At 67.2% G+C, this 111,180-nt stretch carries 108 protein-coding genes and 1 pseudogene (2 of these 109 cut by a window edge); 54 read left to right on the plus strand and 55 right to left on the minus strand.

Translation table 11 applies throughout. From position 1 onward, the window contains the following. On the plus strand, window positions 1–896 hold the 3' portion of the coding sequence (locus tag N5K27_RS00530; RefSeq protein WP_087840982.1) for an acyl-CoA dehydrogenase. The gene continues 901 nt to the left of window position 1, outside the view; the window shows 896 of its 1,797 coding nt (coding positions 902–1,797); its start codon lies beyond the left edge, outside the window; it ends in the stop codon at window positions 894–896. A gap of 21 nt (window positions 897–917) precedes the next feature. Here the strand turns inward: N5K27_RS00530 and N5K27_RS00535 are convergent, their stop codons facing one another. Then, on the minus strand, window positions 918–1,535 hold the full coding sequence (locus N5K27_RS00535) for an alpha/beta hydrolase (protein ID WP_087840983.1): 618 nt from the start codon (window positions 1,533–1,535) through the stop codon (window positions 918–920). A 226-nt stretch (window positions 1,536–1,761) separates the two neighbouring features. Between N5K27_RS00535 and N5K27_RS00540 the strand changes: the two genes are divergently transcribed. Further along, window positions 1,762–2,406 (plus strand): peroxiredoxin, encoded by a 645-nt coding sequence (locus N5K27_RS00540; protein ID WP_087840984.1) that lies wholly within the window; start codon window positions 1,762–1,764, stop codon window positions 2,404–2,406. Between the two features lie 77 nt (window positions 2,407–2,483). Then, window positions 2,484–2,891, plus strand: a complete 408-nt coding sequence (locus N5K27_RS00545) for a DoxX family protein (RefSeq protein WP_087840985.1) — start codon at window positions 2,484–2,486, stop codon at window positions 2,889–2,891. Here N5K27_RS00545 and N5K27_RS00550 read toward each other — a convergent pair whose 3' ends face one another. Continuing rightward, on the minus strand, window positions 2,892–3,851 hold the full coding sequence (locus N5K27_RS00550) for a CysB family HTH-type transcriptional regulator (protein ID WP_279813689.1): 960 nt from the start codon (window positions 3,849–3,851) through the stop codon (window positions 2,892–2,894). Window positions 3,852–4,143: 292 nt separating this feature from the next. Here N5K27_RS00550 and N5K27_RS00555 point away from each other — a divergent pair, with 292 nt between their 5' ends. From N5K27_RS00555 to N5K27_RS00585, 7 genes are read left to right on the plus strand one after another with little or no spacing between them, the layout of a single operon-like run. Then, the gene (locus N5K27_RS00555; protein WP_243724631.1) at window positions 4,144–5,121 is read left to right on the plus strand and encodes a sulfate ABC transporter substrate-binding protein; all 978 of its coding nucleotides are present in this window, start codon (window positions 4,144–4,146) and stop codon (window positions 5,119–5,121) included. A 23-nt stretch (window positions 5,122–5,144) separates the two neighbouring features. Beyond that, on the plus strand, window positions 5,145–6,008 hold the full coding sequence (gene cysT, locus N5K27_RS00560) for a sulfate ABC transporter permease subunit CysT (protein WP_243724632.1): 864 nt from the start codon (window positions 5,145–5,147) through the stop codon (window positions 6,006–6,008). Beyond that, window positions 6,005–6,904 (plus strand): sulfate ABC transporter permease subunit CysW, encoded by a 900-nt coding sequence (gene cysW / locus N5K27_RS00565; RefSeq protein ID WP_279813691.1) that lies wholly within the window; start codon window positions 6,005–6,007, stop codon window positions 6,902–6,904. Before cysT ends, cysW begins: the two co-directional genes overlap by 4 nt. Before the next feature lie 22 nt (window positions 6,905–6,926). After that, window positions 6,927–7,985, plus strand: coding sequence for a sulfate ABC transporter ATP-binding protein (locus tag N5K27_RS00570; protein WP_087840989.1), 1,059 nt, complete (start codon window positions 6,927–6,929; stop codon window positions 7,983–7,985). Between the two features lie 12 nt (window positions 7,986–7,997). After that, window positions 7,998–8,735, plus strand: a complete 738-nt coding sequence (locus N5K27_RS00575; RefSeq protein WP_243724623.1) for a phosphoadenylyl-sulfate reductase — start codon at window positions 7,998–8,000, stop codon at window positions 8,733–8,735. Between the two features lie 3 nt (window positions 8,736–8,738). After that, window positions 8,739–9,653, plus strand: a complete 915-nt coding sequence (gene cysD, locus N5K27_RS00580) for a sulfate adenylyltransferase subunit CysD (RefSeq protein ID WP_087840991.1) — start codon at window positions 8,739–8,741, stop codon at window positions 9,651–9,653. After that, window positions 9,653–10,975, plus strand: coding sequence for a GTP-binding protein (locus N5K27_RS00585; protein WP_087840992.1), 1,323 nt, complete (start codon window positions 9,653–9,655; stop codon window positions 10,973–10,975). The genes cysD and N5K27_RS00585 overlap by 1 nt, the downstream gene beginning before the upstream one ends. A 92-nt stretch (window positions 10,976–11,067) precedes the next feature. Here N5K27_RS00585 and N5K27_RS00590 read toward each other — a convergent pair whose 3' ends face one another. The 4 genes from N5K27_RS00590 to N5K27_RS00605 are packed head-to-tail and all read right to left on the minus strand — an operon-like array spanning window position 11,068 to window position 15,322. Beyond that, entirely contained in the window at window positions 11,068–11,457 is a 390-nt protein-coding gene (locus N5K27_RS00590; RefSeq protein ID WP_347944139.1) for a YbaN family protein, read from the minus strand. Next, window positions 11,454–13,598, minus strand: a complete 2,145-nt coding sequence (locus tag N5K27_RS00595) for an ATP-dependent helicase (RefSeq protein ID WP_087840994.1) — start codon at window positions 13,596–13,598, stop codon at window positions 11,454–11,456. Before N5K27_RS00595 ends, N5K27_RS00590 begins: the two co-directional genes overlap by 4 nt. Window positions 13,599–13,628: 30 nt before the next feature. Continuing rightward, a complete protein-coding gene (locus N5K27_RS00600; protein WP_279814216.1) occupies window positions 13,629–14,354 on the minus strand; it encodes an SDR family NAD(P)-dependent oxidoreductase in 726 nt (241 codons plus the stop codon). Further along, window positions 14,333–15,322, minus strand: a complete 990-nt coding sequence (locus N5K27_RS00605) for a tripartite tricarboxylate transporter substrate binding protein (protein ID WP_279813701.1) — start codon at window positions 15,320–15,322, stop codon at window positions 14,333–14,335. The genes N5K27_RS00600 and N5K27_RS00605 overlap by 22 nt, the downstream gene beginning before the upstream one ends. 201 nt (window positions 15,323–15,523) lie before the next feature. Between N5K27_RS00605 and N5K27_RS00610 the strand changes: the two genes are divergently transcribed. Further along, entirely contained in the window at window positions 15,524–16,225 is a 702-nt protein-coding gene (locus N5K27_RS00610) for a GntR family transcriptional regulator (RefSeq protein WP_087840996.1), read from the plus strand. Window positions 16,226–16,264: 39 nt separating this feature from the next. Here the strand turns inward: N5K27_RS00610 and N5K27_RS00615 are convergent, their stop codons facing one another. Further along, window positions 16,265–17,131 (minus strand): alpha/beta hydrolase, encoded by an 867-nt coding sequence (locus N5K27_RS00615; RefSeq protein ID WP_279813707.1) that lies wholly within the window; start codon window positions 17,129–17,131, stop codon window positions 16,265–16,267. A 120-nt stretch (window positions 17,132–17,251) separates the two neighbouring features. On the opposite strand from N5K27_RS00615, the gene N5K27_RS00620 reads away from it, so the two are divergent. Then, on the plus strand, window positions 17,252–18,388 hold the full coding sequence (locus N5K27_RS00620) for a PA0069 family radical SAM protein (RefSeq protein WP_243724624.1): 1,137 nt from the start codon (window positions 17,252–17,254) through the stop codon (window positions 18,386–18,388). Window positions 18,389–18,395: 7 nt separating this feature from the next. Here the strand turns inward: N5K27_RS00620 and N5K27_RS00625 are convergent, their stop codons facing one another. Beyond that, a complete protein-coding gene (locus tag N5K27_RS00625) occupies window positions 18,396–18,842 on the minus strand; it encodes an NINE protein (RefSeq protein ID WP_243724625.1) in 447 nt (148 codons plus the stop codon). A gap of 126 nt (window positions 18,843–18,968) precedes the next feature. Here N5K27_RS00625 and rpsP point away from each other — a divergent pair, with 126 nt between their 5' ends. The 8 genes from rpsP (at window position 18,969) to N5K27_RS00665 (ending at window position 24,010) form a co-directional block, all read left to right on the plus strand. After that, window positions 18,969–19,229: a 30S ribosomal protein S16 gene (rpsP, locus tag N5K27_RS00630; RefSeq protein WP_087840999.1), complete on the plus strand. Its 261-nt coding sequence runs from the start codon at window positions 18,969–18,971 to the stop codon at window positions 19,227–19,229. A gap of 7 nt (window positions 19,230–19,236) precedes the next feature. Then, window positions 19,237–19,845, plus strand: a complete 609-nt coding sequence (gene rimM, locus N5K27_RS00635) for a ribosome maturation factor RimM (RefSeq protein WP_087841052.1) — start codon at window positions 19,237–19,239, stop codon at window positions 19,843–19,845. A 48-nt stretch (window positions 19,846–19,893) separates the two neighbouring features. Further along, window positions 19,894–20,667 (plus strand): tRNA (guanosine(37)-N1)-methyltransferase TrmD, encoded by a 774-nt coding sequence (gene trmD, locus N5K27_RS00640; protein ID WP_087841053.1) that lies wholly within the window; start codon window positions 19,894–19,896, stop codon window positions 20,665–20,667. Window positions 20,668–20,789: 122 nt separating this feature from the next. After that, window positions 20,790–21,173 (plus strand): 50S ribosomal protein L19, encoded by a 384-nt coding sequence (gene rplS, locus N5K27_RS00645; protein ID WP_087841000.1) that lies wholly within the window; start codon window positions 20,790–20,792, stop codon window positions 21,171–21,173. Window positions 21,174–21,315: 142 nt separating this feature from the next. After that, window positions 21,316–22,098 carry a CoA pyrophosphatase gene (locus N5K27_RS00650; RefSeq protein WP_279813723.1) on the plus strand — a complete coding sequence of 261 codons (783 nt, stop codon included), beginning with the start codon at window positions 21,316–21,318 and terminating at the stop codon, window positions 22,096–22,098. Between the two features lie 68 nt (window positions 22,099–22,166). Beyond that, a complete protein-coding gene (locus tag N5K27_RS00655) occupies window positions 22,167–23,162 on the plus strand; it encodes a CobD/CbiB family protein (RefSeq protein WP_087841002.1) in 996 nt (331 codons plus the stop codon). 106 nt (window positions 23,163–23,268) lie between these two features. Then, complete coding sequence (locus tag N5K27_RS00660; RefSeq protein ID WP_130359865.1) at window positions 23,269–23,520, plus strand: hypothetical protein; 252 nt, start codon at window positions 23,269–23,271, stop codon at window positions 23,518–23,520. Window positions 23,521–23,629: 109 nt separating this feature from the next. Next, complete coding sequence (locus tag N5K27_RS00665; protein WP_087841004.1) at window positions 23,630–24,010, plus strand: DUF3597 domain-containing protein; 381 nt, start codon at window positions 23,630–23,632, stop codon at window positions 24,008–24,010. A 76-nt stretch (window positions 24,011–24,086) separates the two neighbouring features. On the opposite strand, the gene N5K27_RS00670 is transcribed toward N5K27_RS00665, so the two are convergent. From N5K27_RS00670 to N5K27_RS00685, 4 genes are all read right to left on the minus strand, one after another. Further along, window positions 24,087–25,070 carry a tripartite tricarboxylate transporter substrate binding protein gene (locus N5K27_RS00670; RefSeq protein WP_165963283.1) on the minus strand — a complete coding sequence of 328 codons (984 nt, stop codon included), beginning with the start codon at window positions 25,068–25,070 and terminating at the stop codon, window positions 24,087–24,089. A 22-nt stretch (window positions 25,071–25,092) separates the two neighbouring features. Beyond that, on the minus strand, window positions 25,093–26,637 hold the full coding sequence (locus N5K27_RS00675) for a bifunctional 3-(3-hydroxy-phenyl)propionate/3-hydroxycinnamic acid hydroxylase (RefSeq protein ID WP_279813736.1): 1,545 nt from the start codon (window positions 26,635–26,637) through the stop codon (window positions 25,093–25,095). A gap of 103 nt (window positions 26,638–26,740) precedes the next feature. Continuing rightward, the gene (locus tag N5K27_RS00680) at window positions 26,741–27,643 is read right to left on the minus strand and encodes a VOC family protein (RefSeq protein ID WP_087841007.1); all 903 of its coding nucleotides are present in this window, start codon (window positions 27,641–27,643) and stop codon (window positions 26,741–26,743) included. Window positions 27,644–27,672: 29 nt separating this feature from the next. After that, on the minus strand, window positions 27,673–28,098 hold the full coding sequence (locus N5K27_RS00685; RefSeq protein ID WP_087841008.1) for a heme-binding protein: 426 nt from the start codon (window positions 28,096–28,098) through the stop codon (window positions 27,673–27,675). A 91-nt stretch (window positions 28,099–28,189) separates the two neighbouring features. Here N5K27_RS00685 and N5K27_RS00690 point away from each other — a divergent pair, with 91 nt between their 5' ends. Next, a complete protein-coding gene (locus N5K27_RS00690) occupies window positions 28,190–29,089 on the plus strand; it encodes a LysR family transcriptional regulator (RefSeq protein ID WP_087841009.1) in 900 nt (299 codons plus the stop codon). 256 nt (window positions 29,090–29,345) lie between these two features. Here N5K27_RS00690 and N5K27_RS00695 read toward each other — a convergent pair whose 3' ends face one another. The 10 genes from N5K27_RS00695 to N5K27_RS00740 all read right to left on the minus strand — a co-directional run bounded on the left by N5K27_RS00695 (window position 29,346) and on the right by N5K27_RS00740 (window position 37,157). Continuing rightward, complete coding sequence (locus tag N5K27_RS00695; protein ID WP_279813741.1) at window positions 29,346–29,756, minus strand: thioesterase family protein; 411 nt, start codon at window positions 29,754–29,756, stop codon at window positions 29,346–29,348. A 20-nt stretch (window positions 29,757–29,776) separates the two neighbouring features. Beyond that, the gene (locus N5K27_RS00700) at window positions 29,777–30,271 is read right to left on the minus strand and encodes a GNAT family N-acetyltransferase (RefSeq protein ID WP_087841011.1); all 495 of its coding nucleotides are present in this window, start codon (window positions 30,269–30,271) and stop codon (window positions 29,777–29,779) included. A 124-nt stretch (window positions 30,272–30,395) separates the two neighbouring features. Further along, complete coding sequence (rng, locus tag N5K27_RS00705) at window positions 30,396–31,862, minus strand: ribonuclease G (protein WP_087841012.1); 1,467 nt, start codon at window positions 31,860–31,862, stop codon at window positions 30,396–30,398. A 67-nt stretch (window positions 31,863–31,929) separates the two neighbouring features. Beyond that, window positions 31,930–32,526, minus strand: a complete 597-nt coding sequence (locus tag N5K27_RS00710; protein ID WP_279813746.1) for a Maf family protein — start codon at window positions 32,524–32,526, stop codon at window positions 31,930–31,932. A 146-nt stretch (window positions 32,527–32,672) separates the two neighbouring features. Continuing rightward, window positions 32,673–33,146 (minus strand): 23S rRNA (pseudouridine(1915)-N(3))-methyltransferase RlmH, encoded by a 474-nt coding sequence (gene rlmH / locus N5K27_RS00715; protein WP_087841014.1) that lies wholly within the window; start codon window positions 33,144–33,146, stop codon window positions 32,673–32,675. Window positions 33,147–33,237: 91 nt separating this feature from the next. Beyond that, window positions 33,238–33,597, minus strand: a complete 360-nt coding sequence (gene rsfS / locus N5K27_RS00720) for a ribosome silencing factor (protein ID WP_087841015.1) — start codon at window positions 33,595–33,597, stop codon at window positions 33,238–33,240. A 2-nt stretch (window positions 33,598–33,599) separates the two neighbouring features. Beyond that, entirely contained in the window at window positions 33,600–34,229 is a 630-nt protein-coding gene (gene nadD / locus N5K27_RS00725) for a nicotinate (nicotinamide) nucleotide adenylyltransferase (protein ID WP_254914665.1), read from the minus strand. Continuing rightward, entirely contained in the window at window positions 34,226–35,134 is a 909-nt protein-coding gene (gene hemF / locus N5K27_RS00730; protein ID WP_279813757.1) for an oxygen-dependent coproporphyrinogen oxidase, read from the minus strand. The genes nadD and hemF overlap by 4 nt, the downstream gene beginning before the upstream one ends. Then, a complete protein-coding gene (gene purD, locus N5K27_RS00735; RefSeq protein WP_279813760.1) occupies window positions 35,131–36,426 on the minus strand; it encodes a phosphoribosylamine--glycine ligase in 1,296 nt (431 codons plus the stop codon). The genes hemF and purD overlap by 4 nt, the downstream gene beginning before the upstream one ends. Then, on the minus strand, window positions 36,423–37,157 hold the full coding sequence (locus N5K27_RS00740; RefSeq protein ID WP_087841019.1) for a YebC/PmpR family DNA-binding transcriptional regulator: 735 nt from the start codon (window positions 37,155–37,157) through the stop codon (window positions 36,423–36,425). The genes purD and N5K27_RS00740 overlap by 4 nt, the downstream gene beginning before the upstream one ends. A gap of 233 nt (window positions 37,158–37,390) precedes the next feature. Here N5K27_RS00740 and N5K27_RS00745 point away from each other — a divergent pair, with 233 nt between their 5' ends. The 6 genes from N5K27_RS00745 to N5K27_RS00770 all read left to right on the plus strand — a co-directional run bounded on the left by N5K27_RS00745 (window position 37,391) and on the right by N5K27_RS00770 (window position 44,989). Continuing rightward, on the plus strand, window positions 37,391–38,917 hold the full coding sequence (locus N5K27_RS00745; protein WP_279813766.1) for a helicase HerA-like C-terminal domain-containing protein: 1,527 nt from the start codon (window positions 37,391–37,393) through the stop codon (window positions 38,915–38,917). 106 nt (window positions 38,918–39,023) lie between these two features. Next, window positions 39,024–39,512: a MarR family transcriptional regulator gene (locus N5K27_RS00750; protein WP_279813769.1), complete on the plus strand. Its 489-nt coding sequence runs from the start codon at window positions 39,024–39,026 to the stop codon at window positions 39,510–39,512. Window positions 39,513–39,624: 112 nt separating this feature from the next. Then, window positions 39,625–41,034, plus strand: a complete 1,410-nt coding sequence (locus tag N5K27_RS00755) for an efflux transporter outer membrane subunit (RefSeq protein WP_279814221.1) — start codon at window positions 39,625–39,627, stop codon at window positions 41,032–41,034. A gap of 59 nt (window positions 41,035–41,093) precedes the next feature. Next, on the plus strand, window positions 41,094–42,404 hold the full coding sequence (locus N5K27_RS00760) for an efflux RND transporter periplasmic adaptor subunit (protein WP_279813771.1): 1,311 nt from the start codon (window positions 41,094–41,096) through the stop codon (window positions 42,402–42,404). Window positions 42,405–42,429: 25 nt separating this feature from the next. Continuing rightward, complete coding sequence (locus N5K27_RS00765) at window positions 42,430–44,043, plus strand: DHA2 family efflux MFS transporter permease subunit (RefSeq protein WP_087841024.1); 1,614 nt, start codon at window positions 42,430–42,432, stop codon at window positions 44,041–44,043. Window positions 44,044–44,125: 82 nt separating this feature from the next. After that, window positions 44,126–44,989 (plus strand): N-acetylmuramoyl-L-alanine amidase, encoded by an 864-nt coding sequence (locus N5K27_RS00770; RefSeq protein WP_279813777.1) that lies wholly within the window; start codon window positions 44,126–44,128, stop codon window positions 44,987–44,989. A gap of 19 nt (window positions 44,990–45,008) precedes the next feature. Here N5K27_RS00770 and upp read toward each other — a convergent pair whose 3' ends face one another. Further along, a complete protein-coding gene (gene upp, locus N5K27_RS00775; protein WP_087841025.1) occupies window positions 45,009–45,659 on the minus strand; it encodes a uracil phosphoribosyltransferase in 651 nt (216 codons plus the stop codon). A gap of 109 nt (window positions 45,660–45,768) precedes the next feature. Between upp and N5K27_RS00780 the strand changes: the two genes are divergently transcribed. Both N5K27_RS00780 and lpxO read left to right on the plus strand, forming a co-directional pair. After that, the gene (locus N5K27_RS00780) at window positions 45,769–46,743 is read left to right on the plus strand and encodes a quinone oxidoreductase (RefSeq protein WP_279813782.1); all 975 of its coding nucleotides are present in this window, start codon (window positions 45,769–45,771) and stop codon (window positions 46,741–46,743) included. A gap of 16 nt (window positions 46,744–46,759) precedes the next feature. Further along, window positions 46,760–47,659, plus strand: a complete 900-nt coding sequence (gene lpxO, locus N5K27_RS00785; RefSeq protein WP_087841027.1) for a lipid A hydroxylase LpxO — start codon at window positions 46,760–46,762, stop codon at window positions 47,657–47,659. Window positions 47,660–47,721: 62 nt separating this feature from the next. Here lpxO and N5K27_RS00790 read toward each other — a convergent pair whose 3' ends face one another. Next, the gene (locus tag N5K27_RS00790; protein ID WP_279813785.1) at window positions 47,722–48,924 is read right to left on the minus strand and encodes an MFS transporter; all 1,203 of its coding nucleotides are present in this window, start codon (window positions 48,922–48,924) and stop codon (window positions 47,722–47,724) included. A gap of 3 nt (window positions 48,925–48,927) precedes the next feature. Continuing rightward, the gene (locus tag N5K27_RS00795) at window positions 48,928–49,656 is read right to left on the minus strand and encodes a GntR family transcriptional regulator (protein ID WP_087841029.1); all 729 of its coding nucleotides are present in this window, start codon (window positions 49,654–49,656) and stop codon (window positions 48,928–48,930) included. Between the two features lie 311 nt (window positions 49,657–49,967). Here N5K27_RS00795 and N5K27_RS00800 point away from each other — a divergent pair, with 311 nt between their 5' ends. Together N5K27_RS00800 and N5K27_RS00805 are read left to right on the plus strand one after the other, a co-directional pair. After that, window positions 49,968–51,272, plus strand: coding sequence for an aromatic ring-hydroxylating dioxygenase subunit alpha (locus tag N5K27_RS00800; protein ID WP_087841030.1), 1,305 nt, complete (start codon window positions 49,968–49,970; stop codon window positions 51,270–51,272). Window positions 51,273–51,280: 8 nt separating this feature from the next. Further along, window positions 51,281–52,726, plus strand: coding sequence for a glutamine synthetase family protein (locus N5K27_RS00805; RefSeq protein ID WP_132980393.1), 1,446 nt, complete (start codon window positions 51,281–51,283; stop codon window positions 52,724–52,726). 166 nt (window positions 52,727–52,892) lie between these two features. Here the strand turns inward: N5K27_RS00805 and N5K27_RS00810 are convergent, their stop codons facing one another. Further along, window positions 52,893–53,909, minus strand: coding sequence for a class 1 fructose-bisphosphatase (locus tag N5K27_RS00810; RefSeq protein WP_279813791.1), 1,017 nt, complete (start codon window positions 53,907–53,909; stop codon window positions 52,893–52,895). Next, entirely contained in the window at window positions 53,906–56,602 is a 2,697-nt protein-coding gene (gene pepN / locus N5K27_RS00815; protein WP_087841817.1) for an aminopeptidase N, read from the minus strand. The genes N5K27_RS00810 and pepN overlap by 4 nt, the downstream gene beginning before the upstream one ends. Before the next feature lie 142 nt (window positions 56,603–56,744). On the opposite strand from pepN, the gene N5K27_RS00820 reads away from it, so the two are divergent. Then, window positions 56,745–57,428 carry a DUF4136 domain-containing protein gene (locus N5K27_RS00820; RefSeq protein ID WP_279813797.1) on the plus strand — a complete coding sequence of 228 codons (684 nt, stop codon included), beginning with the start codon at window positions 56,745–56,747 and terminating at the stop codon, window positions 57,426–57,428. 10 nt (window positions 57,429–57,438) lie between these two features. On the opposite strand, the gene N5K27_RS00825 is transcribed toward N5K27_RS00820, so the two are convergent. Continuing rightward, window positions 57,439–58,077, minus strand: coding sequence for a TetR family transcriptional regulator (locus N5K27_RS00825; protein WP_165963284.1), 639 nt, complete (start codon window positions 58,075–58,077; stop codon window positions 57,439–57,441). Window positions 58,078–58,244: 167 nt separating this feature from the next. On the opposite strand from N5K27_RS00825, the gene N5K27_RS00830 reads away from it, so the two are divergent. Then, on the plus strand, window positions 58,245–58,589 hold the full coding sequence (locus N5K27_RS00830; protein WP_087841814.1) for a DMT family protein: 345 nt from the start codon (window positions 58,245–58,247) through the stop codon (window positions 58,587–58,589). A gap of 127 nt (window positions 58,590–58,716) precedes the next feature. On the opposite strand, the gene N5K27_RS00835 is transcribed toward N5K27_RS00830, so the two are convergent. Next, window positions 58,717–59,076: an H-NS histone family protein gene (locus tag N5K27_RS00835; protein WP_087841813.1), complete on the minus strand. Its 360-nt coding sequence runs from the start codon at window positions 59,074–59,076 to the stop codon at window positions 58,717–58,719. A gap of 265 nt (window positions 59,077–59,341) precedes the next feature. Between N5K27_RS00835 and N5K27_RS00840 the strand changes: the two genes are divergently transcribed. Further along, on the plus strand, window positions 59,342–59,884 hold the full coding sequence (locus tag N5K27_RS00840) for a YaeQ family protein (protein WP_087841812.1): 543 nt from the start codon (window positions 59,342–59,344) through the stop codon (window positions 59,882–59,884). Window positions 59,885–60,076: 192 nt separating this feature from the next. Then, window positions 60,077–61,330, plus strand: coding sequence for a class I SAM-dependent methyltransferase (locus N5K27_RS00845; RefSeq protein WP_087841811.1), 1,254 nt, complete (start codon window positions 60,077–60,079; stop codon window positions 61,328–61,330). A gap of 79 nt (window positions 61,331–61,409) precedes the next feature. On the opposite strand, the gene N5K27_RS00850 is transcribed toward N5K27_RS00845, so the two are convergent. After that, the gene (locus N5K27_RS00850; RefSeq protein ID WP_132980395.1) at window positions 61,410–62,261 is read right to left on the minus strand and encodes a neutral zinc metallopeptidase; all 852 of its coding nucleotides are present in this window, start codon (window positions 62,259–62,261) and stop codon (window positions 61,410–61,412) included. A gap of 490 nt (window positions 62,262–62,751) precedes the next feature. Here N5K27_RS00850 and N5K27_RS00855 point away from each other — a divergent pair, with 490 nt between their 5' ends. The 3 genes from N5K27_RS00855 (at window position 62,752) to adeC (ending at window position 68,747) form a co-directional block, all read left to right on the plus strand. Beyond that, window positions 62,752–63,960 (plus strand): efflux RND transporter periplasmic adaptor subunit, encoded by a 1,209-nt coding sequence (locus N5K27_RS00855; protein WP_087841809.1) that lies wholly within the window; start codon window positions 62,752–62,754, stop codon window positions 63,958–63,960. Between the two features lie 151 nt (window positions 63,961–64,111). Then, window positions 64,112–67,294: an efflux RND transporter permease subunit gene (locus tag N5K27_RS00860; RefSeq protein WP_087841808.1), complete on the plus strand. Its 3,183-nt coding sequence runs from the start codon at window positions 64,112–64,114 to the stop codon at window positions 67,292–67,294. Between the two features lies 1 nt (window position 67,295). After that, window positions 67,296–68,747 (plus strand): AdeC/AdeK/OprM family multidrug efflux complex outer membrane factor, encoded by a 1,452-nt coding sequence (gene adeC, locus N5K27_RS00865; RefSeq protein WP_087841807.1) that lies wholly within the window; start codon window positions 67,296–67,298, stop codon window positions 68,745–68,747. Between the two features lie 133 nt (window positions 68,748–68,880). Here adeC and N5K27_RS00870 read toward each other — a convergent pair whose 3' ends face one another. The 7 genes from N5K27_RS00870 to leuS all read right to left on the minus strand — a co-directional run bounded on the left by N5K27_RS00870 (window position 68,881) and on the right by leuS (window position 77,051). Beyond that, window positions 68,881–69,072, minus strand: coding sequence for a hypothetical protein (locus N5K27_RS00870; RefSeq protein WP_132980396.1), 192 nt, complete (start codon window positions 69,070–69,072; stop codon window positions 68,881–68,883). 201 nt (window positions 69,073–69,273) lie between these two features. After that, window positions 69,274–70,773: a THUMP domain-containing protein gene (locus N5K27_RS00875; protein ID WP_087841805.1), complete on the minus strand. Its 1,500-nt coding sequence runs from the start codon at window positions 70,771–70,773 to the stop codon at window positions 69,274–69,276. A 12-nt stretch (window positions 70,774–70,785) separates the two neighbouring features. Beyond that, the gene (locus tag N5K27_RS00880; RefSeq protein WP_087841804.1) at window positions 70,786–71,208 is read right to left on the minus strand and encodes a CopD family protein; all 423 of its coding nucleotides are present in this window, start codon (window positions 71,206–71,208) and stop codon (window positions 70,786–70,788) included. Window positions 71,209–71,308: 100 nt separating this feature from the next. After that, the gene (locus N5K27_RS00885) at window positions 71,309–72,568 is read right to left on the minus strand and encodes a glutamate-5-semialdehyde dehydrogenase (RefSeq protein ID WP_176400863.1); all 1,260 of its coding nucleotides are present in this window, start codon (window positions 72,566–72,568) and stop codon (window positions 71,309–71,311) included. Window positions 72,569–72,602: 34 nt separating this feature from the next. Continuing rightward, a complete protein-coding gene (gene holA / locus N5K27_RS00890; RefSeq protein ID WP_279813818.1) occupies window positions 72,603–73,637 on the minus strand; it encodes a DNA polymerase III subunit delta in 1,035 nt (344 codons plus the stop codon). Between the two features lie 199 nt (window positions 73,638–73,836). Further along, a complete protein-coding gene (gene lptE / locus N5K27_RS00895) occupies window positions 73,837–74,391 on the minus strand; it encodes an LPS assembly lipoprotein LptE (RefSeq protein WP_087841801.1) in 555 nt (184 codons plus the stop codon). After that, complete coding sequence (leuS, locus tag N5K27_RS00900) at window positions 74,391–77,051, minus strand: leucine--tRNA ligase (RefSeq protein WP_279813823.1); 2,661 nt, start codon at window positions 77,049–77,051, stop codon at window positions 74,391–74,393. Before leuS ends, lptE begins: the two co-directional genes overlap by 1 nt. 178 nt (window positions 77,052–77,229) lie before the next feature. Between leuS and N5K27_RS00905 the strand changes: the two genes are divergently transcribed. Further along, the gene (locus N5K27_RS00905) at window positions 77,230–79,518 is read left to right on the plus strand and encodes a UvrD-helicase domain-containing protein (RefSeq protein ID WP_279813825.1); all 2,289 of its coding nucleotides are present in this window, start codon (window positions 77,230–77,232) and stop codon (window positions 79,516–79,518) included. Between the two features lie 40 nt (window positions 79,519–79,558). On the opposite strand, the gene infA is transcribed toward N5K27_RS00905, so the two are convergent. The 5 genes from infA to N5K27_RS00930 form a co-directional block, all read right to left on the minus strand. Further along, window positions 79,559–79,825 (minus strand): translation initiation factor IF-1, encoded by a 267-nt coding sequence (gene infA, locus N5K27_RS00910; protein WP_087841798.1) that lies wholly within the window; start codon window positions 79,823–79,825, stop codon window positions 79,559–79,561. A 275-nt stretch (window positions 79,826–80,100) separates the two neighbouring features. Continuing rightward, on the minus strand, window positions 80,101–80,304 hold the full coding sequence (locus N5K27_RS00915; RefSeq protein ID WP_087841797.1) for a cold-shock protein: 204 nt from the start codon (window positions 80,302–80,304) through the stop codon (window positions 80,101–80,103). Window positions 80,305–80,551: 247 nt separating this feature from the next. Next, entirely contained in the window at window positions 80,552–81,337 is a 786-nt protein-coding gene (locus tag N5K27_RS00920) for a BPSS1780 family membrane protein (protein WP_279813832.1), read from the minus strand. 77 nt (window positions 81,338–81,414) lie between these two features. Beyond that, a complete protein-coding gene (locus N5K27_RS00925) occupies window positions 81,415–82,383 on the minus strand; it encodes a homoserine kinase (protein WP_279813835.1) in 969 nt (322 codons plus the stop codon). An 85-nt stretch (window positions 82,384–82,468) separates the two neighbouring features. Continuing rightward, entirely contained in the window at window positions 82,469–83,260 is a 792-nt protein-coding gene (locus N5K27_RS00930) for a TIGR00730 family Rossman fold protein (RefSeq protein WP_132980405.1), read from the minus strand. Between N5K27_RS00930 and polA the strand changes: the two genes are divergently transcribed. After that, on the plus strand, window positions 83,259–85,979 hold the full coding sequence (gene polA / locus N5K27_RS00935) for a DNA polymerase I (RefSeq protein ID WP_087841793.1): 2,721 nt from the start codon (window positions 83,259–83,261) through the stop codon (window positions 85,977–85,979). The two genes, N5K27_RS00930 and polA, sit on opposite strands and share 2 nt — an antisense overlap. Window positions 85,980–86,016: 37 nt before the next feature. On the opposite strand, the gene N5K27_RS00940 is transcribed toward polA, so the two are convergent. Further along, window positions 86,017–86,232: an RNA-binding S4 domain-containing protein gene (locus tag N5K27_RS00940; RefSeq protein WP_279813842.1), complete on the minus strand. Its 216-nt coding sequence runs from the start codon at window positions 86,230–86,232 to the stop codon at window positions 86,017–86,019. A gap of 119 nt (window positions 86,233–86,351) precedes the next feature. On the opposite strand from N5K27_RS00940, the gene N5K27_RS00945 reads away from it, so the two are divergent. The 6 genes from N5K27_RS00945 (at window position 86,352) to N5K27_RS00970 (ending at window position 92,381) form a co-directional block, all read left to right on the plus strand. Further along, complete coding sequence (locus N5K27_RS00945; RefSeq protein WP_087841791.1) at window positions 86,352–87,710, plus strand: tryptophan--tRNA ligase; 1,359 nt, start codon at window positions 86,352–86,354, stop codon at window positions 87,708–87,710. A gap of 72 nt (window positions 87,711–87,782) precedes the next feature. Beyond that, entirely contained in the window at window positions 87,783–88,412 is a 630-nt protein-coding gene (locus N5K27_RS00950; RefSeq protein ID WP_087841790.1) for an L-threonylcarbamoyladenylate synthase, read from the plus strand. A gap of 64 nt (window positions 88,413–88,476) precedes the next feature. Next, window positions 88,477–89,124, plus strand: a complete 648-nt coding sequence (locus N5K27_RS00955; protein WP_279813847.1) for a site-2 protease family protein — start codon at window positions 88,477–88,479, stop codon at window positions 89,122–89,124. 171 nt (window positions 89,125–89,295) lie between these two features. After that, window positions 89,296–90,195, plus strand: coding sequence for a 4-hydroxy-tetrahydrodipicolinate synthase (dapA, locus tag N5K27_RS00960; protein WP_087841789.1), 900 nt, complete (start codon window positions 89,296–89,298; stop codon window positions 90,193–90,195). 84 nt (window positions 90,196–90,279) lie between these two features. Then, window positions 90,280–91,467, plus strand: a complete 1,188-nt coding sequence (gene bamC / locus N5K27_RS00965) for an outer membrane protein assembly factor BamC (protein WP_279813849.1) — start codon at window positions 90,280–90,282, stop codon at window positions 91,465–91,467. Window positions 91,468–91,598: 131 nt separating this feature from the next. Next, entirely contained in the window at window positions 91,599–92,381 is a 783-nt protein-coding gene (locus N5K27_RS00970) for an MBL fold metallo-hydrolase (RefSeq protein ID WP_279813852.1), read from the plus strand. Window positions 92,382–92,487: 106 nt separating this feature from the next. Here N5K27_RS00970 and N5K27_RS00975 read toward each other — a convergent pair whose 3' ends face one another. Together N5K27_RS00975 and N5K27_RS00980 are read right to left on the minus strand one after the other, a co-directional pair. Continuing rightward, the gene (locus N5K27_RS00975; RefSeq protein ID WP_087841787.1) at window positions 92,488–92,712 is read right to left on the minus strand and encodes a hypothetical protein; all 225 of its coding nucleotides are present in this window, start codon (window positions 92,710–92,712) and stop codon (window positions 92,488–92,490) included. 272 nt (window positions 92,713–92,984) lie between these two features. Next, window positions 92,985–93,275, minus strand: coding sequence for a metalloregulator ArsR/SmtB family transcription factor (locus N5K27_RS00980; protein WP_279813855.1), 291 nt, complete (start codon window positions 93,273–93,275; stop codon window positions 92,985–92,987). 135 nt (window positions 93,276–93,410) lie between these two features. On the opposite strand from N5K27_RS00980, the gene N5K27_RS00985 reads away from it, so the two are divergent. The 3 genes from N5K27_RS00985 to N5K27_RS00995 all read left to right on the plus strand — a co-directional run bounded on the left by N5K27_RS00985 (window position 93,411) and on the right by N5K27_RS00995 (window position 96,194). After that, on the plus strand, window positions 93,411–95,018 hold the full coding sequence (locus N5K27_RS00985) for an ATP-binding protein (RefSeq protein ID WP_140416922.1): 1,608 nt from the start codon (window positions 93,411–93,413) through the stop codon (window positions 95,016–95,018). Further along, the gene (locus tag N5K27_RS00990; RefSeq protein ID WP_132980413.1) at window positions 95,015–95,632 is read left to right on the plus strand and encodes a response regulator; all 618 of its coding nucleotides are present in this window, start codon (window positions 95,015–95,017) and stop codon (window positions 95,630–95,632) included. Before N5K27_RS00985 ends, N5K27_RS00990 begins: the two co-directional genes overlap by 4 nt. Before the next feature lie 91 nt (window positions 95,633–95,723). Continuing rightward, window positions 95,724–96,194, plus strand: coding sequence for a heme-binding protein (locus N5K27_RS00995; protein WP_087841783.1), 471 nt, complete (start codon window positions 95,724–95,726; stop codon window positions 96,192–96,194). Between the two features lie 22 nt (window positions 96,195–96,216). Here N5K27_RS00995 and N5K27_RS01000 read toward each other — a convergent pair whose 3' ends face one another. Continuing rightward, the gene (locus N5K27_RS01000) at window positions 96,217–97,362 is read right to left on the minus strand and encodes a cupin domain-containing protein (protein ID WP_087841782.1); all 1,146 of its coding nucleotides are present in this window, start codon (window positions 97,360–97,362) and stop codon (window positions 96,217–96,219) included. A gap of 79 nt (window positions 97,363–97,441) precedes the next feature. On the opposite strand from N5K27_RS01000, the gene N5K27_RS01005 reads away from it, so the two are divergent. Next, entirely contained in the window at window positions 97,442–98,044 is a 603-nt protein-coding gene (locus N5K27_RS01005) for a peptidylprolyl isomerase (protein WP_243724628.1), read from the plus strand. Between the two features lie 16 nt (window positions 98,045–98,060). Here N5K27_RS01005 and N5K27_RS01010 read toward each other — a convergent pair whose 3' ends face one another. Next, entirely contained in the window at window positions 98,061–99,098 is a 1,038-nt protein-coding gene (locus tag N5K27_RS01010) for a hypothetical protein (RefSeq protein ID WP_087841781.1), read from the minus strand. Further along, on the minus strand, window positions 99,095–101,686 hold the full coding sequence (mutS, locus tag N5K27_RS01015) for a DNA mismatch repair protein MutS (protein ID WP_087841780.1): 2,592 nt from the start codon (window positions 101,684–101,686) through the stop codon (window positions 99,095–99,097). The genes N5K27_RS01010 and mutS overlap by 4 nt, the downstream gene beginning before the upstream one ends. A gap of 250 nt (window positions 101,687–101,936) precedes the next feature. Here mutS and N5K27_RS01020 point away from each other — a divergent pair, with 250 nt between their 5' ends. Beyond that, window positions 101,937–102,194: a type II toxin-antitoxin system Phd/YefM family antitoxin gene (locus N5K27_RS01020; RefSeq protein ID WP_087841819.1), complete on the plus strand. Its 258-nt coding sequence runs from the start codon at window positions 101,937–101,939 to the stop codon at window positions 102,192–102,194. A 9-nt stretch (window positions 102,195–102,203) separates the two neighbouring features. Further along, window positions 102,204–102,617 carry a type II toxin-antitoxin system VapC family toxin gene (locus N5K27_RS01025; protein WP_087841779.1) on the plus strand — a complete coding sequence of 138 codons (414 nt, stop codon included), beginning with the start codon at window positions 102,204–102,206 and terminating at the stop codon, window positions 102,615–102,617. Here the strand turns inward: N5K27_RS01025 and N5K27_RS01030 are convergent. The 3 genes and pseudogenes from N5K27_RS01030 to N5K27_RS01040 all read right to left on the minus strand — a co-directional run bounded on the left by N5K27_RS01030 (window position 102,589) and on the right by N5K27_RS01040 (window position 104,118). Further along, window positions 102,589–103,425, minus strand: coding sequence for an arylamine N-acetyltransferase (locus N5K27_RS01030; protein ID WP_087841778.1), 837 nt, complete (start codon window positions 103,423–103,425; stop codon window positions 102,589–102,591). The two genes, N5K27_RS01025 and N5K27_RS01030, sit on opposite strands and share 29 nt — an antisense overlap. Before the next feature lie 17 nt (window positions 103,426–103,442). Beyond that, window positions 103,443–103,817 (minus strand): annotated as a pseudogene (locus N5K27_RS01035) (YkvA family protein); the annotation flags it as partial. Window positions 103,818–103,842: 25 nt separating this feature from the next. Beyond that, window positions 103,843–104,118, minus strand: a complete 276-nt coding sequence (locus N5K27_RS01040; RefSeq protein ID WP_087841777.1) for a metal/formaldehyde-sensitive transcriptional repressor — start codon at window positions 104,116–104,118, stop codon at window positions 103,843–103,845. 73 nt (window positions 104,119–104,191) lie between these two features. On the opposite strand from N5K27_RS01040, the gene dmeF reads away from it, so the two are divergent. Then, window positions 104,192–105,169 carry a CDF family Co(II)/Ni(II) efflux transporter DmeF gene (gene dmeF, locus N5K27_RS01045; RefSeq protein ID WP_087841776.1) on the plus strand — a complete coding sequence of 326 codons (978 nt, stop codon included), beginning with the start codon at window positions 104,192–104,194 and terminating at the stop codon, window positions 105,167–105,169. Between the two features lie 7 nt (window positions 105,170–105,176). Here the strand turns inward: dmeF and N5K27_RS01050 are convergent, their stop codons facing one another. From N5K27_RS01050 to N5K27_RS01065, 4 genes are all read right to left on the minus strand, one after another. Continuing rightward, on the minus strand, window positions 105,177–105,863 hold the full coding sequence (locus N5K27_RS01050; RefSeq protein ID WP_279813881.1) for a tetratricopeptide repeat protein: 687 nt from the start codon (window positions 105,861–105,863) through the stop codon (window positions 105,177–105,179). 40 nt (window positions 105,864–105,903) lie between these two features. Then, entirely contained in the window at window positions 105,904–107,952 is a 2,049-nt protein-coding gene (locus N5K27_RS01055; protein WP_279813884.1) for an MBL fold metallo-hydrolase, read from the minus strand. Between the two features lie 356 nt (window positions 107,953–108,308). Beyond that, window positions 108,309–109,658 carry a glucarate dehydratase gene (gene gudD, locus N5K27_RS01060; RefSeq protein WP_279813887.1) on the minus strand — a complete coding sequence of 450 codons (1,350 nt, stop codon included), beginning with the start codon at window positions 109,656–109,658 and terminating at the stop codon, window positions 108,309–108,311. Between the two features lie 22 nt (window positions 109,659–109,680). Further along, on the minus strand, window positions 109,681–110,652 hold the full coding sequence (locus N5K27_RS01065; RefSeq protein ID WP_279813890.1) for a tripartite tricarboxylate transporter substrate binding protein: 972 nt from the start codon (window positions 110,650–110,652) through the stop codon (window positions 109,681–109,683). Between the two features lie 215 nt (window positions 110,653–110,867). Between N5K27_RS01065 and N5K27_RS01070 the strand changes: the two genes are divergently transcribed. Further along, window positions 110,868–111,180, plus strand: partial view of a LacI family DNA-binding transcriptional regulator gene (locus tag N5K27_RS01070; RefSeq protein WP_087841771.1) — the 5' portion only. 728 nt of this gene lie beyond the right edge of the window; the window shows 313 of its 1,041 coding nt (coding positions 1–313); the start codon lies at window positions 110,868–110,870; its stop codon lies beyond the right edge, outside the window.

Here is a 111,180-nt window from a genome sequence, read left to right on the forward strand (position 1 = left end):
CGCGTTTCGCCGTCGGCTTGCAGGGTATCGCGGTGGCCGAGCGCGCCAGCCAGCATGCCGTGGCCTATGCCAAGGACCGCGTGCAGAGCCGGGCGGTCGAGGGTTCGGCCGGGCCCGTGGCCATCGTCCATCATCCGGACGTGCGCCGGATGCTGTTGACCATGCGCACGCTGACCGAGGCCGCCCGCGCCGTGGCCTACGTGGCCGCCGGGGCGCACGATTTCGCGCACCGGCATCCCGATGCCCAGGTGCGCGCGCGCAACCAGGCCTTCTACGAATACATGGTGCCCATCGTCAAGGGTTTCTCGACCGAGATGGCGGTGGAGGTGGCGTCGCTGGGCATACAGGTGCATGGCGGCATGGGCTTCATCGAGGAGACGGGCGCTGCCCAGTACTACCGCGATGCCCGCATCCTGTCGATCTACGAAGGCACCACCGCGATCCAGGCCAACGACCTGGTGGGACGCAAGACCGCGCGCGACGGCGGCGCGGTGGCCGCCGCCATCATCGGCCACATGCGCGAGACGCTGGCCGAGCTGGACGGCGACCAGGAACTGTCGGCCTTGCGCGGACAACTGGCCGACGCCATCCAGGCCTACGAGGAAGTGGTCCGTTTCGTGGTCGAACGCTATCGCGACGACGTGCGCGAGGTCTACGCGGGCAGCGTGCCCTACCTGATGCTGGCCGGGCTCACGCACGGCGGGTGGCAGATGGCGCGCGCCGCGCTGGCCTGCCGGCGCCGTATCGGCAAGGGCGATGTCGACAGCTTCTATCCGGCCAAGCTGGCGGGAGCACGGTTCTATTGCGCTCACCTGCTGCCGCGGGTCGAGGCGCTGCGCCGCGAGATCCTGCAGGGGGGAGCGAGCACGCTGGCCATGCCGGTCGACGCGTTCTGAGGCCGGCCTGGCCGGCGCCGCTCAGGGGGATGGGCGGTGATGGCCGGGCGCCAGGGACGGCGGCAGCGGAGGCGTACGGCAGGGGGCGACCGGGATGCGCCAGTGCGACCTGCGCCGCAGGGCAGCCAGCAGTTTGAGCCCCTGGGGCCACGCGCCGTACCCCGATTCGGCATTGATGTGGCCGGCATCGTCGAGCTGCTCGAAGCGGCTGCCCCAGGCCTCGGCGAATTCGCGGGCCCGATCCAGCGAGCAATACGGATCGTTGGTGCTGGCGACCACCACGCTCTGGAAGGGCAGCGTCTGCATCGGCACCGGGCAGAACGAGCGCAGCCGCGCCGGGGCGTTCGGCCGCTCGACGTCGGCGGGCGCTACCAGCAGGGCGCCCGCCACTTTCTCGCGCACCCGCAGCGGCAGGTGGCATATCGTGATGCAGCCCAGGCTGTGGGCGATCAACAGCGGCGGGCGCTGCGCCGCTTCGATGGCGGCGGCCAGGGTCGCGGTCCAGTCATGCAGGTCGGGCGAGGCCCAGTCGGCCTGCTGCACGCGCACCGCGCGCGGCAGACAGGCCTCCCACAGGCTCTGCCAGTGGCCGGGCCCGGAGTTGTTCCAACCTGGGACGATCAAGGGTTGCAGTCGCATGAGCGCATGATGGCGTCCCCGTTCATTACTGGGAACGAAGAATTTTGCGTTTGTTAATTACCGCAGCTTCGTTGGCGGTACGCCGCGCCGGGTAACGTCCTTATATGAAAAAATAAGTATCCGGCTTTCCTTTATGGTGGAAAGCTATATGGTTATGTGCAAACATTTGTTCCCGCTTCCCCGGCGGAACGCCAGAATGCTTCATTTGAAAACGTAGGAGACCGACATGACCGCATTGCGTCTGGGCGACACCGCTCCCGATTTCGAACAGGATTCCTCCAAGGGACGTATTCATTTCTACGACTACCTCGGCGACAGCTGGGGCGTGCTGTTCTCGCACCCGGCGGACTTCACGCCGGTCTGCACGACCGAACTGGGCTATACCGCCAAGCTCGCGCAAGAGTTCGCCAAGCGCAATGTGAAGGTGCTGGCGCTGTCGGTCGATCCGGTCGATTCCCATCAGCAGTGGATCGGCGACATCAACGATACGCAGAACACCCGGGTGGATTTCCCCATCCTGGCCGATGCCGACCGCAAGGTGTCCACGCTCTACGACATGATCCACCCGAATGCCAGCGCCACCGCCACGGTGCGCTCGGTCTTCGTGATCGACCCGGCCAAGAAGGTCAGGCTCATCATCACCTATCCCGCCAGCACGGGGCGCAACTTCGACGAGATCCTGCGCGTGATCGACTCGCTGCAGCTTACCGACAACTACAGCGTTGCGACGCCGGTGAACTGGAAGGACGGCGAAGACGTCATCATCGTGCCCTCGCTGCAGGATCCCGAGGTACTCAAGCAGAAGTTTCCCAAGGGCTACAAGGTGGTGCGGCCCTACCTGCGCACCACGCCCCAGCCCAACAAGGAGTAAGTCCGCGGCGGAAGAAGTGCCCGTGTCACGCACATGTGCTGTAATGCGGGCCTTCGTTTCCTTTCGACAGGACTCCCATGCTCCAGACCGCCGACGATCTCGGAAAACTCCTGCTGCGCGTGGTCGTAGGGGTGCTCATGCTCATGCATGGCATTCCGAAGGTCATCGGCGGCATCGGCTTCGTGAAGGGGCTCGTCGCCTCGCACGGGTTGCCCGCCTTCCTCGCCTATTTCGTCTACGTGGGCGAGATCGTCGCCCCCATCCTGCTGCTCGTGGGGCTGTACAGCCGGCTCGGCGGCCTGCTGGTCGCCATCAACATGGTCGTGGCCATCGCGCTCGCCCACTCCAACCAGGTATTCACCGTGGCCAAGAACGGGGCCTGGACGCTGGAGCTCCAGGGACTCTACCTTTGCGGCGGCCTGGTCATCGCGCTGATCGGCGCCGGCCGCTTCAGCGCCGGCGGCAAGGGCGGCACCCTGAACTGATCAGGCGCCCGCCGGCTCGGGCTGGCGCGCCGCGGCCGCGTCCTCGTCCTGTTGCGCGGTGATCGTGTTGCGGTCCAGGTGCGGTGCGAACATCTCGATGAAGGCAATCGCGAAATTGCGCAGGTAGGCGCCGCGGCGCACCGCCAGGCGCGTCATGTTCGAGGCGAACAGATGGTCGGCCGCCAGCGACCGCAGCTTGGTGTCTTCCTCGCTGTCGTAGGCCATGGCGGCGATGATGCCTATGCCCAGGCCCGCCGATACATAGGTCTTGATCACGTCGGCGTCCATCGCCGTCAGCACGATGTCCGGCACGATCGAGGCGCGCGAGAAGGCCTCGTCGATGTGCGAGCGGCCGGTCAGACCCGTGTCGTAGGTGATCAGAGGATGCCGGGCCAGTTCCTCGACCGTGGGCCGCTCGCGCGCCAGGATGGGATGCCCTGGCGGCGCGACGATGACGTGGTTCCACCGGTAGCCGGCGAAGGTCGACAACCTGCCGTCGGCCTGCAGCCCTTCGGTGGCGATGCCGATGTCGGCCTGGCCGCTGGCCACCCATTCGGCGATGTGCAGGGGCGAGCCCTGCTGCAGGTTCAGGTGGACCTGGGGAAAATTGCGCCGGAACGCCTGCACGACCACCGGCAGCGCGTAGCGGGCCTGCGTATGGGTCGTTGCGATGGTCAGCCGGCCCTGGTCGCGGGCGCTGAATTCCTGGGCCGCGCGCTTGAGGTTCTCCTGTTCGAGCAGCAGGCGTTCGATGATCGTGACGATTTCCTTGCCCGGCTCGGTCAGCCCGGTCAGGCGCTTGCCGGCGCGCTCGAAGATCGTCGTACCCAGTTCATCCTCCAGCTCGCGTATCTGGCGGCTGACGCCCGGCTGCGAGGTGTACAGGGTGTTGGCAACCTCGGTCAGGTTGAAATTGCGGCGCAGGGCTTCGCGGACGGAGCGCAGTTGCTGGAAATTCAAGGTGGTTCTCCTGCTCGGGCCGGCGCGACGGAGGCCGGCGGCGATCATCCATGTTGCGTCGCAAACAAAAAAATCAGAACGAAAATTTGAAAATGATCTAATGCGCGTCCGGGCATAACGGCGTATTTGTTCTGTGCCGGGGCGGGTTTATACCGGTCGGAAATAAGTAACCATCCAAGATGTCGTTCCCAAGCATGGGGCTTGTGACCGACCATGCATTCCTCGAAAAGATGGAATGGAGCCTCGGATGGCCGGATTGCTGGGAAGGACCCTGGGTGTCGCCGTGCTGGCCATGGCGGCCGCCGTGTCGCCTGTTGCGGCACAGCAGAAGCAGACCCTGCTGAACGTTTCCTATGATCCGACGCGCGAGCTGTACAAGGATCTGGACAAGGCGTTCGCGGCCGAATACAAGAAAAAGGCCGGCGTGGACCTGACCATCCGCCAGTCGCATGGCGGTTCCGGTGCGCAGGCGCGCTCGGTCATCGACGGCCTGGACGCCGACGTGGTCACGCTGGCCCTGGCTTATGACATCGATGCCCTGCACGCGCGCGGCAACCTGCTGCCCGCCGATTGGCAGAAGCGGCTGCCGCAGAACAGCTCGCCGTATACCTCGACCATCGTGTTCCTGGTGCGCAAAGGCAACCCGAAGGGCATCAAGGACTGGGGCGACCTGATCAAGCCCGGCGTCTCGGTCATCACGCCCAATCCCAAGACCTCGGGCGGCGCGCGCTGGAACTACCTGGCGGCCTGGGCCTATGCCCTGAAGCAGCCGGGCGGCAGCGAGGCCAAGGCGCGCGAGTTCATCGCCGAGCTGTTCAAGCACGTGCCGGTGCTCGACAGCGGCGCGCGCGGCGCCACCACGACCTTCGTCGAACGCGGCCAGGGCGACGTGCTGCTGGCCTGGGAGAACGAGGCGCTGTTGTCGCTGAAGGAACTGGGGCCGGACAAGTTCGACATCGTCGCGCCCTCGCTGTCCATCCTGTGCGAGCCGCCCGTGGCCGTGGTCGACAAGAACGTCGACAAGAAAGGCACGCGCCAGGCCGCGCAGGCCTACCTGGAGTACCTGTACACCAAGGACGCGCAGGAGATCATCGCCAGGAACTACTACCGTCCCCGCAATCCCGAGGTGGCCGCCAAGTACGCCTCGGCGTTCCCCAAGGTCAACCTGATCACGATCGATGACGTCTTCGGCGGCTGGCAGAAGGCCCAGAAGACCCACTTCGAGGATGGCGGCACGTTCGATCAGCTCTACCAGCCGGGCAAGCGTTGAAGGCCTCCATTTCCACTCTCGGCATCCTGCACCCGCCGCTGGCCAGGCCCGGGCGGGCGCGGCGCTTCGGCGTGCTGCCCGGGTTCGGGCTGAGCATGGGCTTCACCGTGTTCTACCTGAGCCTGATCGTGCTGATCCCGCTGTCCACGCTGTTCTTCAAGAGCGCGACCCTGGACTGGGAGACGTTCTGGACGGCGGTGACCGCGCCCCGCGTGCTGGCATCGTACCGGCTGACTTTCGGCGCCGCGCTGCTGGCGGCGCTGGTCAACCTGGTGGCCGGGCTGGCCGTGGCCTGGACGCTGGTGCGCTACGAGTTCCCGGGCAAGAAGATCGTCGACGCGCTGGTGGACCTGCCGTTCGCGCTGCCGACCGCGGTGGCGGGCATCGCCCTGACCGCGCTGTATGCCTCGAACGGATGGATGGGCCGCTGGCTGGAGCCGCTGGGCATCAAGGTGGCCTATACGCCGCTGGGCGTGGTCGTGGCGCTGATCTTCATCGGTCTGCCGTTCGTGGTCCGGACGGTGCAGCCGGTGCTGGAGGACGCCGAGCGCGAACTGGAGGAGGCCGCGGCCAGCCTGGGCGCCAGCCGCCTGCAGACCTTCCTGAAGGTCCTCCTGCCCACGATCCTGCCGGCCTTGCTGACCGGCTTCGCGCTGGCCTTCGCGCGGGCCGTGGGCGAGTACGGCTCGGTGGTCTTCATCGCCGGCAACATGCCCATGGTGTCCGAGATCACGCCGCTGCTCATCATCACCAAGCTCGAACAGTACGACTATGCCGGCGCGGCCTCGATCGCCCTGGTCATGTTGCTGCTGTCCTTCGTGCTGCTGCTGTTCATCAACCTGCTGCAATGGTGGCAGGCGCGGCGCGGCCTGGGGAAGAACCTATGAGCAACTCCATCCGGCCCGTCCACCTCGATGAACCCGCCTGGGTGCGGCGCCTGCTGCTCGTGGTGTCGCTGGGCTTTCTCGCGCTGTTCCTGCTGCTGCCGCTGGCGGTGGTGTTCTCCGAGGCGCTGAAGAAGGGCTGGGAGCTGTATGCGCAAGCCCTGGTCGAGCCCGACGCGCTGGCCGCGATCCGGCTGACGCTGCTGGTGGCGGCCATCGCCGTGCCGCTGAACCTGGCGCTGGGCGTGGCGGCGGCCTGGGCCATCACCAAGTTCCAGTTCCGCGGCAAGCAGGCGCTGGTCACGCTGATCGACCTGCCGTTCTCGGTCTCGCCGGTGGTCGCGGGATTGATCTATGTGCTGCTGTTCGGCTCGCACGGCTGGCTGGGACCGCTGCTCAAGGCCTACGACCTGAAGGTGGTCTACGCCGTTCCCGGCGTGGTGCTGGCCACGCTGTTCGTGACTTTCCCGTTCGTCGCCCGCGAGCTGATTCCGCTCATGCAGGCCCAGGGCAGCGAGGAAGAACAGGCGGCGCTTACCCTGGGCGCCTCCGGCTGGCAGATGTTCCGCCGCGTGACGCTGCCCAACATCAAATGGGGCCTCTTGTACGGGGTGATTCTGTGTAACGCCCGGGCCATGGGAGAATTCGGCGCGGTATCGGTGGTGTCGGGCCATGTCCGCGGCCTGACCAACACCATTCCGTTGCACGTGGAAATCCTCTACAACGAATATGCCTATCAAGCCTCGTTCGCGGTTGCCTCGGTGCTCGCGCTGCTGGCCCTGGTCACGCTGGTCCTCAAGAGCGTGGTCGAGTGGCGCGGCGGCCGGCAACTCAAGGACCAGGCGCTCCCCTCCGAATTTCCAGGCGCCGCGCCGTTGCAACTGAAGGTGGCCGGCTGACCGTCCCGGGAAGGTAAAAGACATGAGTATCGAAGTTCGTCATCTCTCCAAGCGTTTCGGAAACTTCCATGCCCTCAAGGATGTGTCCCTGCACATCGAGTCGGGCGAGCTGGTCGCGCTGCTCGGGCCGTCGGGCTGCGGCAAGACGACCCTGCTGCGCATCATCGCCGGGCTCGAGACGCCCGACGAGGGCAGCGTCTATTTCTCGGGTGAAGACGCCACCGACGTGCACGTGCGCGAACGCCAGGTCGGCTTCGTGTTCCAGCACTACGCGCTGTTCCGCCACATGACCGTGTTCGAGAACGTCGCCTTCGGCCTGCGCGTCAAGCCGCGCGGGCAACGCCCGTCCGAGGCGCAGATCAAGGACAAGGTCCACCAGTTGCTGAACCTGGTCCAGCTGGACTGGCTGGCCGACCGCTATCCCTCGCAGCTGTCGGGCGGGCAGCGCCAGCGTATCGCGCTGGCGCGGGCGCTGGCCGTCGAGCCGCGGGTGCTGCTGCTGGACGAGCCGTTCGGCGCGCTGGACGCCAAGGTGCGCAAGGAACTGCGCCGCTGGCTGCGACGCCTGCACGATGAACTGCACGTGGCCAGCGTGTTCGTCACCCACGACCAGGAAGAGGCGCTGGAGGTGGCCGACCGGGTGGTCCTGATGAACGCGGGCCGCATCGAGCAGGTGGGCACGCCCACCGAGGTCTGGGAACGGCCCGCCACGCCTTTCGTCTATGGTTTCCTGGGGGACGTCAACCAGTTCCACGGGCAGGCCCATGCCGGCGTGCTGCACGCGGACGGGCTGACCATTCCCACGCCGGACCTGGCCGACGCCCAGCATGCCAAGGCCACGGCCTACATCCGGCCGCACGAATTCGACGTGCAGCGCTACAGCGATGGCGACATCGGCCTGGTCACCACGTTCAACCGCGCCTACCTGTCGGGGCCCAGCGCCTACCTGGAACTCACCCGCCAGGGGTCGGACCAGCCGGTCGAGGTGGAACTGCCCGCCGAGGTCTTCCGCCAGCTCGACCTGAAGGGCGGCGAGGCGCTGGTCGTCAAGCCGCGCAACGCGCAAGTCTTTCTTACCTGAGCCATGGCCGCCGTGACCACTTCTTCCTTCCCGTCGCAACGCTGGTCCGAACTGGTCGACCGGCTGGGCGGCATCGCCCGCGCGCATGCCGACGTGGCGCTGGCCTCGTCGCTGGCCGCCGAGGACATGCTGTTGACCCATGCCATCCTGGATGGCGGGTTGGCCATCGAGATCTTCACGCTGGACACCGGCAGGCTCAACGCCGAGACCGTCGCGATGGTCGACCGCATCGCGGGGCGCTACGGCCGCGGCATCGGTGTCGTGCGGCCCGATCCGGCCGCCGTCGAGCGCTACGTTTCCACCCATGGCCTGAACGCCTTCTACGAAAGCGTCGAGCTGCGCAAGGCCTGCTGCGAGATCCGCAAGGTCGAGCCGCTGCGGCGCGTGCTGGCGGGCCGCAGCGCCTGGATCACGGGGCAGCGGCGCGAACAGGCGGTGACCCGCGGTGAACTGCCGCTGGACGAACCCGATCCCGTGTTCGGGCTGCACAAGTACAACCCGCTCGCGCTGTGGACCCAGGAGGAAGTCTGGGCCGCCATCCGCGCGCTGGACATTCCCTACAACCCGCTGCACGACCGGGGTTATCCCTCGATCGGCTGCGAACCCTGTACCCGCGCCATCCGGCCCGGCGAGGACCTGCGCGCGGGTCGCTGGTGGTGGGAATCGTCCGACTCCAAGGAGTGCGGACTGCACGCCGGCAACCTGTCGGCCATCCCGGTCTCCGTCGTCACAACCAAGCAATCAGGCTGAATCATGCCCGCTATCCTGAACACCACGCGCAGCCATCTCGACTGGCTGGAATCCGAAGCCATCTTCATCATGCGCGAAGTCGCGGCCGAGTGCGCCCGGCCCGTGCTGCTGTTTTCCGGCGGCAAGGATTCATGCGTGCTGCTCAGGCTGGCGGAGAAGGCCTTCCGGCCCGGCAAGTTCCCGTTCCCGCTGATGCACATCGATACCGGCCACAACTTCGACGAGGTCATCGCCTTTCGCGATGCCCGCGCCGCCGAGCTGGGCGAGCAACTGATCGTGCGCAGCGTCGAGGATTCCATCGCGCGCGGTTCGGTCGTGCTGCGCAAGGAGACCGATTCGCGCAACGCCGCGCAGGCCGTCACGCTGCTGGAGGCGATCGAGGAATTCGGCTTCGACGCCTGCATAGGCGGCGCCCGCCGGGACGAGGAAAAGGCGCGCGCCAAGGAACGCATCTTCTCGTTCCGCGACGAGTTCGGCCAATGGAATCCCAAGGCCCAGCGCCCCGAGGTCTGGAACCTGTACAACACGCGGGTCCACGCCGGCGAGAACATGCGCGTGTTTCCCATTTCGAACTGGACCGAGCTGGACGTGTGGCAGTACATCGCGCGCGAGAACCTCGCGCTGCCGTCGATCTACTACGCGCACCAGCGGGACGTGGTGCGGCGCAAGGGCCTGCTGGTGCCGGTGACGCCGCTCACGCCGCCACAAGAGGGCGAATCGGTCGAGAACCTGACGGTGCGTTTTCGTACGGTGGGCGACATTTCGTGCACCTGCCCGGTGGCCTCCGAGGCCGCGGATCCGCTGGCCATCATCGCCGAGACGGCGGTGACGGACATCACCGAGCGCGGCGCCACCCGCATGGACGACCAGACCTCGGAAGCCTCGATGGAGCGCCGCAAGAAGGAAGGATATTTCTGATGAACGCCATGACCGATTCCGCATTCTTTTCCGCCGCCGACAAGGGCGTGCTGCGCCTGATCACCGCCGGTTCGGTGGACGATGGGAAGTCGACGCTGATCGGCCGGCTGCTGTACGACAGCAAGGGCATCTTCGCCGACCAGCTCGACGCGATCTCGCGCGCCAAGTACAAGCGCACGGTGGGCGACACCATCGACCTGTCGCTGCTGACCGACGGCCTGGAAGCCGAGCGCGAGCAGGGCATCACGATCGACGTGGCGTACCGCTATTTCTCGACGCCGGTGCGCAAGTTCATCATCGCCGACGCCCCCGGGCACGAGCAGTACACGCGCAACATGGTGACCGGCGCATCCACGGCAGACGTCGCGATCATCCTGATCGACGCGACCCGGGCGGCGGATGGCCAACTGCTGACGCAGACCAAGCGCCACAGTACCCTGGCGCACTTGCTGGGCATCCGCCACATCGTGGTGGCGGTCAACAAGATGGACCTGGTCGAGTGGAGCCGCGAGGTGTTCGAGCGCATCCGCGAGGCCTATGCGGCGCTGGCCGCGAAGCTGGGCATCGCCGGCTTCCACGTCCTGCCGCTGTCGGCCCTGACCGGCGACAACGTCGTCGGCAAGTCCGGACGTACGCCCTGGTACCAGGGGCCGGCGCTGCTCGAACTGCTCGAGGCGCTGGATGTGCGCACGGACGCTTCCGGCAAGGCCCTGCGCTTCCCGGTGCAACTGGTCGCGCGCCATGGCGGCGACCGGGCCGACGATTTCCGTGGCTACATGGGACAGGTCGCCAGCGGCACGCTGGCCGTGGGCGACCGCGTGCTGGTCCAGCCCTCGGGCGTGGCGGCGACGGTGAAGTCGCTGGTCGTCCACGGCGGGGAGGTGGAGGCCGCCGTCGCCGGCGATTCCGTCACCGTCGTGCTGGACGAGGACGTGGACGTGTCGCGTGGCGATGTGCTGGTGCATGCGTCGGCGCCGGCGGCCGTGGCGCGGCAGTTCCAGGCCGAGATCTGCTGGCTGGATACCCAGGCCCTGAATCCCGCGCGCAAATACCTGCTCAAGCACGGTACGCGCCTGACCTCGGCCAAGATCAAGTCGGTGCTGGCGCGGCGCGACATCCACGAGCTTGGCGAGGTCCCGGCGGCCGACACGCCGTTCGCGATGAACGACATCGGCCGCGTGGAAATCGCCACCCGCGATGCGCTGGCGCTGGACGCCTACGACGACATCGCGGCCACCGGGGCATTCATCCTGATCGACGAAGCCACGCACCAGACGGCCGCGGCCGGCTTGATCCGGCTGACATCTCTCTCCGCGCACTGATTGGTATCCCAGGGCGCCGCGGATCCGGCTCTGCCGGTCCGCCAGCGCCGCCCCCTTGAGGGGGCGCCCGAAGGGCGTAGGGGGTGGGTTCCCTAGCAGTGTGGCTCGGGTCTCATCCATAGCCATATGGCCACCGTCAGCATGATGGCGGTGGACAGTCCGGCGGCCCAGCGCGGCACGGGGGCGATGAAGAGGATGGCGGCGCACAGGGCCATGGTGATGGTGGCGCTCCATTTGGCCCGGCGGCTGACGGAGCGGTCCGTGCGCCAGTTGCGGATCATGGCGCCGAAGACCGGGTGGCGTTCCAGCCAGGCCAGCAGGCGGGGCGATCCACGGGCCGCGAACCAGGCCGCCAGCAGGACGAAGACCGTGGTCGGCAGGCCCGGCACGAAGATGCCGACGATGCCCAGGGCCAGGCAGAGCAGCGCCGCCAGCAGCATCAGGCCGCGGACGACGATGCCCGAATCGGAACAGGGTTTCACGGCCGGCCCTGGCCGTCGTCGGCGCTCAGCCATTTGGCGAAGAGCCGGCGAGGCATGGCCGGCGAGATCCACCATTTCCGCTGCACGTTGTCCCACTGCGCGCCCAGTTGCTTGGCCGCATCCTTTTCTCCGTAAGGAACGTCCAGGTAGACGCGGGGCGGCGTGGCCGGTGCGGCGGCAGCGGCAGGCCGGGTGCGCGCGGCCGCGCGGGCCGCGGGCAGGTCGAGCGCGCGTATGAAATGACTGTCGTGGCCTTGCGGGGTGTACAGGAACAGCTTTTCGCTGGTCCGCGTCATGGCGACGTAGAACAGCCGGCGTTCCTCGGCCGGGTCGGCGTGCGCCTGCGGGAACTCGCCGTCGGCGATGAAGGGCATGTGCACGAAGCGCCATTCCTTGCCCTTGGCGGCGCGGGCGGTGGTCAGGACCAGCGGCTGCCGGTTCTTCTTGAGCGCGCCGCTGCGGCGCTGGGCCTGGTGCAAGTGCTCCAGCAGGCCGGTGGCATCCAGCCCCGTGGCGTCTGCATAGGAAATGAAGCCGTCGATGGAGCGGGCGACGGCCTGGGCGTCCAGCCTGTGCACGAACAGGCGGCGCGTGACGTCGGCCAGTTGCAGTTCCGCCGCCGCGTGGGTCAGCAATTCGCCGGCCGACAGCGAGGGCGCCCGGGCGATGAGATGGTCGCAGACTTCGGCGAAACGGGCGCGCCAGCGGCGAGTGGCGGGATCCACCGTTTCCTGCGCGTCCGCGGTACGGCTGAGCCGGCCGCTGTAGAAATAGCGGATGGTCTCGGGGTCGGTGGCGATGGTGCGCTCGGCATCCGCCCATTCGCTTTCCGTGTAGTCCAGGCCGGCGAACAGGCCCAGCGCACGCAGGATGGCCTTGACTTCACCACGGTCGCGCACCGGCGCCATCGACAGCCGCGCGATGTGCAGGATGCCGCGCAGCATCAGGATCTCGATGCGATCGAAATAGCTTTGGCAGCCGTCCGTGGCATAGGGCAGGTCACGCGCGATCAGCGCGTTCTCCAGGGCAATGCTCTGGTGCGCGTCGCGCAGCACCACGGCGCAATCGCCCAGGCTGCGCGCGGCGCCCGATTCGAGCAGGGCAGCGAGCGCATCCGCCACCCGGCTGCAGCAATCGTCTTCCGGTCCCGTGCCGTAGCGCACGATGTCGACTTCGGTGTCTTCGGATCGTCCGGACTGGAAGACCTGGGCCGTCAGGGCCTGCGCGCAGGCGCCCAGCGTCGGGCCGCAGCGGAACGAGCTGGTCAGCGGCAGGCGCCGCGTGCCGGGAAAGAGATGCTCGAAGGCCTCGCCCATGTAGCGGGGGTCGGCGCCGTTCCACGAATGGACGACCTGCTCCTTGTCTCCGGCGGCGATGATGCGGGTGCGAGGGCCGGTCAGCTTGCGCAGCAGGCTGATCTGGGCCGCGTTGGCGTCGTGCCATTCGTCCGCCACGACCAGCGCGGGGCAGGGCAGGGACACGATCTCGCCCAACTCGTCGGCAATGGCCAGCACGTCGGTGACGAGATCGTGTTCGCTCTGGAAGGCGAAATGACCGGCGTCGATCCGGCGCAGCCGTTCGTAGGTGCGGCAGATGGACAGCAGTCCGCGCGGCAGGTCGAGTTCTTCGGCCAGTTCCGCGTCCGATGCGTCCGCGAAGCGGGCAAAGGCCAGCGTGCCCTTGAGCCGGGACAACTGGTTGATGATGACCTCGGCGTGCAGGTTGTTCAGGTCATAGCCGTATTCCCGGTCCGCCTGCGGGTCGGCCGCCGCTTCCTCGATGGCCTCGAATACGCAGGGCCGCATGGCTTCGGCATCGGGAAGGTAATCCTCGGCGCCGTCGATCAGGCCTTGCGCCTGCCAATCGGCCAGCAGCCCCCGCGCGAACTCCGCATAGGTGGCGACCCGGATCGAGCGCGACGCACCGGCCTGCGCCAGGCGCTGGAGAAAGACCTGCCGGGCGGCCTCGGTGAACACCAGCGCCAGGATGCCGTCGGCCGGCGTGCCCTGGCGCTCGCGATGGGCCACGCATTGGGCCAGGGTCGTGGTCTTGCCCGAGCCGGCCACGGCGTCGATCAGCAGGAACTGGCCGGCTTGAGAGACGATCTGCCGCTGTTCCGGCGTCAGCAATAGGGAACTCATGGCGGGAAGTGTAAACCGCCGGCCCGGATATCAGATGCCCAGGCCACCCAGCGATTTGCCGCCGTCCACGAACAGGGTCTGACCGGTGATGAACTTCGTCGCGGGCGAGGCGAAGAACTCGATGGCGACGGCGATGTCGTCCGGCGTCGCCGGTGCCCCGCCGGGCTCCAGCGCGACGGCCTTCGCGTACTGGTCGGGCGGCATGGTGCGGGTCATCGGGGTATCGGTGAAACCGGGCGCGATCGAGTTGACCGCGATGCGGCGCGGACGCAGTTCCAGCGCCATGGCCCGGGTCAGGCCGATCACCCCGGCCTTGGATGCGACGTAGTCGGCGAAGCCGTAGCCGCCCAGCGCGCCCCGCGACGACACCGTCACGATGCGGCCGCCGGGCCGCATGCGGCGCGCGCCTTCCTGCGCGGGCACGAACACGCCCAGCAGGTTGACATCGACGGTGCGTCGGAAGTCCTCGTCGGAGATTTCGTCGAACTGGCGGGGGGTGTAGACGCCCGCCGCGCAGACGACCACGTCGACCCGGCCTTCGCCGTCCATGATGCCGGCCAAGGCCTCGCGGTCGCGCACGTCGGCCACGTAGCCTTGCGCGTCCAGCCCGAGCGCCGACAGTTCTCCTGCCGCCGCCTGGACCCGGTGTAGCCGATGCCCGAGGCGCCGCCGGTGACGTAGGCGATTTCCTTGCCGGCGGGAGGTGCGTCGTGCATGTTCTGTTCCTTCATCGCTCAGTTGGCCTGGATGCCGAATTCCTTGATGATGCGGGCGTAGCGCGTGTCGTCGGCGGCGATGCGCCGGGCCAGCGCATCGGGCGTGCCGCCCGTGGGCGTGAGCCCCATCACCGCCGCCCGGGAAACGATGTCCGGCATCTTGATGATCTCGTTCACCGCCGCGTTCAGCTTCTGCACGACCTCGGCCGGCAGCCCCCGCGGCCCCAGCAGGGCCTGCCAGGCGCCGACCTCGACGTTCTTGTAGCCCAGTTCGGCGAAGGTGGGGACGTCGGGCGCGAAGGGCGAGCGCTGCGGGTCCGCCACGGCCAGCAGGTGCAGCTTGCCGTTGGCGACATACGAGGTAATGGGGCCGAGGGTGGTGTACATCAGCGGAACCTGTCCGCCCACCAGGTCGACGATGGCCGGAGCGCTGCCGCGATACGGGATCTGGTTGATCCGGGTACCCGCCGCCTTGTCGAACAGCTCGGCCAGTATGTGCATGGGCGACCCCGCGCCGGGGCTGGCATAGCTTTGCAGCGTGCCCGCCTTCACTCCCGCCACCACGTCCTTGACCGACTTCACGCCGGATTGCTGGGAACTCGCCAGGAACAGCGACTGCGTGCCGATCTCGGCGATGGGCGTGAAGTCGGCCTGGACGCTGTAGTCGGCGCCGGTACCGGGCTTGAGGACATGGGGCACGATGGCCAGCGTGTTGGGCGCCAGCAGCAGCGTGTAGCCGTCGGCGGCGGACCGGGCGACGTAGGCGCTGCCTATCGAGCCGGCCGCGCCGCTGCGGTTCTCGACCACGACGGGGTGGCCCCATCTGGCGCTGAGCTTTTCGCCTATCCAGCGGGCCAGCACGTCGGTGTCGCCGCCCGCGGGGTAGGCGACGATGATTTTCACCGGCTTGTCGGGATAGCCGGCCGCCGCGGCGGGGGCGGACAGCGCCGCCAGGGAAACCGCCGCGGCGAAGGCGGCGAGCGTGGTGCGTCTTGCGAGATCGGTCATGGCTTTCCCTGTAGGTTCCGCGGAAATTTATACTAAGTTAGTAAAATATATTAAGTTAAAAAAATATAAATTATTTTTTCTCGTATGAATTTAAGGATAAACCCTGGCATTGGATGAGCCACCAATGAAACAAGCTCATCGGCTAAAATTTATGAATAACGCATTTTGTATATATTCAACCGACGTCGGAGCGCTACCCTCATGCGATCAGCGGAAACGCCCGCCCCCAAGGCGGCTTCGGAAACCATGTCCGAGCGGGCGTACCAGCACCTGCGCGCCGACGTGATCGCCGGCGCGCTGGCTCCCGGCCAGAAGCTCAGACTGCAGGCCTTGCAGCAGCGCTACGAGCTGGGCATCAGCCCCATACGCGAAGCCCTCATGCAGTTGTCCGGCGAAGGCCTGGTCAGCAATGACGGCCAGCGCGGCTTCAGCGTATCGCCCTTGTCCAGGGACGACATGATCGACCTGATGCACGCGCGCACCTCGATCGAGACGCTGCTGCTTCAGGATGCGATCGAACACGGCGACGACGACTGGGGGGCCGGCATCACGGCCGCCTACTACAAGCTGACGCGGGCGCGCCTGCCCCAGGATCCCAACGATCTCGTGGCGGTGGAACTGTGGGAAGCTGCCCATCGCGGGTTCCACGCCGCGCTGCTGGCCGCGGCGCGGTCGAGGTGGCTGATGCGCATCGACGAGCAATTGATCGATCATTCCGAGCGTTATCGCCGGATCCGGCTGGCCTACACATCCTCGGCGCAACAGCTCGAGGACGACGTGATGAGTGAACACGCGCAATTGATGGAAGCGGCCCTGGCCCGCAACGCCGGCCTGGCCTGCGAGCTGCTGCGCAGCCATCTGATGCGTACGGCGCAGGTGCTGGGCGAGCGCTTCGCCGAGTAGCCTGGGGCCTGCGCGAGGCGCCTTTTGGCGTGAACGATCCTAGCGGCTGGTCCGCGCCACCAGGGCCTCCAGGTGTCCATACCAGGCATGGCCAGGGTCGGCCAGCATCAGATGTGTGTCGAAGTGATCGAGGCCTTCCCAGGCGTGCAGCCCGGCGTCGGCCGGCTGGTGCTTCAGCAGTTCGTACATGCGCGTATTGGCGCCGATCACGCGTGCGCTGTCCCGCTCCCCATAACTGGCCATCATCGGCACGAGATTGCCGGCGGTCCAGCTGATGGCGCTCATGAGCGCGTCCTCGCACGGCTGTTCCAGCAGGGTGGTATACACCCGCTCCTCCAGGCTGTCGGGTTCGGGGCAGGGATGGTGCAGGTCCATGACGCCGCTGATGGGCAGGCAGCCGCGGATGTCGCCGGGCGGCACGCCCGCTCGCTCCAGGGCCCGCTTGCGCAGGGCGGCCATCGCGGCGGTGCCGCCGCCGGCCGAGTGCCCCGACAGGTAGAGATTCCGGCCATCGCCTCCCCACCGGCCCACGGTCCGCCGCAGTTCGCCCAGCAGCAGGGCCGCGTCGTCGAACGCGGCGGGCAGGCGGTGCCGGGGCGCCAGCCGGTAGGTGGGCGCGACGAACACCAGTCCCCGCCGGACCACCGCCTCGGCCATGAAGTGCACATACTCCTTGTAGCCGTTGGTCCAGCCACCGCCGTGCCAGAACACCAGCACCGGCGCGCCGCGCATGCCGGCGGCGGCGAACACGTCGTAGCGTTGCTGCGGATCGGGTCCATAGGCCAGGTCACGGGCGCGCAAGATGCCCGCATCCAGGTCGCGGGCCCATTCCAGCACCGTGTCTTCGTAGCGCTGCGCGGCGGGAAAGGGCAGGGGAGGTTGAGCGAAGAGCGGGGTGTGGTCCATGGGGTGTCCCGAGAATTTCTAATTAATTATAGAAATTATATATTTTTATGGAAAATATTTTTTGCTGAAAGACCAGGGGGCCAATTGTGCGCAATACTGTATGGATATACAGTATTGCGTGTGGAACACGATGACTCGCCGCAAGACGGCTATCCCCAGGCGCCTCCCGTCCCGCAGCGCGGGCGCGGTGCCGTGCTCAACGTCAGGCACCGGTTCGAGGGCGACCGGCGCGACGCCGTGGACGACGGCTGGGCCGCTCCGGAAGAAGAGCCGCCCCCGCTGCGGACCGAGGTCGCCATCGAGCGCGCGCGCAAGATCCTGTCCCGCAACGACTCTCCGGACATCCCCTTCGACCGCGCCATCAATCCCTATCGCGGCTGCGAGCACGGCTGCGTGTATTGCTTCGCGCGGCCCACGCATGCCTACCTGGGATGGTCGCCCGGCCTGGACTTCGAAACCCGGCTCGTCGCCAAGGCCAACGCGGTCGAGGCGCTCCGGGCCGAACTGGGCCGCCCGGGCTACCGGGTGGACGTCATCAACATCGGCTCGGCCACCGACGCCTACCAGCCCATCGAGCGCCAGTGGAAACTGACCCGGGGGCTGCTGGAACTGCTGCTGGAAACCCGGCATCCCGTGTCACTGGTCACCAAGGGGGGACTGGTTGCGCGCGACGTCGATCTGCTGGCCAGGCTGGCGGAACTGAAGCTGGTCGCCGTCTACGTATCGATCGGTACGCTGGACGGACACGTGGCCCGGACGCTGGAGCCGCGCGCGGCGGCGCCATGGAAGCGGCTGGAAGCCGTGCGGACGCTGGCCGGTGCCGGCGTGCCGGTCGGCGTGTCGCTGGCGCCCGTCATTCCCTTCATTACCGACGACCACATCGAGCATGTGCTGGAAGCGGCCAAGGAAGCCGGTGCGCGGGCGGCTTTCTACACCATGCTGCGCCTGCCCTGGGAGGTCAAGGACGTGTTCTCGGACTGGCTCGAAGCGCACTTTCCCGACCGCAAGGCCCGCGTGCTGCACTGCCTGGAGGACTTGCGCGGCGGCAAGCTCAACGACGCGCGCTTCGGCAGCCGCATGCGCGGCCAGGGCATCTGGGCCGACCTGGTCGCGCAGCGCTTCGGGCGTGCCGCGCGCCGGCACGGGCTGGCGGACCGGCGCATCGAGCTGGAGACAGGGCTGTTCAGGCCGCCGCCCCGCTCGCCGCGTGGCAAGGAACCGCCCGCCGACACCGGCCAGATGCCGCTGTTCGGCTAGGGCCCGTTCAGGCGGGAATGCCCTCGAACAGGCTCTGGAACAGCAGCACGATGCCCAGCATCAGGATGGCGGTACCCACGGCCAGCGTGATGCCGGCCACCAATACCGGCCCCCAGCCGGTACGCGTCTGCCGTGCCTGTCCCGGGTTGTATTTGGCGTCGAACTTGGCGTCGGGAGTCAGGCACAGGACGATGGCTTCGATGAAGCCGGCGACGGCCGGGACGAGGAACAGGAAGAAGGCGGGATGGAAATACCACGCTTCGCTGCGCAGCGCCGTGCCTATCATGATCAGCGAGAACAGCAGCACGATCCAGCCGTGCCGGCGGCCCAGGTACCACCAATGCGCACCGGCCCAGCCCAGCACGGCGGCCAGCAGTCCCGCCACGGTCTTGTGGCGGAAACTCCGGGTCGGCGGAAGGATATGGGATTTATCGTCGGCGGAAGATGTGGACATGTGGTGGGAATCCATCGTAGAAGACCTTGATTTTGAAGGACTTTACCGCATCCTTGCTTGCTAGGCCCAGCAGGCCGGGCTATACTTTAGGGCTTTTCTTAGTCAACTTTTTCCAAGGAATTACCTATGGTGGTGATTCGTATGTCCCGCGGCGGCTCGAAGAAGCGCCCCTTCTACAACCTCGTTGCTGCCGATTCGCGCAATCGCCGCGATGGCCGCTTCATCGAGCGCGTGGGTTTCTACAACCCCGTCGCTTCCGAGGGTGAAGAAGGCCTGCGCATCGCGCTCGACCGCGTCGAGCACTGGACCAAGAACGGCGCCCAGCTGTCGCCGGCCGTGGCCCGTCTCGTCAAGGAATACGGCGCCAAGGTCGCGCCGGCTGCCTGATTTCGTGGTGTCCGCCGCGTCCACGGGGTCCGTTAGCGATCCCGCTCTGCCCGCCGATCTCGTCGAGGTCGGGCATGTGGCGGAGGCCTTCGGCGTGCGCGGCGGCCTGAAGGTCCAGCCGTATTCGGCCCAGTCCGAGGCCTTGTTGGGCAGTCGTACATGGTGGCTGCGCAAGGGCGCGGAAGTGCGCCGTGTCGAAGTGGCCGACGCCAAGCGCCATGGCGCGGTGGTGACGGCCACCTTCCCCGGCGTGTCCGACCGGGACCAGGCCCTGGCCTGGAAGGGTTGGACGGTGCTGGTGCCGCGCAGCCAGTTCCCCCGGCTTGCCGAAGGCGAGTTCTATTGGGTGGACCTGATCGGCTGCGAATTGACGGGCAAGGATGCCTCGGACCGGGAGGTCGTCCTGGGCTCGGTGACGGAAGTCAGTGACAACGGGGTGCATGCCATCCTGCACGTGGCCTGCGTCGAACCCGTGGCTCCAGGCCAGCCGACGCAGCCGCTGCTGGATGCGCGCGGCAGGCGGCGCGAGACCCTGGTGCCTTTCGTCGACGCGTATATCCGTGGTGTCGATCTCGACGCCCGGCGCATAGACAGCGATTGGCCCGAGGGTTTCTGACCCGTCGGGCGTGAACAAAGGGCTTGGGCCCGGGCCATGGACGAGATGTTGCGGTTCGACGTGATCACGCTGTTCGGCCCGATGTTCGAGGCCATCAGCCAGCAGGGCGTAACCGGCCGGGCGCATGCGCAGGGCCGGTGGCAGTTGCAGGCCTGGAATCCGCGCGACTTCACGGTGGACGTGCATCGCACCGTGGATGACAGGCCCTATGGCGGCGGACCCGGCATGGTGATGCGGGTCGAGCCTCTGGAGCAAGCCGTGTGCGCGGCGCGCGACCAGCGTGCGCAGGCCGGCTTGCCCGAGGCGCCGGTGGTGTTGCTGTCGCCGCAGGGGCGTCGTTTCGACCAGGCCCAGGCTTGCGAACTGGCCGGCGGAACGGGGGCCATCCTGGTGTGCGGGCGCTACGAAGGCATCGACCAGCGGTTCATCGACCGCTGGGTGACGCAGGAAGTGTCGCTGGGGGACTTCGTGCTGTCCGGCGGAGAAATCGCCGCGATGGCGATGATGGATGCCGCGGTCAGGCTGTTGCCCGGCGTTCTGAACGACGACGAATCCGCCGTGCAGGATTCGTTCAACGAGCGGTTGTCCGGCTTGCTGGACTGTCCGCACTATACTCGGCCGGAAGTCTATGACGGCCAGCCGGTGCCCGACGTGCTGTTGTCCGGGCATCATGCCAACATCGAGCGTTGGCGGCGCCGCCAGTCGCTGGAAGCGACGAGCAGGAAGCGCCCCGACCTGATCGAGGCGGCACGCGAGCGCGGGTGGTTGAGCCGCGACGACGAGAAGTTTCTGTCCGACCTGCAAAGGGAAGACAAGCGCTGACCGCCCTGGCGGCCGGCGTTGCAGCAAGCCTGCCGGGCATGAGTCCGGTGGGAGTTCCCATCCTCTGGTAGCGGTGCCATCAAAAGCAGAACCGCCACGTATGATGGTCATTGGAGATAGAAATGGACCTGATCCAAGTCCTCGAGCAAGAAGAGCTGGCCCGCTTGACGGCCAACAAGACCATTCCCGAATTCGCCCCCGGCGATACCGTGGTGGTCAACGTCAACGTGGTTGAAGGCAACCGCAAGCGCGTCCAGGCATACGAAGGCGTGGTCATCGCCAAGCGCAATCGTGGCCTGAACTCGTCGTTCATTGTCCGCAAGATTTCGTCGGGTGAAGGCGTCGAGCGTACGTTCCAACTGTACGCGCCGACCATCGCGTCGATCGAAGTCAAGCGTCGCGGTGACGTGCGCCGCGCGAAGCTGTACTACCTGCGTTCCCGTTCGGGCAAGTCGGCCCGGATCAAGGAAAAGCTGGTTCGCAACGCGCCTGCTGCCAAGGCTTGATTCCCGCGGTACTGCAAGATGAGCGCCCCCGTGTGGGGCGCTTTTTTTTGCCGCCGGGCCGCCCCAAGGCAAAAGCGCCCCCTCGGGAGTATGCTCTAGCCATGCCGATAACGACGGCGTTTCCGCCGGATTTCCGTTTCACATGTCATCATCCATTCCGACCGACCAACATAGCGACGCTCCGGCAGACGAGATCGACGATACGCCGGAGGAAATCCAGCCCGACTCCCTCGCTCCGCCTGCCCGGCGTCTGCCGCAGCGCCCGGCCTTCGATCCGGTCGCGCAGCCCTGGGTCGCCAACCCGGGCGGACTGGTCGCCGTGCCCGAGACGCGCCTGACGCCGATGGCGCTGCGCGACCGTTTCGCCGCGCCGCCCGCCTGGACGCCGGATGCGCAGGACATCAATCCGGCCCGCGCCGCGGACCGGTCCCTGCGGCTGGCGTCGGTGCTGGTTCCGATGATGCTGCGGCCCGACGGCATCCAGGTCATGCTGACGCAGCGCACCGCGCATCTTCATGACCATGCCGGCCAGGTCAGTTTTCCTGGCGGACGGGTGGAACCCAGCGATTCGTCGGTGACCGACGCCGCGCTGCGCGAGACCGAGGAAGAGACCGGGTTGCCGCGCGGATTGGTGGAGGTCATCGGCCAGTTGCCGGATTACTTCACCGGCACGGGATTCCGCGTGGTGCCGCTGGTGGGGCTGGTGCGCCCGGATTTCACGCCGCGTCCCGATCCCTTCGAGGTGGCCGAAGTATTCGAGGTGCCGCTGCGCTTTCTGATGGACCCGGCCAATCATCGGCTGCACAGCGCCACGCTGCCGGCAGGCGGCTTGCGCTCTTACTACTCGATGCCGTGGAAGCAGTTCTTCATCTGGGGGGCAACGGCGGGCATGCTGCGCAATCTCTATCAATTCCTGCGCGCATGATCCCCGTGTCCACCTCGCGCACGCGAGGGATGATGCAAAACCATGGCTATGCAATCTAGAATGCGCTCATGAGCTTCTTCGCACTCCTTCTTGCCTTTCTTGCCGAACAAGTCCGGCCCCTGCCGCGTTCCAACGCCGTCCATGAAGCCGCCCGCGCCGCCTGCCGCTGGGCGGGCCATGCGCTGGACGCCGGCAGCCGTGGCTATGCCGTGCTGGGCTGGCTGCTGGTGGTGGTCGTCCCCACCCTGGCGATATGGCTGATCGGGTCGCTGGCATGGTCGGTGCATCCCGTTTTCTCGTTGGTGTTCCATGTCGTCGTCCTGTGGTTCACGCTGGGGTTCCGGCAGTTCAGCCACCACTTCACCGAGATCCAGTTCGCGCTGGCCCGTGGCGACGTCACGCTGGCGCGCAGCCACCTGCAGGAGTGGCTGCGGGCTTCCGGCGGCAACGTGTCCGTCGAGACCATGACCGTGCCGGAGATCTGCCGCACCGCGATCGAGGAAGGCGTGGTGGCCTCGCACCGGAACGTCTATGGGGTCCTGTTCTGGTATGCGCTGCTGCCCGGTCCGTCCGGCGCCGTGCTGTACAAGCTGGCGGGCATTGCCCGCCAGGAGTGGGGCGATCGCACCGATGCCTTTGGCGAAGTGGCCCGCCGGGCCTTCCACCTGCTGGACTGGATTCCCGCCCGGATGACCGCGGTCGGTTTCGCCATCGTCGGCAATTTCGAGGATGCCTTGTACGGGTGGCGCCAGCGCGCCTCCAGCTGGGACGACCCCCAGCGCGGAGTGGTGGTGGAAAGCGCCGCGGGCGCGCTGGGCGTACGCCTGGCGCCGGTGTCGGGCAAGTGGCAGCCGCCGGTCGAGCCGGTCGATCCCGATCTGGTGGGGCCGGTCCAGCCGGCCTCCGCGGCCAGCGAGTTCACCGCCGCCGCCGAGGCGCCCGACGAGCCGGCGCGCCTGCCGGACCCGGCCACGCTTCACGCGGCGGTCGGGCTGCTGTGGCGGGCGGTGGTGCTCTGGATGGCGCTGCTGTTGCTGCTGTCGCTGGTGTCCTGGGCCTCCTGAGGCCGGGCGTGACGGGCATGGCCGGCGCCATGCTGCACTGCATGAGGCCAGGCGAGGTTTCCGGCGCTATAGTGGCCCGGTCGAACTGACCGGAGCGGGGCCAGCCATGTTCTCTTTCCAATATTGCCCGAATCGCACTTCCCGTGTGCTGGAAGTGGAGATAGACCCGCTGCAGCGTGGCCCGGGCACCTGGGACGTCAACTGCAAGATCTACGAACAGAGCGAGGGCAGGCGACTGCTGCTCGGGCCGACCCTGGCCCTGCGCGACATTCCCGCGCAATCCGAGCAGGAATGCCTGGACGAGGCCGAGATCCGCATCGCCGACGAGATCGAGAACGATCGCTGGTTCAAGCTGTAGGGCCGGGTTTCTCAGTTATTGCATCCCGTTACATCCCTGGGCTTGGCGCTGGACGGCGATCTATACAATCGGCGCAGGCATGTGCCATTCACGACGATTAGGGGAAGATATGAGCATTTTCAAGGCCATACTCGACAAGATTTTCCCATCCAGCCATCCTGCCGTAGCCAAGGAGGCGCCTCCTGCGGCCGCGCCCGCGCCCGGTGGCGTCCCGGCGCCGGCCGCGATGCCGGCGGTGGACGTGGAGTCCATCCTGAACGCGATGGCGGCCAAGAATCCCGAGAAGCTCAACTGGAAGACGTCCATCGTCGACCTGATGAAGCTGCTGGGGCTGGACAGCAGCCTGGCGGCCCGCAAGCAGCTCGCGACCGAACTGCATTACAGCGGCGATACCAACGATTCGGCTTCGATGAACATCTGGCTGCACAAACAGGTGATGCAGAAGCTGGCCGACAACGGCGGCAAGGTTCCCGACGACCTGAAGAAGTGATCGGAAAAAGGGCCCCCGTGCTTGCCGGCGCGCAGCGGCAAGCACGGGGGCCCTTTGTTTTACGATCGCTCTTGTTTCACTCCGGCAGGATGTTGATTTCCTTGGTGATCTGGGCCCATCGTGCGTGCTCGTGCCTGAGGAAATCGCCGGTCTGCGCGGGGCTGTAGCCCGGCGCGGCGATCGGCCCGATGGCGGCGATGCGTCCTGCGACTTCTTCATCGGCCAGCAGCGCATTGACGTCGCGGTTGACCCGCTCGATCGCCGCCGCTGGCGTGCCGGCGGGGGCGACGATGGCGAACCAGCCCACCATGTCGAAGTCGGGCAGCAGTTCGGACACCGCGGGCACCTGCGGCCAGTCGGCCAGGCGCTTGTCCGAGGTCACCGCCAGCAGCCGCAGGCGCCCTTGCCTGGCGAGCTGCGCGGTCGAGGCCACGTCGGCAACGATCGCATCCACGTGCCCGCCCATCAGGTTTTGTGCGGAAACGCCCACCGACACGTAGGGCACCAGGTTGGCCTGGGCGCCGGAGCGGGCATTGAACAGGCGGGCGATCATCCCGCCGAAGGTGCGCGGCCCCTCGTTGCCCAGCGTGAAGGTGCCCGGGGCGGCCTTGGACTTGGCGATCAGCTCCTCGACGCTGCGGATGGGCGAATCGGCCTTGACCAGGATGCCGAACGGACTGCGGGCGACGAAGGCCACCGGCACGAAATCCTTGGCGGGGTCATAGGGCAACTGCTTGAACAGGAAGGCGTTGGTGACCAGCGCCGCGGTCGTCGCGAAATAAAAGTTGTAGCCGTCGGCGGGCGACCGGGCGGCAGCCTGCGCGCCCACCGTGTTCTGGCCCCCCGGCTTGTTCTCGATCACGACGGCCTGGCCCCAGCGGGGATACAGCCGCTCGGACAACAGCCGGGCGATGTTGTCCGGACCGGATCCGGGAGGCTGCGACAGCAGCAGCCGTACCGGTTTGTCGGGCCAGGCCTGCGCCAGCGCCGACCGCATGGGGGAAAGCGCCGGGACGGCGGCCAGGGTGGCCAGGGTCCGGATGGCGTGTCTTCTGTTCATCGTTGTCTCCTCGCGTAATGGGTCAATGCAGCGCGCTGCGTAGTTCGTCCAGCAAGGCGTCCAGTTCGCGCGCATCGGCCGCGACGCCGTAGACATAGCGGTCGGGACGCACCACGGCCGCCGTGCAGCGGTAACGCTCGAACCACGCCCGGCACACGCCTTCGGTCTCGGCCAGGGCACCCAGGTCCAGGGTGGTCATGCCCCACGCCGGCGGAAGGGGCGGCACGGTTCCCGCATGGCGGGCGTCCAGCACCAGCCACCAGCCGTCTCCCGCCGCGTGGTCCAGGCGGACGGTGGCACCCGCCTGCCTGATCCAGGGTTGGGGGAACAGCGTGCCGCGGGCGGGAGTGCCGGCTCGGGCCAACAGTCCTTGCTCCAGCGGCGGAATGACTTCCTGGCGCGGCATGTCGCGTACCGTGCCGCCGCATTCGTCCAGCAGGCGCGCGTCGCGGGCGCGGGCCCGGGCCTCGTCGCGTTCGCAGATCACCGCGCCGATGGCCTTGATGCGCCCGGTCAGGCTGCGCACGTGCTGCTTGCGCTCGATGCCGTAGCTGTCGAGCAGCGCGTCGGCCTGGGCGCCCGTGACCGTCCGCCGCAGCACGGCCGCCAGTTTCCAGTTCAGGTTGGCGACGTCGCGTATGCCCTGGCACATGCCCTGGCCCAGGAAGGGGGGCTGCTGGTGGGCGGCGTCGCCGGCGACGAACACGCGTCCGCGGCGCCAGTCGCGCGCCACCAGCGCGTGGAAACGGTAGCTTGCCTGGCGCCAGAGCTCGCCGTCCTCCGGTGTCAGCCAGCGCGAGAGCAGTTTCCAGGTTGCTTCGGGCTGGGTGACGGCACGGGGATCTTCGTCCGGCTTGAGGGAGATTTCCCAGCGCCGGTGGTTGCCTGGACCGATCACCAGCGTGCACGGCCGGTCGGGCTCGCAATACTGCACGCTGGTGCGGGGCAGCTTGGCCAGTCCGCGTTCGTTGGCCAGGACGTCCACCACCAGCCAGGGTTCGTCGAATTCCAGGTCTTCCAGTTCGATGCCCGCCAGCTCCCGCACCGTGCTGGAGGCGCCATCGCAGCCGATGACGTACTTCGCGCGCAGGCTGGCGCGGCTGCCGTTCGCGTGGGCCACGTCCAGCCTGGCGCCCGAGGCGTCCTGTTCCAGGCCGAGCAGGGTGGTGTCCAGTTCGACGCGCACGTTCGGCAGTTGCTGGACGTGGTCGCGCAGGATGCGTTCCACCGGAGGCTGGGTGAAGACGTTCGAGGGCGTGTAGCCCAGAGGGTAGGGCGGCTCGACCATCGTGAGCCGCTTGATCAGCTGGCCATCCACGCCGAAGTACTCCGATGGCGTGAAGGGTTCCACGTACCGGGAGATGGAATCGACCAGTCCCAGCTGCTGGAAGACCCGCATGATCTCGTGATCGACCGCGATCGCGCGCGGCTTGTCGTAGACGTCGTGCTGCCGGTCGCAGACGTAGACCTTGAATCCCTGGTTGCCCAGCAGTCCGGCGGCGACCGCCCCCGAAGGGCCGAAGCCGACGATGGCGACGTCGTACAGGGGATGCGTGGAGGCGTTCATGCCCGGCCTCCGGATGCGGGGTGTTTCTTCGGGGCGAGACGGGCCATGCCCGCCAGCCGGGCGTGAGGGTGTCGCATGATGGATCCGTGAGTCGGGAAAAGGGTCAGGCCGACGAAGGTACGAAGAACACTTCGCTTTGCGCGGTCTTCAGGCGCGCCGATGGCGGCGGCGAGATGCCCCACTGGTCCACGCGGCCCGGCGGCCATTTCCAGTCATCGGGGCCGCCCGCGACGTAGCCGTCGTCGATCTGTTCCACCTCCGCCGTGTATTCGATCACCTCGCCGAAGGGGCCGATGAAATAGTTGAAGGCGTTGTCGCCGGGGCCGTGGCGGCCCGGGCCCCATTCGATCGCGTAGCCGGCGTCCTTCATCCGGCCCCCGCCGCGCATGACCGACTCCAGGTCCGGCATGACGAAGGCGATGTGGTTCAGCGCGTTGTTGTCGGTGATGCCCACCGCGATCGTGTGATGGTCGGCATTGCAATTCATGAAGGCCATGATGCGGGTGAGATCGGCCAGCCGGAAGTCCAGCGCCTGCTCGAAGAACCGCCGGGTGGCGGCGACATCGGCGCTGTTCAGGACAGCATGGGCGAGACGCACGGGGCGGTCCGGCACGTCGGCTGCCTGGGCGTGCCGGGCATCGCCGGTCACGACCTGGATCAGCCGGCCATCGGGATCGCGCAGCAGCAGCCCCAGGCCGCCCGCTGGATCGGCCACGGGGCCGATGGGGGTTGCCAGCGTTCCGCCCGCTTCGATGCCGGCGCGCGCGACCGCGCGCAAGGCGTCCTCGTCGTGCGCCCGCAGCGTGACGTGGCGGATGGCCGTTCGCGGGCCGCGGTGCAGCGCCAGCAGATGGTGGTCCTGGCCGGTGCCGCGGAAATACAGAGCGTCCGGCTCGCGGGCCACGACGTCCAGGTGCCAGATGCGGGTATAGAAGTCTTCCGCCTTGTCGAGGTCGGGGACTTCCAGGGCCACGCTACGCAGCCCTTGTATGGTGGAAGATGCCATGGGGTGATTGCTCCGTGATGCGTGCCGCGTCAGCCCGCCTGCAAGCCGGCCGCCGTGACGCCGGCGATGCAGATTTCCTCGTCCTCGTCGCCCGTGCCGCCGCTGGCGCCGGCCGCGCCCAGGATGGCGCCCGCGGCATCGCGGATCAGGATGGCGCCGGTCTGCGGCAGGAAGCGTCCTTGCGCGGTGGCCGCCAGCGTGACGAAGAAGTTCGGGTTGTCCTTGGCGCGCTGCGCCAGCGTGCGGCTGGAGGCGTCCATGCCCACCGCGGCCCAGGCCTTGCCGGTGGCAACGTCCACGCGGAACATGCTGGCGCCGTCCTGGCGCTGGGCCGACTTCAGATGGCCGGCGGCGTCCAGCACCACCACGGCCATGGGCTTGTAGCCCTTGCCCGCGGCATGCGCCAGCGCGCCCGCGATGATGGCATTCGCCTGTTCCAGGGTCAGGCCGGGCATGGGAGTCTCCGTTCGTATGAGTGATGCGGGCAGTCTACGGGCCGGAGGAATATCTATCCAGACGATTGGGTGAATAGTTAAAATCCACCCCATGGATATTCGTCATGTGGACCTGAACCTGTTGCGCGTGTTCGACGCCATGCTGGAGCATCGCAGCGTGTCGCGCGCGGCCGAGGCCATCGGCCTGAGCCAGCCGGCCATGAGCGCCGCCGTGGCCCGCCTGCGCACGCTGTTCAACGATGCGCTGTTCGTGCGGACCGGGGCGCAGATGCAGCCCACGCCGCGCGCGCTGGCGCTGGCTCCGGCGGTGCGCCGCGTCATGGAGACGGTCAAGAGCGAGATCCTGCAGGCCCACACCTTCGACCCGGCCACCAGCGAGCGCACCTTCACGCTGATCACGCCCGACATCGGCGAGATCAACTTCGTGCCCAAACTGCTGGCGCGTTTCGTCCAGGCCGGCCCGGGGCTGAACCTGCGCACCCTGGCCATGCCGCGCCACGCCGCGGCCGAGGCGCTGGAGTCGGGCGAGGCCGAACTGGCCATCGGCTATTTTCCCGACCTGCACAAGGCGGGCATGTTCCAGCAGCTGCTGTTCCGCAATCCCTACGTCTGCATCGTGCGCCGCGGCCATCCCGACGTGGGCGATGCGCTCACGCTCAAGCAATACCTGGCCTTGCCGCATGCGGCGGTCAGGCCGGGGCGGGAACACCTGTTCGAGGAATATCTCCAGCGCAAGGGACTGCGGCGCAGGATCCTGCTCGAGACCTCGCATTTCACGAGCCTGCTGCCCATCATCGAAAGCTCGGACCTGATCGCTACCGTGCCGCACGACATGGCCACCGTCTGCGTGCAGCATGCCGACATCCGCATGGTGGACGTGCCGCTGAAGGTCCCCACCATCGAAGTCCACCAGTTCTGGCCGCGCCGCTTCCACAAGGACGCCGGCAACATGTGGCTGCGAGCGCAGGTGCACGAATTGTTCAGAGGGTAGGGCCCCCCCCCTACGCGCTGACGCGCGCCCCCCAGGGGGCGATGCGGGTGGACCGGCGGAGCCGGATCCACCGCATCCTGGGTCTAGTTCCTTTATCTTGGTATGTCACACCGTTGCTACCGCTGGCAGCCAGCGAAGCACAGGTGCTCCAACCCAAGATAAAGGAACTAGACCCAGGAAACCGCGGATCTGGCTTTGCCAGTCCGCCGGTTTCGCCCCCTGGGGGGCGCCCGAAGGGCGTAGGGGGGGGCACCCCCTACCCTATTGCAGTTCGCAGGTCGTCGGGCAGGGCGATCGATTTGTGCGTGTCCAGCGAGGTGGTGACCAGGGTTTGGACCGCCGACATCCGTACGACGTCGTCCGTGCCCACGCAGCGCCAGGCCAGCGTGAGCGAGCGGTTGCCTACGCGCGTGACCTCCAGTTCCAGCCACACCTGCTCGCCGAAGCGGCTGATTGCGCGGAAGTCCGATTCGATGTGCACGGTCGGCATGCCCACCCGCCGCTCGCCCACCAGGCCGTGGTAGCCGCCGGGCAGGATCGCGTCTATCCAGTTCTCGACCAGGTCGTTGAACAGGATGAAGTACTGCGGATAGAAGATGATGCCGGCCGGGTCGCAGCGCGAGAAGTGGATCTTGTAGGGGAGCCGGAAGGTGTGCGCGGTTTGCATGGAGAGACGGGCTGGGTTCGTCAGGAAAGGGCGGGCGCGATGGGCTTGTGGAAGCACACGCGATGCTGGCCTGGGCCGGCATGGTCGAGATGGACGGGGACGCCGTCGACGACACCGGTTCCGGGCGCCAGTTCGAAGCCCATGCGCCGGTGGAAGGCGATCGAGCCCCTATTGGCGGGCGAGGTGATGCTGCGCACTTCGCGGCAGCCGCGGGCCCGCACGGTATCGAAGAATCGCTCGTACAGCACCCGCCCCAGGCCCGCGGCGCGCAGCGTGGGGTCGACGCCGACGAAATGGATGTAGGCCACGCCCGCTTCCGATTGCGAGACGAAGCCGATCAGGAAGGCGCGCACTTCCCCGGGCTGGCCGGCGACGAAGCTGGTATCGCGGAAGTGCTCGAAGAACAGGCGCTGCAACAGGCCGCGCATGGGACGGCCACCCCACCAGTCGTCGACCACCGAGGCGATGGGTTCGTAGTCGTCGATGGAGAGGGGGCGCAGGGATGGGAGTGTCATGGATGGCTGCAAAGGGATATGCCGATTGTCAGGAGCGCCTCGTGAACACGATACACGAATTCAAGCCCGGCCCATGCCTAGGCCGTGGTTGCGTGCGCATGCCGTTTGATCCAGGACATCCGCATCACATCAAAATTATGTCGTACTGCTCCTGGCTATAAATACCCTCGACCTGCAGCGAGATCGGCTTGCCGATGAAATCGCCCAGCGCCGCCAGGTTCTGGCTTTCCTCTTCCAGGAACAGGTCCACCACTGCCTGGGCGGCCAGGATGCGGAATTCCTTGGGGTTGAACTGCCGCGCCTCGCGCAGGATCTCGCGCAGGATCTCGTAGCACAGCGTGCGCGCGGTCTTGACCTGGCCCCGGCCCTGGCAGGTGGGGCAGGATTCGCACAGCACGTGGCTGAGCGATTCGCGCGTGCGCTTGCGCGTCATCTCGACCAGTCCCAGCTGGGTGAAGCCGTTGAGCGTGATGCGCGTGCGGTCGCGCGCCAGCGCCTTGCGCAGTTCGCCCAGCACCGCCTCGCGGTGTTCCAGGTTCTCCATGTCGATGAAGTCGAGGATGACGATGCCGCCCAGGTTGCGCAGCCGCAACTGGCGCGCGATGGCCTGCGCCGCCTCGAGATTGGTCTTGAAGATGGTGTCGTCGAAGTTGCGTCCGCCGACGAAACCGCCCGTGTTGACGTCGATGGTGGTCAGCGCCTCGGTCTGGTCGATGATGAGGTAGCCGCCCGATTTCAGCTCGACCCGGCGCGACAGGCCCCGGTTGATTTCCTCGTCGACGTTGTAGAGGTCGAACAGCGGGCGTTCGCCGGTGTAGTGCATGACCTTGTCGATGACCGAGGGCGTGAACTCCCGCGCCCAGGCCAGCAGCCGGGTGAAGCTGCTGCGCGAATCGATCTGGATGGAGGCCGTCTCGGTGCTGACCACGTCGCGCAGCACCCGCTGCGCGAGGTTGAGGTCTTCGTGCAGCAGCCACGGCGCCCCCTTGGTGCGGGCCTGCTGCTGCATGATGGCCCACAGCTTGCCCAGGTAGGCGATGTCGGCCGCGAGTTCCTCGTCGGAAGCATCCTCGGCCTGGGTGCGCACGATGTAGCCGCCTTTCTCCTCGGCCGGCACCAGGCGCTGGACCCGGTCGCGCAACTGGTTGCGCTCGGCCTCGGATTCGATGCGCTGCGAGATGCCGATGTGGGGATCGTAGGGCAGGTAGACCAGCATGCGGCCGGCCACGCTGATCTGCGTGGACAGGCGGGCGCCCTTGGTGCCGATGGGGTCCTTGATGACCTGCACCATCAGGGTCTGGCCCTCGAACAGCAGTTTCTCGATGGGCGTGGCGGGGTGGCCGCCGTGGGCGCGCTCCTGGCGGCTTTCGCGGATGTCGGCGATGTGCAGGAAGGCGGCGCGGCCCAGGCCGATGTCGATGAAGGCGCTTTGCATGCCCGGCAGCACGCGCGCGACGCGGCCGAGGTAGATGTTGCCGACGTAGCCCTTTTGCGAGGTGCGCTCGATGTGGAGTTCCTGGACGGCTCCCTGCTGGATGACGGCGACCCGGGTTTCGTAGGGGGATACGTTGATGAGAATGTCTTCGGTCATGGAATGTGCCGGTGGCGTGCGCGACTATCCGCAGCTTACCGCGAGTCGGGTGCCGGCGGGGCCGGGATCAGGGCAGGACGATGCCGGCCAGCCCCAGCAGGAGCGCCGTCTCGTACAGCGGCAGGCCCATCACGCCGGTGAAGCTGCCGGCGATGTGCTGCACGAATACGCCGCCCAGGCCTTGTATGCCGTAGGCGCCGGCCTTGTCGTAGGGTTCGCCGGTGTCGCAATAGCGCGCGATGTCGCGCGGCGTCAGTTCGCGAAAGCGCACGCGGGTGATCGAGACGTCTTCGTGCAGCGCGCCGCGATGGACCAGCGCGAGGGCCGTGTGCACCTCGTGCTCGGACCCCGACAGCCGGGCCAGGATGCGCTGGGCATCGTCCCGGTCGACCGGCTTGCCCAGCACCTCGCCGTCCAGGATGACGGTCGTGTCCGCCGCCAGGATGGGGCGCTCGGCCAGCTTGCGCTGCTTCAGCAGTTCGGCGCCGGTCAGCGCTTTTTCGCGGGCCGTGCGGCGCACGTAGTCGGCGGCGGGTTCGCCCGGTAGCTGCGGCTCGTCGGGACCGTTCGAGGGCGGCGGCAGCAGCAATTCGTGCTCGACGCCCAGTTGCGCCAGGAGTTCCCGGCGGCGCGGGCTGCGCGAGGCGAGGTAGATGGGAGGCATGTCAGCGCCCCATGGCGCGATGCGCCTTTCGTGACGGATGAAGCGGGTGCTGGTTGGTCCAGGACGCCGCGGATCCGGCTTTGCCGGTCCGCCAGCGTCGCCCCCTTGAGGGGGCCCGCGTAAGCGGGTAGGGGGTGGGTTTCATCCTAGCCGCCTCGATGATAGGGGTGGTTGGCCAGGATGGACCAGGCCCGGTACAGTTGCTCGGCCAGCAGCACGCGCACCATGCCATGCGGCAGCGTCAGGCTGGACAGCCGCAGCATGCCGTGGCAGCGGCGCTTCAGGTCGGGGTCGAGCCCGTCGGGCCCGCCTATCAGCAGGGCGACGTCCTGGCCGTCGTCGCGCCATTGCTGCATCTGTTTGGACAGGTCCATCGTGGTCAGGTCGCGGCCCCGCTCGTCCAGGGCCAGCCAGCGTCCGCCGGCGGGCAGGGCGGCTTCGATGCGCCGGGCTTCCAGCGCCTGCATCTGCGCGGCGGTCTTGCCCGTGGTGCGCGGCTCCGGCCGCACCTCGCGCAGTTCGATCGGCAGGTCGGGCGGCATGCGCTTGGCATAGTCCGCATAGGCCTCGTCCACCCAGCCCGGCATGCGATGCCCCACGGCGATGATGATGAGCTTCATGCCCCAAGCCTCGTTAGTCAGATGTCCAGACCCAGGATGCGGTGGATCCGGCTTTGCCGGTCCACTCGCATCGCCCCCTGGGGGGCGCGCGTCAGCGCGTAGGGGGGGGACTCAACTTCACCCGGACGGGCTTGCCGCCCCAGACCTCTTCCAGGTTGTAGTACTGGCGGATGGCCGGCTGCATGATATGGACGACGATGTCGCCCAGGTCCACCAGCACCCACTCGCCGGTTTCCTCGCCTTCGGTGGCGATGACCTCGCCGCCCAGGGCCTTGATCTTCTCGCTCACGCTGGAAGCCAGGGCCCGGGTCTGCCGGTTCGAGGTGCCGCTCGCGATGACGACGCGGTCGAACAGGCTGGTCAGGTGGGTGGTGTTCAGCACCGTGATGTTCTGCGCCTTGACGTCCTCGAGGGCATCGACGACGGCGCGTTGTAGTTTGCGTATGTCCATATTCAGGCCTGATACAGGCGATGCTGGGTGATGTACCGAAGTACGGCGGGGGGAACGAGGCCGTCGACCGATTCGCCGCGGGCCAGCCGTTGCCGGATGCCGGAGCTGGATATCGCCATCTCGGGCATGGGCAGCCGGTGCAGGGTGCGCCCGTGCCGCGCCAGTTCCGCGTGCAGCGCAGCGGGCGGCTCGGGCTCGTTGCCAGGGCGGCCGGCCACCGCGAGATCGGCCAGCGCGACGATGCCCTGCCATTCATTCCAGGTACAGAAATTCGCCAATTGGTCCGCGCCCAGGATCCAGACGTAGCGAGCGTCTCCAGCAACCGGCGTGCCCGTGCCGCCCGCCAGGGCGCGCAGGGTATCGATGGTGTAACTGGGACCGCCGCGATCGATCTCGATCCGGTTCAGGGCCAGACCGGGCTGGCCGGCGATGGCCAGCGCGACCATCTGCGCGCGCTGTTCGGCCGTGGCGGCCAGGGGCTGGCGCTGCCACGGCGCGGCCGCGGGTATGAGCTGGACCGAGGCTGCGCCCAGGTGGGCGAGCGCCGTGCGGGCCAGCGTCAGGTGCGCTTCGTGGATGGGGTCGAAGCTGCCCCCCAGAAGACCGATGCGAGGTGTCGTGGAGGCGCTCAAACCCAGTCCCGGGGGGGCAGCAGTTCGTAGAGGCGGGCCTCGGGCGAACCGGGTTCGGGGTGCCAGTCGTAGCGCCATTGCGCCAGCGGCGGCATGGACATCAGGATGGACTCCGTGCGCCCGCCCGATTGCAGGCCGAACAGCGTGCCGCGGTCGAACACCAGGTTGAACTCGACGTAGCGCCCACGGCGGTAGGCCTGGAAGTCGCGTTCGCGTTCGCCGTAGGGCAGCGCCACGCGCTGGCGCACGATGGGCAGATAGGCGTCCAGGAAGGCATCGCCCACCGAGCGGGTCGCGGCGTAAGCGTGGTCGAAGCCGCCTTCGTTGAAGTCGTCGAAGAATATGCCGCCCAGGCCCCGCGCTTCCTTGCGGTGCTTGAGGTAGAAGTACTCGTCGCACCACTTCTTGAAGCGCGGGTAGAGATCGCCGCCGCTGGGATCGAGCGCGGCCTTGCAGGTACGGTGGAAATGGACCGCGTCTTCCTCGAAGGGGTAGTACGGGGTCAGGTCCATGCCGCCGCCGAACCAGAACACGTCATCGTCGTCCGATGCATGGACGGACTTGGCAATGAACACCCGCACGTTCATGTGCACCGTGGGCACGTAGGGATTGCGCGGGTGGATCACCAGCGAGACGCCCATGGCTTCCCAGGGGCGTCCGGCCAGCTCGGGGCGGTGGGCGCTGGCCGAGGGCGGCAGCGTGGCGCCGGTCACGTGGCTGAACAGCACGCCGCCGCGTTCGAACACCCGGCCTCCCTCGATCAGCCGGGAGACGCCGCCCCCGCCTTCGGCCCGCTCCCAGGCGTCCGAACGGAAGGGGCCGCCTTCGATTTCCTCCAGGGCCTGGACGATGCGGGACTGCAGGCCGGTGAAATAGGCGCGGGTCAGCGCGGTGTCTATCTTCATGCCGTGCCGGGCTCCGCGGGGGCGTTGCGGCGCGTGATGGCCCGCCAGCCGATGTCGCGGCGGTACTGCGCGCCATCGAAATGGATGGACTGCAGCACGTCGTAGGCGCGCTGCTGGGCCAGCCGGGCGGAGTCGCCCAGGGCCGTGACGCACAGCACCCGGCCGCCGCTGGTCCGGACCTCGCCGCCGCTTTCGGTGGTGCCGGCATGGAAAACCATGCTGTCGGGCGTCTCGGCGGGCAGGCCGCGGATGACGTCGCCCGTGCGCGGGGTGTCGGGATAGTTGTGGGCGGCCATGACCACGCCCAGCGCGGTGCGGCGGTCCCAGTCGATGTTGGCCTGGTCCAGCGTGCCGGCCACCGCGTGCTCGAAGACTTCCAGCAGGTCGCTCTTGACGCGCATCATGATGGGCTGCGTTTCGGGGTCGCCCATGCGGCAATTGAATTCCAGCACCTTGATGCCGTTCGGGCCGATCATCAGCCCGGCGTACAGGAAGCCGGTGAACGGAATGCCGTCCTTGGCCATGCCCTGGATGGTGGGCCAGATGACCTCGCGCATGATGCGGCCGTGCAGCTCGGGCGTGACCACGGGGGCGGGCGAATAGGCGCCCATGCCGCCGGTGTTCGGGCCTTCGTCGTTGTCCTTGAGGCGCTTGTGGTCCTGGCTGGTGGCCAGCGGCAGCACATGCTTGCCGTCGCACAGCACGATGAAGCTGGCTTCCTCGCCCTCGAGGCATTCCTCGATCACCACCCGCGCGCCCGCCTGGCCCAGCTTGCCGTCGCCCAGCATGGCGTCGACCGCGGCATGGGCTTCCTGGGCGGAGCCGGCGACCACCACGCCCTTGCCGGCGGCCAGGCCGTCGGCCTTGATGACGATGGGCGCGCCTTCCTGGTCGATGTAGGCGTGCGCCTGCGCCGGGTCGGTGAAAGTCTGGTACTTGGCGGTGGGGATGCCGTGCCGGACCATGAAGGCCTTGGCGAAGTCCTTGGAGCTTTCCAGTTGCGCGGCGGCCTTGGTGGGGCCGAAGATCTTCAGCCCGCGCGCGCGGAAGATGTCCACCACGCCGGCCGCGAGCGGGGCCTCGGGGCCCACCACGGTCAGGCCTATGCCCTCCTGCTCGACGAAGTCGGCCAGTTGCGTCGGGTCGGTGATGGGAATGTTCTGCAAGTGCGAGGTCAGGGCCGTGCCGCCGTTGCCGGGGGCGACGAACACCTTCTGTGTCTTGGCGGCCTTGGCCAGTTGCCAGGCCAGGGCGTGTTCGCGGCCGCCGGAGCCGATGACGAGAAGCTTCATGTGGGTGACTCGTCCATGACCGCCGTGGTGTAGACCTCCTGGACGTCGTCCAGGGATTCCAGCACGTCCAGCAATTTCTGCATTTTCTCGGCATCCTCGCCGGACAGGGCCGTTTCGTTGAGCGCCTTCATCACGATGCCGTCCATCTCGGCCTTCATGCCGGCGCCGTCGAAGGCCTGCTTGACGGCGACGTAGTCGGTGGGGGCACAGATGACCTCGATCACGCCTTCGTCGTCGGTGATGACGTCCTCGGCGCCGGCATCGAGCGCGAGTTCCATGATCTTGTCCTCGGGCGTGCCGGGGGCGAACAGGAACTGGCCGCAGTGCTTGAACATGAAGGCGACCGAGCCTTCCTGGCCCAGGTTGCCGCCGTGCTTGGCGAAGGCGTGGCGGACCTCGGCCACGGTGCGCGTGCGGTTGTCGGTCATGCAGTCGACGATGACGGCCGCTCCGCCGATGCCATAGCCTTCGTAGCGGACTTCCTCGTAGTTGTCGCCGTCGGCTCCGCCGGCCCCGCGCGCGATGGCCCGCTGGATGGTGTCCTTGGGCATGTTGGCGTCGGTCGCCTTGTCCCACGCCAGGCGCAGGCGGGGGTTGGTGTCGGGGTCGGCGCCGCCGGCGCGGGCGGCCACGGTGACTTCACGTATCAGTTTGGTCCACAGCTTGCCGCGCTTGGCGTCTTGGCGCCCTTTGCGGTGCTGGATATTGGCCCATTTGCTATGTCCGGCCATGGAAATCGCTTGTATCGTAACGATGAAAGGGGCATTTTAGCTTGACCGGCAGGTGGCGGCTCCGGGAGGAATGTCCACTTGCTGCCAATACCACAGACTGCGTACCGTCCCAGCCCTGCGAAAGCTGCCGGCGCGGGGCGAAGAGCCAGGACTGGCGCGGCTTTTGACAAGAGCGGGGCCTTGCGCACAGAATCCCCGCAACCCCCGACGCCCAGTTTGCCAACGGAACCATCATGGCCGCTCCCATTCTCCTCGCCAAGAACGCCAACACCGAGCTTTTCCTGCTGCCCGGCATGGCCAACCGCCACGGCTGCATCACCGGCGCGACCGGCACCGGCAAGACGGTCACCCTGCAGGTCATGGCCGAAGCCTTCTCGCGCCAGGGCGTGCCGGTATTCATGGCCGACGTCAAGGGCGACCTGACCGGAATTTCCCAGGCCGGCGTGGCCACGCCCAAGCTGCAGGAGCGGCTCAAGTCGCTGGGGCTGGACGAACCGGCCTGGGGCGCGAGCCCGGCCACGCTGTGGGACGTATTCGGCGAGCAGGGGCATCCGGTGCGGGCCACGGTCTCCGACATGGGGCCGCTGCTCCTGGGCCGCATGCTGAACCTGAACGACACCCAGGCCGGCGTGCTGAACATGGTGTTCCGCATCGCCGACGACAACGGCCTGCTGCTGCTGGACCTGAAGGACCTGCGGGCCATGCTGCAATACGTGGGCGACAACGCCGCCCAGTTCAAGACGCGCTACGGCAACGTCTCGGCCGCTTCGGTGGGGGCGATCCAGCGCGGGCTGCTGGCGCTCGAGGCGCAGGGCGGCGACCGCTTCTTCGGCGAGCCCATGCTGAACATCGACGACCTGATGCAGACGGACGCCCAGGGGCGCGGCGTGGTCAACATCCTGGCCGCCGACAAGCTGATGCAGTCGCCCACGCTGTACGCGACCTTCCTGTTGTGGATGCTGTCCACGCTGTTCGAGCACCTGCCCGAGGCCGGCGACACCGACAAGCCGAAGTTCGTGTTCTTCTTCGACGAGGCGCACCTGTTGTTCAACGACGCGCCCAAGGCGCTGCTGGACAAGATCGAGCAGGTGGTCCGGCTGATCCGTTCCAAGGCCGTGGGCGTCTATTTCTGCACCCAGAACCCGTTGGACATCCCCGAGACGGTGCTGGGCCAGCTCGGCAACCGCGTGCAGCATGCGCTGCGGGCCTTCACGCCGCGCGACCAGAAGGCCGTGAAATCGGCGGCCGACACCATGCGGCCCAATCCGGGCCTGGACATCGCCGCTGCCATCACCGAGCTGGGCGTGGGCGAGGCGCTGGTCTCGCTGCTGGACGAAAAGGGCCGGCCGGGGCCGACCGAGCGTGCCTACGTCGTCGCCCCGGGCAGCCGGATCGGTCCGGCCACCGACGCCGAGCGGCAGGCGCTGCGCCAGTCGTCGCTGGTGGCTGGCATCTATGAAAAGGCCGTCGACCGGGAATCGGCCTACGAAATCCTGGCCGCCCGGGCCGGCGGCGCGGGCACGGCCGCCGGTGGCGCTACGGCGCCGGCCCAGCCCGGTCAGCCCGGCCAGCCGGCGTCCGAGGGCGGGCTGGCCGATGGCCTGCGCGACATCCTGTTCGGCTCGACCGGCCCCCGGGGCGGCCGCCGCGAAGGGGTGCTGGAGTCGGCCGCGCGCAGCGCCGTGCGCTCGATGGGCACCCAGCTCGCGCGCGACCTGACCCGCGGCCTGCTTGGCTCGCTGCTGGGCAAGCGGCGCTGATGCCGGCCGCGCCGGGCGCGGCCATGAAACCCCTATCGTCAACAGGGAATATAAGCGGGTCTATTACTGCATTGACAACCATTGCCTATGCAGTGATAATGCCGGCATGGCAGATTCCACTTCGTCTCCCCGTATTTCTCCGGAGCTGGCCGAGCTGATTCGGCGCTACGACCCGGAAGAAAGCGTGGGCTACCTGATCAAGCAGGCGCATTTGTCGCTGCAGCGCGCGGTCGACGCCGAAATGACGGCGCTCGACCTGACGGCCATGCAATGGGGCCCGCTGATGCTGCTCGCCATGGGACGGGGGGACACGGCCGCGGAACTGGCGCGCAGCGCCTGTTCGGACACCGGCGCGATGACGCGCATGCTCGACCGGCTGGAATCGAAGGGGTTGATTCGGCGGGTGCGCAGCGCGGAGGACCGCCGGGTGATCAAGCTGGAACTGACCGAAGAGGGCGTGCGCGCCACCGAGCAGGTTCCGCAGCGCCTGCACGATGCGGTCGACCTGCACATCCGCGATTTTTCCGAGCAGGAAGTCCAGCAATTGAAGTCCCTGCTGCGCCGCATGACGGCCAACGGCGCCCAGCGCGGCTGAGGCCGGGCCGACGGGGCGCGGCCCTTGTTTCGTTTTTATGACTGCCTAAGCAGTAATAGGCTAGACAACTAAATTCAGCGGATCGTAAGCTTCCATGAGAAAAATCTTGCTAGTGCCCCTGGTCGCCGCCCTGGCCGCGTGCGCCAGCATGGACCGGGACGGCGCGTCGCACGCTCGCCTGGTCGATGCGCCCGAACTGGGCATGGCGCAGGCCGACGTGCAGTGGCCGGTGCAACAGTGGTGGCATCGCTACGGCGATGCGCAACTGGACGGCCTGATCGACCAGGCCATCGCGGGCAGCCCGTCCATCGTCATCGCGCAGGCGCGGCTGGCGCGGGCCGAGGCCGCCGTGGGTACCGCCCGCGCGAATGGCCTGCCCCAGGTCGATGGCACCTTTACGGCCACCCGCCAGCGCTACACCGAGCATGGCGCCATTCCCGCCCCGCTGGCGGGTGGCGTGCGCACCGACTCGCGGCTGGCGTTGAACGTGAGCTATGAGCTGGATTTCTGGAACAAGAACGGGTCGCTGCTGAAGGCCGCTCTGTCCGAAAGCCGGGCGGCGCAGGCGGAGAACCAGGCGGCGGTGGGCATCCTGGCCAGCGCGGTGGGCTCGGCCTATTTCAACCTGCAGCGCCTGTTCGCGCAGCGGGACGTGCTCGTGGCCGCCATCGGGCAGCGCGAGGGCGTGGCCGACCTGACCCGCCAGCGCTATGCCTCGGGGCTGGATACGCAGGTGGAGGTCAAGCAGGCCGATTCGGCGCTGGCCGAGGCCCGGACGCAACTGGCGCAGGTCGATGAAAGCATCGCCCTGCAACGCAACGAGCTGGCCGCGCTGGCGGGGGCCGGTCCCGAGCGCGGCGCGGCCATCCGGCCCGTGCCCCTGGTGTCTCCCGGTACCCAGGTGCCCGCCAGCATACCGCTGTCGCTGCTGGGCCGGCGCGCCGACATCGTCGCCGCCCGGTGGCGGGTCGAATCGGCCCAGCGCAACGTCGACGCGGCCAAGGCCATGTTCTATCCCGACATCAATCTCGCCGGTTTCGTCGGTACGTCGGCACTGGGGCTGGGCAATCTGTTCAAGTCCGGCAGCCAGATCATCGGCGTCGGCCCGGCCATCACCCTGCCGATTTTCGAGGGCGGGCGGCTCAACGCCAACCTCAAGGGCAGGGCGGCGGACACCGACCTGGCCATCGCTTCCTACAACCAGACCGTGTTGCATGCCGTCAACGAAGTGGCCGACACGCTGGCGTCCATCCGCGCGCTGGACCGCGAGAGCGGCGAGCAGCGCAAGGCCCGCGAGGCCATCGAGCAGGCCTACGAGCTGGCGGTCAAGCGCTATCGCGCGGGCCTGGGCAACTACCTGAGCGTGCTGACCGCGCAGAGCGCAGTGCTGACGCAGACGCGGCTGGATACCGATCTGAAGGCGCGCGCGCTGACGCTGGACGTCGCGCTGGCCAAGGCGCTGGGCGGCGGGGCCGAACTGCCCGCGGGTCCGGCGGAGCCGGTCGCCGCGGCCACGCGCTAGCCGAACGAGTCGAACACCTGTTCATGCCGCGCGCGCTGCGCGGCCCAAGGGAAAACGAGATGGAAACCGCACAACAAGCTTCCAAGAACCCCCGCAAGAAACTGCTGCTGGGCGCCGCAGGCGTGTTCGCCGTGGCCGCCGTCGCCTACGGCGCCTGGTGGGCGCTGGTGGCCCGCCATTACGAAGGCACCGACGACGCCTACGTGCAGGGCAACCTGGTGCAGATCACGCCCCAGATCGCCAGCACGGTCGTCGCCATCCAGGCCGATGACACCGACTACGTGAAGTCCGGCGACCCGCTGATCCTGCTGGACAAGGCCGACGCGCAGGTGGCGCTGGACCAGGCCCAGGCCGCGCTGGCCCAGACCGTGCGCCAGGTGCGCACGCTGTACGCCAACAACGGCGCGCTGACCGCCAACATCGCGGTGCGCCAGGCCGACATCGAGCGCGCGAAAGCCGATCTTGCCAAGGCCCAGAACGATGCCAAGCGCCGGCAGGAGCTCGCCTCGTCCGGCGCGGTCAGCGGCGAAGAACTGCTGCACGCCGAAACCGCGGTCAGCAACGCCAAGTCGGCGCTGGCCTCGGCGCAGGCGGCCCTGGTGGCCGCGCGCGAGCAGCTCGCCACCAATACCGCGCTTACCGACGGCACCAGCGTCGAGCAGCATCCCAACGTCCTGGGCGCCGCGGCCAAGGTCCGCGAGGCCTACATCAACCTGTCGCGCACCACGCTGCCCGCGCCCGTGACCGGCTACGTGGCCAAGCGCAGCGCGCAGGTGGGGCAGCGCGTGGCCCCCGGCGCCTCGCTGATGACCATCGTGCCGCTGGACCAGGTGTGGGTGGATGCCAACTTCAAGGAAGTGCAACTGGGCCGCATGCGCATCGGCCAGCCCGTCACGCTGGAGGCGGATGTCTACGGCTCGAAGGTCGAATACCACGGCAAGGTCGCCGGCCTGGGCGCCGGCACCGGCAGTGCGTTCGCCCTGCTGCCTGCCCAGAACGCCACCGGCAACTGGATCAAGGTGGTGCAGCGCGTGCCGGTGCGCATTGCCCTGGATCCCAAGGAAATCGAGGCGCATCCGCTGCGCGTGGGCTTGTCCATGAACGTCTCGGTGGACGTGTCGTCTACCGACGGCCCCGCGCTGGCCGAGGCGACGCGCACCGAGCCCGCCTACTCGACCTCGGTCATGGACCACGCCCGCGAGGATGCCGATGCCCTGGTGGCCGCCACCATCGCCCAGAACCTGGGCGGCCGCGCGGCCGAAGCCAAGCCCGCGGTGGCCAAGACCTCGCCGCTGCACATCTCGACGCCTGTCCGTGCCGAGCTGGGCGGCGCGACGACGGTCGCTCGCCACGGCGCGGGCGTGATGTAAAGCCGCGCCGGCCACGGATGCTTCCATGACGACCAACGCTTCTTCCCCGGCGGCGGCCGACGAGCCCGCCGCGAACCCCGCGCCCGGCAGTCCGGCGGCGGCCCATCCGCCGCTGCAGGGCGGCCAGCGCCTGCTGGGCACGGTCGCCCTGTCGGCGGCGGTGTTCATGAACGTGCTCGACACGTCCATCGCCAACGTGTCGCTGCCGGCCATCTCGGGCGACCTGGGGGTCAGCACCAGCCAGGGTACCTGGGTGATCACCTCGTTCGCGGTGGCCAATGCCATCTCGCTGCCGCTGACGGGATGGCTGACCATGCGCTTCGGGCAGGTGCGGCTGTTCATCGCCTCGGTGCTGCTGTTCATCGTCGCGTCGTGGCTGTGCGGTCTCGCCCCCAACCTGGAATCGCTGATCGCGTTCCGCGTGCTGCAGGGCCTGGTGGCCGGCCCGATGATTCCGCTGTCGCAGACCCTGATGCTGGGCAGCTACCCCCGCGAGAAATCCGGCATGGCGCTGGCGCTGTGGGCCATGACTACCCTGGTGGCTCCCGTGGCCGGCCCCTTGCTGGGCGGCTGGATCTCCGACAACTATTCGTGGCCGTGGATCTTCTACATCAACATCCCCGTCGGCCTGGTGGCGGCATGGGTGAGCTGGAGCATCTACCACAAGCGCGAATCGCCCATCCGCAAGCTGCCCATCGACACCATGGGGCTGGTGCTGCTGGTAGTCTGGATCGCGGCGCTGCAGATCATGCTGGACAAGGGCAAGGAGCTCGACTGGTTCGCCAGCGGCACCATCGTGACGCTGGCCGTCATCGCCGTGGTCGGCTTCGTGTTCTTCATCATCTGGGAACTGACCGACCGGCATCCCGTCGTCGACCTGCGGCTGTTCGCGGGGCGCAATTTCACCGTCGGCGCGCTGACGTTGTCGATCGCCTACGCGGTGTTCTTCGGCAACGTGGTGCTCTTGCCGCTGTGGCTGCAGACGCAGATGGGCTACACCGCTACCGACGCCGGCATGGTGACCGCGCCCATCGGGTTGCTGGCCATCGTGTTCACGCCCATCGTCGGCCGCATGCTGGCGCGCACGGATCCCCGCATCCTGGTGACCGTCGCCTTCGGCGTGTTCGCCGCGGTCAGCTTCATGCGTTCGAACTTCACGCCGCAGGCCGACATCGTGACCCTGCTCGAGCCCACGGTGATCCAGGGTGCGGGGATGGCGGCGTTTTTCGTGCCCCTGGTGTCGCTGACCCTGGCCGGATTGCCGCCTGACAAGATCGCCAGCGCCTCGGGCCTGTCGAACTTCCTGCGGATCACCGCGGGGGCGTTCGGCACTTCCATCTCGACGACGATGTGGGAGGACCGGGCGGCCATGCATCATGCCCACCTGACCGAGCACATCGCCGCCGGCAGTGGCGCCACGTCGCAGGCGCTCTCGAGCATGCAGGGCGCGGGCATGTCGCCGGACCAGGCGCTGGCGTCGGTCAACAACCTGATCAACGGGCAGGCGCTGACAATGTCCGTGGTCGACATCTTCTACGGTTCGGCCATCATCTTCCTGGTGCTGACCGCTATGGTCTGGCTGGCCAAGCCGGGCAAGCGCGGCGCGGGCGCCCCGGTCGATGCGGGCGGCGCGCACTGAAGGGCGGGGCGGCGGCCGTGAAATTTACGGCGGCCTCGCGAACGACTATATTCCATCGGATTTCCCCGGCAGCAGCAATCCGATGACCCGGTCTTACCTTTCCCGGCCCCTGGCCATGCTCGGGCTTGCCGGCCTGCTGGTGCTCCAGGGGTGTGCCCCGATGGCGCCAGGCAAGGCCGGCCTGGACATCGACACGTCCGTCAGCGCACGCAGCCAGGGCAGCCGCGTGCGGTTCATCGTGCTCCACTACACGGTGTCCGAGTCGCCGCGGGCGCTGGGCATACTCAGCCAGGGCGAGGTCAGCAGCCATTACCTGATCACCGACGACGAGCCGCCGCGCATCTACCGGCTGGTGGACGAGAGCCGCGCCGCCTGGCATGCCGGCCAGAGCGAGTGGGGCGGCTATACCTGGCTCAATCGCAGTTCGATAGGCATAGAGATCGTCAATCGCGGCCCGGTCGGGACCGCCGCCGACGGTACGCCGGCCTGGCAGCCGTACCGGCCGTCGCTGATCCGGGCCGTGAAGGCGCTGGTGCGAGACATTGCCGAGCGCCACGGCGTCGCGCCCGAGAACATCGTCGGCCACAGCGACATCGCGCCGCTGCGCAAGCAGGACCCCGGGCCGCTGTTTCCGTGGCGCGAACTGGCGCGCGAGGGCGTGGGGCGATGGTATGACGAATCGGTGGCCCAGGCGCTGGGGGCGCGCTTCGCTGCCCAGGGGCTGCCCGACATGGCTTCGGTCCGGCAGCAACTGGCCCGGGTGGGCTATGCGGTGCCGCCCCTCGAGGCGCCCGAGCGCGAGATGCGGGCGGTCGTCGCGGCGTTCCAGATGCACTACCGGCCCGCGCGCTACGACGGCGTGCTGGATGCCGAGACCGCCGGCGTGCTGGCGGCGCTGGTGGCAGCGTCGGGGCCGGCGGGCGCGGGCGATGCGTCGGCCTGGTAGGAGCCCGGGGGACGCCGGCCTAGTTCTTGGTCCCGAAGAGGCGGTCGCCGGCGTCGCCCAGCCCCGGCACGATGTAGGCGTTCTCGTCCAGGTAGTCGTCCAGCGACGCCAGGTACATGGGAACGTCGGGGTGGTGGTCGCAATAGACCTGCATGCCCTCGGGCGAGGCCACCAGCGCGACGAAGATGATGTTCGAGGCCGGCACGCCGCGCTTTTTCAACGCCTCCACGGCGTGGGCGGCCGAATAGCCCGTGCCTATCATCGGATCGCACAGGATGAAGGTGCGGCCTTCCAGCTCCGGCAGGCGCACGAGGTATTCCACCGGCCGGTGCTGATCGTCGCGATACAGGCCGATATGGCCGACGCGGGCCGAGGGCACCAGGTCCAGCAGTCCGTCCGCCATGCCGCTGCCCGCGCGCAGCACCGGCACCACGGCGAGCTTCTTGCCGGCGATCACCGGTGCGTCCATCGGCGTCATGGGCGTCTCGATGGGGCGCAGCGCCAGCGGCAGGTTGCGGGTGACCTCGTAGCCCATCAGTTGCGAGATTTCGCGCAGCAACTGGCGGAACGTCCGCGTCGACGTGTTCTTGTCGCGCATGTGGGTCAGCTTGTGCTGGATCAGCGGGTGATCGAGGATGAACAGGTTGGGAAAGCGCGGATCGGTCTTCACATGCGTACCTTGAGGATGGGCGGACGGCGCCTCGGCGCGGCCGATATTCTCCGCGATTGTATGCGCGATTAGAATGCGGCATGACCATTGCCCATCAAGGAGATTCCAGATGTCCAAGGCGATACGCATCGAGCAGCATGGCGGCCCCGAAGTGCTCAAGCTGGTTGACGTCGACGTGCCCGCCCCCGGTCCCGGCGAAGTCCGGATCCGGCAGCACGCGGTCGGCCTGAATTTCATCGACATCTATTTCCGCACCGGCCTGTATCCTGCCCGGCTGCCCGCCGTGCTGGGGTTCGAGGCGGCGGGCGTGGTCGACGCTGTGGGGCCCAAGGTCCGGCACCTGAAGGTGGGCGACCGCGTGGCCTATGGGCAGAGCCCGCTGGGCGCCTATGCGGAAGTGCGCAACATGCCCGCCTTCCAGGTGGTCCGCATCCCGGACGGCGTCGGTTTCGACCAGGCCGCGGCCATCATGCTCAAGGGGCTGACGGTGCAGTACCTGTTCCGCCAGACCTACCGCCTGCAGGGCAACGAGACCATCCTGTTCCACGCCGCGGCCGGCGGCGTCGGCCTGATCGCATGCCAGTGGGCGAAGGCTTTGGGCGTAAAACTGATCGGTACGGTGTCCTCGCCGGAAAAGGCGGCGCTGGCCAAGGCCAACGGCGCGTGGCAGGTCATCGACTACAGCCGCGAGAACGTGGCCGAGCGCGTGCTCGAGCTGACCAAGGGCAAGAAAGTGCCGGTGGTCTACGACGGCGTGGGCAAGGACACCTGGGAAACGTCGCTCGACTGCCTGCAGCAGCGGGGCCTGATGGTCAGCTTCGGCAACGCGTCGGGCGCGGTCACCGGGGTCAACCTGGGCATCCTGGCGCAGAAGGGATCGCTGTTCGTGACGCGGCCCACCGTGGCGCATCACGTGGATACCCTGGAAAAAATGCAGGCCGCGGCGGCCGACCTGTTCGAGCTGGTCGTCGCGGGCAAGATCAAGCCGCGCATCGAGCAGCGCTTCAAGCTCGAGGACATCGCCCAGGCCCACGAGTCGCTGGCCGCCCGCAAGACCACCGGCTCCACCGTACTAGAGGTGTAGGGGGATAGGACTGAACATGAAATGGATCATCGTCGCGCTGTACCTGGGCGCCATCGGCTACGTGCACTTCCGGGGCAAGGTCCGGCTGCGCTTCTTCAGGCAGTTGTTCGACCATTCCTCGATCGTGGCACCCGTCAACGCGTTCATGTACCTGTTTTCCCGGGTGCCCGCCGTGCCGTACATCCCGGTGCGGCAATTGCCGGCGCTGCAGGCGCTGGACGACAACTGGGAGGTCATCCGCGACGAGGCGGTGAAACTGCGCGACGCGCAGCGCATCCGCGCGGCGGAAAAGAACAACGACGCGGGTTTCAACTCCTTCTTCAAGTCGGGCTGGAAACGGTTCTACCTGAAGTGGTACGAGGCCCAGCATCCGTCCGCGCACGAGTACTGCCCCCGCACGGTCGAGATCCTGCGCGGCATTCCCGAGGTCAAGGCCGCCATGTTCGCCGAACTGCCGCCCGGGGCGAAGCTCAATCCCCACCGCGATCCGTTCGCCGGCTCGCTGCGCTACCACCTGGGGCTGGAGACGCCGAACGACGACCGCTGCTTCATCGAGGTGGACGGCGAGCGCTACAGCTGGCGCGACGGGCAGAGCGTGGTGTTCGACGAGACCTTCATCCACTGGGCCGAGAACGGGACGGACCGCGACCGCATCATCCTGTTCTGCGACGTCGAGCGTCCGCTGCGCTACCGCTGGGCGCAGGCCTTCAACAAGTGGATGGGGCGCAAGGTCATGACCGCCGCCAGTTCGCCCAATGAAGAGGGCGACAAGACAGGCCTGATCAACAAGCTGTTCTATGTCGTCTGGGTGGCCGGGCAGTATCGCCGCAGGCTCAAGAACTGGAACCGCACGGTTTACCGGCTGACCAAGGCAGCCCTGATCATTGGCGTGGTCGCGCTGATCATCTACATCTGAGCCAGAGGCGCGGCCTCGGGGCAGCAGGCAACGGCCATGGCGGCGAGCGCCATGGCCGTTTTTCATAGTCCCCGCGAGCGGGCGAACGTTCCCAGGGCCAGGCCGGTCGTGGCGCACAGCGCCATCAGCGGCAGGGCATGGGACCAGTCCGGCACCGGGCCGGACAGCGTGACGGCCCAGGTCACCAGCGGGGCGGCCGCGAACTGGCCCAGGTTGGAGCCCTGCAGGAACAGCCCCTGGAGGCTGGCGATCTGGTCCGGACTCTTGGCCAGGCGCGGCGATGCCGACAAGGTGGCCGCCGGCAGGGTGCCGCCGATCAGGTTCAGGCTCAGGCAGGCCATGAAGCGGACGGCATCCGGCAGCCAATCCGAGAAGATCGCGCAGGCCGACAGGCCGACGACGACATGGGCCGTCATGATCAGCGAGCTGCCGCGCAGGCCGCGCTGCAACAGCGAGGCGCCGAGCACCGAGCCGCCGGCGTTGAAGAAGATCACGACGGCGGTCAGCAGGGAGGCGGTGCGCAGCGACAGCCCGCGTTCCTGGATGGCCCAGGTCGGCAGGAAGGTCATTACCGTGAAGAACTGGATGGCGTAGAACGTGAACGAGAGCCCCAGCACCCAGGGCACGAGCTGGCGCAGCCCGCCCGTCAGCTTGCGCCAGTCCAGCGAGCGCGCCGCCGGCCTGGCATGGACATAGCGCTTGCGCCAGTGTCCCATCCAGACCGCGCACACGGCCGTCACGCCGGCGATCAGCGTCCATAGCAGGCGCCAGTGGCCGTCCTCGAGCAGCAACGGTGCCGTCAGCAGCGCGAAGCTGATGCCCAGCGGCATGTAGGCCGACCAAAGGGCCAGCACCAGGCGGGTCTGGTGCGGCGCGCTGAGCGCCGTCAGCAGGGCGGGTACCGACACGACGATTGCGATCTGCCCGGTGCCTTCCAGGATGCGGCTGGCCAGCAGCATGGCATAGCTGTCGGATACCGCGCCCAGCAGCCCCCCGGCCATCAGCGCGCATAGGCCGGCGAGGGTGAAGCGCCAGGCGCCGACGCGGCCGGAGACGAGTCCCATGCCTGCCGCGCACAGGGTGGCAATGGTGCTGAACAAGGAAACGACCCAGCCTACCTCGCGCAGGCTCAAGCCCAGGTCCTGCTGCAGCAGCGGCAGCGCGGGGGGCATCTTGCCCACGCACAGGGCGACCAGGATGCCGCAGGCCACGCCCAGGCCGACACCGGGCCAATCGGTGCGTTGGGAACCTCTGTCGAGGGCCATGCGTCAGGCCTTGCCCAGGACGATCTTCATGGCGGGCAGCAACTGGGCCGCCGTTTCCGGGCGCTCGAGCGCGTATTCCAGGTTCATTTGCGCGACATCCACGTGTTCCTCGGCCAGCGCCTGCGCACGGGCACCTTCGCCTTTCTCCATGGCCTGGACCAGCCGGTGATGCTGCAAGTGGGCGTAGACCATCCACTTCTGCCGTTCGTCCCCGGTGTTCTGCATCGGCAGCATGGTGCTGGGCGAGGCGAAGGGCAGGCGATTGTTCATTTCTATGGCGCGCGCCAGGGCGAAGTTGCCGGCGGCATCGATGATCAGCTTATGGAAGCGATCGTTCATTTCCCCGTACAGGGCATAGTCGTCATAGGTCATCTCGGCCTTGTTGACCGCGCGGTCGCCGTCCTGCAGGCAGGCCCGCAGGTCCAGCGACAACTGGCGCGAGACGCCATGCTCGGCCACCAGACGGGCGGCCATGCCTTCCAGGTGGCCGCGCACCGCGATCGCATCGTGGATCTCGCGCGGCGTGAAGCGCCGCATCATGTAGCCGTTGGTGGGCGAGGGCTCGATCAGCCCTTCCTGTTCCAGGGCGGCCAGCGCCAGGCGAATGGGCGTGCGCGACACGCCCAGCTTCTCGGCCAGCGGAATCTCGGCCAGACGTTCGCCGGGCGTGAATTCCCCTTTGAGTATCAGGTCCCGCAGTTGCACCAATACGCGCGTCTGTTGCGATTCCAATGTCGCTCTCCTTTGCGGGTGCGGCGCGTGCCCCTCGAGGCGCGGCGCGATCACCGGCGCTCATTGTATCCAATTGATTGGCTGGATCCAGTTTTATGATTCTGGGGCATTCTTCAGCTATGGAGGCCCCCGTTCAAGGTCAGGCTAGGGAAAACGATGTGGTTGTTTAAGTTTTTGAAAAATAAAGATAATTAATGATTCATGGCATTCTTCGCAATAATGCGTGATCAAGATCGGCATGGCATGGGTTTACATCGTTGGATCCATAGAATAGTATCTTGCATACATCGCATCGTCCCATTGGAGTTCGTATGTCCCCTGAACAGAATCAACGCATCACCCGCGTGGGGGTGGGTACGCCGGCCGGCAACCTGCTGCGCCGGTACTGGCAGCCCGTTGCCCTGGTCGACGAACTGGAGGGCGATCGCCCGGTCCGCCCGGTCAAGCTCATGGGGCAGGACTTCGTCTTGTTCCGCGACGAGCAGGGACGCTACGGCCTGCTCGATCGGGACTGTCCGCACCGCGGCGCCGACCTGGCCTTCGGGCGCCTGGAGGATGGCGGACTGCGCTGCCTGTTCCATGGCTGGCTGTTCGACGTCGATGGCGCCTGTCTGGAAACGCCGGCCGAGCCGGAAGGCAGCAAGCTGCCCCAGCGCATCAGGCAGAAGTCCTATCCCGTGGTCGAGAAGAGCGGCCTCCTGTTCGCCTACATCGGCGAAGGCGAGCCTCCGGCGTTTCCCCACTTCGACTGCTTCGTCGCCCCGAACGAATACACCTTCGCCTTCAAGGGCTATCTCGACTGCAACTGGCTGCAGGCGCTGGAGGTCGGCATCGACCCCGCCCACGCTTCGTACCTGCACCGCTTCTTCGAGGACGGCGATACCGAGGCCAGCTACGGCAAGCAGTTCCGCGGCGCGTCGGCCGACTCCAACCTGCCCATCACCAAGGTGCTGCGCGAGTACGACCGCCCCGAGATCAAGGTCGATCCGGCCAACTACGGGCTGCGCCTGACCGCGCTGCGCCGGCTGGGCGGCGAGCAGACCCACGTGCGCGTGACCAATCTCGTCTTCCCCCAGGCCTTCATCATTCCCATGAGCTCCGAGATGACGATCGCCCAATGGCATGTGCCCATCGATGACGAAAGCTGCTACTGGTACGCCATCTTCACCAGCTTCGGCCAGCCGGTGAACAAGCAGCAGATGCGCGAGCAGCGCCTGGCGCTGTACGAGCTGCCGGACTACATGCCGCGCGTGGGCCGTTTCAACAACTACGGATACAACGCCAAGGAGCAGGCGACGCAGACCTACACCGGGATGGGGCACGACATCAACGTGCACGACCAGTGGGCCGTGGAATCGCAAGGCAAGATCCAGGACCGTACCCGCGAGCACCTGGGCTCCACCGACAAGGGCATCGTCGCCTATCGTCGCCTGCTGCTCGAGGCCATCGACCAGGCCGAGCGTGGCGAAAAGGCCCTGATGATGATCGATGAGTCGCAGGCGGGCGAATTCACCGGCCCGCCGTCCATCGACGGCATCGGCCCGGACGATACCTGGAGCGATTACTGGAAGGTCGCGGACGAGAAGCGCCGCAAGAGTTCCGAGTGGGCCGCGTAGGGGGCGACATGTCTTTCGTTGATCGGTTCGGCCTGTGGTCCGAGGTCCAGCAGCAAGCCGCCCGCGACGTCATCGCCGCCCTCGAGAGCGGCAAGCTGGATGTCGTGCGTTTTTCCTTCCCCGACCAGCACGGGATCCTGCGCGGCAAGACGCTGGTGGCCCAGGAGGCGGTGCGCGCGCTCAAGAGCGGCGTCACCATCACCACCACCATGTACGCCAAGGATACGTCGCACCGGACGGTGTTCCCGGTGTTCACGTCCGGCGGCGGCTTCAGCCGCCCCGAGATGCAGGGCGCCGCCGACGTGCTGATGGTGGCCGATCCCACCACGTTCAAGGTCCTGCCCTGGGCGCCCAATACCGGCTGGCTGTTGTGCGACACGTACTTCCAGACCGGCGTACCCGTGCCGTTCGATACCCGCCAGCTGTTCCGCAAGACGCTGGCGAACCTGAACGAAGCCGGGTATGGCCTGATCACGGGGCTGGAGGTCGAGTGCCACGTCTTCAGGGTGGCGCAGCATCACATGCGCCCGGAAGACGCGGGCCAGCCCGGCCAGCCAGGCGTGCCCCCGGATGTCGAACTGATGTCGCACGGCTACCAGTACCTGACCGAGCTGCGCTATGACGCGGTCGACGCGGTCATGGAACTGGTGCGCAAGACCACGCAGCAACTGGACCTCCCGCTGCGTTCGCTGGAAGTGGAGTTCGGTCCCAGCCAGTTCGAGTTCACCTTCGCGCCGGGCGATGCGCTCAAGACCGCCGACGACATGATCCTGTTCCGCAACGCGGTCAAGCAGGTCTGCCGCCGCGAAGGCTTCCATGCCACTTTCATGTGCCGCCCGCGCATCCCGAACGTCGTGTCCAGCGGCTGGCACCTGCATCAATCCCTGCGCCGCCTGTCCGACGGCAGCAATGCCTTCGTGCCCGCCGAGGCGGGCCAGGACCTGTCGCCGGTGGGGCGCCACTACCTGGGCGGGCTGCTCGCCCACGCCTGCGGCGCCACCGCGCTGTCCACGCCGACGCTCAACGGCTACAAGCGCTACCGGCCGTATTCGCTCGCGCCCGATCGGGCGATCTGGGGACGGGACAACCGTGGCGTCATGCTGCGCGTGCTGGGCGGCGTGGGCGACTCCGCGACCCGTATCGAGAACCGGGTGGGCGAACCCGCGGCGAATCCCTACCTGTATTTCGCGTCCCAGGTGCTGTCGGGCATGGATGGCATCGCCCGCGCCCTCGATCCCGGGCCGTCGGCCGATGCGCCCTACGAGACCCAGGCCGCCAGCCTGCCGCATACGCTGACCGAGGCGCTGGGATGCTTGCGCGACGATCCGGTGCTGCGCGAGGGGCTGGGGGCCGGCTTCGTGGATTACTTCTGCCACATCAAGGAAGCCGAGATCGCCCGCTTCAATCTCGAAGTGAGCGAGTGGGAACAGCGCGAGTACTTCGAACTGTTCTAGGGGAGGTTTCCCCCCCGACGCGCTGACGCGCGCCCCGCATGGTGGGCCCCCAGCCGCTACGCGGCAGCCCCTCAAGGGGGCCGGGACCCGCCTCGGGGCGGCCCGGCGCCGGGTCCCGAGGGGCGATGCGCGCGGCCTGGCAAAGCCGGATCCGCGGTTTCCTGGATCAGTTGCTCGCGTCTTTGTGATAGCTCGTGACGAGGTCGACTTCGTTCTTCGAGCCCAGGATCACGCTGACGCGTTCGTGCAGCGCGGCGGGCTCGATGTCCAGGATGCGCTGCAGGCCGTTGGTCGAGGCGCCGCCGGCCTGTTCCACCAGCATGCTCATCGGGTTGGCTTCGTACATCAGGCGCAGCTTGCCGGGCTTGGTCGGTTCGCGCGCATCCCACGGGTACATGAAGATGCCGCCGCGGTTCAGGATGCGGTGCACGTCGGCCACCATGGAGGCGATCCAGCGCATGTTGAAGTCCTTGCCGCGCGGTCCGGTCTTGCCGGCCAGGCATTCCTCGATGTAGCGCCGCACCGGCGGTGCCCAGTGGCGCATGTTGGACATGTTGATCGCGAATTCCTTGGTGTCGGCGGGAATGCGGATGTTTTCCTGGGTCAGCACCCACGAGCCGACTTCGCGGTCCAGGGTGAAGCCGAACACGCCGGTGCCCACGGTCAGGATCAGCATGGTCTGCGGGCCGTAAAGCGCGTAGCCCGCCACGACCTGCTGCGAGCCCGGCTGCAGGAAGTCCTGCTCGGTGATCTCGCGGCCACGGGCCTCGGCGGGCGCGCGCAGCACCGAGAAGATCGTGCCGATGGACACGTTCACGTCGATGTTGCTGGAGCCGTCCAGCGGGTCGAACAGCAGCAGGTATTCACCCTTGGGGTAGTGGGTGGGAATGAGGTGGACGGTCTCCATTTCCTCGGAGGCCATGGCCGCCAGCTGGCCACCCCACTCGTTGGCTTCCAGCAGGATTTCGTTGGACAGCACGTCCAGCTTCTTCTGCACCTCGCCCTGGACGTTCTCGGTTTCCAGGCTGCCGAGCACGCCGCCCAGCGCGCCCTTGCCGACCGCGTGGCCGATGGCCTTGCAGGCGCGGGCGACGATTTCGACCAGCAGGCGGACTTCGGCGGGCAGGGCGGCGGCCCCGCGCTGCTGCTCGATCAGGAATTGGGTAAGCGTCTTGCGCTTCATGCGGCGATCTCCAGGGCTTTAGAAACGATTTCGGTGACGTTGCGCGACAGGCCGGGATGGCTGCGCACCTGCTGCAGCGCCTGGCGCATGGGGTCGCTCAGTTCGGGTACGTAGCGGACCCAGCGGTCCAGCGCACGGGCCAGGCGAGCCGCGATTTCCGGGTTGAGGGCGTCCAGCGCCAGGACCTGGCTGGCCCAGTAGCGGTAGCCGCTGCCGTCGGCGCGATGGAAGCCGTAGGGATTGTTCAGGCAGAACTGGAAGACCAGCGAGCGGGCGCGGTTGGGATTGCGCAGCGAGAACGCCGGATGGGCCATCAGGCCTTCCACGGTCTGGACCGTGGTGCCCCGGGCGGTCGCCTGCAGGGTGAACCATTTGTCCACCACCAGCGGGTCGTCCTGCCAGCGGTCGTAGAAGTCGGCCAGCACCCGCGCGGCGGCGTCTGGCGCGCCGAAGTTGACCAGCGAGGAGAGGGCCGACAGCCGGTCCGTCATGTTGCGCGCCGTGTCGTATTGGCGCAGTGCCAGTTCCGCCGCGCCGTCCACGCGGCCGGCCATCAGCGTGGCCAGCGCGAGGTTCTTCAGCGCGCGCTTGCCCGCGCTGACCGGATCGGGCGAATAGTCCCCCGGCGTCTGGTTGGCATCGATGGCGGCGCGCCAGTCGTCCGCCAGCGCGCGGCCGAGCGCGCCCAGGGTTTCGTCGCGCACGGCGGCCAGCGCCACCGGATCGACCTTGGCCATGTGTTCGGCCAGCGTCTTCTCCGACGGCAGCGTCAGGGCGCGAGCCCGGTAGGCGGCATCCAGCCCCGGCGCGGCCAGCACCGAGCGCCAGGCTTCGATGAAGTCGCCATGCAGCACGAAGGGCTTGCCCTCCTGCCGTTCGCGAGTGGCCGCCAGGATGACGCGGGTAGCCAGTTGCTGTCCGGCTTCCCAGCGGGCGAAGGCATTGCCATCGTGCTTCATCAGCAGCGCGAGCTCGTGATCGGTGTAGTCGTATTCGACGATGACCGGCGCGGAAAAGTCGCGCAGCAGCGAGGGTACCGGCCTGGCGTCGATGTTCTCGAACGTCCATTGCGCGTGCTCGGTGGTCAGTTCGAGCAGCGCGGTGTCGCGCACCTCGTGTCCGCCCGCCTGCTCGAGCGGCAGGGCCCGGCCTTGGGCATCCAGCAGGCCGATGGCGAAGGGAATGTGGAAGGGCTGCTTGGCCGGCGCGCCCGGCAGGCGCTCCACGCCCACGGGTTCGCAGCGCTGGGCGAGCGTGACCGTGCACCGCCGCGTTGCGGCGTCGTGCTCGATCGTCACCCGCACCCGCGGCGTGCCGGCCTGGCTGTACCAGCGCCTGAACACGGACAGGTCGCGTCCGGGGTGATCCTGCACGTAGACCGACTCCATCGCGGCGACGAAGTCGTCGCAGGTGACGGCCTGGCCATCGTGCCGGCGGAAGTACTCGGCCAGCCCGCGCGTGAAGCCCGCGGGCGTCAGCAGGGTCTGCTGCATGCGAATGACTTCCGCCCCTTTCTCGTAGACCGTGGCGGTATAGAAGTTGCCGATCTCCTGGTAGCTCTCGGGCCGGATGGGGTGCGCCATCGGGCCGGCATCCTCGGGGAACTGCGCGGCCCGCAGCGTCACGACGTCGTCGATGCGCTTGACCGTGCGCGCGCTGGCGGCCGCCTGCGCGTCCAGTCCCTGCGCCATCATGTCGGCGGTGAATTCCTGGTCGCGGAAGACGGTCAGGCCTTCCTTCAGGCTCAGTTGGAACCAGTCGCGGCAGGTGACGCGGTTGCCGGTCCAGTTGTGGAAATACTCGTGCCCGATCACCGCTTCGATCGCGCTGAAGTTGGCGTCGGTGGCGCTTTCCGGGTCGGCCAGCACGTAGGCGGCGTTGAAGATGTTCAGGCCCTTGTTCTCCATGGCGCCCATGTTGAAATCGCGGGCGGCCACGATCATGAAGCGGTCCAGGTCCAGTTCGAGCGAGAAGCGTTGCTCGTCCCAGCGCACGGCGCGCTCCAGCGACTCCAGCGCGTACTGCGTCTTGGCCTCGCTGCCGGGGTCGCTGTAGACCTGCAGCAGCACCTCGCGGCCCGAGCGGGTGCGCATGCGGGACTCGCGCCAGGTCAGGGTGCCCGCGACCAGCGCGAAGAGGTAGCAGGGCTTGGGAAAGGGGTCTTCCCAATGCGCTTCGTGGCGGCCATCGGGCAGGTCGGCCTGCTTGACCAGGTTGCCGTTGGACAGCAATTGCGGGAAGCGTTTCTTGTCGGCCCGCAGCACCACCGAATACCGCGACATGACGTCGGGCCGGTCGGGGAACCAGGTGATGCGGCGAAAGCCCTCGGCCTCGCACTGCGTGAAGAAGACGCCGTTCGAGATATAAAGCCCCATCAGCGCCGAATTGGCCTCGGGCCGGCAGCGCGAGACGATCTCGACCTGCGCCTGGACGCCCAGGTCGTCCAGCGTCAGGGTGCTGCCGTCCACCTGGTAGTGTCCGCTCCAGTCCCGGCCGTCCACCTTGACGGCGACCAGTTCCAGTTCCTCGCCGTCCAGGACCAGCGGGCCTTCGCCGGTACGCCGTACCTCCAGCAGCGAACGGACCAGGGTGTCGGCGGGGTCGAGGTCGAATTCCAGCCTGACCGTCGCGATGTCATACGGAAACGGAAGGTAATTCTGGCGTCTGATGGTGACGGGAGTATCGGTACGCATGATGGCGGAAACGAGTGGCGGCGCAGGGATGGGATTGTAGCGGGGCGGGGCGGGACGCGTCGGCCGAGAACCGAAACACCTCGTGTCGGTCCAAGCGCCATAACGGTTAAATTACGATTCTTGCTGCGGACGCGAAAGCACCATGTCGATATCCAAATGTAATTCTTTCTTCGGACGGGGCGGCTGGACATGGGCCAGCCGCGTCGCGAAGGTGGCCGCCGTGGCGTTGCTCGCGGGCTGCGCGACCACGGTGCCGGCCCGCGTCACGACCTTCCAGCAATGGCCGGCCGATGCCGTCGGCGCCACCTGGAAATTCGATACGTCCGCGGCGCAGCGGGACAGCCTGGAATATCGCGAATACGCCGACATGATCCGGTCGGGCATCGGCCCCACCGGCATGGTCGAGGCCGAGGCGGGCAAGCCCGCCCGCTTCACCGTCAGCTTCTCGTACGGCGTCGAGCCGGTGCAGGTGCGCATCGAGCGTCCGGCCTACGATCCCTTCTACGGGCCCTGGGGGCCGTGGGGCTACGGCTGGGGCGGCTTCGGCTATCGCGGCCGCGGCGGCATGGGCTTTGCCTGGGGGCCCCCGTATCCGCCGACCTGGACGTCCACCACGGTAGACGCATCCCGCGCGTCGCTGCGGGTGGAGATCCGGGACGCCAGGCAGAACGGGCAGAAAGTCTACGAGTCCACGGCCGTGAGCACCGGCTCGGGCGACTCCATTCCGCAGGTGATGCCCTACCTCGTGCGGGCGATCTTCGATCGTTTCCCCGACACGAACGGACAGGTCCGGGACGTCACCTACGAGGTGGAGCAGCGCAGGTAGCGCTCGCGCCTCAGCCGGCCCGGGCCGGCGGCGGGCTGATCTTCAGCCCCGCCAGGAAGTCGTCGATGACGCGGCCGCCCACTTCGGTGATGTCGAAGTCGCCCGGTTCCAGCATCCAGTCCATGAACAGGCCATGCATGATGGCGTGCAGGCCCAGGGCGGCTATGCGCGGGTCGGTGTGGGGCGGAAGCTGCCCCAGGGCGATGGCGCGGCGGAAGCCGTCTTCGTAGCGGCCCAGGGCGACCTTGCGGCTTTCCACGTGGCGACGGCGCATGTCCGCCGTTTCCGCCACATATTCGCACTTGAACAGCAGGATCTCACAGACCCGCTGCGCGCTCGCGCCCTCGGAGATCAATTGCATGGCGCCGACGGCGCTGCGCCGCAACTGGTTGAGCGGATCCGGGGAGTTGGCGTCGCAACTGCGCTCGAGCGCATCCTCGATCGGCATCTTGACCCGCTGCAGCATCGCGTCCAGCAGGTCCGTCTTGTTCTTGAAGTGCCAGTAGATCGCGCCACGGGTTACATTGGCGGCCGCCGCGATATCTTGCAGCGACGTGTGCGAGACGCCTTGTTCGCTGAAGATCTGCTCGGCGGTTTCGAGAATGCGGGTGCGGGTTTCGAGCGCTTCCTCTTTCGTTTTGCGTACCATGGCCATGCCCAGCCGGTGGTGTCCGGCATCAGCCTGGAAGGCAGCCGGACGGAGGTGTGTGAGTGAATGGGCTATCTAGCTAAGGTGCCCCTGCGCAATGCTTATATACATGCATGAATGTATGTAAGCATACCATGTTTTGGCTTGTTTGACTGAGGAGAGGGCGCATGGCTGCCCAGATATTGGCATTCGTGGGGCTTCTGGCGTTATCCAACACATTCATGACGTTCGCATGGTATGGACACCTGCGATACGCCCATGGCAGTCCGTGGTATCTGGCCCTGATGGCGAGCTGGGGGCTGGCTTTTTTTGAATATGCAATCATGGTGCCCGCGAACCGCTACGGCTTCGATTTCCTTAGCGTAACGCAGATGAAGATATTGCAGGAGGTGGTGACGCTGACGGTGTTCGTGCCGTTCGCCTTGCTGTTCATGGATGAGCGGCTGCGGCTGAACCATTTATGGGCGGCGTGCTGCCTGGTGGGCGCGGTTTATTTCGCCTTCAAGAAATAATTCACGACCGTAATAATCCGAGGCTTTGGACGGGTAAACCTTTCCGGATGGTAACAATCAAAAAGGTGGTTTTACGGATATGAATCGTAAAACCACCTTTACAAAGGCCCTGCCGGCCTGCGCCGTATTACTGGGCGATGAGAAACTGGTCGCGCGTCGCGCCGCCGGCTTCGGCCGCCACCAGCCAGCGCGGGGGTTTGCCGCGGCCGGTCCAGGTTTCGCCGGTTTCGGGATGGCGGTACTTGGGAGCGACCTGCTTGGCGGGTTTTGCCGCGCTGGCCTTGGCGGCGGTGCCGCTCGCCCGCTTGCGGGGCGCCCCGCCCTTGGCCTGGGCGGCTTTCAACTCGTCCAGCGTGATCGAGAATTCCTGCATCGAGCGAAGAATGGAAGCGATGACAGGCTGGCGTTGTTTCTGGCGAACGCTTTCCGCTTTTTCCTGAAGCTTGCGGATTTGGGCCTGCAGTGATTGGTAGGTATCTTTAGCCATTTTTGTCCAGGTGGTTTTTTCAGGCGAAGGGCAGAGGAAATACTCGATTTGGAACGCGGGATTGCCAGCGCATTTTAGAAGCGAATTTTCCAAGCTGTGAAGCCCTTATGTGAAAACGGATACATTTTCAAAAGAATAGAGCGCCATTTGCGCCGGAAGTTCATTCGGAAACCTACTTGGGTAATTTCCCGGAGTCGCCTGCGCAAGGCCGTCCGACTCCGGAATTTTTGAGGAACGGCCGCCGCGGGCGGCCGCATGAAAAGACATGGCTCTACGTTCGGTGGTTTACAAGGCGGTACTGCAGGTAGCGGACATGGACAGGGGGTACTACGCGGAACATTCCCTGGTCGTTGCGCGCCATCCCTCGGAAACCGATGAAAGAATGATGGTGCGGGTACTGGCCTTCGCGCTGAATGCGGACGAGGAGCTGGCGTTCGGCAGGGGGCTGTCGACCGACGACGAGCCGGATCTATGGCGCAAGGATCTGACCGGTGCCGTGGACGTCTGGATAGAAGTGGGCTTGCCGGACGAGAAATGGCTGCGCAAGGCATGCGCCCGCGCCGCGCGGGTGGTGCTCTATGCCTATGGCCGCACCGCCGACGCGTGGTGGCGCCAGAACCAGGACAAGGTGGCGCGGCTGGATAATCTGCAGATTTTCCGGCTGGCCCCCGACGATACCGCCGCGCTGGCCCGGCTCGCGGAACGAAACATGCAGCTGCAATGCAACGTGCAGGAAGGCCAGGCCTGGATGGGTAATGGCGAGCGGGACGCCACACTGACGCCGGAAAGGCTGCATCCCTCATTATGAATAGGGTTTTTGGACGCCATGGGATGCCATGAACGTCCGCGTTTTTGGTGCTAGGATAAAAAAGCAAAGTGGTTACGAGTTTGGTCTACCGAAAAGCGCCGACCTAGGGGGATCTTTGCCTGTGCGGGTTGAGCGCCGATAAAAACGCGCGTCTGTCGCGACTGACAGGTTGTGGAATACGGAAAACCCTACATGAATGCACTTTTTTCTCAGGCGGAACGTCGGCTTTCGGCTTTACCCATTCCCGTTCAACTCATACTGCCCGATGGCACCCGGCTGGGGGCCGACAATGCGAAGGTCGGGTTCAAGCTCAGGACATTGCGATCCGTCTCCCACCTGGTGCGGGGGCGTATCGGCCAATTGGGCGAAGACTATGTCGAGGGGCGCGTCGACATAACCGGCAACATGCGCGACCTGATGGCGGCGGCCGCCGCCATACTGACGGAGTCGCCCGTGGACAATTCCCCGCCCGGCTGGCTGTCGGAGCTGGGGCGCAAGGCGACGTCGGCCATGCGCCACACCATGGACCGCGACGCGCGGCAGATCCAGTTCCACTACGACCTGTCCGATGATTTCTACGGCCTGTGGCAGGACCCGCGCCGCGTCTATTCGTGTGCCTATTACCGCGATTCCGGCATGACGCTGGCCCAGGCCCAGGAAGCCAAGCTCGACCATATCTGCCGCAAGCTGCGGCTCCAGGAAGGCGAGCGGTTCCTGGACATCGGCGCCGGATGGGGCGGCCTGCTGCTGTGGGCCGCCGAGAACTACGGCGTCGACGCCACCGGCATCACCCTGTCCAAGAACCAGCATGCGCACGTCAATCGCCTGATCGAGGAAAAGGGGCTGCAGAACCGTGTCCGGATGGTGCTGCTGGATTATCGCCAGTTGGAGGAAACCCAGCCCTACGACAAGATCGCGTCCGTCGGGATGTTCGAGCACGTCGGGCGTGCCCAGCTGACCGCCTATTTCTCGAAGATCCGCCGGCTTCTGCGCCCGGGCGGCCTGGTGATGAACCACGGGATCACCTCCGGTGGCACCTATAACGCCCAGCTCGGCAGCGGAATGGGAGACTTCATCGAGAAGTACATATTCCCGGGCGGGGAACTGGTGCATGTCAGCAAGGTGCTGGAGACGCTCAGCGACGGCGGGCTGGAAGCCGTCGACGTCGAGAATCTGCGCCCCCATTACGCGCGCACGCTGTGGGCCTGGAGCGACGGGCTCGAGGCCAAGCTGGACGAGGCCTACCGGATCTTGCCGGGCGAGCAGGGCGCCAAGTCCGTGCGGGCCTACCGGCTGTACCTGGCCGGCTGTGCCATGGCGTTCGAGCAGGGCTGGATTTCGCTGAATCAGGTGCTGTGCCAGCGTCAGGGCGTATTCGATGCAAGCCAGCTCGACGAGCCGGCCGGCCAGGCGTATCCGTTCCGCCGGGATTACATCTATCGCTGAGGTGCCGGCAGGCACCGCCGAAGCAATGAGCCCCGCCTAGGCGGGGCTCGCGCATTGCGGCGGGGTGTTCACGCGGCGGTCAGAGCGACGCCGCGGAGAACGTGTCGCAGTTGCCCGGATTGCCGCTTTCCAGTCCACGCTTGAACCAGCGCACGCGCTGGGCCGATGTGCCATGCGTGAAGGCGTCCGGGACCACATAGCCCTGGGCTTCCTTTTGCAGGCGATCGTCGCCGATGGCCGAGGCGGCGTTCAGGGCGGCTTCCACGTCGCCGGGCTCCAGGATCTGCCGGGCCCGATTGGCGTGATAGGCCCAGACGCCGGCGTAGCAGTCGGCCTGGAGTTCCATCCGCACCGACAACTGGTTGGCCTCGACCTGGCTGGAGCGCCGCTGCTGGCGATTGACCTTGTCGGCCGTGCCCAGCAGGTTCTGGACATGATGTCCGATCTCATGGGCGATCACATAGGCGCGGGCGAAGTCTCCCGGGGCGTTCAGGCGACGCTGCATTTCCTCGAAAAAGCTCATGTCGAGATAGACGCGGGCATCGCCGGGGCAGTAGAACGGCCCCATGGCCGCCTGGCCCGTGCCGCACGCGGTATTCGTGGCGCCCGAGTACAGGACCAGCTTGGGCTCGGTGTAGCGGCTGCCGGACGCGGTGAATAGCTGGCTCCAGGTGTCCTCGGTGTCGGCCAGCACCTTCGAGACGAACAGGGCCTGCTTGTCGTCGGCCGGCGGCGGTCCCGACGATTCCTGGACCGACTGGCCGGGGCCGGAGGCCAGGTCCAGAACCACGGATGGATCGACGCCGAAGTACATGGCGACCAGCGCCAGCACCACCGCGCCTATGCCCAGTGAACCGCGGCCCGCCAGGCGGGGACCGCCGCCGCGCCGGTCTTCGATGTTGCTGCTTTCTCGGCCATTGTCCAGACGCATGGGGCTTCCTCTGTCCTTTATCGTTCGATGCGGTGCGCGGGCGCACGGCCAGAATATAAACCGATCCGGTCCGGCGCGGCCTCGCTCCCGCCGAGCCGCGGAGGAGGCGGGGTGTTGTTTATGCCGCAACGATGGCGGAGCAAAATCGCAAAAGGCGCAGCAACGGGCCGCAAAAATGTGGGAGCATTTCTCCTCGGGAGCGCATGCTGCGCTAGGCGCGACGCAAGCCGGGAAAAGCCCTAGCCCTGCAAGGGGTTAATGCCTACTTGACATATTCTCGCGCTCAACTGACGAAACAAAAAAATTCGTTCTTTTTATACAAACATCCATGAATGTTTGTATAATCGCCTGCTTCATGATGTCCGCAATGTCTTCCCGTCCGCACCCGGCGCGCGCCAGGCCGCCGGACGCGCAAGGCTTTCGTCATCCCGGGATTTCGACTACGTTTCGGCTTCATCCGTGCCGCGACGTCTATGCCTAGAGGAATGCTATGCAACGCAAAAGACGCTCACCCTATCTGCTAGGCGCGGTATCGCTGGCGACCCTGCTGGCGCTGTCTGCTTGCGGCAAAGGAAACGGTGGCGCGCAGCAGGGCGCGGGAGCGCCTCCTCCGATGGAGATCGGCACGGTCACCATCACGCCGACCAAGGAAGTCATCGTCAACGAACTGCCCGGGCGCCTGGAAGCGACCCGCATCGCCGAGGTCCGCGCGCGCGTGGCGGGCATCGTGCTGCAGCGCGCGTTCCGCGAGGGCAGCGACGTCAAGGCGGGCCAACTGCTGTTCAAGATCGACCCGGCCCCTTTCCAGGCCGACTACAACAGCGCCAAGGCCAATCTCGAGCGCGACGAAGCCAACCTGTACCAGGCCCGCATGCTGGCCGAGCGCTATGAGCCGCTGGTGAAGGCGAACGCGGTCAGCAAGCAGGAGTACGACAACGCCGTCGCTTCGTACAAGCAGGCGCAGGCGGCCGTGTCGGCCACCAAGGCCGCGCTGGACCGGGCCAAGCTCAGCCTGGACTATGCCACCGTCACGGCCCCGATTTCCGGCCGCATCGGCCGCGCGCTGGTTACCGAGGGCGCGCTGGTCGGCCAGGGCGAGGTCACGCCGCTGGCGGTCATCCAGCGCCTGGATCCGGTCTACGCCAACTTCACGCAGTCCGTGGCGCAACTGAGCCAGCTGCGCGCGGCCTTCGATAGCGGCAAGATCAAGCAGGTCGCGCCGAACGAAGCCCGTGTCTCGCTCGTGCTGGACGACGGTTCGCGTTATCCGCTGACCGGCAAGCTGCTCTTCTCGGACGTCACGGTCGATCAAAGCACCGGCCAGGTCACGCTGCGCGCCGAGTTCCCGAACCCGAACAACGTCCTGCTGCCGGGGATGTACGTGCGGGTGCGGGTCGAGCAGGGTATCGACGAGGCGGCGCTGACCGTGCCGCAGCAGGCGGTGCAGCGCGGCGCCAACGGCGATGCGTCGGTCTACGTGGTCGGCGCCGAGAACAAGGTCGAGCCGCGTCCCGTCAAGACCGGCGCCGCGGTGGGCGATCGCTGGATCGTGACCCAGGGCCTCAAGCCCAACGACGTGGTCATCGTCGAAGGTTTCCAGAAGGTGCGTCCGGGCGCGCAGGTCAAGCCCGTACCCTGGAAGCCCGCGGCCGAACCCGCGCCGGCGCAGCCGGCTGGCCAGCAAGGCAGCAAGTCGTGATCGGTACCGTGCCCGGCGCGCGATCCGCCCCGGGTGCGCGGACCGGTGAAGACCGGTCCGGTCGAGACGCAGGCAGGGCGAACCCGGCTTCGTCAAAGTCGAGCCGGGTCCTGTCGGGCCGCCCGAAGCATCTCTAAGAGAGTCACCAGACATGTCGCAATTTTTCATTAGCAGGCCGATTTTTGCCTGGGTGGTCGCGCTGTTCATCATCCTGGCAGGCGTCCTGGCCATTCCCAACCTGCCGGTGTCGCAGTACCCGGCGGTGGCGCCTCCGGTCATCTCGGTGTCGGCCACCTATCCCGGCGCGTCGGCCGAAACGGTGGCCCAGTCGATCACCAGCCTGATCGAGGACGAGCTCAACGGCGCGCAGGGCATGTTGTATTTCGAGTCGCAGAGCAACTTTGGCCGCGCCGAAATCGACATCACCTTCGCGCCGGGGGTCGACCCCGACCTGGCCGCGGTGGACGTGCAGAACCGCATCAAGCGGGTCGAGTCCCGCCTGCCGCAATCCGTGCTGCAGCAAGGGCTGCGGGTGGAGAAGGCCAGCACCAACTTCCTGCTGGTGCTGACCTTGTCCTCGGAAAGCGGCGAAACCGATGCCGTGGGCCTGGGCGACTACCTGACCCGCAACGTGCTGAGCGAGATCCGCCGTATCCCCGGCGTGGGCCGGGCGCAGCTGTTCGCCTCGCAGCGGGCCATGCGCATCTGGATCGATCCGGCCAAGCTGGTGGGCTACAAGCTGTCCACGGCCGACGTCAATGCCGCCATCGCCGGCCAGAACGTGCAGTTACCGGCGGGCGCCATCGGCGACCAGCCCAATCTGCCGGACCAGCAGATCACCGCCACCATCTCGGTGCGCGGCCAGCTGGCCACGCCCGAGGAGTTCGGCAACATCGTGCTGCGCGCGAATCCGGACGGCTCGTCCGTGCGCCTGCGCGACGTCGCGCGCATCGAGGTCGGCGCCGAGACCTACGCGTTCTCGTCGCGCCTGAACGGCAAGCCGACCGCCGCCGTGGCGGTGCAACTGGCGCCCGGCGCCAACGCGCTGTCGGCGGCCGAGGGCGTCAAGGCCAAGATGGAAGAGCTGGCGGCCTATTTCCCCGCCGACTACAAGTACGACATCCCGTACGACACCTCGCCCTTCGTGAAGGCGTCGATCGAGAAGGTGCTCCATACCCTGGTCGAGGCCATGGTGCTGGTGTTCCTGGTGATGTTCCTGTTCCTGCAGAACTTCCGCTACACGCTGATCCCGTCCATCGTGGTGCCGATCTGCCTGATGGGCTCGTTCGCGTGCATGCTGATCGCCGGGTTCTCGATCAACGTGCTGACCATGTTCGGCATGGTGCTGGTGATCGGTATCCTGGTGGACGATGCCATCGTGGTGGTGGAGAACGTCGAGCGCATCATGGTCGAGGAAGGGCTGCCGCCCAAGGAAGCCACCCGCAAGGCCATGGGCCAGATCAGCGGCGCCATCATCGGTATCACGCTGGTGCTGACGGCCGTGTTCCTGCCGCTGGCCTTCATGAGCGGCTCGGTGGGCGTGATCTACCGGCAGTTCTCGCTGGCCATGGCCACGTCCATCATGTTCTCGGGCTTCCTCGCGCTGTCCCTGACGCCGGCGCTGTGCGCCACGCTGCTCAAGCCGATCCCCAAGGGCGCGCATGACGAGAAGAAGGGCTTCTTCGGCTGGTTCAACCGCAGCTTCAACCGGACGGCCGACGGCTACCAGAACTGGGTGGGCCGCCTGCTGGCCAAGACCGGGCGCTACATGGTCATCTATGCGGCGATCCTGGCCGTGATGGCCTATACGTTCCTGCGCCTGCCGTCGTCGTTCCTGCCGGCGGAAGACCAGGGCTACGTGATCACCGACATCCAGACGCCCCCGGGCGCCTCGGCCAACCGCACCCGCGAGGCGGTCGAGGTCATGGAAGCGCATTACTCCGAGCGGCCGTCGGTGAAGTCCATCATCACCATCCTGGGCTTCAGCTTCTCGGGCATGGGCCAGAACGCGGCGCTGTCGTTCGCCACCCTCAAGGACTGGTCCGAGCGCGGCGCGGACGAATCGGCGCAGGCCGAGGCCGCGCGCGCCAACGGCAGCTTCTTCGCCCGCATCAAGGACGCCATGGTGTTCTCGATCGTGCCGCCGGCCATTCCCGAACTGGGCAACGCGACCGGCTTCACGTTCCGCCTGCAGGACCGTGGCGGGCTGGGCCACAACGCGCTGCGCGACGCCCGCGACCAGTTGCTGGGCGCCGTCGCCAAGAGCTCCGTGATCGCGTACGCCCGCGTCGAAGGCCTGGAGGACGCGCCTGAACTGCGGCTGCTGATCGATCGCGAGAAGGCCAACGCCCTGGGTGTGTCGTTCGATTCCATCCGTTCGGCGCTGTCCACGTCGGTGGGCTCGGCCGTGGTGAACGACTTCATCAACGCCGGCCGCGTCCAGCGCGTGGTCGTGCAGGCCGAGGCCGGGGACCGCATGTCGCCGGACGATCTGCTGCGCCTGTACGCCGCCAACTCGAGCGGCGGCCTGGTGCCGTTCTCGGCATTCGCGTCGTCCGAGTGGGCCAAGGGGCCGGTGCAGGTGATCCGCTACAACGGCTATCCCGCCTACAAGATCTCGGGCGATGCCAAGCCGGGCTTCAGTACCGGCGAGGCCATGAGCGAGATGGAGCGCCTGGTGCGCGAGCTGCCCCCGGGCATCGGCTACGAATGGACGGGCCAGTCGCTGCAGGAGCGCGTGTCGGGTGCCCAGGTCCCCATCCTGCTGACCCTGTCGCTGCTGGTGGTGTTCCTGGTGCTGGCCGCGCTGTATGAAAGCTGGTCCATCCCGTTCTCGGTGATCCTGGTGGTGCCGTTGGGGATCCTGGGCGCGGTGCTGGCGGTGACGCTGGTGGGCATGCCCAACGACGTGTTCTTCAAGGTAGGCCTGATCACCATCATCGGCCTGTCGGCCAAGAACGCGATCCTGATCGTGGAATTCGCCAAGGACCTCTATGCCGAGGGCAAGGGCCTGGCCGAGGCCACGATCGAGGCGGCGCGCCTGCGTTTCCGCCCCATCGTCATGACTTCGCTGGCGTTCATCCTGGGTGTGCTGCCGCTGGCCATCGCCACCGGCGCGAGCTCGGGTGCGCAGCGCGCCATCGGTACCGGCGTGATGGGCGGCATGATTTCCGCCACGCTGCTGGCCGTGTTTCTGGTGCCCGTGTTCTTCGTGGTGGTGCTGAGGCTGTTCAAGACCAAGCCCGAATCGCTGCATGTCATGGGGCACCATGACGACGAGCCGAACAAGGGCGACGCCGGCGCGGCGGGAACGGTCAAGCATGAAGGAAACTGATATGAAACGACCCGCATACTCACTCGTGGCGGTGGCCGTCGCCGCCTTGCTGGGGGGATGCTCGATGATCCCGACCTATGAGCGCCCGGCGGCACCGGTGGAGGCGGATTTCTCCGCCCACGGCGCCGCGCCGGCCGGCTCGCAGCCGGCCACGGCCGACATAGGCTGGCGCCAGTTCTTCGGCGACGAACGTCTGCAACGGCTGATCGCGCTGTCGCTGGAGAACAACCGCGACCTGCGCGTGGCGGTGCTGAACATCGAAGCGGCCCGGGCCCAGTACGGCGTGACGCGCGCCGACCAATTCCCCGGCGTCAATGCCAACGCCAACGGCACGCGCCAGCGTACGCCCGGCGACCTGTCGTACTCCGGCCGCTCGACCATAGGCAGCCAGTACCAGGTGAACCTGGGCGTGACGGCGTTCGAACTGGACCTGTTCGGCCGCGTCCGCAGCCTGAGCCAGGCCGCGCTGGCGCAGTACCTGGCCAGCGAGGAAACACGGCGCAGCACGCAGATCAGCCTGGTGGCCCAGCTGGCCAATGCCTACCTGAACGAGCGCTCCAGCGACGAACTGCTGGCGCTGGCCCAGCGTACGCTGAAGACCCGGCAGGATTCGTACAACCTGATCAAACTGCGCTACGACGCCGGCGCGGCTTCCGAGCTTGAGCTCCAGCAGGCCGAGTCGCTGGTGCAGAGCGCGCTGTCCGAGCAGGCCATCGCCGAGCGCAACCGGGCCCAGGCCACCAATGCGATCGTGTTGCTGATCGGCCAGCCCCTGCCGGCCGACCTGCCCGCGCCGCGACCGCTGAGCGAGCAGGCGTTGCTGGCCGACGTGCCGGTCGGTCTGTCGTCCGACCTCATCGAGCGCCGGCCCGACATCCGCTCGGCCGAGCAGCAATTGCGCAGTGCCAATGCCAATATCGGTGCCGCCCGGGCCGCGTTCTTCCCCAGGATCTCGCTCACCGGCGCGTTCGGAACCGCCAGCAGCCAGTTGTCCGGGCTGTTCGACAGCGGCTCACTGGCCTGGAGCTTCGCGCCTCAGATCAGCCTGCCCATCTTCGACGGTGGCCGCAACCGGGCCAACCTCGACCTGGCCGAAGCCCGCAAGAACATCGCGGTGGCCCAGTACGAGAAAACGATCCAGACGGCCTTCCGGGAAGTGGCGGACGCGCTCGACGCCAAGGGTACCTTCGATCGGCAGATCCAGTCGCAACAGACTCTGGTAGATGCATCCCGCCGCAGCCTGGAACTGTCCGACATGCGGTATCGCAACGGGGTCGACAGCTATTTGCAGCTGCTGGATGCGCAACGCGCGTTGTTCACCGCCGAACAAAGCCTGTTGCAGGCGCGCACGCAGCGCCTGAACAACCTGGTGGGCTTGTACAAGTCGCTGGGGGGCGGTTGGGAAGAGAACACGGTGGCCGCCAAGGCGGCGCCAACCTCTACCGTGCAATGAAACAAGGGGCGCTGCGGCGCCCCTTGTCATTCAACCCGTCGACATTTCATCCGTCCATGCCTGGTCCCGGAATGAACAAAGGGCGTCTCCCGCGAACGGGGACGCCCTTGCCGGGGCACCGCATGAGCTGCGATCAGCCGTTGACGTACTGGACGTTGTAGCGGCGGGCGTTCGCCTTCAGGTCGGCGATCAGGTTCAGAACCTGCTTGGCCGCGGCGCGCAGGGCTTCGAACGGACGGGGCTGTTCGAATTCGTTGGCCAGTTCGCCACGGATCAGTTCGCGCTCGAGCGTGTCGGTCAGCTTGCTGTCTTGAACGTATTTCATGGCTGTATCCTTTACAGTGGTTGCCTAGGTGCTATCCCCTAGGTGATAACCCTATATTAGGGGAAACCCCAGGATAAGGCAAGCCTTTGTCGCATCGCAGCATGAATGAGCGGTCAAGTGTTGCCCTCCAGCCTCAGTTTGGATGTTTATAAATCACTCAACAGGGCAGAAAAATGGCGCCTGACGGCGCCGGAGGAAGGTTCAGCGGCGGAAGCTGCCCTTGACCAGTTGGAAACCAAACAGCCGGCAGGCCAGCGCGCCGTTGTAGACGGGCGTGCGCCGGAACGGGTCCAGGCGCAGCTTGCGGGGGAGTTCCAGGTCGCTGGTGATGACGTGCAACTGCCAGCCGCCGAATTCCCGCTTGAGCGTGCTGGCCCACTCCGACCAGAGCTGGCGGTCTTCCTCCAGGTCCAGGCGTTCCCCGTAGGGGGGATTGGTAATCAGCCAGCCGGCGCGTTCGTCCAGCGGGCAGGTGTCGCGCGCATCGGCCACCTCGAAATAGACCGCGTCTTCGGTCAATCCCGCCCGGTGGGCATTCTCGCGCGCCGCGTCGATCGCGCGCGGATCGATGTCGGCGCCGGCCAATTGCATGGGTAGTTCGGGCAGGATGCGGGCGCGGGCGTCATCCTTCAGGTCGCGCCAGCGGCGGTCCTGGTGGCCGCGCAGGCGCTCGAAGGCGAAGGGCCGCGAGATGCCGGGCGGCACGCGCAATCCCTTGAGCGCCGCCTCGATCAGGATGGTGCCGCTGCCGCAGAAGGGGTCGATCAGCGGCACGTCGGCGGGCCAGCCGGACAGTGCCAGCAAGCCCGCCGCGAGATTCTCGCGCAGCGGTGCCTCGCCCTTGTCCAGACGCCAGCCGCGCTTGAACAGCGATTCGCCGGAGGTGTCCAGGTAGAGCGTGGCGCTGGTTTCGTCCAGGAAGGCATGCACGCGCGCATCGGGCCGGACGGTATCGATGCTGGGACGTTCGCCCTCGAGTTCGCGCAGGCGATCGCAGATGCCGTCCTTGACCCGCAGATTGCAGAATTGCAGGCTTTTCATCGGGCTGCGCACGGCCGAGGTATCCACGCGCAGGGTCTGCTCGGCGCCGAACCAGCGTTCCCAGGGAGTGGCCCGGGCCAGTTCCAGCAGTTCGTCCTCGTCGCGCACGGCGCCGTGCGCGACCCGGACCAGGACGCGTGTGGCCAGCCGCGATTCCAGATTGGCACGCATCATGCCGTTCCAGTCGGCCGTGAAATGGGCACCGGCGCGGCCGGCGTAGGCGTCGTCGTATCCCAGCCCATGCAGTTCGTCGACCAGCGCCTGTTCCAGGCCCTGCGGGCAGGGCGCGAACATGGCGAAGGTCTCGGCCTGCGCGCCGCGGGGCCGGGGTTCGGCCGTGGGGGCCGGGCGGCCTGCCTGCCGCTCGCGCGGGCGCGCGCCAGGCTCGTCGTCGCGTCGCCGCCGGTCCCGATTGTCGCCCGGCACGGATGCCGGCGGTTTCCCCGAGGGACGGCCTTCACGGCTTTGACGGACCGGGACGTCGTCCCTCGGTGCGTCCGCCGCGGTGGGCTGCTTGCCGCTTTCGAGCGCCGCCCGCGCCACGCGGTGGGCGCGCGGGCCCGAGCGGACGCGCCGGTCGGCATCCTGCGGGGCGCCGGACTGCCGCGGACGGCTGGGAAGGGAAAGCGTGGGTTTCTTGCGCTCGGGAGTATCGGACAAGACTTGGGCCAATCAAAAGGGTTTGACGACAACGAGAACCGTGGCGGCCAGCAACAGCAGCACGGGAACCTCGTTGAACCAGCGGTAGAACACGTGGGACCGGGCGTTGCGGCCGGCCTCGAACTTGCGCAGCAGGCTGCCACAGGCATGGTGGTAGCCGATGACGAGCACGACCACGGCCAGCTTGGCGTGCATCCAGCCGTTGCCGGGGCCGCGGCCTATACCATAGCCCACATACAGCCACAGGCCCAGCAGGACGGCCGGCACGGCCAGGATGGTGGTGAAGCGGAACAGCCGGCGCGCCATGCCCAGCAGCCGCGTGGCCGCGGCGGCATTGGTTTCCTGCGCCAGGTTGACGAAGATGCGCGGCAGGTAGAACAGGCCGGCGAACCACGAGGCGACGAAGACGATGTGAAAAGCTTTTACCCACAGCATAGGCGCTTCCTTGTCGATGCATGCGTGCCGCGAGGGCGGCGGAGTCGGACGGCGGGACGGGCCAACGGGCCGCATCCGCCGCATGGCAGGGCGCGCGGCGTCAGCCCCGCGTCTGGCCGTCGCCGGTCAGGATCCATTTCAGCGTGGTCAACCCTTCCAGCCCGACCGGCCCACGGGCGTGCAGCTTGTTGGTCGAGATGCCGATCTCGGCGCCCAGGCCATATTCGTAGCCGTCGGCGAAACAGGTCGGCAGGTTGACGTAGACCGAGCTCGAATCGACCTCGCGCTGGAAGCGGCGGGCGGCGGACAGGTTCTCGGTGACGATGGAGTCGGTGTGCCGGGAGCCATGGGCCTCGATGTGGCCGATGGCCTGGTCCAGGTCGTCCACCACCTTGATCGACAGGATGGGGCCCAGGTATTCCGTGTCCCAGTCTTCCTCGGTCGCGGGCACGGCCTGCGGCACCAGCGCGAGGGTGCGCTCGCAGCCCCGCATTTCGACGCCGTGTCCGGTAAACGCCTGTCCCATCGGGGGCAGGAAGGCCCTGGCCACGCCGGCATGGACCAGCAGGGTTTCCATCGCGCCGCAAATGCCGTAGCGGTAGGTCTTGGCGTTGAACGCGATGGTGTGGGCCTTGGCCAGGTCGGCGTCGCGGTCGACGTAGACGTGGCAGATGCCGTCCAGGTGCTTGATGACCGGCACCCGCGCTTCCTCGGACAGGCGCTTGATCAGCCCCTTGCCGCCCCGGGGGACGATGACGTCCACGAACTCGGTCATGGTGGCGAGCTTGCCCACGGCCGCCCGGTCGGTGGTCTCGACCACCTGCACGGCGTCGGCGGGCAGGCCGGCGGCTTCCAGGCCCGCGCGCACGATGCGGCCCAGCGCGGTATTGGAATGGATGGCCTCGGAACCCCCGCGCAGGATGGTGGCGTTGCCCGATTTCAGGCACAGCGCGGCAGCGTCGATGGTGACGTTGGGGCGCGACTCGTAGACGATGGCGATGACGCCCAGCGGGACCCGCATGCGCGCCACCTGCATGCCGTTGGGCCGCGTGCGGGTCTCGGTCAGTTCGCCCACGGGATCGGGCATGGCGGCGATCTGCTCCAGGCCGGCGGCCATCAGCCCCAGGGCCTTGTCGGACAGCGTCAGGCGGTCGACCATGGCCGCGTCCAGTCCGTTCGCCCGGGCCGCTTCCAGGTCCTTGGCGTTTTCCGCCTGCAGCCAGTCCTTGTGGTCGCGCAGGCCGGCAGCCATGGCGCGCAGCGCCGCGGCCTTGGCACGGTCGTCGGCGCGGGCGACCAGCCGGGCGGCGGCGCGGGCGCTGGCGCCGATCCGGCGCATGGTTTGGTCGAGCGTAGAGATTTCCATTCGTATGAATCGCAGGGGGCGGGGCGTTTCAGGCCGCGAGCCTGAGCGCCAGCCGCGTGATTTCGTGCCACGGATCCGGAAGGCGTCCCGGAACACGCAGCCCTTTGATGATCTTGTCCACCTCGTGGGCGTGGTGGACGGCGGCGGTCCAGGCTTGGGGCGTCAGCCGTTTGAGTGCCTGGTTGGCCAATTGTTCATGCGTGCCGAAAAAGCGCAGCGTACGCATCAGCGCCGGCACGCTTTGCCCTTGCTGGCCGGCCTGGGCCAGGCGGGCCAGCAGGCGGATTTCCTCGCCCACCGCCCACAACACCAGCGGCAGGGCCTCGCCCTCGGCGCGCAGGCCTTCGATCAGGCGCACCATGCGCTTGGCGTCGCCCGCCAGCATGGCGTCGCGCAGCTTGAAGACGTCGTAGCGCGCCACGTTCATGACCGCGTCCTGCACCTGTTCCAGCGTCAGCGCACCTTCCGGATACAGCAGGCCCAGCTTGAGGATTTCCTGGTGCGCGGCCAGCAGGTTGCCCTCGACGCGGTCGGCCAGCCATTGGAGGACCTCGCCGCCGGCGCGCTGCTGCTGCCGGGCCAGCCGCTCGCCCACCCAGCCGGGCAGCATCGGCCGTTCGATGGTGGGCACGTCCACGACGATGCCATGCTCGGCCAGCGCCGAGAACCAGGCCGACGAGCGGGTCGTCTTGTCCAGCTTGGGCAGCATCACCACCGTGACGCTCTCGCCCCGCTGGCCCGGTGCCTGCCGGGCCAGCCGCGCGATGACCTCGCCCCCGGTCTTGCCGGGCTTGCCGGTCGGGATCTTCAGCTCCAGCAGCCGGCGATCGCCGAACAGCGAGATCGACTGCGAGGCGCTCAGTAGCGCATTCCAGTCGCTGCGGGCATCCGCCACCACCGTTTCCCGTTCCGTGAAGCCGCCAGCCGTGGCCGCCGCCCGCAAGGCGTCGCAAGCCTCGATCACGAGCAGGGGCTCGTCACCGGTCACCGTATACAGCGGTTCCAGCTGCTCGCCCGCCCGCTGAAGCTGGGCAATCAGTTGTTCTGGACGCAATTGCCTCATAGGGTGCCTCCGGCGGACCGTCGCTGCGATCCAGGATGCCGCGGATCCGGCTCCGCCGGTCCGCCAGCATCGCCCCTCGGGACCCGACGCCGGGCCGCCCCAAGGCGGGTCCCGGCCCCCTTGGGGGCTGCCGCGTAGCGGCTGGGGGCACACCATTCTGGGCGCGCGAAGCGCGTAGGGGGGGGCCTCATCTTCTTCATCAACTGGGCTGCTTGGACTCGACCGCGGCCATGCGGCGCAGCACCTGTTGCACGGCTTCGTTCTGCATGTCGCGATACAGCAGGTTGGCTTCGGAGTCCTTGGCCAGGGTATTCGCGTCGCTGAAGGTCAGGTCGCGCTTGAGCGCGATGGTCGTGGGCGGGATGTAGTCTTGGCCCTTGCCGTCGTGGACGCGGAAGGCGAACAGGTAGCGCAGCTCGAATTCGCGCACGCGGCCCGAGGCGTCCAGCGACAGGATGCTGCGTTCGCGCGTCTCCTGCAGGATCTGCAACTGGGCTTCCGCCGCCTTGGAATCCTCGACGATGCGCGTATTGGTCGTGTTGCGCACGTAGCGGCGCAATTGCGCGCCGAGCTCGGAGGTGTCGGCGGCGCCGATGTAGAGCGTGGAAAAGGGCAGGTCGGCCGTGCCCCGCAGCGCGAAGCCGCAGCCCGCCAGCGCGGCCATTCCGCCTGTCGCGGCAGCCAGGCGAAGGAAACGGCGCCGGCCGTGAGAGGCGGCGCCCAGGGGTAGCGACTTCGAGCTCGTTTGCTGCATCAGCCCACCACGTTGACGAGTTTGCCAGGGACAACGATAACGCGTTTGGGCTGGCGCCCCTCGAGGAACCGGCCCACGGCTTCATGCGCGACGGCCAGGGCTTCGATGGCGGCCTTGTCGGCGCTGCTGGGCACCGACAGCGAACCGCGCAGCTTGCCGTTCACCTGCAGCATCAGCTCGACCTCGTCGGTCACGAGCGCGGCCTCGTCCAGCTCGGGCCACGGCGCGTCCAGCAGGTCGCCATGGACCTGGGCATAGCCCAGGTCGCGCCAGGCCTGCCAGGTCAGGTGCGGCACGATGGGATACAGCACCGACAGCAGGATGCGCGTACCTTCGGCCAGCGCGGCGTCGCCGGTCTCGCCGTCGAGCCTGGCATCCTCCAGCGTGTTCAGCAGCTTCATGCTGGCCGAGACCACGGTGTTGTACTGGATGCGCTGGTAGTCGTAGTCGGCCTGCTTCAGGATGGCATGGACGTCGCGGCGCAGCAGCTTCACGGACTGGCTGGCGGACGACCAGTCGGCCGGGGCGGGGCGGCCCAGCGCCGCCTGGATGCGGTCGCGGTTCGCATGGCAGAAGGACCACAGGCGGCGCAGGAAGCGGTGCGCGCCGTCCACGCCCGAGCCCGACCATTCCAGGGTCTGCTCGGGCGGGCTGGCGAACATCACGAACAGCCGGGCCGTGTCCGCGCCCTGGGTATCGATCAGCGACTGCGGATCGACGCCGTTGTTCTTGGACTTGGACATCGTGCCCACGCCGCCGTAATCCACCGGCGAGCCGTCGGCCTTGAGCTTGGCGCCCACGATGGCGCCCTTGGCGTCGTACAGGTTCTCGACCTCGTTGGGCCAGAAGTATTCGATGCCGCCCTTTTCGTTCTTGCGCGAATAGATGTGGTTGAGCACCATGCCCTGCGTCAGCAGCTTGACGAAGGGTTCGCCGAACTTGACCAGGCCCATGTCGCGCATCACCTTGGTCCAGAACCGGGCGTACAAGAGGTGCAGCACGGCGTGCTCGATGCCGCCGATGTACTGGTCCATCGGCATCCAGTAGTCGTTGCGCTCGTCGACCATCGCGGCGTCGTTGCCGGGCGAGGTATAGCGCATGAAGTACCAGGACGAGTCCACGAAAGTGTCCATGGTGTCGGTCTCGCGCCGGGCGGGCTTGCCGCATTGCGGACAGACGCACTTCAGGAACGATTCGCTCTTGGCCAGCGGGTTGCCGCTGCCATCCGGGATCAGGTCCTCGGGCAGCACGACCGGCAGGTCCTTCTCGGGCACCGGCACCGGGCCGCAGGCCTCGCAGTGGATGATGGGAATGGGCGTGCCCCAGTAGCGCTGGCGCGAAACGCCCCAGTCGCGCAGGCGGAAGGTGGTGCGCTTCTCGCCCAGGCCCTTGGCCGCGAGGTCGGCCGCGATGGCATCGACGGCGGCCTGGTGGCCGAGGCCGTCGTACTTGCCGGAGTTCACCGTGCGTGCCACCTGCTTGTCGCCATACCACTCCTGCCAGGCGTCGGTGGAGAAGACCTGGCCTTCGGCCTCGATGACCTGCTTGATGGGCAGGCCATATTTCCTGGCGAACGCGAAGTCGCGTTCGTCGTGGGCGGGAACGCCCATGACCGCGCCGTCGCCATAGCTCATCAGCACGTAGTTGCCGACCCAGACCGGCACAGCCTCGCCCGTGAGCGGATGCACCACGGTCAGGCCGGTCGGCAGGCCTTCCTTGTCGCGCGTGGCCAGCTCGGCCTCGGTTACGCCGCCCTTGCGGCATTCCTCGATGAAGGCGGCCAGGGCGGGATCCGTGGCGGCGGCGTGCAGGGCCAGGGGGTGTTCGGGCGCGACGGCGCAGAACGTGACCCCCATGATGGTGTCGGCGCGCGTCGTGAAGACGTACATGCGGCCGTCCTGGATCAACTGGCCGGCGGCGTCGCGGATGTCGTGGGTGAAGGCGAAGCGCGTGCCCTCGCTCTTGCCTATCCAGTGTTCCTGCATCAGGCGCACGCGCTCGGGCCAGCCGGTCAGGTTGTTCTTGACCTCGTCCAGCAGTTCCTCGGCGTAATCGGTGATGCGCAGGTAGTAGCCGGGGATCTCGCGCTTTTCCACCAGCGCGCCCGAGCGCCAGCCGCGCCCGTCGATGACCTGTTCGTTGGCCAGCACGGTCTGGTCCACCGGATCCCAGTTCACCACCTGGGTCTTGCGGTAGGCGATGCCTTTTTCCAGCATCTTCAGGAACAGCCACTGGTTCCACTTGTAGTACCGCGGGTCGCAGGCGGTCATTTCGCGCGACCAGTCGATGCCCAGGCCCATCGCCTTCATCTGCTTCTTCATGTAGGCGATGTTGTCGTAGGTCCACTTGGCGGGCGGCACCTTGGACTTGATGGCGGCGTTCTCGGCCGGCATGCCGAAGGCGTCCCAGCCCATGGGCATCAGGACGTTGTAGCCCTTCATGCGCAACTGCCGGTACATGGCGTCGTTGATCGTGTAGTTGCGCACGTGGCCCATGTGCAGCTTGCCGCTGGGATAGGGCAGCATCGAGCAGGCGTAGAACTTGGGCTTTTCCGAGCCGTCGGGGTTCTTCGCGTGTTCTACCGTCAGGTAGGCGTTGGTCGCTTCCCAGTGCTTCTGGGCGGCGGATTCGATCTCGTTGGGAGCGTAGCGTTCCTGCATGGGTTCCGGGCTGGTCTAGGGTATTCTGGCGCGGCGATGACGCCATGGCCGCGGGCCTGGGCCGGCTCGCGCGGGGCAGCCGGCCGGCTAAACCCCTCATTATAGAAGCAGGCGGGGCCCTCCTGGGCCAGCGGTGCTAGACTGCCTGCCGCACTCTCTCATTCCCAGCATTGCGCCCATGTCCCTGCTCGACAATCTCAACCCCCCCCAACACGCCGCCGTCACGATCGAACCGCGCCACGCCCTGGTGCTGGCTGGCGCCGGCAGCGGCAAGACCCGGGTGTTGACCACGCGCATGGCCTGGCTGATCCAGACCGGCCAGGTCAGCCCGCACGGGCTGATGGCGGTCACCTTCACCAACAAGGCCGCGCGCGAGATGCTGACCCGCATCAGCGCGCTGCTGCCCATCAACACCCGCGGCATGTGGATAGGCACCTTCCACGGCCTGTGCAACCGCATGCTGCGCGCGCATTACCGCGATGCCGGGCTGCCTCAGACCTTCCAGATCCTGGACACGGCCGACCAGTTGTCGGCCATCAAGCGGCTGCTCAAGGGCGCGGGCGTGGACGACGAGAAATACCCGCCGCGCCAGGTGCAGCACTTCATCAACGCCGCCAAGGAAGAGGGGCTGCGCCACACCGAGGTCGAGGCCTACGACAGCTTCAACCGGCAGATGGTGGAGCTCTACGGCATGTACGATGCCCAGTGCCAGCGCGAGGGGGTGGTCGACTTCCCCGAATTGTTGCTGCGCTGCTACGAGCTGCTGACCCATAACGCGCCCATTCGCGAGCACTACCAGCACCGCTTCCGCCACATCCTGGTGGACGAGTTCCAGGATACCAACCGGCTGCAGTATCGCTGGCTCAAGCTGCTGGCAGGCGGCGGCGCGGCCCTGTTCGCCGTGGGCGACGACGACCAGTCGATTTATGCGTTCCGCGGCGCCAACGTCGGCAATATGGCGGAATTCGAGCGGGAATACGCCCACGAGCGGGTCATCCGGCTCGAGCAGAACTACCGGTCGCACGGACATATCCTGGATGCGGCCAACACCCTGATCCGCAACAACTCCGGCCGCCTGGGCAAGAACCTGTGGACCGACCAGGGGCATGGCGAGCCCATCCGCGTGTACGAGGCGCTGTCCGACGCCCAGGAAGCCCAGTGGGTGATCGAGGAGATCCGCTCGCTGGTGGGCGAGGGCAGGCTGCGCCGCGAGATCGCCATCCTGTACCGCAGCAACGCCCAGTCGCGGGTGCTGGAACATGCGCTGTTCTCGTCGGGCATCCCGTACAAAGTCTATGGCGGCCTGCGCTTCTTCGAGCGCCAGGAGGTCAAGCACGCGCTGGCCTACCTGCGCCTGATGGAGAACCCGCACGACGACACCGCCTGGATGCGCGTGGTGAATTTCCCGGCACGAGGCATTGGCGCCCGCACGCTCGAGCAGCAGGCCGACATCGCCCGCCTGCACAATTGCAGCCTGTATTCGGCGGTCAGCCAGGTGCCCGGCCGGGGCGGCAACAATCTGGCCCAGTTCGCGAGCCTGGTCGACCGCATGCGCTTCGAGACGCAGAATCTGCCGCTGCACGAGATCGTGGACCACGTGATCGAGGCCAGCGGCCTGATCCAGCACTACCTGCAGGAAAAAGAAGGCGCCGAGCGCATCGAGAACCTGCGGGAACTGGTCAACGCGGCGGCCGCCTTCGCCGCCGAGGACGGCTATGGCCTGGCCGATGCCGGCGCCTTGGCGCAGACGCTGCCCGAGTCCGGCGTCGAACTGCCGTCCCCGCTGGCGGCCTTCCTGTCGCATGCGGCGCTGGAGGCCGGCGACAACCAGGCCAGCGAAGGGCAGGATGCGGTCCAGCTCATGACCGTGCACGCCGCCAAGGGGCTGGAGTTCGAGGCGGTCTTCATCACCGGGCTGGAGGAAGGGCTGTTCCCGCACGAGAACAGCGTCCTGGAGCAATCCGGGCTGGAAGAAGAGCGGCGGCTGATGTACGTGGCGGTCACGCGCGCCCGCGAGCGCCTGTACCTGAGCTTCTCGCAGACGCGCATGCTGCATGGCCAGACGCGCTACAACATGCAGTCCCGGTTCCTGAGCGAGGTGCCCGAGGAGTCGCTGAAGTGGCTGACGCCGCGCAACGGCCGGGCCAAGGCGGTGGATACCGCCGGGGGCTGGGGACACGCCGCCTGGGGCGACGAGTCCGAGCGCGGCGGCTTTTCGCGGCCGGCCAAGGACGCGCCCTATGTGGGCTCGTCCGAGGGCTATTCGAGCCGCCGCACGTCCGATGCCGGGGTCGAGGTCAACGGGCGCACCTTCAAGGTGGGCCAGAGCGTGGCGCACCCGAAGTTCGGCGAAGGGGTCATCGTCAGCCTCATGGGCAGTGGCCAGGATGCCCAGGTCCAGGTCAATTTCGGCGGCGTGGGAACCAAGACGCTGGCGCTCGCCATGGCCAAGCTCGATCCGGTCTGAGCAGCTTCAGGCTTTGTGGCGGCACGCCTGTCGCGGCATGTCAGTTGCGCCGCTGCGGGCGGTGGCCGGGGGCGGGCGACGGGCCGTCCTTGTGGCGGAAGCTGATGCGCCCCTTGGTCAGGTCGTATGGAGACAGTTCCATCGTGACCCGGTCGCCGGCCAGAATACGGATGCGGTGCTTGCGCATTTTGCCCGATGCGTAGGCGGCAACCTCCATGCCGTTTTCCAGCGTGACGCGAAAGCTGGTCGAGGGCAGCACTTCGGCAACGATGCCTTCCATTTCGATCAGTTCTTCCTTATTCGCCATGGTCAATTCCTCCTGTGCATGCGAATGCATAAATGCGAGCTTCGGCCATGGCGACGCCATGGCATGCGGCAAGGTGGCGCGAGGCGCCATCGATGACGGGGAAGTTCGCGGTGAAACGCCGAAGCCGTTGCAAGGCCGGGGCGTAGTGGCTGCCGCCTGGGTTTGGGTTTGCCGTGTCGCGGAAGCTGGGGATGGCCCCCTGGCGGGAGCTTTTCTTCCAGGCAAAAACAAAAACCCCCGCAAGCGGGGGTTTCGGCGGATAAGCTGATTATAGCTTATACGGGCTGGATGTTGGAAGCCTGGCGGCCCTTGGGGCCAACGGTGACTTCGAAACGAACCTTCTGGTTTTCCTGCAGGGTCTTGAATCCGTCCACACGGATTTCGGAGAAGTGGGCGAACAGGTCGTCGCCGCCCGAATCAGCCGTGATGAAGCCAAAACCCTTGGCGTCGTTGAACCATTTGACGGTACCGGTTTCCATGGTGTTTATCCTTGAAATGAAAAAACCAAACGAATGTAAGCAAGACAATCAAGGATGGAGACCATGAACAACCGTACCGCAGTGGTAAGCGATTTTGTACAGCAACTCGTACTCTTGAAAATCATGCCCCGCCGTTATACGGGCTATCGTTGTGCCCGTCAACCGCGTTTGCCGGATTGAACCGGAAAATGCCGGCGGCGTGGGCGAAGTCCCGGGTTTTCACTGAGAAAATCACCCACAAAATCCCTTACGTACCGTTGCTGAAACCCGGCGCGGGCGGCGCTCCGAATACGCTGGTGTAAGTAGGATAAAAACTGCAATACAGGACCGCGGCGGCGACGAAATTGAAAGGCATCTGGATCAGCCCGGAAATCGTCGGCGACAGGCCGACGGCCTCGAGCAGGCCGCCGCCCAGTTCCAGGGCCAGCACCACGAGCAGCCAGGTCGCGCCGTACATCAGGAAGGCGCCCTTGTTGCGCCAGCAGGCGATGCCGGAAAAGAACAGGGCCTTGCGGATGCCCAGCCGGTGCCAGGCGACCAGCGCCGGCGCATGCCAGAACAGCCCGGCGATGATGACGTAGAAGATGCCGAACAGGGCGATGGGGGCACGCATGGCGGCCAGGACGCCGCCGACGTCATCCGACGACAGGCCGGACATCGCCTCGCTCAGGCCGTCGGCGAAGGGCAGGAAGGCGACCAGGCCCGCGGCCAGCACGGCGGCCACGTACAGGGCACCCATCGCCAGCAGCTTCTTGAACAAGCCCGGAGCCTTGAGCACCAGGAACAGGCGCAGGGGCAGCACGGTGCGGCCCTGCTCGATGGCGCGGCAGGCCTCCAGGGTCATGACCGTGATCGCCGGCATGCCGACGACGAACAGCAAGGGGCCGATGGGGGCCAGGATACTGGCCACCAGGACCATGAAGCCCACGGTCAAGGCCCAGGTGAACATCGCCATGGGCTGCAGGCGGAACAGGGCGAGTCCGTCGCGCGCCCATTGCCAGCCGGCACTGGGTGCAAGGGAAGCGGCTTGCATCAGCGGCCTCCCTGCGTATGCGGGATGTGTGCGTGGGTCCTCGTCGGCGCGTGCCGGTCGGAAGCGTGTGTCATGGTTCAGGGAAGCGGAAAAAGGTCGCCATCGCGCCGCAGGCGCAGGATGCGTTCGAAATGGGTGGGGTCGTGCGGGGTCAGCGTCTGCGCCGGACGCGGCAGGTGGAAGTCGCGCAGGCGGGACATCCAGAAGCGCAGCGCGGCGGCCCGCAGCACGGTGCGCCACGAGGCGCGCTCGGCGTCCGTCAGCGGCCGGACCCGGGCATAGGCGCCCAGCAGCGCCTGGGCAAGCTCGGGGCGGAATGCGCCGCTGGCGTGGGTGATGCACCAATCGTTGGCGCACACCGCCAGGTCGAACAGCCAGGTGTCGCAGCCGGCGAAGTAGAAGTCGATGAAACCGCCCAGGACGGGCGCCTCGCGCGTGCCGGCGAACAGGACGTTGTCGCGGAACAGGTCGCAGTGCGCGGGACCCTGCGGCAGCGCGCGGCAGGCATCGGTCTGCGCGAACGCCGTCTGGACGTCCACTTCGTCGCGCAGCATGGCCGCCGCGGCCGGATCCAGGTAGGGGGCGACGACGGGCGCGGTCTGCTGCCACCAGGCAAGCCCGAGCAGGTTGGGCTGCACCGACGGGAAGTCGCGTCCGGCCAGGTGCATGCGGGCCAGCGTGGCGCCGACCTGCTCGCAGTGGGCGGCCTGGGGCGACATCTCGCACTTGCCCGGCAGCAGGGTGGCGATGGTGCAAGGCTTGCCGTTCAGCTCCGCCAGCCGGCGGCCGTCGCGCGTCGCCTGGGGGTGGGGGACGGGAATCCCGTGTTCGGCCAGATGGGTCATCAGGTCGATGTAGAACGGCAGCTGCTCGCGCGTCAGGCGCTCGAACAGGGTCAGCACGTATTCGCCCTGGCTGGTCGTAAGGAAATAGTTGGTGTTTTCGATGCCGGAAGGGATGCCGCGCAGGGCGCGCAACTCGCCCAGCGTGTAGTCGGCAAGCAGAGCGCGGGCATCCGTTTCGGTGATGGGGGTGAATACGGCCATGGATAAGCGGGATGAGGGCGGGTATCGACGATTACCCCGCATTCTAGCGTCATCGTCCCCGCCGCCGGCCCGTCCGTGGCGCGTGCTACAGGTTCAGCAGCCGCTCGCGCTCGCCCGGGGACTGGGTGAAGCCCTCGTGCTGGTAGAAATCGAAGATGGCATCGACGATGGCCTGGGGGTCGTCGATCACCTGCAGCAGGTCGGGATCGTTGGGCGAGATCAGCCCTTGCGCCAGCGGCTGGGCGCGGATCCAGTCCACCAGTCCCCGCCAGTATTCGGAGCCGACCAGGATGATGGGCATCTTCCGGCTCTTGTTGGTCTGCACGAGCGTCAGCGCCTCGAACAACTCGTCCAGCGTCCCGTAGCCTCCCGGCAGCACCACGTACGCCGACGTGAACTTGACGAAGGCCACCTTGCGCGGGAAGAAGTGGCGGAAGAACAGGCTTATGTTCTGGTAGGCGTTGTTCGACTGCTCGTGGGGCAGTTCGATGTTCAGTCCGACGCTGGGGCTGGGGCCCTCGTAGGCGCCCTTGTTGGCCGCCTCCATGATGCCCGGGCCGCCGCCCGAAATGACGGAGAAACCGGCCTCGGACAGCTTGCGGGCGATCAGCTCGGCCATGTCGTAGCGAGGGTCGCCGGCGGGGATGCGGGCGCTGCCGAAGATGCTGACCGCCGGCCGGATCTGCGCCAGGCGTTCGGACGCCTCGAAGAACTCTGACATAATCCCCAGCACATGCCATGACTCCCGTGCCTTGGTGGCGGTGGCGCGTTCCACGCTCACCACATCTCGCAGGCCGGGGATGCGTCCGGGTTTCTTCGGGACGTTCCCGCTGTCGTGGGTTTCCTTGCCTATTTCGATTTCTCTGTGTTTGATCATGATCAAGACGTTGCTGTTGGTGGACGGGTCCAGCTACCTCTATCGCGCATACCACGCCCTGCCGGACCTGCGCAACGCGCAAGGGGAACCGACCGGCGCGCTGTACGGCGTGCTGAACATGCTGCGCCGCGCACTGAACGATCATAAGGCAGACTACCTCGCCTGCATCTTCGATGCGCCGGGCAAGACCTTCCGCGACGAGCTCTATCCCGAGTACAAGGCCACCCGGGCCAGCATGCCCGAAGACCTGGCGCGCCAGGTCGGGCCCATCGTCGAGGCCATACGGGCCCAGGGCTGGCCGGTCTTCGCCATCGAAGGGATCGAGGCCGACGACGTCATCGGCACGCTGGCCCTGCGCGCGGCGCAGCAGGGCATACACAGCATCGTTTCCACCGGCGACAAGGACATGGCGCAACTGGTCAACGACCACGTGACGCTGGTCAACACCATGACCGCCGAGACGCTGGATGCCGAAGGGGTGGTGAAGAAGTTCGGCGTGCCGCCCGAGCGCATCGTGGACTACCTGATGCTGATCGGCGATTCGGTCGACAACGTGCCCGGCGTGGAGAAGGTCGGACCCAAGACGGCGGCCAAATGGCTCTCCCAGTATGGCACGCTGGAGGAACTGGTGGCGCAGGCCGACACCGTCAAGGGCGTGGCGGGCGCCAACCTGCGCACGGCGATCCCGAATTTCGAACTGACCCGATCCCTGATCACCATACGTACCGACTGCGACCTGAGCGCCCACATTCCCGACCTGGACGCGCTCACCATGCGCGAGGCCGACCGCGAGAAGCTCGAGGTCATGTACGAACGCTACGGCTTTCGCACCTGGCTGCGCGAACTGACGGGCGACGAGTCCCGCATTCCCGAGGGCGATTCACGCGTGCAGGCGGATGCTCCGGCCGCGCCGGAAACGGTGAACTACGAGACGGTCAGCGACTGGGCCGCCTTCGACCGCTGGCTGGCCGCCATCCAGGCGGCGCCGCTGGTCGCCCTGGATACCGAGACCGATTCGCTGGTGGAAATGGAGGCCCGGCTGGTGGGCCTGTCCATCGCGGTCAGGCCGGGCGAGGCCTGCTACATCCCGCTGGCCCATCGGCACCCGGACGCAGGCGAGCAATTGCCCAGGGACGAAGTGCTGGCGCGCCTGGCGCCCTGGCTGGAGAACGCCGACGCCCCCAAGCTGCTGCACAACGCCAAATACGACACCCACGTCCTGGCCAACGCCGGGGTGGCGCTGCGCGGCGTGGCGCACGACACCATGCTCGAAGCCTACGTGCTGGAGTCGCACCGCAGCGTGTCGCTGGACGACCTGTCGCAGCGCTGGCTGGGCCGCAAGGGCCTGTCCTTCGTCGACGTATGCGGCAAGGGCGTCAACCAGCTCTGCTTCGACGAAGTCGCCATCGACGTGGCCACCCAGTATGCCTGCGAGGATGTCGATTACACGCTCCAGCTGCATGCCACGCTGTACCCGCGCATCGAGGCCGACGCCGGCCTGGCGCGCATCTACGCCATCGAGTTGCCCGTGTCGCGGGTATTGACCATCGTCGAGCGCAACGGCGTGCGCATCGATCCCGAGGAACTGGCCCGCCAGAGCCATGCCATCGGCCAGGAATTACTGGTGCTCGAGCAGCGCGCCTACGAGCTGGCCGGCCAGCCGTTCAACCTGAACTCGCCCAAGCAGTTGGGCGAGATCCTGTTCGGCAAGCTGCAGCTGCCGGTGGTCAAGAAGACCGCGGGCGGCGCGCCGTCCACCGACGAGGACGTGCTGAGCAAGCTGGCCGAGGACTATCCGCTGCCGCAGGCGCTGCTGAGCTACCGCGGCCTGGCCAAGCTCAAGTCCACCTACACCGACAAGCTGCCCAAGATGATCAATGCCCGGACCCGGCGCGTGCACACCAGCTACGCCCAGGCTGCCGTGGTCACGGGCCGGCTGGCCTCCAGCGATCCCAACCTGCAGAACATCCCGGTGCGCACGCCCGAGGGGCGGCGCGTGCGCGAGGCCTTCGTGGCCGAGCCGGGCAATCTGATCATGTCGGCCGACTACTCGCAGATCGAACTGCGCATCATGGCCCACATCTCCGGCGACGAAAACCTGCTGTCGGCCTTCGCGCGCGGCGAGGACATCCACCGCGCCACGGCGGCCGAGATCTTCGCCGTCCAGCCCGAGGCGGTCAACGCCGAACAGCGCCGCTACGCCAAGGTCATCAACTTCGGCCTCATCTACGGCATGAGCGCGTTCGGCCTGGCCAGCAACCTGGGCATCACGCGCGACGCCGCCAAGCACTACATCGACCGCTATTTCGCCCGCTACCCGGGCGTGGCGCGCTACATGGACGACACCCGAGAACAGGCGCGCGAGCGGGGCTACGTCGAAACCGTCTTCGGCCGCCGCCTGTGGCTGCCCGAGATCCGCGGCGGCAGCGGCCCCCGCCGCCAGGCCGCCGAACGTGCCGCCATCAACGCCCCCATGCAGGGCACCGCCGCCGACCTCATCAAGATGGCCATGGTCGCCGTGCAGGACTGGCTGGACGCCGACCGGCTGGGCGCGCGCCTGGTCATGCAGGTGCACGACGAACTCGTCCTGGAAGTCCCGCGCGAGGAAAGCGAAATCGTCGCCCACCGCCTGCCCGAGATGATGTGCAACGTGGCCGAGCTGAAGGTGCCGCTGGTGGCCGAGGTGGGCACGGGCTATACGTGGGAACAGGCGCACTGAGCGGGTGAAGCGGAGCGGGTCGGTCCAGGCGCTGTCATCAGCCCTGGACCAGGATCCGCGCCCCGTCCATTTCCACGACCTGGCCGGCCCGTATCTTGCACGTCTTGCGCAATTCCACCTTCCCATCCACTTTCACCACCCCCGCCGCAACCAGCGCCTTCCCCACCCCTCCCGAGTCGGCAAGCCCCGTGAGCTTGAGCAAATCGCACAACGGCACAAACTCGCCCGTCAGCGTGAACGTGATCGAAGACATGACAGTCCTGGGAACATGAAAGGCAATCCGCCATTATCCGCCATGCCCGGGCATCCCATGGCCCCGGGAGGTACACTGCGGCTCTACGTTCCATCTTCCCGCTCGTCGCGCTTCGACCCATGAGAACCCGCATCCTCACCGGCATCACCACCACCGGCACGCCCCACCTGGGCAACTACGTGGGCGCCATCCGCCCCGCCATCCTGGCCAGCCGCAACGACGACAACGATGCCTTCTTCTTCATGGCCGACTACCACGCGCTCATCAAGTGCGAGGATCCCGTCCGCCTGCAGCGCTCGCGCCTGCAGATCGCCGCGACCTGGCTGGCCGCCGGCCTCGATCCCCGGCGCGTCACCTTCTACCGGCAGTCCGACCTGCCCGAGATCCCTCAGTTGTGCTGGCTGCTGACCTGCGTCACCGCCAAGGGCCTGATGAACCGGGCCCACGCCTACAAGGCGGCGGTGGACCAGAACGTGGCCGACAACGAAGACCCGGACGCCGGCGTGACGATGGGATTGTTCTCGTATCCCGTGCTGATGGCGGCCGACATCCTGCTGTTCAACGCCCATCGCGTGCCGGTGGGCCGCGACCAGATCCAGCACATCGAGATGGCGCGCGACATCGCCCAGCGATTCAGCCATCTGTACGGCGGCGGCCGCGAACTGTTCGTGCTGCCCGAGGTGCAGATCGACGAGGCCGTGGCCACGCTGCCGGGCCTGGACGGGCGCAAGATGTCCAAGAGCTACAACAACACCATTCCCCTGTTCGAGGGCGGCTCCAGGCATTTGCGCGAGGCCATCGGCCGCATCGTGACCGATTCGCGCCTGCCGGGCGAACCCAAGGATCCGGACAACTCCCAGCTATACACGATCTACCGGGCCTTCGCCGACGAGGGCGAGGCCGCCGCGTTCCGGCGTTCGCTGGAAGACGGCCTGGGCTGGGGCGACGCCAAGCAGGCGCTATACGAACGCATCGAGCGCGAAATCGGGCCCATGCGCGAGCGCTACGACACCCTGATGGCCCGTCCCGACGAGATCGAGGACATCCTGCTGGAAGGCGCCCGCAAGGCGCGCGCCATCGGCGGGCCGTTCCTGGCCGAACTGCGGGCCGCCGTGGGGCTGGACACCCCGCGTGCGTCGCCGGCGGCGCAGCCCGCGAAGAAGAAGGCGGGCAAGCAGGCCCGTTTCGTCAGCTTCCGCGACGATGACGGGCGCTTCCGCTTCCGCTTCCTGGCGGCCGACGGACAGGACCTGCTGCTGTCCGAGGCCCATGCCGACGCGCAGGCGGCCGGAGCGGTCATCAAGCAGCTGCGCGCGCTGCCCGACCCGGCCAAGGCGATCCGGGCGGAAGGCGACTCCTACGTGCTGGAGGTCGATGGCGCGGTGGTCGCGCGCGGCTCGCGCTTCGCGGATGCCGCCGGCCGCGATGCCGCGCTGGACAAGCTGGCCGCCGAGCTGCGCGCGCTGGCAGCCGATTGAGCCGCCGGGCTCCGGCGACAAGGTGCCCGGACGGTTTCCGGGCGTGGTCGATGTTTGCGAGGGTCGGTCGACGTGGCACAGTTTTTCTCGGTTCATCCTCAGAATCCCCAACTGCGCCTGCTCAAGCAGGCGGTGCAGCTGATCCGCGCCGGCGGGCTGGTGGCCATCCCCACCGATTCCAGCTATGCCCTGGTGGCGCCGTTGGACGACAAGCATGCCGCCGAGGCGCTTCGGCGCCTGCGTGGCGTGGACGAGCGGCACCACCTGACGGTGCTGTGCCGTGACCTGGCCGAGATCGGCCAGTTCGCCCACGTCGACAACCAGCAATACCGGTTGCTGAAGGCCGCCACGCCCGGCCCCTGGACGTTCATCCTCGAGGCCACGCGCGAGGTGCCGCGCCGGCTGTCCCACCCTTCGCGCAAGACCATAGGCATACGCGTGCCGGACCATCCGATCGCGCTGTGCCTGCTGGAGGAAATGGGCGCGCCGCTGTTGTCCAGCACGCTGATTCCCGCCAACGAGGACGAGCCGCTCAACGACGCCGAGCAGATACGCGAGCGCTACGAACATGAACTGGCGGCGGTGGTCGATGGGGGCGCCTGTCCCTTCGAACCGACCACCGTGGTGGACCTGACCGGCCCGGAGCCGGAGGTCGTGCGCCGTGGCCGGGGCGACCCCGCCACCCTCGGCATCGCGGGGTAATCCCCGGTCCGGAAAAGCGCATGGCCGTCGCCGGACGGCCATGCTCTGCCGCTACAATGCCGCGATGGATTCCATCATTCAGACAATCGCGGTCTATGCGATCCCGTTGATCTTCGCCATTACCCTGCACGAGGCCGCCCACGGATACGTGGCGCGCATGTTCGGGGACGATACGGCCACCCAGGCCGGGCGCGTGACGCTCAATCCGATCAAGCACATCGATCCGATCGGCACCCTGCTGGTGCCGGCGGTCATCCTGCTGACCAGCAAGCTGCTGGGCGGGGCGGGCCTGCTGTTCGGCTGGGCCAAGCCCGTGCCCGTCGACTTCGGCCGCCTGCGCCGGCCCAAGCAGGACATGCTGTGGGTGGCCGCCGCCGGCCCCGGCATCAACCTCGTCATGGCCATCATCTGGGCGGTAGGGCTCAAGCTCATGGTCCAGTCCGGCGTGGACGAGACCTTCTTCGTCGCCATGGCGGTGGCGGGCGTACAGGTCAACCTGATGCTGATGGCCCTGAACCTCCTGCCCATTCCGCCACTGGATGGCGGCCGCATCGTCTTCAGCCTGCTGCCGCACGGCCTGGCGTGGAAATACTCCAAGATCGAGCCCTACGGCATGATGATCCTGCTCGTGCTGCTGATGACCGGCATGCTGGGCTTCCTGGTCCAGCCCATGCTCGCCCTGGGTGACGCCATCGTTCGATTGTTTCTGTGACCCCCCCCTACGCGCTGACGCGCGCCCCCCAGGGGGCGAAACCGGCGGACCGGCGGAGCCGGATCCGCGGTTTCCTGGGAGGCGCGCGCGGCGTAGGAGCGAGCCTCTACAGGCGGTATACTCCATTGATTTCCCTTTTCGTCGTCCCGTTTCGGGTCACCCTGGCAGCGTATGGCAACCACATCTCGCACTCCTATTGAAGGCAGCATCGTCGCAATCGTCACTCCGATGCAGCCAGACGGGAAGCTCGATTTCGAGGCCTTCCGGGCTTTGCTCGACTGGCACCTGGCTGAGGGCACCGATGGCTTCGTGGTGGTGGGAACGACGGGCGAATCGCCGACCGTGTCGGTGGACGAGCATGTCGAACTGATCCGCTTTGCCGTCCAGCACGTGGCGGGCCGCGCGCCGGTCATCGCCGGTACCGGCGCCAACTCCACGGCGGAAGCCATCGAGCTGACCGAGGCGGCCAAGAAGGTCGGCGCCGATGCCGGCCTGTCCGTGGTGCCTTACTACAACCGTCCCACGCAGGAAGGCCTGTACCGGCACTTCAAGACCATCGCCGAGGCGGTCGACCTGCCCATGATCCTGTACAACGTGCCGGGCCGCACCGGCTGCGACATGGCGGGCGAGACCACGGTGCGCCTGGCGCAGGTGCCCGGCATCGTCGGCCTGAAGGACGCCACGGGCGATATCGGCCGGGGCGCGTTGCTGCTTGGCCAGGTACCCGAGGGTTTCGCGATCTACAGCGGCGACGATCCCACGGCGGCGGCGCTGATGCTGCTGGGGGCCCGGGGCAACATCTCGGTCACCGCGAACGTCACGCCGCGCCTGATGCATGAGCTTTGCGTGGCGGCCTTGGCCGGCGATGCCCGCCTGGCCGCCCGGATCAATCAGCGCCTGGCGCTGCTGAACCGCAACCTCTTCCTCGAACCCAATCCCATTCCCGTCAAGTGGGCCCTGGCCCGGATGGGACGCACGGCGCTGGGATATCGCCTGCCCATGACCGAACTCGGCGCGCAGCACCACGCTGCGGTGCGCGAGGCGCTCAAGGCGGCCGGTGTCGAGATCTGAACCCCACACGCCCCCCATGTTTCGCCCCGACATGACCCGCCGGACCCCGCATGGGCCGGCGGTGGCTTCAGGAGTTACCCATCAATGAATGCAGTTCGTACGAGTTTGCCGCGCGTGGCGGTCCTGCCGGCGCTGATTTCCCTGTCCGTGCTGTTCGCGGGTTGCAGCAGCGTCAACCAGTTGCTGGGCAAGGAAGAGTCCATCGACTACAAGAGCGCATCCAAGCCGCCCTCGGCCAAGCTGGAAGTGCCTCCCGACCTGACGCAGCTTCCCACCGACAACCGGTTCCAGATCCCCTCCCAGACCTCTTCCGGGTCGACGCCGCCGGCGCCCTCGACCACGACCTTCTCCAGCTACTCCACGGCCCAGCCTGAAACCCGGCAGCCGGCCGCCAGCAATGTGCTGCCCGAGCGTTCGGACATGCGCGTGGAACGCGATGGCGACCAGCGCTGGCTGGTGGTCGTCGATCGCTCGCCCGAGCAGCTCTATCCGGTCGTGCGCCAGTTCTGGCAGGACCTGGGCTTCCTGATGCGCGAAGACCTGCCCCAGGCCGGCGTGATGGAAACCGATTGGGCCGAGAACAGGGCGAAGATCCCGCAGGACTTCATCCGCAACACCATCGGCAAGGTCTTCGATTCGCTGTGGTCCACCGGCGAACGCGACATGTTCCGCACCCGCCTCGAGCGCGTGGGCAACAGCACCGAGATCTACATCAGCCATCGCGGCGCGGTCGAGGTGCTGACCGGCGCGGAGAAGAGCCAGACCACCTGGACCTCGCGTCCCAACGACCCGGGCCTGGAAGCAGAAATGCTGAGCCGCCTGATGGTCCGCCTGGGCGCCGATTTCGACCGTGCCAAGGCGGCCGTGACCAATGCGGCGCCCGTGGCCACCGGCGCGGCGCCGCAACTGGTGACCGGCTCGGGCGACATCGGTGCCCTGCAGATCGCCGAGCCGTTCGATCGTGCCTGGCGCCGCGTGGGCCTGGCCCTGGACCGTGGCGGCTTCACCGTCGAGGACCGCAACCGCGCCGAGGGTGTCTACTACGTCCGCTACGTCGATACCGACGCGGCCAGCACCGACAGCAAGCCGGGCTTCTTCGGCCGCCTGTTCGGACGCGGCAGCGACAAGCCCGAGACCCGTCCGCAGTACCGCGTGAAACTGGTCACCTCCAATGACCGTACCCAGGTCACCGTGCTGAACGCGCAGGGGGCGCCCGAGAACACCGCCACCGGCCGGCGTATCCTGAACGTCCTGTCCAACCAGCTGAAGTAATGGTTGGGGTCGGCCATGAGTCCCGTCTGATCCAGGGCGCCGCGGATCCGGCTTTGCCGGTCCGCCAGCGCCGCCCCCTGGAGGGGGAGCGGTCGCAGGCCGCCCGGGGGTGGATTTCCTAGGTGGGCTTCATGCGCTATACGAGTCTTGGCAGCGGCAGCGAGGGCAATGCCCTCGTCGTCGAGGCCAGGGAAGGGCTGTCGGTGACCCGCGTCATGATCGATTGCGGGTTCGGGTTGAGGGAGGTCGAAAGGCGCCTGCTCGGCCGTGGCATCGAGCCTTCATCCCTGAACGGCATCCTGGTGACGCACGAGCATGGCGACCACATCGGCGGCGTGTTCCGCCTGGCCCGCCGCCATGGCATTCCGGTGCATCTGACCACGGGCACGCGTGCGGCCGTTGCCGCCCGCATCCCCGAAGGCATGACCGCCGTCTGCTGCGACAGCCACACCGCCTTTGCCATCGGCGGCTTGCGCGTGCAGCCGTTTCCGGTGCCCCACGACGCCCGCGAGCCGGTGCAGTATGTGCTGGACGACGGCCAGTGGCGGCTGGGCGTGCTGACGGACCTGGGCGAGGGCACGCCGCACGTTCACCGGACGCTGTCCGGCTGCGATGCCTTGGTGCTGGAATGCAATCATTGCCCGGACATGCTGGCGCGCAGCGATTACCCCGTTTCGCTGAAATACCGGATAGCCGGCCGCTACGGCCACCTGTCGAATGCGGCGGCGGCCGACATCCTGCGCGTGATGGACCGGTCGCGCCTGAAGTTCCTGCACGCGGCGCATCTGAGCAAGAAAAACAATGTGCCGGAACTGGCGCGCTCGGCGCTTGCGCCGATATTGGGTTGGCAGCCCCAGGAGATCGGCGTGGCGGACCAGGACACCGGGTTCGATTGGGTGACGCTGAGTCAATGAGAAAAGCCCGCAGTTCATAACTACGGGCTTTTTCTTGGCCGCGCATGCGGCCGTCGATTGGCAGGAACCCGGAGCCGGCGGGGCCGGCCGGGTTTCCGCATTCGACTTACTGCTGCTGGGCGGGAGCCGGGGCGGCAGGGGCCTGGTCGGCCGGAGCGGCGGGCTCGGCGGGAGCCGGAGCAGCGGGTTCGGCCGGGGCGGGGGCGGGCTCAGCCGGGGTGGTGGCGGCGGGAGGGGTCGACTCGGCGGGGGCCGGAGCGGTTTCTTCCTTCTTGCCGCAAGCCGACAGAGCGATTGCCAGCAGCGAGGCCAGGAGCAGGGTCTTCTTCATGATCTCTTTTCCTTTGAGGTGTCAGTCGTAATACACAAACCAGAAATAGCGCTATTTCCCGTTATTACCCAAACAAGGGCTGCTGTGTCTGCCGTTATTCGAGCACGGGTAAATTCTATCAGCGTCTCTAGGTATTTTCCATGGTGGAAGCTGGAAGTAAGATTTGCGTAAGCAATTTGTGTATCCGATTGGTCAATAATGTGCGCAAGGGTTTCGGTTTGTGGTTTTTGACGCAACATTTCGACCCGCCGCGCCGGGAATTTCCCGCGCAGTCAGAGCTTGCGCAACTGATCGAGCAGCGTGGCGATGGCTTCTTCATTGCGCTTGTAGAACACCCATTGCCCGATGCGCCGGGTCGTGACGAGACCGGCGCGCTGCAGGGTGGCCAGGTGGGCGGAAACGGTCGACTGGGACAGGCCGCAACGTTCGAACATTCCGGCGCAGACGCCGACTTCGAGCGGGTGTTCCTGCCCCGCGAAATGGCGTTCGGGCTCCTTGAGCCACTGCAGAATGTTGCGTCGCACCGGATGCGCCAGCGCCTTGATGGTGGCGTCGAGATCCATGGCGGAAGACTGAATGGGCGAAGAATATCGCCATGGATCGAATTATAGATCGCCAGTCTCCGATATGCCTGCCGGCATGGGGATTCCGAGCGGGAGGCGAGCGTGGCGGGGCGCCTGCAAGTACTATCTGCACCCATGATGAAACGTCAATCCGCGATGGCCGTGGTCCTGGCGGGGGCCTGGCTGGTGCTGGTGCTGGCCGGAGCCGTCGTGCTGTATCGCCAGGCGCTGGACCGGTTGCGCGCGGACCTGGACGGCGCGGCCGACGCCGTGGCCGGGCTCGTGTCGCAGCGTATCGCGCAGCACGACGCCCACCTGACCAGCATGGCGGCGCTGGCGCAGCGATCGGACCGTATCCTGCTCGAGGAGATCAGGCAGGTGGCGGGCGCCATCCGCGCTTTCTATCCACGCATCGAAGGAGTGGACCTGATCGGTTGGGAACAACCGTCGTCCCAGGCTGGCTGGCGCACGCTGGTGTCCAGCCGCCGGTCGGGCCTCCCGCCCCTGGAGCCGCAACGCCTGGGCGCGGTGATCGCCGCGGCCCAGCCGGGGCGGCCGGTCAGCACGGTGCCGGAGCCGGGCCAGCCCCGCTATCTGCTGGTCAAGCGATTGCCCCCCGCGGCAGGTCAACTGGCGCTGGTGCTGACCGTAGACCTGGCCGAGCTGGTCGCGGCCGATGAATTGCCCATGGGGACGCGGCTGGCCCTGCGCCTGGACGGGGCGGCGGCCGGGATCGACCATGGCGCGGCCCCGCCACGGAAGGGGCTGCATCCGCCCGCCATGGCGGCGGTACGCATGCTGGAAAACGCCGGCCAGCCCATCATGCTGCGGCTGTCCCGCCATCCGGGGTGGGGCGACCTGGCACTGGGCCGGCCGCTGGCCCTGTTGGTCCTGGTGTCCCTGGCGCTGCTGGCGCTGGCGGCCTTGCTGGCCGTGCAGCGGCTCCGTGCCGTGCAGGCACGGGGCGATGCCGAGCGGGCCCGCCAGGCCGGTCGGCTGAGCAAGCAGGAAGCCACCCTGGCGCACGCGGCGAGGGTCAATGCGATGGGAGAAATGGCCTCGGGAATCGCGCACGAGCTGAACCAGCCGCTGACCGCGCTGCTCAGCCAGAGCCAGGCCGCGCTGCGCCTTGCCGGCCTGCCCGGTACGGAGCCGGACGCCATGCGCCGCGTGCTGGAAGCCAACGTGCAGCAGGCCCGCCGGGCCGCGGACATCCTGGCCCGCATGCGCGCTTACGTCGGCGCCCACCCGCCGGCGGCGCAGGCTTGCGACCTGGGCGAGGTGGCGGCCGACATGGTGGCGCTGATGGGAGCGGACCTGTCGGCCCGCGGCGTGCGGCTTGAAACGCAGGCGACCCAGCCGGCGCCCGTCGCGTGGGTGGACCGGGTGCAGGCGGGGCAGGTCATGTACAACCTGATCCGCAACGCCGCCGATGCGCTGGCCGTGGTTCCGCTGGAAAGGCGGCGCATCGTGCTGAGCCTCGACGAGAGCGAGGGCATGGCCCGCATCGTGGTCAGCGACGACGGCCCGGGCGTGGCGCCGGACATGCTGCCGCACGTCTTCGAGCCCTTCCGTTCCGACAAGGCGGACGGCATGGGGCTGGGCCTGGCCATTTGCGAGAGCATCGTCCACCATTTCGACGGCAGCATCTCGGCGGCCAACCGGCCCCAGGGCGGTGCCCGGTTCACCGTGCTGCTGCCGCTGGCCAGGGACCGGCGAACCCCACAGGAGCCCACGGCGTGACCTCCCAACCCCCCGTCTATCTGGTCGACGACGACCGCGCCGTGCGCGACGCGGTGGCGCTGTTGCTGTCCACGTATGGCCTGCGCGTGGAGACCTTCGCCCATCCGCTGGATTTCTTGTCCCGCCAGCCGGAGCTGGAGCCGGGCTGCATCGTGCTGGACTTGCGCATGCCGGCCATCACGGGCCTGCAACTGCAGCAGAAGCTCCAGGAGTCGGGTTGCGGCTGGCCCATCGTCCTGCTGACCGGCCATGGCGACATGCAGGCATGCCGGCGAGCCTTCAAGGCGGGGGCGGTGGATTTCCTGAGCAAGCCGGTGGACGAGCACGTGCTGATGGAGGCGATCAACGCCGCCTTTGCCGCGCTGGCCCGCTATCGCGAGCAGGACGAGCAGCGCGCCTTGCTCGCGCGCCTGACCGAGCGCGAGCGCCAGGTCCTGGCTCTGGTGGCGCAGGGCTATGCCACCAAGGAGATCGCCGCGGCGCTGGAGCTGTCTCCGCGCACGGTGGAGACCCATCGCGCCCATATCTCCGAGAAGATAGGCAGTACGTCGGTGGTCGAGTTCGCCCGCCTGGCGCAGGCCAGCCAGGAGCCGGGACCGGGAGGGCATCCGTAGGGCTACGGATGCCGGTGCGTAGCGGGCACGATGGGCGGCCGGCCTGCGCGCCGGCACACTGCGGGTGTCGATTCCACAGGAGGAAAAAACGATGTCCCGTCTGCTCAAGACCCTGTTCGTCCTGGCGGCCTGCGCCGGTTCCAGCGCCTACGCGCAAACGCCCGCGTCGCTGACGCTGTCCCAGGCCACCGAGCTGGCCCAGGCCGCCGTGCAAGCCTGCGCGGCCAAGAACTACCAGGTCGCCGCCACCGTGGTCGATCGCGGCGGCAACGTGCTGGCCATGCTGCGGTCCGACCTGTCCGGCCCGCACACCGCCGATGCCTCGCGCCGCAAGGCCTATACCTCGCTGACGATGCGCGCTCCCACCTCGGCGCTGGCCAATGCGATCGAGAACAACCCCGGCGCGCGCCAACTGGTGGCGATCAACGACTTCCTGATCCTGGCGGGCGGCGTGCCCATCAAGGTCGGCAACGACACCATCGGCGCGATCGGCGTCGGCGGCGCGCCGGGCGGCAACCTGGACGAGGAATGCATCAACGTCGCGCTGGCCGCGCGCAAGTAGGCAAGATTGGCGGGCCCTGGCTTCAGGAGTCGTAGCGAAGCCAACCCGCTTCCAGCCACTCCTGCAGGGCCGCGCGTTCGCCGTCGTCCGGCTTCGCCGAGACGCACGCCAGGCGGCGCAGGTCCGCCAGTCCACGAAGGGCCGGGGTCGCATCGACCTCGGCCTTTTCGCCGTTGATGAACAGCATCCGTCCCCGGTGGATCATCAGCGTGCGGCGATCCAGCACCAGCTCGCCCGATGACGGCCAGTCCGCTTCCAGGTCGGGCAGCGTCGCGGGGTCGGGAGCATCGAACACGACCTCCGGCTTGGGCTCGGTCAACCAGCGGCCCAGGTAGCGTGCGGCCAGCGCGGCGTCGAACTTCACCGCCGATACGGCGGCCAGCGCGGCCTCGACCATGGCCTCGGGCAGGGCCGCGGGCTGCCTTGCCGCGGGCTGGCCGGCGTCCTTGTAGTGACCCCGCAGCGCCGACGGCAGGCGCTCGGTCAGAGATTCGGACGCGAACTCCAGCATGCCGCGCGCCAGTTCGGCCAGCGACGGCGAGCGGAAACCGATGGAAATCGTCATGCAGTCGTCGCCTTCGGCGATGCCGTCGTGGGCGTAGGCGGGCGGCAGGTACAGCATGTCGCCCGCTTCCAGCACGAACTCCTCGGTGGGCTCGAAACGGCGCAGCACCTTGAGCGGCGCGTCCGGATCCAGCTCCAGGTCGCGCTGGCGGCCGATGCGCCAGCGCCGGCGTCCGCTGGCCTGCAGCAGGAACACGTCGTAGCTGTCGAAGTGCGGACCGACGCCGCCGCGGTCGGTGGCGACGCTGATCATCACGTCGTCCAGCCGCGCATCGGGAATGAAGCGGAACTGCGCCATCAGGTTGGCCGCCGCGTCGTCGTGCAGGTTCACGCCCTGGACCAGCAGCGTCCATTCCGGTTCGCGCGCGGAGGGCAGCCGCCCGAACGGGCCGTGCTCCATCTGCCACGCGCCTTGCTCGCGCCACACCAGCCGGGATTCGACGTCGTCGCGGCGGGCCAGCCGCTTGACCTGGGCGATGGAGAGCGGCGGCCGGAAATTCTCGAAGGCGCCGCGTATCAACAGCGGCTTGCGCTGCCAGTGGCGCTGCATGAACCGGGATGGCGAGAGGCCGCCCAGGAGGCGGGTGGGAAGGTCGGGTGTCATGGGAATGCTTTGCGTCCGGGAGGGGCGGGGCCAGCCTGTAGAATGAAAGGCCATCCAACGTATACGGGAAACCAAGATTATGACCGCTTCCAACAGCGATCCGTCCCTGGCCGTCGGCGAGAATACCGTCGTCACGGTCGAGTTCTGGATCATGAGCACGGACGGGGAAGCGCTCGATGACAGCGGTGGCCCCGTGAGCTTCCTCTATCGCGGGCTCGACAGCCTGCTGCCCCGCCTGGACGACGGCCTGGAGGGCAAGACCGCCGGTTTCGAGCAGACTTTCCACCTCGAGCCGAGCGACGCGTTCGGCGACTACGACCCGGAACTGCTGCGGGTCGAACCGCGTTCGCGCTTTCCGGAGCCGATCGAGGTGGGCATGCAGTTCGAAGGCGTGCCTGGCGATACCGGGGACGACGAGGAAACCGAGGTCGAGCCCGACGACGGCGAGGGCGACGAGAACGCGCTGATCTTCTCCGTCACGGACCTGACCGACGACAAGGTGGTGCTCGACGCCAACCATCCCTACGCGGGCATGGCGCTGCGCGTACGGATCAAGCTGCTGGAGGTCCGCCCGGCCGACCAGGAGGAGATCGAGCAAGGGTACGCCGACAGCGAGGACGAGAGCGACGATGTCCTGGACGCGCTGATCGAGGCCCGCCGCAATCCCGGCACCCTGCATTGAGCCGCCGCGTCCGGCGTTAGCGGGGCTGCGGGGGGCGCAGCACCGTGTTGGCGTTTTCTATCCGGAAGACATCCCGGTTGCCCGGCTCCACGCTCACCTTGAGCCAATGAGCGGGCCCGGGGGCGGCCGGCATCGCGACGCGCGCGACGTTCTGCAGGGTCTTGCCGTTGAACTTGACCGGGTGATCCGCCAGGGCATGGCCGGGCCGATGCCGGTCGGGCGACGTGCCGCCGCCGTGCACGACCAGGACCTGGCCGGCATATTTGGAGGCCAGCCGGGCCAGGTCGGTCTTGAGCGTGGCGTAGGGATCCACGCCGCCGGCCACGGTGTGCCGGCCCTCGAAATGCGGGTCGGCGGAAAAGGCCAGGACCAGGCCGCGCGCCTTGAGCCGCGTGGCGGCGGCGAAGGCCTGCCGCAGCCACGAGGCATCGGCCTGGATCCTTTCCTCGTATTCGCCGTTGCGCCCGGCTCCCGTGCGGTAATTGTTCTGGTTGCCCGGGATGTTCAGCGTGACGAACAGTACGTCTCCGTATTCCCAGCGCGCGTTCTCGGGATAGCCGCGGAAGCGGGCGGTCTCGCTCTGGCGCTGCAGGTCCAGCTTGAGCATGCCCAGCGAATCGTCCGGATCGAAAAACAGCTCGCGCAGCCGGTTCAGGCGTTCGACGGGCCCGAACTGCCCGGCGGCGGGGCGGTCGCACTCGGCCCAGTCGTTTTCGCCCGGAACCAGCACCAGCGGGACGGGACTGCCGTCCAGCAGCGCGTGCCGGCGGGCATAGGTCTTGTCGTCGCAGCGCTCGTCGCGGCCCTTGATGTTGCCGGTATGGATGGCCAGGTCGGTCTCGGTGCCGAACTGCGCCAGCGTCTGGGCAACGGCCGCTTCCTCGCCGTCATGCGCGGGCACCCCGCCCAGCAGGGCGAAGGCAAAACCATGGCGGGCCGCATAGCCCGATTCGGCGTTGGTGGCGGCCGCCGCCGGCGCCATGGACGCGCACGCCAGTGCCGCCGCCAGCAGAAGGCGGGGCCAGGAAAGCGGGCGTGGCGGCGTGGCGGTCATTGCGGCTGGGCCAGGCTCTTGAGCCGGTAGAGTTCATCCAGCGCCTCGCGCGGGCTGAGGCGGTCCGGGTCGATGCCATCGAGTGCGTCCCGCACGGCCTCCATGGCGTGATCCCGTGCCTGCTCCATTTCCTGCGCCTGGGCCGCCTCGTCTTGCGGCGGCGCGAACAGCGCCATCTGCGGGACCTGGGCTCCCTGCGTCTCCAGCTTCTCCAGCTCGCGCCGCGCCATGCGCACGACCGCGGCGGGAATGCCCGCGCGCTGCGCGACCTGGATACCGTAGCTGCGGCTGGCGGGGCCTTCGCGCACCTCGTGCAGGAACACGATTCCCTTGTGCGACTCCGCCGCGGCCAGGTGGACGTTGGCGACCTCGGGGCGTACCGAGGGCAGGCGCGTCAGTTCGAAATAGTGCGTGGCGAACAGGGTCAGCGCGCGATTCTGCGATACGAGCTGGAAGGCGATCGCCCAGGCCAGCGCAAGGCCGTCGTAGGTCGAGGTGCCGCGGCCGATCTCGTCCATCAGCACCAGGCTGTCGGACGTGCTGGATGCCAGGATGGCGGCGGCCTCGATCATCTCCATCATGAAGGTGGAGCGTCCGCCCGCCAGGTCGTCGGCGGCGCCGATGCGGGTGAAGATGCGATCGATGCGGCCGATGCGCGCAGCCCGCGCCGGCACGAAGCTGCCGATGCGCGCCAGCAGCACGATCAGCGCGGTCTGCCGCATGTAGGTCGATTTACCGCCCATGTTGGGACCGGTGATCAGCAGCATGCGCCGGGTCTGCGCCAGCCGGCAATCGTTGGGCGTGAAGCGCTCGATGACCCGTTCCACGACCGGATGGCGGCCCTGTTCGATATGGATCTCGGCCGTATCCAGCAGCTCGGGCGCGACCCAGTCGTTGTTGCGGGCATGGAAGGCGAGGGCGGCCAGCACGTCGATCTCGGCCAGCGCCGCGGCCGTTCGCGTCAGCGCGCGCACGTGCGGCGCCAGCGTGTCCAGCAATTGCTCGTACAGCCATTTCTCGCGCGCCAGCGCGCGGTCCTGGGCGGACAGGATCTTGTCTTCCCAGGTCTTGAGTTCGGGAGTGATGTAGCGTTCGGCGTTCTTGAGCGTCTGGCGGCGGCGGTAGTCGTCGGGGACCTTGTCGGTCTGGCCGCGCGTGACCTCGATGAAAAAACCGTGCACCCGGTTGAACTCCACGCGCAGGTTGGCGATGCCCGTGCGTTCCCGCTCGCGTTTCTCCAATTGCACCAGGAAGTCGCCGCTGTGCGATTCCAGCGCGCGCAGTTCGTCCAGCTCGGCATCGAAGCCTGCGGCGAGCACGCCGCCGTCGCGCACATTGACGCCCGGTTCGGCGGCGATGGCGCGCGCCAGCAGCTCGCCGATGGCGGGATCGGGCGCGAGCTGGGCTGCCAGTTCGGGCAGCCGCGCCTGGGGATCGGCCGACAGCATCGAGCCTTCGCCGGCCAGGCGCAGTACCATGGCGTGCAGCCCAGGCAGCAGCGCCAGCGCATCGCGCAGGCTGGCCAGCTCCCGCGGCCGCACCGAGCGCAGGGCCACCCGCGCGGAGATGCGCTCCACATCGGGAAGCGGCGCCAGCGCGTCCTGCAGCAGGCGCGGATCGCCGCCATCGAGCAAGGTCTCGATGGCGCGCAGGCGGGCCGCCGCAGGGGCGTTGTCGCGCAGCGGGTGGTGCAGCCAGCGGCGCAGCAGCCGGCTGCCCATGGGCGTCTGGCAGTGGTCCAGCACCGAGAACAGCGTGGGGGACTCTTCGCCGCGCAGGGTTTCGGTCAACTCCAGGTTGCGGCGGGTGACAGGATCGAGCAGCACGTACTGGCTGGCGCGATCGGCGGTCAGCTGCTGCACGTGCGCCAGCGCCTGGGACTGCGTGTTCGAGACATAGCGCAACAGCGCGCCGGCAGCGCAGATCGCCTCGGGCATGTCCTCGACGTCGAATCCGGCCAGCGAGTCCGTGCCGAAGTGGTTCAGCAATTGCTGGCGGGCACCGCTGGTTTCGAAGTGCCAGACCGGAACCGGGCTGATGGGGGCGCTGAAATCGACCGGCAGCGGCTGGCCTTCTGCCAGGATCACTTCCGCCGGCGCGATGCGGTGCAGCTCGCTCGCCAGCAGGGTGGGCGCGCATTCGGTCAATCGGAATTCACCGCTGGCCAGGTTCAGCCAGGCGATGCCCACGCGGCCGGTCTTGCCGTTGCCCGGCTGGACCGCGGCGACGGCGCGGTCGGCCTTGGCCGGAAGCAGGGCCTCGTCGGTCAGCGTGCCGGGCGTCACGATGCGGACGATCCGGCGTTCCACCGGTCCCTTGGACGTGGCGGGATCGCCGATTTGCTCGCAGATCGCGACCGATTCGCCCAGCTTGACCAGCCTGCCCAGGTATTGTTCGACGGCATGGAATGGCACGCCCGCCATCCGTATGGGCACGCCATTGGAGGCGCCGCGGGTGGTGAGCGTCAGGTTCAACAGACGCGAGGCCTTTTCCGCGTCGTCGTAGAACAGCTCGTAGAAATCGCCCATGCGGTAGAACAGCAGCAGAGGGCCGGCTTCGGCCTTCAGGCGGAGATACTGCTGCATCATGGGGGTGTGTGCGCTGGTATCCGATTCTTTCATTAAAAATCAATAAGTTCGTGAGGCGCTGGATGAGAGCAATGGACAACTTTGACCAGGTTCTACTGGAAAGCGGAGTGCTGTCCCTGCCAAATATGGCATTGTAGTGAGGGCTGTCGACTACCAGCGAGTATGAGACAGATTGCCACGGATCGATTGTAGGAGATGGAGTCAAGTTGTAAACTAGTCAGATGACTAGTCTTTTATGGGGTGCTGCATCATGAAAAGCTGGGCCATACAGGACGCAAAGGCGCGCTTCAGCGAGTTTCTTGAGGCGTGTCTCTCGGAGGGACCGCAGATGGTGACCAAGCGTGGAGCCGAAGCCGCGGTGCTCGTCCCCGCCGCCGAATGGAAACGCCTGCGTGCAGCGGCCAAGCCGTCGTTGAAGGAACTGCTGCTTTCGGATACCGCACGTACGGAGTGCCTCGTGCCGCCACGTGGGGCGGCACGGCGCCGACGCATTGCGCCTATTCGCTGAGCGCGCCGCATGTATCTGCTGGACACTAACGTCATTTCCGAATTGCGACGGCCGCGCCCGCATGGCGCCGTCGTCGCCTGGCTCCGGTCCATTGCCGATGGCGACCTTTATCTGTCTGCGGTCACGTTGGGAGAGATTGAGGCCGGCATCGAACTGACGCGCGACCAGGATCCGGACAAGGCCGACGAAATCGCTCGCTGGGCCGATCTGGTGGCTGCCTCGTACAACGTCCTGCCCATGGATGCGGAAACCTTCAGGCGCTGGGCGCGACTGATGCACCGGCGCTCCGACACGCTGTATGAGGATGCGATGATTGCTGCCACCGCGCAGCAGCACCAACTGGTAGTGGTGACACGCAACGCCGGCGATTTCGCTCCCTTTGGGGTGGAGGTTTTCAATCCGTTCGAGGCGAAGGCGGGGTGACTTCCAGCGGGATCGTCCGCAGCGCGTCGATGGGCAGATCGATCCCGAAATGCTCACGCAGCGCCGCCTGGAGCGCCTGCGGGCCGTCCAGTTCCTGTTCCCGGGCATGGCCGTCGGCCGCGCGGAATTTCAGGACCTTGCCGGACAAGGTCACCCGGCGACCCTTGGGCAGTACACGCGCCGCTGTGAGTCCTTGCAGGAAGTGCGAAGCGGGATGCGTGCTGGTGTACCAGTTCGCCACCTCGCGGTCGACCATGGGCATGTCCTCGCCGGTGAACTCGTAGACGTCGACCCACTGGCCGGCATGCTGCACCTGGTGGTACCACCTGCCGTCCTCGCGCACCAGGCGCCGCTCGTCGTGGGACGTGGCCTGGATCAGGCCATCCTCCAGGCGCAGGGCGCGCGTGAGCGAGGTCGCGCCGACGCCGACATCGGTGATCCAGTCCTGCCCGTCCAGGGTCACCGCCAGCGTCAGGTGCGTGCGTTGAACCATGATGCTGCGATCGGTCGTGCCCAGGCGCACTCGCGCCGCCAGGGGGCGCGCGGCAAAGCCCAGCTGCGCGAGCAGTTCCAGGAACAGGCCGTTCAGCTCGAAGCAATAGCCGCCGCGGCGCGCGGTGACGAGCTTGTCGTACAGGCGCTGGGGTTCGAGGTGGATGGGCCGGCGCAGCAGCACGTCCAGGTTCTCGAACGGAATGGATTGCGAGTGGGCGCTGGTCAGCGCGTCCAGCGTCGCGAGGGAAGGGGCCGTGGAGCCCTGGTATCCGAGCCGTGCCAGGTACGCGTCGATGTCGAACGTATTGCCCACCGGGTCTCCTTGTCGAGTCAGGCGGATGCCGCCTTCTGGAAGAAGACTAACAGGAGTAGCGCCGCGGCGAGTATCCAAACCGCGATGAACACGGCCGCGGCCACCCGGCTGACCGGCCGGCTCGACATGTCCGCGGCCGACCGCCTGAATTCGGCCATCAGGCCGGCGGGGATGAGGCGCACCACCAGCAGGATGCCGAGCGGAACGATGATGAGGTCGTCCAGGTATCCCAGCACGGGGATGAAGTCGGGAATGAGGTCGATGGGGGAGACCGCATAGGCGGCCACCAGCAGGGCGAGCACCTTGGCCATCCAGGGGGTGCGGGGATCCCGGGCCGCCAGCCAGACCGCGACGACGTCCTGCTTGATGCGCCGGGCCCACTGCTTCATCCGCTTGATCATGGCGCGTGTCCAGGCGTCACTTCATGTAGGACCGCACGGCGGCCACGACTTCTTCCAGGTCGGCCGCGCGGACGTCGGCGGGTACGTCGGCACGGCCCAGGTGTTCGCGGATGTGCCCTTCCAGCACCTCGGCCATCAGCCCGTTCACCGCGCCACGTATCGCGGCGATCTGCTGCAGGATCGCCACGCAGCCGGCTTCCTGGGTGAGGGCGGTCTCCAGGGCCGCGGCCTGTCCCTTGATCCGGCGCACGCGCGTCAGGAGCTGCTTCTGGTTGTGGAGGGTGTGTGCCATGGATGGCCGTCGCCTTTCATTGGAACTATACTGGGGTATAGTATATACACGATACACCGGAACGGGCCGCATCATGTCGACATCCCTCATTTCCCAGGATTGGACCCACAGTCACGTCTTCGACGAAGGCAATCCCCTGGCCGAACGCAACACCCGCCGGGCGGTGCTGCTCACGGCGGCGATGATGGTCGCCGAGATCGTGGGCGGCTACATGTTCAATTCGATGGCGTTGCTGGCCGACGGGTGGCACATGAGTTCCCACGCCCTGGCGCTGGGCCTGGCGGTGCTGGCCTACGGCGCGGCACGGCGCTACGCGAACGACGGACGCTTTGCGTTCGGGACCTGGAAGATCGAAGTGCTGGGCGGTTATACGAGCGCGCTGTTCCTGGCCGGCGTGGCCGCGCTGATGCTCTACGAATCCGTCCAGCGGCTGATGTCCCCCGCGACGATCCACTACGATCAAGCCATCGCCATCGCGGCCGTCGGCCTGCTCGTCAATCTCGCCTGCGCGTGGCTGTTGAAGGACGGGCATCACGGACACGATCACGGCCACGGACATGACCATCATCATGGGCATGACCACGACCACGAGCACGGCAGCGACCTGAACCTGCGTTCGGCCTACCTGCACGTCGTGGCCGATGCCGCCACGTCGGTGCTGGCCATCATCGCGCTGTTCGGCGGCAAGCTATGGGGGGCGGCCTGGCTGGATCCGGTCATGGGCATCGTCGGCGCCGGCCTGGTCGCCGTCTGGGCGTACGGCCTGCTGCGGGCCTCGGGAAAAGTCCTGCTCGATGCGGAAATGGATGCGCCCGTCGTGGCCGAGATCCGCGAGGTGGTCGCGGCCTGCCCGTTCAAGGCGACGATCACGGATCTCCACGTCTGGCGGGTCGGCAAGGGCAAGTATGCCTGCATCCTGGGTATCGTGACCGATACGCCGGCCACGCCTTCCTATTTCCGGGAAGCCTTGGCCATCCACGAGGAACTGGTCCACGTCACCGTGGAGGTCAATCGCATGCCGACCGTTCCGGCGGGCGCCAATCTGGCGTGAACAGGCCCTAATGGTCGTGAGCGCCTTCCTCTTCATCATCGTGAGGGGCGACGCCTTCGCGTGATTTCTTCAGCCATGCCTTGCCCTGTTCAAGGTCGATGGGAACGAGGTCACCTTCGAGGTAGGCCCGTCCCAGCCTGGCCTGGGCCACCGGGTTGCCCGCCTGGGCCGCGCGTTCCAGCCAGGCGACCGCTGTACGCGTATCCCTGGCGACTCCCCGGCCCGCCGCATAGGCCTGGTACAGGGCGTACTGGGACTTGGGGGAGCAGCGGTCATTCCCGGAGGCGGCCAACCGATGCCACTTGAATGCTTCCTTGTCGTCCCGCGGAGCGCCTCCCAGTCCCTGCCCATAGAAATCGCCCAGCATGCATTGCGCGATCACCGATCCGCCCGCCGCCGCCTTGCGGAACAGGCGGAACGCCTGGGAAAGATCCTTGGGTACGCGGTCGTTGCCGTTGTAGTACATGAAGGCAAGATCGACCTGCGCAGGGCCGTGCCCAAGCTCGGCAGCCTTGCTCATGTAGCCGAAAGACTTCTGGCGATCAAGCGCCGCGCCGGTCAGGCCACCGTAATGGCGTGCCATTTCGTATGCCGCCGCGGCATCGTCGCCGGGCCGCGCGCCGGGAATGTCTCCCCCGGCCGCTACGGCAAGCCATCCGCCCAGGACCAGCCACGCGGCCATGCGCGCGGGCACGGCCGTTTCTCGCGGCCGTGGCCCTGTCCCGTCGACAGCCTTAGCGGAAGGCATCGGCGACGTTGGCCGGCACGACGATCTCGCTCGCCGGCGTAAGCGACAGCGTGACTGTCCGGCCCTTGGCGACCCTGGCCAGGACGGCTTGTGCCTCGGCCAGGCTGTTCAGGCGCTGGGTCCGCAGGTACTCGGGCGGGTGGAAGGTACCCGTGGCCGCATGCACCGATTCGACCGGACCGCCGTCATAGGTGATCTCGGTGCCCATACCCGGACTTGCCTGCTTGTATCCTGGGGGGATGTAGCCCTTGTATGTGCTGTCCTGCACGTCGACTGCAACCTGGACGTAGAAGCCGCCAGGGTCGTTCACGTAGCTGTCCGTCGGGATCACGATGCCATTGGCCAGCAGCGGGATCGACGGGTTCTTGTTCTGGGCGCCGACGAAGCCCTGGATGATCTTCCCTTCGTCAAGCAGTGTCGCCCGGACGTTGGCCAGGCCCGCTTCCCGGCCAGGCTTGAAGGGGCCCGAGGTCTCTATGCTCTTGTACGAGCGGTTGGCTTCATCGCTGGCCCGGTACGAGGCCACCGAGCGACGTTTCTCCAATTGGTTGGCGAATTCGCTCGTGATCTTGCCGCCGCCCAGGACCGGCGCATCGTAGACCCTGGAGGTCATCGCCTCCATCATCGTGAGTTGCTTTCCGGCATTGGCCGGATCCCGGTTGTAGGCCTTGAGCGCCTGGTAGACCTCGACGATGGGATACTGATTGGTATGCTGCGGCGCCACGAAATCCACTTCGACGGTGCTCTGCAGGTAGCTGAAGCCGTGCTGGAAGGACAGGCGGCGCCAACCGTTGGCGGCAGTCGGGGAGTTCAGGCCGTTGAAGCCATACCCGCCGTGATAGCCGAAGGTGTAGAACTTGCCGTCTGCCGGATTCTTCACGCGAAAGAGCATGTTGGTGGACCCCGGCGTGTGGCCGGGCGACCAGATCACCATGATCTTCACGTTGCCGAAGTCGTACCACCGGTCGTAGTCGTAGAACTTGTTGGTGCGGGCACGCAGGGCGGTTTCCGATTCGGGCAGGGCGCCGGGGATGTCCCACGCGTTGCCTTGCAGGTCGCTCTTGACGCCCGCCACGTCCTCTTTCGACGCCCAGACGTCCATGGTCTTGCCGGCGTTGTCCATCATCTTGAGCTGCTCGATGGCCGTGCCGTAGTGGTCGGCGTGGCCATGCGTGAGCCACAGGTCGGTGACCGACCGGGGGTCTATCCCCACCAGCTCCATGTTCTTCCAGTATTGGTAGCCGCTGTTGGGCCAGCCCGCGTCGATCTTGATGACCTTGTCGTCGGAGGTGTCCGCGGTCCCCATGTCGGCCTTCAGCACATACGAGGCCACTTCGTTGTCGCCGACGTAGTACATGGTGTTCTTCACCATCTCGAACGGCTCGGTGCTGCGGCTGTAGGGCGCGGAGGATACCGAGGTCGCGTTGATGGCCACGTAGGGCAAGCCTGAAACCGGATCGATGCCCTTGTCCCCCAGCATGGGGCTTTGAGTGGGAACGTCCCAGGTGGGTTTGCCATCGGATTTGGAGGGCGGGGTGAAGTACCAGATCGCCACGACCTTGGCGCGATCCGCGTTCAAGTAGTTGTCGTCGAACAGCAGATATGCGGCCTGGCGCGAGGTGGTGCCATAGTGGTAGTCGGCGGTGACGGGGATGGCGCCGAACGTGGACGTCTCGCTTTTGGCGTAGTCCTCGGTGTTGACGTTGAACACCCTTGCATCGGAAGCGACGGTGTAGGTTTCCTCGTAGCGCTTGATCGGCTTGGCATACGCCCGGCCCGCCTGGTCCGCGGTGACTGTCGTGCCGTCGCCGACCGTGATGGTCGACCCGGTCTTGCCGTAGACCCATCCGGCGGCCACCATGGGCCCCGGGGCGCCGTCGTTGCGGGTGACCGCCGCGCCGTACTTCTGCAGGTTGAACTGGGCAGCCGACGACGAGCCCTTGGACAGGATCACGTTGAAGGCAGGCGAACCGTCCTCGGGCACGATGACGGTACCGGCCGGGGATGCGAGCCAGTCCACGAGATTGCCCGGCACGAGCCCGTCCTTGATCGCGGCCGCACGTTCAGGCGTGCTGGGGGCGGTGGACAGCGTCTTCAGGCCCGTCTGCGTCAGGATGGTGACGTGTACGGTCTACCTGCCGCCGGAATCGGTTTCCAGATGGGGAAGGCCTTGGACCAGGCCGGCCGTTCGGAACGAAACCGTCGCTCCCGGCGGACCCGGGGGCACGGGACCTGCGCTTCCGTCGTCGCCCCCGCCACAGCCAGCCAGAAGGGCCGCGGCGATGAACGCCGGCAGCAGTTTTCCTGCCTGTCGCGATGCAGTGCTCATCTTGCTTGTCTCCTTGGTGTTCTTGTGCAAGTCGGAATGATTGGCCGCCCCGGCGGCTTTCTTCAGCGGACCAGGCAGGGTTTCTTGTTGTCGAACCTCCAGCCCGGTATCAGGTACTGCATGGCCATGGCATCGTCGCGTGCGCCCAGGCCGTGCCGTTTGTAGAGTTGGTGCGCCTGCTCGACCGCGTCCATGTCGAGTTCGATGCCCAGCCCGGGAGCCTGGGGCAGTTCGATGCGGCCGCCGCGGATCTGCAGCGGATTGCGCGTCAGATTCTGGCCGTCCTGCCATATCCAGTGCGTGTCGAGCGCGGTAACCCGGCCCGGCGCGGCCGCTCCCACGTGGGTGAACATCGCCAGCGAGATGTCGAAATGATTGTTGGAATGCGAGCCCCAGGTCAGGCCGAACGCCTGGCAGGCCTGGGCGACGCGCACCGAGCCCTGCAGGGTCCAGAAGTGCGGATCGGCAAGGGGAATGTCGACGGATTGCAGCGACAGGGCGTGTGCCATTTCCCGCCAGTCGGTGGCGACCATGTTGGTGGCCGTGGGCAGTCCGGTTGCCCGCCGGAACTCGGCCATGGTCTCGCGGCCGGAGTACGTGCCCTCGGCGCCGCAGGGGTCCTCCGCATAGGCCATCACGCCATGCATGTCGCGGCACAGGCGGATGGCGTCGCGCAGCAGCCAGCCGCCATTGGGATCGAGCGTGATGCGCGCCCTGGGAAAGCGTTCATGCAGGGCGTGGATGGCCTCGATCTCTTCCTCGCCGCGCAGCGCTCCGCCCTTGAGCTTGAAGTCCTCGAATCCATAGCGCCGATAGGCGGCTTCGGCCAGCCCGACGATGGCCTCGGGCGTCAACGCCTTTTCGTGCCGCAGGCGCAGCCAGTCGTCCGCTTCCTCCGGCGCGCTGGCGTAGGGCAGCGGGGTTTGCGCGCGGTCGCCCACGTAGAACAGGTAGCCCAGCATCTGCACCGACGTGCGTTGTATGCCTTCGCCCAGCAGCGCGGCCACCGGCACCTCCAGGTGCTGGCCCAGCAGATCGAGCAGCGCCGATTCGACAGCCGTGACGGCGTGGATGGCAACGCGCAGGTCGAACGTCTGGTGCCCGCGGCCCGCGTCGTCGCGGCCGGCGAAGGTATTGCGCATCCGGTTGAGCGTGTCGGTATAGCGGCCGATGGAGCTGCCGACGATGAAGTCGCGCGCGTCTTCCAGCGTCGCGCGGATGTTCTCGCCGCCCGGTACTTCGCCCACGCCGGTATGGCCGGCGCTGTCGGTCATGATGACCAGGTTGCGGGTGAAGTAGGGCGCATGGGCACCGCTGAGGTTGAGCAGCATGGAGTCGCGGCCGGCCACGGGAACCACCCGCATGCGGGTGACGGTGGGCGTGTGTCCGGCTGGCGGGAAAGCAGAAGGCATGATCGTTTCCGGGGCGGTCGCGTTATTGGATGGAGATGTTTCCGGTCTCGATCACTTCCTTCCAGCGCGCGCTTTCCTGCCGTTGGAAGCGTGTGAACTCATCGCTCGAGTTCGCCACGACTTCCAGGCCGACGTCGGTGAAAGGCTTGCTGACGGCGGGATCCTTGATGGCGTCGGTCAGCGCGGCCGAGATCTGGTTGCGCAGGTCGGCCGGCAATCCCTTGGGCGCGACGACGGCTTGCCAGGAATAGACCACCAGGCCGGGCACCGCCGCTTCGGCGAAGGTGGGCACGTCGGGCAGCACCTGCGAGCGGGTGTTGCCCGTGACGGCGATGGCCTTGAGCTTGCCGGCCTTGATGTGGGGCAGTACGGCGTTGACGTTCTGGAACGACATGTCGACCTGGTTGCCCAGCAGGTCGGCGATGGCGGGCGCGCCGCCCTTGTACGGAACGTGCAGTCCCTTCGTCCCGGTTTTCTGCCAGAACAGTTCCGCGGTCAGGTGGTCCGACGAGCCCGCCCCCGAGGTGGCGAAGCTGACCGCCCCCGGCCGGGACCGGAGCAGCGAGAGGACATCCTGGACGTTGCCCACCTTGGGCGCCAGGGAAGGGCTGACCACCAGGACATTGGGGGCCTGCACGGCGACGGTGAGGTAGGTGAAGTCCTTGGCCGGAGCATAGGGCAGGTCCTTCATCAGGTGTTCCGCGACGACCAGCGGCGCGAGCGAGGTGACCATGAGCGTGTAGCCGTCCGGCGCCGCGCGGGCGACCTGCGCGGCCCCTATGGTGCCGGTGGCGCCGGCCTTGTTCTCGACCACGAAGGATTGCTTGAGCCGTTCCTGCAGCTTGTTGGCGACGGCACGCGCCACCGAGTCCGTCGCGCCGCCCGGCGGGAAGGGGACCACCATGGTCACCGGCTTGTCGGGCCAGGCGTGGGCTGCGCCGGAGGCTGCCGCCAGGGCCATCCCGATTATCCATGCGCGTGCTTTGGCGTTCATGTCGTCTCCGTATTTTTGTGGATGTTAACGTTACCAATTCGGGATGTCAGCGTTGTTCATGACTTGTTAACGTTAACATCCGCGTGGGCAGAATGTATGATCCCGGGCCGTGGAGACGCCATAGGTGGAAACCCAGGTCCCGTGGATCGCTATCGGCGGGCGCGCCGGGTTAGCCTTTCGTCTCATGTCCTACCCGTACCGCCGCCACGCCGCCGATGTCTGCCTCCGTTCGTAAGCCTGCCTCTGTTTCCGACCAGCCGGCCGAGCGGGCGCGGGTGACCGTGCGCGAAGTGGCCCAGGCGGCCGGCGTCTCGATGATCACCGTATCGCGTGCCATCAATACGCCGCAGCAGGTTTCCCCGGCCACGCTGGAGAAGGTCAATGCCGCCATCGCGGCGCTGGGCTACGTGCCGAATCTGATGGCGGGCGCGCTGCGGCTGTCGCGCAGCCATCTGGTGACCGTGCTGGTGCCGTCGGTCGCGGGGTCCTTGTTCGCGGGCATGCTGACGGCCCTGACGGAGTCGCTCG

Source organism: Pigmentiphaga sp. GD03639, assembly GCF_029845405.1.
Lineage (GTDB): Bacteria > Pseudomonadota > Gammaproteobacteria > Burkholderiales > Burkholderiaceae_B > Pigmentiphaga > Pigmentiphaga daeguensis.

What these genes read in the sequence shown, in the direction of transcription:
- lpxO (WP_087841027.1), top strand. Translation starts at nt 46,760, where the DNA reads ATGAAATGGATCATCGTCGCGCTGTACCTGGGCGCCATCGGCTACGTG.
- N5K27_RS00625 (WP_243724625.1), bottom strand. Translation starts at nt 18,842, where the DNA reads ATGTCCACATCTTCCGCCGACGATAAATCCCATATCCTTCCGCCGACC.
- N5K27_RS01005 (WP_243724628.1), top strand. Translation starts at nt 97,442, where the DNA reads ATGACCGCTTCCAACAGCGATCCGTCCCTGGCCGTCGGCGAGAATACC.
- infA (WP_087841798.1), bottom strand. Translation starts at nt 79,825, where the DNA reads ATGGCGAATAAGGAAGAACTGATCGAAATGGAAGGCATCGTTGCCGAA.
- N5K27_RS00605 (WP_279813701.1), bottom strand. Translation starts at nt 15,322, where the DNA reads ATGACCGATCTCGCAAGACGCACCACGCTCGCCGCCTTCGCCGCGGCG.
- N5K27_RS00945 (WP_087841791.1), top strand. Translation starts at nt 86,352, where the DNA reads ATGAGAACCCGCATCCTCACCGGCATCACCACCACCGGCACGCCCCAC.
- N5K27_RS00610 (WP_087840996.1), top strand. Translation starts at nt 15,524, where the DNA reads ATGCGATCAGCGGAAACGCCCGCCCCCAAGGCGGCTTCGGAAACCATG.
- bamC (WP_279813849.1), top strand. Translation starts at nt 90,280, where the DNA reads ATGAATGCAGTTCGTACGAGTTTGCCGCGCGTGGCGGTCCTGCCGGCG.
- N5K27_RS01065 (WP_279813890.1), bottom strand. Translation starts at nt 110,652, where the DNA reads ATGAACGCCAAAGCACGCGCATGGATAATCGGGATGGCCCTGGCGGCA.
- N5K27_RS00650 (WP_279813723.1), top strand. Translation starts at nt 21,316, where the DNA reads ATGTCATCATCCATTCCGACCGACCAACATAGCGACGCTCCGGCAGAC.
- N5K27_RS00840 (WP_087841812.1), top strand. Translation starts at nt 59,342, where the DNA reads ATGGCTCTACGTTCGGTGGTTTACAAGGCGGTACTGCAGGTAGCGGAC.
- N5K27_RS00915 (WP_087841797.1), bottom strand. Translation starts at nt 80,304, where the DNA reads ATGGAAACCGGTACCGTCAAATGGTTCAACGACGCCAAGGGTTTTGGC.
- N5K27_RS00670 (WP_165963283.1), bottom strand. Translation starts at nt 25,070, where the DNA reads ATGAACAGAAGACACGCCATCCGGACCCTGGCCACCCTGGCCGCCGTC.
- N5K27_RS00685 (WP_087841008.1), bottom strand. Translation starts at nt 28,098, where the DNA reads ATGCCCGGCCTGACCCTGGAACAGGCGAATGCCATCATCGCGGGCGCG.
- adeC (WP_087841807.1), top strand. Translation starts at nt 67,296, where the DNA reads ATGAAACGACCCGCATACTCACTCGTGGCGGTGGCCGTCGCCGCCTTG.
- N5K27_RS00880 (WP_087841804.1), bottom strand. Translation starts at nt 71,208, where the DNA reads ATGCTGTGGGTAAAAGCTTTTCACATCGTCTTCGTCGCCTCGTGGTTC.
- N5K27_RS00845 (WP_087841811.1), top strand. Translation starts at nt 60,077, where the DNA reads ATGAATGCACTTTTTTCTCAGGCGGAACGTCGGCTTTCGGCTTTACCC.
- N5K27_RS00570 (WP_087840989.1), top strand. Translation starts at nt 6,927, where the DNA reads ATGAGTATCGAAGTTCGTCATCTCTCCAAGCGTTTCGGAAACTTCCAT.
- rng (WP_087841012.1), bottom strand. Translation starts at nt 31,862, where the DNA reads ATGACCGAAGACATTCTCATCAACGTATCCCCCTACGAAACCCGGGTC.
- N5K27_RS00680 (WP_087841007.1), bottom strand. Translation starts at nt 27,643, where the DNA reads ATGGCATCTTCCACCATACAAGGGCTGCGTAGCGTGGCCCTGGAAGTC.
- rplS (WP_087841000.1), top strand. Translation starts at nt 20,790, where the DNA reads ATGGACCTGATCCAAGTCCTCGAGCAAGAAGAGCTGGCCCGCTTGACG.
- rlmH (WP_087841014.1), bottom strand. Translation starts at nt 33,146, where the DNA reads ATGAAGCTCATCATCATCGCCGTGGGGCATCGCATGCCGGGCTGGGTG.
- N5K27_RS00535 (WP_087840983.1), bottom strand. Translation starts at nt 1,535, where the DNA reads ATGCGACTGCAACCCTTGATCGTCCCAGGTTGGAACAACTCCGGGCCC.
- N5K27_RS00905 (WP_279813825.1), top strand. Translation starts at nt 77,230, where the DNA reads ATGTCCCTGCTCGACAATCTCAACCCCCCCCAACACGCCGCCGTCACG.
- gudD (WP_279813887.1), bottom strand. Translation starts at nt 109,658, where the DNA reads ATGCCTTCTGCTTTCCCGCCAGCCGGACACACGCCCACCGTCACCCGC.
- N5K27_RS00710 (WP_279813746.1), bottom strand. Translation starts at nt 32,526, where the DNA reads ATGCCTCCCATCTACCTCGCCTCGCGCAGCCCGCGCCGCCGGGAACTC.
- N5K27_RS00615 (WP_279813707.1), bottom strand. Translation starts at nt 17,131, where the DNA reads ATGGACCACACCCCGCTCTTCGCTCAACCTCCCCTGCCCTTTCCCGCC.
- hemF (WP_279813757.1), bottom strand. Translation starts at nt 35,134, where the DNA reads ATGAAGATAGACACCGCGCTGACCCGCGCCTATTTCACCGGCCTGCAG.
- N5K27_RS00765 (WP_087841024.1), top strand. Translation starts at nt 42,430, where the DNA reads ATGACGACCAACGCTTCTTCCCCGGCGGCGGCCGACGAGCCCGCCGCG.
- N5K27_RS00980 (WP_279813855.1), bottom strand. Translation starts at nt 93,275, where the DNA reads ATGGATCTCGACGCCACCATCAAGGCGCTGGCGCATCCGGTGCGACGC.
- N5K27_RS01025 (WP_087841779.1), top strand. Translation starts at nt 102,204, where the DNA reads ATGTATCTGCTGGACACTAACGTCATTTCCGAATTGCGACGGCCGCGC.
- N5K27_RS00740 (WP_087841019.1), bottom strand. Translation starts at nt 37,157, where the DNA reads ATGGCCGGACATAGCAAATGGGCCAATATCCAGCACCGCAAAGGGCGC.
- N5K27_RS00925 (WP_279813835.1), bottom strand. Translation starts at nt 82,383, where the DNA reads ATGGCCGTATTCACCCCCATCACCGAAACGGATGCCCGCGCTCTGCTT.
- mutS (WP_087841780.1), bottom strand. Translation starts at nt 101,686, where the DNA reads ATGATGCAGCAGTATCTCCGCCTGAAGGCCGAAGCCGGCCCTCTGCTG.
- N5K27_RS01020 (WP_087841819.1), top strand. Translation starts at nt 101,937, where the DNA reads ATGAAAAGCTGGGCCATACAGGACGCAAAGGCGCGCTTCAGCGAGTTT.
- N5K27_RS00770 (WP_279813777.1), top strand. Translation starts at nt 44,126, where the DNA reads ATGACCCGGTCTTACCTTTCCCGGCCCCTGGCCATGCTCGGGCTTGCC.
- N5K27_RS00855 (WP_087841809.1), top strand. Translation starts at nt 62,752, where the DNA reads ATGCAACGCAAAAGACGCTCACCCTATCTGCTAGGCGCGGTATCGCTG.
- N5K27_RS00995 (WP_087841783.1), top strand. Translation starts at nt 95,724, where the DNA reads ATGTCCCGTCTGCTCAAGACCCTGTTCGTCCTGGCGGCCTGCGCCGGT.
- N5K27_RS01000 (WP_087841782.1), bottom strand. Translation starts at nt 97,362, where the DNA reads ATGACACCCGACCTTCCCACCCGCCTCCTGGGCGGCCTCTCGCCATCC.
- rsfS (WP_087841015.1), bottom strand. Translation starts at nt 33,597, where the DNA reads ATGGACATACGCAAACTACAACGCGCCGTCGTCGATGCCCTCGAGGAC.
- N5K27_RS01010 (WP_087841781.1), bottom strand. Translation starts at nt 99,098, where the DNA reads ATGACCGCCACGCCGCCACGCCCGCTTTCCTGGCCCCGCCTTCTGCTG.
- N5K27_RS00595 (WP_087840994.1), bottom strand. Translation starts at nt 13,598, where the DNA reads ATGAGTTCCCTATTGCTGACGCCGGAACAGCGGCAGATCGTCTCTCAA.
- cysW (WP_279813691.1), top strand. Translation starts at nt 6,005, where the DNA reads ATGAGCAACTCCATCCGGCCCGTCCACCTCGATGAACCCGCCTGGGTG.
- N5K27_RS00540 (WP_087840984.1), top strand. Translation starts at nt 1,762, where the DNA reads ATGACCGCATTGCGTCTGGGCGACACCGCTCCCGATTTCGAACAGGAT.
- holA (WP_279813818.1), bottom strand. Translation starts at nt 73,637, where the DNA reads ATGAGGCAATTGCGTCCAGAACAACTGATTGCCCAGCTTCAGCGGGCG.
- pepN (WP_087841817.1), bottom strand. Translation starts at nt 56,602, where the DNA reads ATGCGTACCGATACTCCCGTCACCATCAGACGCCAGAATTACCTTCCG.
- N5K27_RS00745 (WP_279813766.1), top strand. Translation starts at nt 37,391, where the DNA reads ATGGCCGCTCCCATTCTCCTCGCCAAGAACGCCAACACCGAGCTTTTC.
- N5K27_RS00870 (WP_132980396.1), bottom strand. Translation starts at nt 69,072, where the DNA reads ATGAAATACGTTCAAGACAGCAAGCTGACCGACACGCTCGAGCGCGAA.
- N5K27_RS00830 (WP_087841814.1), top strand. Translation starts at nt 58,245, where the DNA reads ATGGCTGCCCAGATATTGGCATTCGTGGGGCTTCTGGCGTTATCCAAC.
- N5K27_RS00690 (WP_087841009.1), top strand. Translation starts at nt 28,190, where the DNA reads ATGGATATTCGTCATGTGGACCTGAACCTGTTGCGCGTGTTCGACGCC.
- N5K27_RS00665 (WP_087841004.1), top strand. Translation starts at nt 23,630, where the DNA reads ATGAGCATTTTCAAGGCCATACTCGACAAGATTTTCCCATCCAGCCAT.
- N5K27_RS00940 (WP_279813842.1), bottom strand. Translation starts at nt 86,232, where the DNA reads ATGTCTTCGATCACGTTCACGCTGACGGGCGAGTTTGTGCCGTTGTGC.
- N5K27_RS00760 (WP_279813771.1), top strand. Translation starts at nt 41,094, where the DNA reads ATGGAAACCGCACAACAAGCTTCCAAGAACCCCCGCAAGAAACTGCTG.
- polA (WP_087841793.1), top strand. Translation starts at nt 83,259, where the DNA reads ATGATCAAGACGTTGCTGTTGGTGGACGGGTCCAGCTACCTCTATCGC.
- N5K27_RS00800 (WP_087841030.1), top strand. Translation starts at nt 49,968, where the DNA reads ATGTCCCCTGAACAGAATCAACGCATCACCCGCGTGGGGGTGGGTACG.
- N5K27_RS00835 (WP_087841813.1), bottom strand. Translation starts at nt 59,076, where the DNA reads ATGGCTAAAGATACCTACCAATCACTGCAGGCCCAAATCCGCAAGCTT.
- N5K27_RS00805 (WP_132980393.1), top strand. Translation starts at nt 51,281, where the DNA reads ATGTCTTTCGTTGATCGGTTCGGCCTGTGGTCCGAGGTCCAGCAGCAA.
- N5K27_RS00695 (WP_279813741.1), bottom strand. Translation starts at nt 29,756, where the DNA reads ATGCAAACCGCGCACACCTTCCGGCTCCCCTACAAGATCCACTTCTCG.
- dmeF (WP_087841776.1), top strand. Translation starts at nt 104,192, where the DNA reads ATGTCGACATCCCTCATTTCCCAGGATTGGACCCACAGTCACGTCTTC.
- cysD (WP_087840991.1), top strand. Translation starts at nt 8,739, where the DNA reads ATGCCCGCTATCCTGAACACCACGCGCAGCCATCTCGACTGGCTGGAA.
- lptE (WP_087841801.1), bottom strand. Translation starts at nt 74,391, where the DNA reads ATGCAGCAAACGAGCTCGAAGTCGCTACCCCTGGGCGCCGCCTCTCAC.
- N5K27_RS00675 (WP_279813736.1), bottom strand. Translation starts at nt 26,637, where the DNA reads ATGAACGCCTCCACGCATCCCCTGTACGACGTCGCCATCGTCGGCTTC.
- rpsP (WP_087840999.1), top strand. Translation starts at nt 18,969, where the DNA reads ATGGTGGTGATTCGTATGTCCCGCGGCGGCTCGAAGAAGCGCCCCTTC.
- dapA (WP_087841789.1), top strand. Translation starts at nt 89,296, where the DNA reads ATGGCAACCACATCTCGCACTCCTATTGAAGGCAGCATCGTCGCAATC.
- N5K27_RS00655 (WP_087841002.1), top strand. Translation starts at nt 22,167, where the DNA reads ATGAGCTTCTTCGCACTCCTTCTTGCCTTTCTTGCCGAACAAGTCCGG.
- N5K27_RS00975 (WP_087841787.1), bottom strand. Translation starts at nt 92,712, where the DNA reads ATGAAGAAGACCCTGCTCCTGGCCTCGCTGCTGGCAATCGCTCTGTCG.
- N5K27_RS00920 (WP_279813832.1), bottom strand. Translation starts at nt 81,337, where the DNA reads ATGCAAGCCGCTTCCCTTGCACCCAGTGCCGGCTGGCAATGGGCGCGC.
- N5K27_RS00860 (WP_087841808.1), top strand. Translation starts at nt 64,112, where the DNA reads ATGTCGCAATTTTTCATTAGCAGGCCGATTTTTGCCTGGGTGGTCGCG.
- N5K27_RS00825 (WP_165963284.1), bottom strand. Translation starts at nt 58,077, where the DNA reads ATGGTACGCAAAACGAAAGAGGAAGCGCTCGAAACCCGCACCCGCATT.
- N5K27_RS00585 (WP_087840992.1), top strand. Translation starts at nt 9,653, where the DNA reads ATGAACGCCATGACCGATTCCGCATTCTTTTCCGCCGCCGACAAGGGC.
- purD (WP_279813760.1), bottom strand. Translation starts at nt 36,426, where the DNA reads ATGAAGCTTCTCGTCATCGGCTCCGGCGGCCGCGAACACGCCCTGGCC.
- N5K27_RS00930 (WP_132980405.1), bottom strand. Translation starts at nt 83,260, where the DNA reads ATGATCAAACACAGAGAAATCGAAATAGGCAAGGAAACCCACGACAGC.
- leuS (WP_279813823.1), bottom strand. Translation starts at nt 77,051, where the DNA reads ATGCAGGAACGCTACGCTCCCAACGAGATCGAATCCGCCGCCCAGAAG.
- N5K27_RS00780 (WP_279813782.1), top strand. Translation starts at nt 45,769, where the DNA reads ATGTCCAAGGCGATACGCATCGAGCAGCATGGCGGCCCCGAAGTGCTC.
- N5K27_RS00750 (WP_279813769.1), top strand. Translation starts at nt 39,024, where the DNA reads ATGGCAGATTCCACTTCGTCTCCCCGTATTTCTCCGGAGCTGGCCGAG.
- N5K27_RS00700 (WP_087841011.1), bottom strand. Translation starts at nt 30,271, where the DNA reads ATGACACTCCCATCCCTGCGCCCCCTCTCCATCGACGACTACGAACCC.
- N5K27_RS00955 (WP_279813847.1), top strand. Translation starts at nt 88,477, where the DNA reads ATGGATTCCATCATTCAGACAATCGCGGTCTATGCGATCCCGTTGATC.
- N5K27_RS00985 (WP_140416922.1), top strand. Translation starts at nt 93,411, where the DNA reads ATGATGAAACGTCAATCCGCGATGGCCGTGGTCCTGGCGGGGGCCTGG.
- N5K27_RS00545 (WP_087840985.1), top strand. Translation starts at nt 2,484, where the DNA reads ATGCTCCAGACCGCCGACGATCTCGGAAAACTCCTGCTGCGCGTGGTC.
- N5K27_RS01040 (WP_087841777.1), bottom strand. Translation starts at nt 104,118, where the DNA reads ATGGCACACACCCTCCACAACCAGAAGCAGCTCCTGACGCGCGTGCGC.
- N5K27_RS00850 (WP_132980395.1), bottom strand. Translation starts at nt 62,261, where the DNA reads ATGCGTCTGGACAATGGCCGAGAAAGCAGCAACATCGAAGACCGGCGC.
- N5K27_RS00970 (WP_279813852.1), top strand. Translation starts at nt 91,599, where the DNA reads ATGCGCTATACGAGTCTTGGCAGCGGCAGCGAGGGCAATGCCCTCGTC.
- N5K27_RS00660 (WP_130359865.1), top strand. Translation starts at nt 23,269, where the DNA reads ATGTTCTCTTTCCAATATTGCCCGAATCGCACTTCCCGTGTGCTGGAA.
- N5K27_RS00555 (WP_243724631.1), top strand. Translation starts at nt 4,144, where the DNA reads ATGGCGGCCGCCGTGTCGCCTGTTGCGGCACAGCAGAAGCAGACCCTG.
- N5K27_RS00810 (WP_279813791.1), bottom strand. Translation starts at nt 53,909, where the DNA reads ATGAAGCGCAAGACGCTTACCCAATTCCTGATCGAGCAGCAGCGCGGG.
- N5K27_RS00820 (WP_279813797.1), top strand. Translation starts at nt 56,745, where the DNA reads ATGTCGATATCCAAATGTAATTCTTTCTTCGGACGGGGCGGCTGGACA.
- N5K27_RS00790 (WP_279813785.1), bottom strand. Translation starts at nt 48,924, where the DNA reads ATGGCCCTCGACAGAGGTTCCCAACGCACCGATTGGCCCGGTGTCGGC.